Genomic DNA, 115343 nt, shown 5'->3' with positions numbered 1-115343 from the left:
ACCGACAAATGCCGCAAATGCGTCAACGACGAATAACCGGTGCCGAAATCGTCCAGGGCCACGCTGATCCCCAGTTGTTCCCGGCAGCTTTTAATAATCCGGTTCACCGCCGACAAATCATCCAGTGCGGTGCTTTCCAGAATTTCCAATTGCAGATAGCGGGCATCCAGTTCCGGATGAAGGCGCAAAGTTTCTTCTATATAAGCGCCAATGCCGGACCACAACAGATGGTAGGAGGAGATATTGACGCTGACCTCCAACAATAGCCCCCGCGCGTGCCAACCGGCCAACTGCTCGCAGGCTTGAGCGATGACCCAATTGCCGATGCGGATTTCCAGATCGGTGGAGGCAATCACCGGCAAAAATTCCAACGGCGGCACCATGCCGCGCTGCGGATGCTGCCAGCGAATCAAGGCTTCCACGCCTTTAACCTGGCCGGTTTTAATGTCGACCTTGGGCTGGTAATACATGCACAATTCGTTGTTTAAAAACGCCGCTTCGATGTCGCGCAATTGTTGGTGGCGATGCATGACTTGTTGGTCGTGGCTGGCATCGAACAACTGGCAACGGTTTTTGCCGGCCAATTTGGCCTGGTACATGGCATAGTCGGCATGCCGCAATAAGGCGTCGGCGTCGGCATCATCCAGAGGATATACGGTAAAACCGCTGCTGGCGCCGACCGAAATCGGCTGATCGTCGATGACATACGGCTGGGCAATCGCCCGGTGAATGCGCATGATGGTTTGTTCGCATTGTTCAATCGAGTCTATATCGCCCAGCAATAGCGCGAACTCGTCGCCGCCGTGCCGGGATACGCTGTCTTCCTCGCGAATCGCGTTTTTGATTCGTTCGGCCACTTCAACCAACACCCGGTCGCCGACGTCGTGGCCGAATTGGTCGTTGACCGGCTTGAAGCCGTCCAGGTCCAGAAAGCAAATCGCCAGCAAGGTGTTTTCCCGCTTGCTGTGGGCGATGGCCTGATTCAAGCGATCAGCGAATAAAATCCGATTCGGCAGGCGGGTGAGCGGATCGTAATGAGCAAACAATTCCAGCAGCTGTTGCTGCTGCTTGGCCTGCGTGACATCGGAAAATAGCCCGATATAGTGAGTGACCTTGCCGTCGGCATCGCACAAGGCGGAAACCGTTAGCCATTGCGCATACAACTCGCCGTTTTTTTTGCGGTTCCACAATTCGCCTTGCCAATGTTGCGCTTCACGCAAGGCTTGCCACATATCCCGGTAAAAATCCGCACCGTATTTGCCGGACTGCAAGATACTGGGGTTTCGGCCTATCACTTCGGCCCGGCTATAGCCGGTAATCTCGGAAAAAGTCGGATTCACATCGACGATGATTCCGGTGGGATCGGTAATTAAAATGCCTTCGTGCGCCTCGCTGAATACCCGCGCGGCCAGTTTCAGATGTTCTTCGGCCTGCTTGCGTTCGGTAATGTCGCGGGTCAAACCCAACAGGGCCGCGATATTACCTTCAGCATCGCGCATTGGCACCGCGTGGGTGTCTAACCAGCGCTGCCGGCCTTTCAGGCCGACGATTTCAAATTCCAGTGTGCCTGATGCGCCGGCAAACACCCGTCGAGTCAATTTTTCAAAAGCAGTCCGGTATCGGGGCAACACCAAGTCTCCCAGGCGTCCTTGTTGGGCTTGTTCCAGCGTGTCGGCCTCTATCATGTCCAGACCGGCGCGGTTCATTTGCAATAAGCTGCCGTCCCGCCCCAGCAGTTTCACGCACTCCGGTTCGGAATCGACGATCGTGCGCAGCTTTAATTCTGATTCCTTGGCGATATTGGCGGCGGTTTCCAACTCCGCAACCGCGTCGGCCAATGCCTGGGTGCGTTCTTCCACCAACGCTTGCACGGAGGCGGTTCTGCCGCTGATGATCAGCAATAAAATACTCAGCAAGCTGGTAAAACAGAGACCGCCGATCAGCGTAATCAAAGGTAGCGTTGAACCTTGTTCGTTGACAAAATCGCTATCCGGAGTGACGGTAATTTGCCAATTACGATCCACAAACGCAAAGCTACGCTGCCATTTTTTCAAGTCGTAGTTTAACGACACCTGCTTGTGTACCGGTTTTACATACAAAGCAGTTTCTCCGGCGGGCGCGCTGAGATCATCAATGCTGATGCCCAGCATATCGGTGTTAAGCCCCCTGGTAACTATTTCCACCATTTTGGTCGGCAGAACGATTGCAGTGACATAGCCGGCAATATCCAAGGCATCGCCGTCAGCGTTACGCCGGCGAACCGGAATGGACACCAAAATGCCGGGATCCGTATCGTCACGCTGTATCAGCGTCAGTTTTTGCGAGGCGGTAGGTTTACCGCTGGCGCGGGCCAGATTTTTTGCTTGGCGGCTAAGTGGATTTGTCATGGAATCGAAGCCGAAGGCTTTTTCGTTGCCGGCCATCGGCTCCACAAACATGATTGGAAAATACTCCGGTCTGGCGCTTGCTTTCACCAGTTGACCGGTACTGTCTCGTTCGATAACCCGAAAATCAGGAAATCCTTCGGCGCGGACTGCTTGTTCGAAGGCAGGCAAATCGGCTTGGGCGATCAGAGGTAGCCATTCCAGGGCCTGAATTTCCGGATGGCGTTGCAGGATACCCTGGGAAAATACGCTGAATTCGGCTCTATTCACTTGCCCGGATGCCAAAAATACATCTCTTAGCGCCAGCGTACTGTCGATTACATCAATGGCATATTCCACCAGCAGCCGGTCTATCTCGCCGGCCCGACTATCGAAAGCTTGTTGAATGCGCGTGCGTTCCGCTTGAAAGGCTTGCAAAAATACCAGTACCAATGCCAGCAGTGTGCCCAATAAAGGCAGCGCTACACTCAAGCGCCGCGCTTGCCAAAGCGCACGGGGGCGTCCGAAATAACAAAACAATAGCGGCGTCACAATCATCACGCCCAAACTGTCGCCAACCCACCAGTTTCGCCAGGACGACCAGAGTTGCGCATGGCTCATCAAGTCCAATGAATAAAGTACGGATCCGCCGACGCTGGGCGCTATCAGACAGGCTACCGGCCCGGCCAGGACAAAAAACTTGAGGATGGCGGCAGGGCTATCCAATTTGGGCAAACCCGGCTCTACGTAGGCTTTGGATAAGGCCAGGGCCACCAGCGCTTGCAAGGCGCTGCCGCCGCCAATTGCAAAGGAAGACATCGCGGTTTGAGCGGTCAGTTGACCGGAAAACTCAATAGTCACCAGGAAATTGCTTAGCGCTGCGCCTAACCAGATTCCGGGCCAAAGCTTGCGGCCGCCGATAAACAGCGCGGCCAGGGCGATCCCGGCCGGCGGCCATAGCGGACTGGCATAGCCGGGCGGAATGATCATTTTGACGCCCAGCCAGCCGCCGACAAACATCAACAAACTCAGTATGCCGATATGTACCAGCCGTATTAAAGGCCCAATAGGCGCGGTATTTCGGCGGTCTGGCTTTTGCGACGATACATCGGCTGAGTTGAACAACTTGGAAATTTGCATGGCCTGATTGAGAACTTTTTAGGCCGCCGGATGCGCGCGGGTGCCGTTCAATGCGTCCAAAGGCGCTTGCTGGGTCGTGCAGGGTATCAAGGTCAGACGCAGTTTATTGGCCAGCTTTTGCAGATACTCCTGCCGATCCTGAAAACGTTGCCGATAGGCTTGTAGACGCTGTTTGTCACCGCTATCGATCAGCACTTCGCGCCAGCCGTCGGTAAAGCGGTAGCGGCCTTGGGTCGGCAAACTGCTCTCCAGCGGATCGGCGATATGCACCAACACCACTTCGCAATGCCGGGCCAAATTGGCCAGATGGTTTTCGGCCGCACTATTCATCCCGCGAAAATCGCTGAGGATATAAACCCGACTGCCGGGTCGGGCATGATGCAGCAATCTGGCTAAAGGTTGCGCCAGATTGACCACGGCTGCGCCGTTATAGTCCGGGTTGACCAGAGCATTCAAAAATCTTAACAGCGCCGGTTTGCCGGTTTGCGGTTTCAATTCCTGGCAACCGTCATCGCTGAAAATCTGCCCGCCTATGCGGTCGCCTTGCTTCAGCGCCGCCCAAGCCAGCAAACCGGCCAAGCGGGCTGCCTGCACGGACTTGAACACGCCGCGCGTGGCAAATGCCATGGTTGCCCGGTAATCCACCGCGATGAACATTGGGCGTTCGCGTTCTTCCTTGAAAATTTTGCTGTGTGGCTTATCGGTGCGGGCTGTCACGCGCCAGTCGATACGCCGCACATCATCGCCCGGTTGATAGAGCCGCGTTTCGTCGAAAGCCATGCCGCGCCCCTTCAGATGCGACAGATAATTACCGCTTTGCGCCGCGCGGATATTGGCGTGTCCTAGGCTGAGCATGCCGGCCGGTTTGGCCAGATCCACCAAGGCTTTGAGAGTGACCGTAACCCGGGGGTTGTCGGTCGCTGGCGATTTAGTCATTTAGGGGACGGCAATTCTGGCTATCAGTTCTTTGATCACGTAATCGCTGCTAATGCCTTCCGCTTCCGCTTCGTAAGACAGAATCAGACGGTGGCGCAACACATCGTAAGCCATATCCTGAATATCGCCCGGATCGACAAAATCGCGCTGTTGCAACCAGGCCTTGGCGCGCGCGCAGCGGTCCAGGGCAATGCTGGCGCGCGGGCTGGCGCCGTATTGAATCCAGCCGGCCAAATCCTGACCATAAACCCCGGGATTACGGGTCGCCAGCACGATTTGCAGTAGATACTGTTCCAAACTGTCGGCCAGATATAACTCCAGCACTTCGCCGCGCGCCGCGAATAAAGCTTGCTGGCTGACTTTTGGTTGTGCGCCGCCCTGGTTTTGCAAGGCGCCCTTGGCTTCGGCGCGAGCCAGATGCAAGATGGCTTGCTCGTGCTCGGCGTTGGGATAATCGATTTTGACATGTAGTAGAAACCGGTCGAGTTGCGCTTCCGGCAAGGGGTAGGTGCCTTCCTGCTCGATCGGGTTTTGCGTGGCCATGACCATGAACAAGGGCGGCAGCGGATAAGTGGCCTTGCCGACTGTAATCTGCCGTTCCGCCATCGCTTCCAGCAAGGCGGCCTGCACCTTGGCCGGCGCACGGTTGATCTCATCAGCCAGAATCAGATTATGAAATAGCGGGCCTTTCTGAAATTCGAAACTGCCTTGCTGCGGCCGGTATATTTCGGTGCCGGTCAAATCGGCCGGCAACAGGTCAGGGGTAAACTGCACCCGATGAAAATCGGCTTCTATCCCTTGGCTAAGGACATTGATCGCGCGGGTTTTCGCCAAACCCGGCGCACCTTCCACCAACAAATGACCATCGGCCAGCAGGGCGATCAACATCCTCTCAACCAGCACTTCCTGGCCGATGATCTGAGTATTGATGTGGGTTTTGAGATTTTGTAAGGCGGTTTGGCTGGGGCTAAGACTTGTCGCAGTCATGTGTATGAAAAATCCTTATGTTTAACAAAAATGTGACCAAGTTGAGTCCTGAAAGTTGCGGGGCGCTTAATTTTTGCGCTGCAAATCTTTCCACTCGCGATGCGCAACCATGATATCGACCACTTTTTGCGGATCGTCGGTGACGGTGATCAGCGCCAAATCTTCCTCGGAAATGGTGCCGTACTCCATCATCTTGGCTTTCATCCAGTCCATCAGTCCGCTCCAGAAATCGGTGCCGAACAATACCAACGGAATCGGATAGATCTTGTGGGTTTGCATCAAGGTCAAGGCCTCAAAGAACTCGTCCAGCGTGCCGAAACCGCCCGGCATACAGACGTAACCAATCGAATATCGCACGAACATCACTTTACGCACGAAAAAATAGCGAAAATTCAGCGAAATATTTTGGTACGGGTTGGGCGTTTGCTCCATCGGTAATTCGATGTTCAAGCCGATGGACGGTTGATCGTGCAGGATGGCGCCTTTGTTGGCGGCCTCCATCACGCCAGGTCCACCGCCGCTGATGACTGCAAAACCCTCTTTGCTCAGCATTTCCGCTAGTTCCACGGTTTTTTGATAATAAAAATGCTCGGGCGGTAACCGGGCGGAACCGAAGATCGAAATCGCGTCGCACAAACCGGATAGCTCGTCGAAGCCTTCGGTAAATTCGCTAATGATGCGAAAAATGCGCCAGGATTGATCGCCTTTCAGGTCGTCGATGATGCTGGACGACATCGAGCCGTCGGCGCGGCGGTTTTTGATACAACTCATGATTTATTCCTTAACGAGTACGCGGTGCTTCGTACATTGAGATGAAAGGGCGAATCCGAACCGGCTCACGATTAATCCGCCAAACGATAAGTAAGATTACCGGCGAGCAAGGTATGAGTCACGCGCCCGCTCAAGGTCTGTTGCCAATACGGCGTATTGCAACCGGCGCTAAGCCAGTTGTCGCGGTTAACCTGCCAGCTGGCTTGCGGATCGAAAATACACACATCGGCCGCAGAACCCGGCGTTAATACGCCGCTAGCAAGACCCAAAATTTGTGCCGGCTTGCAGGTCAGGTTGGCGATGGCTTGCGACAAACCGATGCGATGTTGCTGGGTTAACGCCAGCGTCAACGGCAACAGGGTTTCAAGCGCGGCAACGCCCGCTTCGGTTTCCGGAAATGCGCCTAGTTTGGCATCCAGATCGTGCGGTTGGTGATCGGAGCAAATCGCATCGATAGTGCCGTTGACCAGCCCTTCGCGTAAATATTGACGGTCAATGGCACTGCGTAGCGGCGGCAGCACGTGATAATTGCTGTCGAACGGAGTAATGTGGTCTTCGGTTAAATGCAACTGATGAATCGCCACGTCGGCCGTCACATTCAGGCCGTATTTCTTGGCCTGCTGCAATTTAATCACCGATTGTTTGCAGCTGATTTGACTAATATGTACTCGGCAACCGGTCAACTCCGCCAGCTCCAGACATTGCGCCAAGGCAATGGATTCGGCGGCTTCCGGGATGCCTGGCAAACCGTAACGACTGGCCACCGCGCCTTCGTGGGCACAGCCCTTGCCGGATAAGGCGGGTTCATTAGCGCGATACATCAACAACAAGTCGTGAGTGGCGGCATATTCCATTGCCCGCCGCAATATCAACAGATTGCCGAGCGGTTCGCTGGCATTGCTGACGGCGATACAGCCGGCCTGCTTCAACGCGAACATCGCGCTCAGTTCACTGCCGGCAAGGCGCTGTGTCAATGCGCCTATGCTGTGGATTTGCGGGTAGTCGGCTTTTTCGGCCTTGTCCTTGATAAACTCGACTACCGCCGGACTATCGATGCAAGGCTTGGTATCGGGCGGCAGGCATAGCGAGGTAACGCCGGCGCTCAGAGCCGCACGGGTTTCGCTGAGGATACTGCCTTTTTGGGTATGACCGGGTTCGCGCAAGCGCACGCTCAGGTCGACGAAGCCGGGGCAAACGATCTGACCGCTGGCGTCGATTATTTGCTCGGGCGTGAAATCGGCGGCTTGCTCCAATACCGAGATGATCTTGCCGTCGGCGATGCAGACCGAGCCGATGGCGTCGATGTTATTGGCCGGATCGACGACATGGCCGTTTTTAATCAGTATTTTACTCATGCCACACCTCCGTGTGCGTCACCCTTACGGGCCGCCGTTGGCGGTGCAAAATTACTATCCTGTAATTTTGTCATGCCGCACCTCCCTGACTGTGCATCGCCATCGACATGATCGCCATACGGACTGCCACGCCATTACTGACTTGCTGCAAGATTACTGATTGCGGGCCGTCGGCGACGCTGGAGGCAATTTCCACGCCCCGGTTGATGGGGCCGGGATGCATGACAATGGCATCGGCTTTGGCGCGTTTAAGCTTGGCTTCTGTCAAACCAAAGCAGCGGAAGAACTCACTTTCGCTGGGCAAAAACGCCGAATTCATTCGCTCTTTTTGCAAACGTAGCATGATGACCACATCCACATCATCCAACCCTTCGTCCATGTCGTGCATGGGTATCACGCCCATGCTTTTGACTTGCGCCGGTAGCAAAGTCTTTGGGGCGATCACTCGGACTTCGGCAACACCCAAGGTGTTTAAAGCCAGAATCTGCGACCGCGCCACCCGCGAATGCAGGATGTCGCCGACGATAGCGACTTTCAGGCCTTCGAATTGCTTTTTATGCTGACGGATCGTGAACATGTCCAACATGGCTTGGGTCGGGTGGGCATGTTGGCCGTCGCCGGCGTTAATCACGCTGATATGCGGCGCGGTGTGTTGGGCGATGAAATGCGCGGCGCCACTGAGGGCATGGCGGACCACAAACATATCCACATGCATCGCTTCCAGGTTATGAATGGTATCCAGCAAGCTTTCGCCCTTGGAGGTCGCGGACGTGGCGATATTCATGCTCAGTACGTCCGCCGACAGCCGGGTGGCGGCTAGTTCGAAGGTGGTACGGGTGCGGGTGCTGTTCTCAAAAAACAGGTTGACGATGGTCTTGCCACGCAGCAAGGGCACTTTTTTGACCTGATGTTCGGACATGCCGGCAAACGATTCGGCGGTATCCAGAATCTCGGTCAACAGCTGCTTATCCAGGCCTTCGATCGTCAGAAAATGCTTGAGCTTACCCTGTTCGGTAAGCTGAATATGTCGGGTCATGCCGCCACCACTTGCGGGGATTGAATCTCGATACCCAATGGATCGGGGCCGGTGAGTTTGATGCGTTGGTTGCCGGCCAGATCGATACGGATGCCATGACAATCCGGTTGCAGCGGAATCTGCCGGCCGTTGCGTTCGATCAATACCGCCAGTACCACTTGGTTAGGACGGCCGTAATCGAAAATCTCGTTCAGCGCGGCGCGGATGGTGCGGCCGGTGTAAAACACATCGTCGATCAAGATGATGTCGCGGCCTTCCAAGTGCGGTGGCAGTTGGCTGGTCTTGACCTTGGGATGCATGCCGATTTGTGAAAAATCGTCGCGATAAAAGGTGATGTCCAGCATGCCCAAGGGTTCGCCCATGCCCAAGCGCTGATGCATATGGCGTGCGATCCAGGCCCCACCGCTGTGTATACCGATCAGCAACGGATTATGCAGATTGCGCTCGCTAATTTGCCGACGAATCGCGGCTTCCAGAGTGTCGAGCAGGATATCGATGTTGAGAGTGGCGATTGGCATGGCAGTTACAGGGGGATCTTGTTATTGTTATAGAAATTGGAAAAAAGCCAAAAGCGACAGGATAAAGGGCTGCTTGGCCGTAGAACCGTTTTCGTCTTTTACTTATCAAACCAGCTTTGCAGAATTATCTGAGCGGCCAGTTGATCTTGCACGGACCACAGTTTAGCAGCGCTAACCTTTAGGTCGTCGAACAGCATTTGTTTGGCTGCGAACGTGGTTAGCGTTTCATCGATTTGATGCACCGGCAGATTGTAACGACCATTCAGCTGGCGGCAGAACTTTTGCATGCGCGGAGTAATAATATTATCCGAGCCGTCTTGTTGCCGGGAAATGCCGACCACCAGGCCTATGGGCCGCCATTCGGCGATCAACAGACCGATTTTATGCCAGTCCGGAACCTGATTAAGCGACTGGATGGTTTGCAGCGGACTGGCAATGCCGGTATCGGCATGCCCCACTGCGATCCCAATTTTTTTGTTGCCGAAATCAAACCCTAAATACGCGTCACTGCTGAATTTTGCCGCCAGCGGATCGACCTTAACCATGACCTGCCGGCGTGGTCAGACGATTAATATCGATACCCAACTGTCCCGCCGCCGCATTCCAGCGCTGGCTGATCGGCGTTTCGTAGAGTATCTCTTCACCGCACGGCGTGTTCAGCCAGGCGTTTTCGACCATTTCTTTCTCTAGTTGCCCGCTACCCCAGCCGGCGTAACCTAACGCGATCAAATAATGGTTGGGACCTTTGCCTTCGGCGATAGCCTCCAGAATGTCGCGGGAACTGGTGAGGGTGATATTCTCGGCCGTGCTGATGCTGGAATCCCAGCGCTGTTCGCAGGCATCGTGAATCACAAAGCCGCGTTCCTGCTGTACCGGGCCGCCGGCGAACACCGGGGTTTCCAACACATTTTCCAGCTCGGTTTTAATCCCCATTTGCTCGAAAATATCGCGTAACTTCATGCCGGTCGGTCGGTTGATGACGATGCCGAGCGCACCTTCTTCGTTGTGCTGGCACAGGTATGTCACCGTGTGAAAAAAATGCGGATCGGCCAAGCCGGGCATCGCAATCAAAAACTGGTTATTTAAATAAGTAACGTCTGTCATTGGAGTGCTGTATGGGCTAGCGGGCAGTCATGCCGGTTTCGTCTGAGAATTTCCAGACCCTGGTAATCACCAAAACGTTCACTTCTCTCAACAAATCATCGGGTAAAGCGGCAAACGGGGCACTCATCTTCACAATCCGTTTCGCGGCGTCATCCAGCGCGGAATTGCCGGACGATCTGACGACGCGCATGCTGTAAATACTGCCGTCGGCATTGATCCCCACATCCATGGTCAAGGATTGCGAAACGCCTTTTTTGCGCGCGGCCTCAGGATAATTCAGATTGCCGGTGCGCTCAACCTTGTCCTCCCAATCCTTGACATATTGCGCCGCTAGATACTTATGCGTGCTAATCGAGTTGACGAATTTAATCTTAGTATCTTGCGCGCTTTGCTGGGTATTTCTGATGCGCTCGCCGAGTTGAGCGATTTGTTGCTGAAGCGCTTCAGGCGATAATTTGGGGGCGGATTCCTGAACTTCAACAGCTTCCGGTAATTCTACCGGTTGCTCGGGTTCCGTCACCACCTTAACCGGGGCTTTTGCTTGAGTAAGCAATTTTTCGGCGACCGGCTTGACTTGTGGAACCGCCGGATGCGGCAAGACTTTCTTGGCCGGTGGGCTGATCGTTTGTTCCTGCGTGGCTATTTTTTGCTGCGGCGGCTCCGGTTTATGCGCTTCCTCGCCGGCACCTATTTGATGTTCGGCTGCCAGATGTTTCGCATCCTTGGGCGCCTTCTTCACTGGCGCATGAGCCACTGTGATTTCAATCGACCGGTTGACCTTGGGCGGTTGTGGCGCGGTGAAATTAACCCCCAACAATACGACCACATGCAGCACCGCCGCCACAAACAAAGCCGTCAGTAGCGAATCGCCTTGCGAGAGCGGCGTGGGAGTCAATTCCGGCGCGTGCATATCAGGCCTGGCATTGGGCGGCGATGTGATCCATTAGTTGCGCGCTAATATTGATACCGAACTGTTTATCCAGCTCCTGTACGCAGGTCGGGCTGGTGACATTCACTTCAGTCAGATAGTCGCCGATGACATCCAAGCCGACAAATATCAGGCCTTTTTCGCGCAAGGTCGGTCCCACTTGTTCGGCAATCCAGCGATCACGATCACTCAAAGGCCGGCCTTCGCCGCGGCCGCCGGCGGCCAAATTGCCACGGCTTTCGCCGCTGGCCGGAATCCGTGCCAGACAATACGGCACCGGTTCGCCATTGACCACCAGGATCCGCTTGTCGCCATCTTTTACAGCGGGTAAATATTTTTGCGCCATGATGTAACTGTTGCCGTGCTGGGTCATGGTTTCCAGAATCACGCTGAGATTGGGGTCGTGTTCTTTGACGTAAAAGATCGAAGCGCCACCCATGCCGTCCAAGGGTTTCAGGATGATTTCCTGGTGCTCTTTTAAGAAGTCGCGGATTTTTTGCGGGTCTCGGGCTACCAAGGTGTCGGTGCAGCATTGCGGAAACCAGGCGGTGAACATTTTTTCGTTGGCGTCGCGCAGCGATTGCGGTTTGTTGACGACATAAACGCCTTGCCGCTCGGCCTGTTCCAGCATATACGTGGCGTAAATATATTCCTGGTTGAAGGGCGGATCCTTACGCATGATAATCGCGTCCAATTCGGACAAGGCGATTTGCTTTTCGCCGAGAAACCGATGCCACTGTTTTTCGTCGCGCTCGACTTCCAGTTCGCGGGAACGGGCATAAGCGTCGCCGTTGCGCATATATAGGTCGGACAGTTCCATGTAATGCAGTTCCCATCCGCGCGCCTGGGCTTCCAGCAGCATCGCGAAACTGGTGTCCTTTTTAATATTGATTTGGCCGATGGGGTCCATGACCACGCCGAGTTTAATAGTCATTAAAGTCCTGTAAATTCCGAAGCAAGGGGAAATAAAACCGATTTTATCAAATTTATTTTGCAGGCTGTTGTTTACCAACAAAAGTTTTTTTGTTATAAAGCGCGGCTATTTTGAATTAAAAGCTCGCATTGAGGTAGTCATGTCCAGAGTATGCCAAGTAACAGGTAAACGCCCAGTAACAGGGCACAACGTTTCACACGCGATGAACAGAACCAAAAGACGTTTTACGCCTAATCTGCACCACCACAGATTCTGGGTTGAAAGCGAAAACCGTTGGGTTCGTTTGAGAGTATCTTCCAAAGGTATGCGTATCATCGACAAAAACGGCATCGATGCTGTTCTGGCCGATATGCGTAAACGCGGCGAACAATTTTAAGGAGACTGAACATGCGTGACAAAATCAAATTGGTATCTAGCGAAGGCACCGGCCATTTCTACACCACCACCAAAAACAAAAAAACCATGCCTGAAAAAATGGAGATCAAAAAATTTGATCCCGTCGTTCGTAAGCATGTGATGTACAAAGAAGCCAAAATCAAATAAACATCGCTTTATTGATCCGCTTTTAGGCGTTGGCGGGCTAGCAAGGTTTTGTCCGACTAGCCACCGCCACCAGCTTTCTTGATTGCGTCAAGCTCGGCTTTTAACGATTCCGTAAACTTGGCAAGCGCCAAATATTTCATCTCCAAAGCCTTTTTCTCAGCTTCCAAAATATTGTATTTGGTTTTCAGCTGCTGCAGAAAGCGCCGTAAACGCTCCATATCGTCTTGTATTGAGGATTGCTCGGTGAACGAGTGACTCGACCCGCTGTCCCCGCCCACCCCTCTAAAATTACTGGTCTCTATACCGTCATCGATCGGAAACGACGACGGCGCTTTCAGCTCATCCGGGTTAATGCTGTCGATACCGCCGCTTAAAATCAGCGCATTGAATTTATGCCGCATCAGGATGAAAGCTGCTGTTTCGCTGATTTTGCCGTTCTGACAAACCACTACGATCGGATGCTGCCGATTCAAGGTTTTTAGCTGCATGCGCAAGGAAAAAAACGGCAGATTGATACTGAACGGCAGATGCTTGGGCTTATATTCGTCGGGCTCGCGCACATCGACCAGATCGGCGCCCTTGGCCACTAAATCCTGGGCATCTTTATAGCTGATATATTTAAGCGTTGGTTGCTTGATCAAGGTCAGAAACTGTTCCTTACCCAAGCGTAGCAAGGAAACATCGGTCAAGGCACTGACTGAAACATTGCGGGGTTCACCTGAAATCAGCGCATCCTCGCCAAAGGTATCCTGGTCGCTGAGTTGCGCCAGCTTGATCTCCTTAGCGTTGGGTGCCGGCTTCCTGCTCACCGAGCATTGCCCTCTTTTGATAATGTAGTAAAAATCGCCCGGCTCACCTTGATTGACAATTACAGTGCCGGCAACAACCCGAACTTCCTGCATGCCCATCAAAATTTTTTGCAAATTAGCCGGAGGCAACGCCCGAAATACCGGCGACTTCAACAAGGTCGTCATCCAGTCGTCATTGTCCTCCACCTCTTCAACTACCATAAAACTCTCTGTTTCTTCATACGGGACATCTTGAACCGATTTCATCATATCAGCATTCAATCGCAAAAAACGAATTCGGGTACTTGCAACCGCATGCACTTTTCTAGGGATTTGATGCGCCAGCGCGAAGCGCGCCGAAGGACTATCCGACTTGATCGTTTCGATCTTTAACAGATCGGTCTGCAAGGTCACGCTACCGTCGATCAAGTAAACCAGATCGTTACGTTCATCCCCGCATTTGAACAAAAATTGACCTTCTTCCGCATCCTCTATCTTGATTTGTGCGCACAGCGCCTCAAATTTAGTGAAGGGCAAGGTGGATAGCGGAATTAATTGCCGAATAACACGGCCTTCAGCGGAATGGATGTCGACAGCCACGTACTCGTCGCGAATAAAAAGTGAAGGGAAACCAACAAGAAAACTTAATCTATGATAGTCGATTATTAAGTAAACTCTCAGTGAAACATTTTGCCACCCAGCATGTCCATGCTGGCAACTTAACTGCCTGGAATGCAAAAACCATGACGAACATGAACAAACTATTCCTGATTATCTTGTTTGGCCTGAGCAGCTGGCGAGCCGGCGCAGAATTACCCGGTCAAGTCGACGGCGCACCATTACCCTCCCTGGCACCGATGCTGGAGCAAAGCATGCCCGCCGTCGTTAACATTTCCACCTCGACCAATGTGCGGGTACAGGAAAATCCATTGATGATCGATCCGGCGCTTCGGCGTTTTTTCAATATCCCCAAAAACCAGCGGCAACAGCAAAAAAACAGCCTGGGTTCCGGCGTGATTATCGATAAGGATCAAGGTTATGTGTTGACCAATAATCATGTGATCGACAAAGCGGACAAAATCACCGTCACGCTCAGCGACGGCCGGCAGCTGAACGCCAAGCTGCTGGGCACCGATCCGGAAGCCGACGTCGCGGTGATCCAAATCCCCGCCGACAACCTGAGCGCCCTGAAAATCGCCGACTCCAGCCAGCTTAAAGTCGGCGACTTCGTGGTCGCCATCGGTAACCCGTTCGGCCTCGGCCAAACCGTCACCTCCGGTATCGTCAGCGCCCTGGGTCGTTCCGGTCTGGGGATTGAAGGCTACGAAGACTTCATCCAAACCGACGCCTCGATCAACCCCGGCAACTCCGGCGGTGCCTTGGTGAATTTACGCGGCGAATTTGTCGGCATGAACACGGCAATCCTCGCGCCCACCGGCGGCAACGTCGGCATCGGTTTCGCGATTCCCTCGAATATGGCGACTCGGCTGATGGAGTCGCTGGTTCAGCACGGCGAAGTGCGCCGCGGTTTGTTGGGTGTGACCACGCAAGATTTAACGCCGGAACTGGTAAAAGCCTTTGCTCTGAAAAGCCAACACGGCGCGGTGGTTAGTCGGGTCGAGGCGGGATCGCCCGCCGAAAAGGCTGGTCTGGAGCCGGGCGATATTATCCTGGCAATCAACGGTCAGGATGTGAAAGGTGGTAGCGCCCAAATTCGAAATGCGGTGGGATTGCTGCAAATCGGCGACACCGCCAACCTGGAGATCATGCGCGGCGAAGAACGCAAGTCGCTGCAAGCCACCATCGGCAAGCCGAAACGGCCGGAGCTGGACGGCAATAAACTGCATCCGACCTTAAGCGGCGCTGTGCTCGGCGTCACCCCCAAGGATCAGGTGGAAGGCGTAATGATCGAAAAAGTCGAACAGAACTCCAAAGCCTGGAAAACCGGTTTGCGGCCCGGCGACATCATCGTCACCGCCAACCGTTACCGGGTCAGAAATCTGGATGAAATCAAGCAGGTGGTCAATCCCAATGCGCCATTGCTGGTCAATCTGCAACGCGGTGGCGAGGGGTTTTTCGTAGTGCTGCAATAGGTTCAATTCAACATCGTCTTCAGCGCGGCAAGACTAGCCTTGCCGCGCTGCTTAATCTCTTCTGGCGGCAACTGCTTTTTGTTGGCCCATTCCAGATCCTCTTCCGGCAGTTCGTTTAAAAACCGGCTGGGTTCGCACTCGGTCAGGTCGCCGAAGCGCTTGCGGTGCGTACAATAACTAAAGGTTAAAGTCTGTTGGGCGCGAGTGATGCCCACATAGGCCAAGCGCCGCTCTTCTTCGATATTCTCGGTTTCGATGCTGTTCTGATGCGGCAGCAGGTTTTCTTCCATGCCAATCAAAAACACATGCGGAAACTCCAAGCCCTTGGCCGCATGCAAAGTCATCAAACTGACCTGATCGCCGGCTTCGTCTTCCTGATTGCGATCCAAAATATCCAACAGCATCACCTTGGCAATCACATCCGCCAGCGACTGCTGAGCGCCCTGGTCTTTAGTGGCGAGACGTTGCAGCCATTCGATCAACTCGTAAACATTTTTCAGTTTGCGTTCCGCCGATGCCGGGGTTTTGCTGTTTTCTTGCAACCAGGCCGAGTAGTTGATCTCGTCGATCATCTTGTTGATCACTACAAAGGTATCCTCGCGCTCAACCTTAATCGCCGTCTCTTTCAACCAATCGCAAAACTTGCTCAAACGTTGTACCGATTTTTCGGGCAGTCGCTGTTGTAGGCCCAACTCGTTGCAGGCCGCAAACAAACTGATATGCCGCTCGTTGGCGTAGGCGCCGAGCTTTTCCAGCGTGGTCGGCCCAATCTCCCGACGCGGGGTGTTGATCACCCGCAAAAATGCCGCATCATCATCGCGGTTGACCAGCAGACGCAGATAAGCCAATACGTCCTTGATTTCCGCATAGGAAAAAAACGAGGCGCTGCCGCTGATGAAATAGGGCACATTGTTCTCGCGCAATTCCTTCTCGAACAAACGCGACTGGTGATTGCCGCGATACAGAATCGCGTAATCGCCATAGCTGCCGCCGGTCTTGAAGCGATGATGGACAATTTCGGCAGTAACTTGCTTAGCCTCGGCCACGTCGTTCTTGTGACTAAGCACTCGCAACGGGTCGCCATAACCCAGTTCGCTCCATAATTTTTTCTCGAATGCATGCGGATTGTTGGCGATCAATTGGTTGGCCACCTTCAAAATCCGTCCGGCGGAACGGTAGTTTTGTTCCAGCTTGATGACCTGCAAGCGGCTGTAATCTTTTTGCAGTTGTCCAAGGTTCTCCGGTTGCGCGCCGCGCCAGGCGTAGATCGATTGGTCATCGTCGCCGACTACCGTAAAGCGGCCGAGATTACCAGCCAATAGCTTGACCAGTTGATACTGAGTGATATTGGTGTCCTGGTATTCGTCCACCAGTAAATAGCGAATTTTGTTTTGCCACTTCTCCAGCACATCCGGATGTTGTTGGAACAGCAGCACCGGCAACAAAATCAGATCGTCGAAATCGGTGGCGTTATAAGCCTTTAAACTACGGGTGAAAGCTTCATAAAGTAACGCAGCCGGTAGACTGTTGGCATCGGCTTGGCTCAACGCTTGTATAGGCGTCACAAAAGCGTTTTTCCACTGGCCGATTTGCCAGTTGTACTGCTCGACGTTATCAATATCGCAACCGCCGACACCGTGACTGATTAGATTACGCAGCAAAGTCAACCGGTCCTGCTCATCGAACAAGGTAATGGCCGCCTTATAACCCAGAGCTTTGTGCTCGGCGCGCAAAATATCCAAACCCAGGGAATGAAAAGTCGAGACTCTCAGCCCACGCCCCTGCTTGTCATCCAACAAACGGCCAACCCGGCTCTTCATTTCCCGCGCCGCTTTATTGGTAAAGGTCACCGCCGCAATATGCCGCGCGGCAGTGCCTTGCTGCACCAGATACGCAATCTTCTCGGTAATCACCCGCGTCTTGCCGCTACCGGCACCGGCCAGCACCAGTAGCGGTCTATCGATAATTTTAACGGCGGCGAGTTGTTGGGGGTTGAGTTTGGGGGACACGACAACAGCTAAGTGAATAACGAGAAGGTTATTATCTCAGGCTAATGACGATAATGTTGATTCTCTGATTTCGTGGGCTATGCCCAAGCACTGGATTACCAAACTGGAACTTGGGAGACAGTAGAAATGCGTCAAAAACTGCTCAATTTCTCTAGCACCCAGGTCGCGCGGATGTTGCTTGCCAAAATACAAAATAAATCGTTTAATCCAGTCCGTGTAAGCCATGTTCGGTGCGTATACTGTAGTGCTTCAAACGAATTTTGGCACGCGCTTGGTCTAATTCGAGGAACGTGCCCCTTACCTTTACGCTAGGCAAACAAGGAGAACCAATGTCTTTCTTTGCAATTTTGCGATCCAATTACCCATCCGATGACGCCTGTAATGCTCGGAATGACAAGGGTGAGCTTCTATTCAAGAAATCAGGTTGAGTCAGGCGATGAAGAAGTCTGGCATAAGCCTGACTAGCTTTCCAGCTACACGAAAATGCTGGGTTCATAAAGGTGACGACCACATTCTTGCTGCGAAAGAACTTGCGGACTGGCTGGACCGAGGAACAGTAAACCAAGTAAAGAAGTCACAAGATGTTACGGGCGAAAGTTGGCGGAGTAAGGTTCTGGATAAAAAAGGCATAATATGTTTTGAAGACTACTACGCAGCGAGCGGCGGTTCCGGGGGCGATCATATTGACTTATGGGATTGAGTTGCATTGACTGGTTTGGGTTCATGGCTAAGGACACGATTCAGCATTGTTGTCCCCGGCTTTTGGTCTGACTTCCGCAAATCGAAGCGGATAAGGTTTTTTGAGGTGAAGTAGTGAGAAAAGTAACTTTTTTCACTCTTGGTGCCATTCTCGGCGTGGCATTCTGCTTTTTGCTTTTGTATGTAACAGGTTCAGTGCTTGAGCATTTCCATATTCGCTTATATGAATCAGAGCTGGATCAGCAGAGGAACTTTAATTTATTCCTCTTGGCAAGTTCAGCATTTGCAATAGTTAGTGGATATTTTTTTGCAAAAAGGTTTTCCTAACCCAACGCTCCGCTGACTCCGCTAACTCTCCGCCGCTGAGCTTTGCGTTAGACGCTCGGAACCCACATTTTTGACTACCGTCGCAGAACACTACAAAAATCATCTTGCTCCAGTCTACCTATGGATGGCTGGCGGTTTCGATGCCGCCATTTCTCGCGGCGAGAGCGAGGTCAACGCCGTTTGCCCGAATCCGTCGAACGGATTTACTGCTATTGATCTAGGAGCGGGCTTCGGTATGCACTCCATTCCGTTGGCTCGTTGCGGCTATTCGGTGGTCGCTATCGACAGCTCCCCAAAGCTTCTTGAAGTACTACAAGACCACATCGAGTCGCTGCCCATTCAAACGGTGGAGGACGATTTGCTGGCCTTTCAAAAGTACTTGAACGCGAAGGCACACCTCATCCTGTGCATGGGCGACACGTTGACTCATCTGTCAGATGCGCAGTCCGTCGAGCAATTGTTTTCTCTTGTCGCAGAGTCGTTACACCCAGACGGCATGTTCATTACCACCTTTCGAGACTACACCTCAGCCCTAGTTGGGGATGGACGCTTTATCCCCGTAAAAAGTGACAATGATCGCATCCTGACTTGCTTTCTTGAGTACTCTCCCGACTACGTTACCGTTCACGATGTGCTTCACGAGCGGAGTGGTTCTATCTGGCAACTAAGCGTCAGCTCCTATCGAAAACTCAGGCTCTCGCCGGAGTGGGTATCCTCGAAACTTCAAGCCAAAGGGTTTACGGTTCGCATCGAGCCTGGGCTTGCAGGTATGGTTCGTGTTGTCGCCAAGCGTCTAAAACTGCGCTCAACCGGACCTGCGCGAAAAGCCGCGCAGTCCGGTTAGCTCCACGTTAGGTCTTATCAGGACTAGACATAGGAGATTAGTCATGAACCCCAAAAACATTATTGCAATAGCTACCATTCTTTTTTTCTCGGCAACGATGAAAATAGAAGCAGCGACGATTACGCCAACTGATATGGCGGGACTACGAAGCTTTGACGGTGGTGCGAACGTTTTACTTCTGGGTTTTGACGCTGTAAAACTTGGTACAGAAGATCGTACGTTAGTTCATTTTGATATTAGTGGATTAACTGGAATATTACCGAGTTCGTCACTCAGTATCCCTATAGAAAGTCTCGATCCAGAACCAGGTATATTTAAGATATATTCCTTTGCTGGCGATGGGGTCGTAAGTACTGACGAATGGAATATGGGGACACTTTTTCACGTCTTTACTGATGTTTATGGAGGATTTCTATCCATTGACACCTCAATACTTTTGCAAACAGCTGTGGACAACGGAGAGTCTTACTTGAGCTTTAGTTTTCGTGGCGGAAATTCTGTTCGTTACTGGTTATCGGATATTGTAGGATTGCCTGAGCCTTCAATAACTATAGTTCCGCTTCCTGGCGCATTTTGGTTATTTTATACATGCCTAGGCCTAGTCTATGGCTTTCAAAGGAAAACATCATGATGCAGAAAAAACACCCAACGTGGCGCTCAACCGGAGCGCGGTTATATGCGGTTTTGTTTTTCAGTTTTCCGTGCCGCGCCTGGTTACCTCTAAGTTGGGCGTCATGGATTTCGCTTTCTTGCAGCGTTTTCGCTTCTTAATCTTCGGGTTTGCCATCGTATGCTTTGTCATGCTGGCAGGAGCCGTTTATCAATTCCAAAGGACTACAGCAGACCTGACCGCATTCCCACCTCCCGGACGCATGATTTCAGTAAACGGCGTAAACCTTCACCTATTCTGCATGGGCTCCGGTTTTCCAACGCTGATTCTCGAAGCGGGTCTTGGCGAAAACTCTTTGAGTTGGCATCCAGTTCAATCCAAGCTTGCTCAGAGCATGCGAGTTTGTTCCTATGACCGTCCAGGGCTTGGCTGGAGCGATCTAATAAATGCTCCTATCCATGTCGAAGATGTCGCCAAGAATCTACATACGCTGCTGAAGAATGCGGGTATTTCTCCGCCTTATGTATTAGTCGGACATTCCCGAGGAGGCATATATGTCCGTGCCTTCTATCGTCAGTTTCCGGCGGAGACGCGGGGTATCGTCCTTGTCGATTCGACTCATGAGCAAAGCCCTATGCATCAGTATCCGTATGCCGTATGGGACTATTGGAAACAAGCTATGCAGATTGCAATTGCCGAGCCGTTGTCGCGAGTCGGCCTAGTAAGGCTGATAGGGCTTGCTGACGCCGACCGCATACCTTCCCCGCTACCGGCGGAAGTGCTGGTGGCGAAAACGGCTGTACAAAACCGCAGTGATACCGCACGTGCGGTTGTCAATGAAATTGCCGTCATGCGCCTAGGGCTAAGTCCAACCACACCTCCTCCAACCGATTTGGGAAATCTGCCCTTATTGGTACTGACTGCCGGAAACTTGGTAGACCAGAGCTTGGTCGAGCGCGAAGCAGAGAAATCGGGTAAAAATATCGAAACTGAAAAAGCGCTCGCCAGAATTCAACAGACTGAGCAGGACGACCTAGCCCGCTTGTCCAGCAATTCACGGCATATCATTATCAAACATAGCGGACACTTCATCATGCAAGATCGGGCAGAGGAGTTTGTCAGTGCCGTGAGCGAATTTGTAAAACCCATTGCTGTGAAATTGGAAGGTGAACGCCCAACCATTTACTCTACCGGACTGCGCAATAAAGGCGCGCTGTCCGATCAATTCAAACGTTAAACTGTTGCAGAAAGGGGCTTGCTGAATGACTTTATTCCGTGGTGGCTGTCTATGCGGTGCCGTGCGTTATGAAACAACCTCTGATCCTTTGAACCAGAGGGTATGCCACTGTAGGGCTTGTCAAAAAGTTATCGGCGCTGCTTTCAATGCTCGCGTACTCATGCGCATCGAACATGTTGCGCTCTCTGGCCCAATCAGCACCTTTCACTCTTCAGAAACTCTTGAGCGCGGTTTTTGTTCGTATTGCGGTTCAAGCGTTTTCTCGCGGCGTGTTTCTGCTGGAGTCATCGGCTTAACAGCCGGTAGCCTCGACGAGCCGTCACTGTTCAAACCTGACATGCACTTTTGGGTAGCTTCAAAGCAACCGTGGCTAAAAATCACAGATAACCTGCCTCAATATCCAGAAGGCCCGCCATCTTTAGGTTATAAGCCATGAGTAGTTACGGTAGTTGGCCTAACATTGCATTCGAGGCGACCTGCGCAAAAATCCGCGCAGGCACCAAAACTTCACATTATGCGCACTCAAGGAGGTGCTTATGGATGAAATGAAATTCTGGACGATCATCGACTCGGCGCACGAGCAATCTAACGGCGATATGGACGAGAAGTGCGAGTTGATTCGCACAGCGCTCTCCAATCTACCCAAAGATGATGCGAGAGCGTTTTCGGCTCATTTCCGTGCAATGATGGATCGTGCCTATTCCTGGCCATTATGGGGCGCGGCATATGTGATTAACGGTGGTTGCGGCGACGACACCTTTTCTGATTTTCGAGCTTCGCTTATTTCTCGCGGTCGCACTGCGTTTGCGCGTGCACTCGCCGATCCGGATTCATTGGCAACAGAAGACTTTGACGAAGATGCATGGTTCTACGAGGGATATCAGTATGCCGTAACAGATGGTGTCAAGGCCGCCGTGGGTTCAGCCATCAGTCGGGAAAGTCCCCATCCCGATGAGCCATCTGGTCAAGCATGGGATGAAGACAAAGTCTATGAGCTCTATCCGCAGCTCGCCGAAAAGTTCGCATAACATGGCATTTAACCGGCGTGGTCGGTTACCTCTACGTTGGACCTCTTTAACCTACAGGAACTGATCTATGGGCGCGAAAACTTGGATGCTCGTACTGGCAAACTCCAACGCACGTGAGGCACTCGCTGCCAAGCCTACTTTGGACCGGGAGGCAACCCAGAAACTTGCCAGTACTCTATTCCCCGGCGAAAAACTGGAACAAATCGGCGATGGTAATCTGTCCTATACCTGTCCGCCGGATGATGAGGTGCATATAGGCTGCTTTCCGGGGGTATCGGTCGTCGCGGCCAAAGAGTTTGGTATCGACTACCCATCGAAGTTACCTCAGCGGTTCATCGATGCAGGTGAGAACGGAATAGCCACGCTTCACGCTATGCACAGCGTCGTTGATTGGTTTGCGTATGCGACATGGGCAAATGGAAAGCTAGTGCGCTCCCTGAGCCTCTCTCCGGACAGCGGTATCATGGAGGACATCGGGCCGCGCCTGCCGTTTGAAGAACCGTTCTGGTCAGGGAATCATCCAGCTGTTGATGACGACGAAGCGGCTGCTTATCCACTCCCGTTTCACCCCCTGGATCTTGGGGAGGCAACTTTGAAGGATCAGTTCGGCTATCAGCTTGAGGGTTATATCGATGCCTCGCTGCTTGAACCTGAGTCAGTTCCGCTAGTTCGCTATAAACGTTACCGCTCGCCGTGGTGGAAGTTTTGGTGAAAAGCCCAACCCATTATTTCGCCGGACTTGCGCAAAAAGCCGCGCAGTCCTGTGAATTCAAACGTTGGATATAACTAAACACAACGACGTATTTTTGAAGAAACTAGGAAGCTATTTTATGAATTCGAACCAAAATGCTGTGATGTCTTCTTTAACCTCACATAATCCGTTTACTGGCCGTATCGGCGAAGAGTACGATTTTCTAGGGATGATGTGTCCTAATGTGGTGGTTCTGACGCAGAAGCTCGGCTCCACTATCGGCGCATGGCGTCCTGGCAATACGTTACAGGGACTTGAGATCGGCTGCGGCACGGGCCTGAGCACTCTGTCGTTACTGTCTCAGTGTGGCGACCTACATCTTCGCGCTTTCGATGCGTCATCAGCAATGCTTAAGCAGGCGCGCGCCAATCTGGCGGAGTATGTCGACGCTGGTCGTGTCGAATTCATTGAGAGCGATGCGTTAGCGTTTTTGCAGCAGCAAGCGGACGCAAGTGTCGATGTTGTTGCATCAAATTATGCCATTCACAATTTCCAGAATGACTATCGGGACCAAGTATTTGCCGAAATCTGGCGCGTACTTAAACCGGGCGGAATCTTCGCAAACGGCGACCGCTTTGCTATCGATGATCCTGCTCAGCATCTGGCTTCGACGCAAGCTGACATTCGTCACTGGTTCAAGACTTTTGGAGAGCTGAAGCGATACGATCTCCTGGAAGACTGGGTCGTGCATTTGCTCAGCGACGAGTCGCCAGACCACATCATGTATGCTGCGACCACGCTATCCACATTGCGATCTCTCGGTTTCACCGATGTGCACTCACTCTATCGAGAAGGCGTCGACATGCTCATAACGGCGACAAAGCCCGCGTAGGAGGGTCGCGCACGCGAAATCAATCATTCCAAACCGGGTATGTCGCGGATATCAGGCGGTAAATCCATAATAACCCGCCGTAATCGCGATTAAATACTGAGCCTGGCGAAGACGTCGCCAAGCTCAGTGTTAACGGAATATCAATAATAAGTAGGTCAGGATTAGTGGCTACTTATCGGCACGTTGACAAAATAATATCGCGTCTCGCCAATCCAAACCTTTTCCTGTGGCATTTTGAAAGCAATCTACTGTGTTTTTGGCGTTATTGGTGCCGGCACAGAGGTTGATTATGTTTTGCCAATCCCAAGTTATCCCTTTACCCCAGTTCACCCGGCCGTCGAGCACACTTAGAAAGCAAGCGCCCGGCTCGGCTGGCTTGGTCGTTCCCGCACATAGTTGCTTGACGTTTTTTGGCTCCCAATTCATATTTTTATCGTCATTCCAAGGGATTTTGCCTTGCACCGAGTTAAAGCATTCCGATTCGTGATCGGATGCTTGAACGGTCAATGGATTAAAAAACAAAGCAATTGCGCCAATGGCAATCGAGATGCGGATAAAACGGTAAATAGTATTTGATATTTTCATGAGTAATTCCCTGCATTTTTTAATATTGATGTTAAATATAATTTATTAGCTAAAAACTATATTTTTGGCTCGCTAATAAAATACTCGATAGCTAGAGTATTTTGTTACCAGCTTACGCAGACTCACTATTCCATGAAAAATATGTTTGTCGAATATTTACAAATTCACCTTCAGCTTATTAAAAAATTTAATAAAAATAATAAGCAAAATAATACCCAAGCCAATTAAATACTCGATTAATAATAACCAGGGCTTACAAACCGTTTTGCGTCAGTGCATTGGCCTGCCAATACCGGGATAAATCATTGTTTGAAAACCTGCCGATGGAAAACTCTTCAATATCAATGGCATTTGAAATCACACTGCCTTCAGTAATTAAGTCAGCAATTATCTCTCCGAAAATTGGCGCATATTTCAATGCCTGACCGGCGCCCAAACAGTGGTACAAATTAGTAAACTCGGTGTCCGGACCCAGGATAAATTTCAAATCGGGCGTAATATCGAAAAACGAATGATAGCCGCCGGCATAAACCGGTTTTCCGATTTTCGGGAAACGATTAATTACCTTGCCTAGATAATTATCCAGCTGTTGCTGGGTAACATTGAAACTCAGCGCGTCGTAAATGACGTTGGCGCCCTCCGGATTCATCGCGGTTCGGCTAAATGAGCGGGCAATATCCTTGGCGTTACGGCTGCGAGGTTGATGCATATGTAAAATGCTGCCGCGCCAGCGCCGAAAATAGGCTTGATTCACGTAATCGGCAATGATGGGCATGCCCTCGGGAATGTCATGGACGCTTACTAGAAAGTTGGCTGCATACACGGGTTCCAATGCCACCGGGATGTTCAAGCCGATACCGGCAAATAAATCCGCGCTCCACGCACCGGCGGCATTGATCACATGTTCGGCAAAAATTTTGCCCTGACTGGTATGCAGGGCAGTGATACCTTGCCCTGCATGTTCAAAATCGATCACATCGCAATGCTCCAGCACGTCGACGCGAGTCTTTTTGGCCGCTGTTTGCATGGCGTTCAAGATCTGCGGAGAATCCAGCTGCAATACGTCCGGTTCGTAGTAGTAAATTTCGTCCGGCACGGTTTTTAGGGCTTGGCGGCTCAGTTCCAACACGTCGCGATGAGAAACCATCGCAAAGTCTATGCCTTCCTGTTGCAGCATGTGCTCCAGCGCAGTCCAACTTTCAGCGCGGCTGTCGGCCGCATTTTCCGCAATCCAGATAGCGCCCGATTGCTCGTAGGGGATGTTGACACCCCAGAGGGGTTTGAGATTTTTCCAATATTGGGTTGCCATTTTGGCCATCCTGGCCGCCATCGGCGAGGCGTTGGCGGACCGGACGATGGCGCTATGCCGGGAGCTAAGTCCGGCACCCAGGACTTTTTTTTCGATAATCGCGACTTTACCGCTTTTGTTGCCCAGCCCGCGCTGCACCGAAAAAGCGCATGCCGCGCCGAGACAGCCTCCGCCAATCACCACGGTATGATAGTGCCTATTCATCAAATCTCCGTGCAGCCTGGCGCTGCAAATCAGTTTTCCAGCAGCTATCAAGTCTTGATAGCCGAGATTCCCCCATCGACATGCATAATTTGCCCGGTAATCCAGGCGGCATTCTCTGACAATAGAAAAAAGGCCATCTGGGCAATATCGCCAGCTTCGCCCAAGCGCTTAAGCGGATGCCGCGCGGCAGCAGCCTGTTTTTTGCTATCTTCGCGCAGCAAACTTTCCGCCAACGGTGTGTCGGTCAATGACGGCGCGATCGCGTTTACCCGGATTTTCGGCGCCCATTCCGCAGCCAAGGCGCGGGTCAGGCCTTCTATCGCTCCCTTGGAAGCAGAAACCGTGGCATGGTAAGGAAAACCGGTTTGCACTGCCACGGTGCTGAACAGCACGACCGAAGCCCCATCTGCCGCTTGCAGATTACGTTGGTAGTGCTGCAAACAGCGCACAGCGCCGATTAAGTTCAATTCCAAATCCGCGCTGAACTCCTCGGGCTTGATCCTGGCGAACGGCTTTAAGTTGATACTGCCGGGGCAATAGACCAAACCATGCAAGGGTTCATCGATGACGGGCAATGAATCGCTTAACACGTCACAACTAAAATGTCTGAATACGTTTGCCACCACAGCAGAGCGGCTCAAGGAATACACCTGACATTGTGGCTGAGCTAAACCGGCCAGCGCGCCGCCAATTCCGCTACTGGCTCCTACAATCAAAACATTACGCATGTTGTGCCTCTGTCAGCCCGTGAATCCAAACAAAATCGGTATTTTGCGGTGGGGGTGCTAATGATTTCTTCTTGTATGCGCCGTAACAGACTGAGTTTTGCACCACTAGCCCCCCGTGTCCTCAAGGCTACCTTGCGGATGCGGTTAGTCAATGCGCTGCGCACTGCTAAGCTGGGCGGGATAAACTATTGTTTTTAGTTACGAGATTTGCGAATGAATCTAAGCCGTTTGGGTATTAGCTGCGGCATCGCGGCTCCGGTAATCTGGCTGTCGCTGATTGGCCTGGCTGGCACCATGCGCCCGGAGTTCAGCCACAGCTACCAGTACATCAGCGAGTTGGGCGAACGCGGCAGTGTTACGGAAATTCCGATGCGTTACATTGGCTTCGGATTCGCCGGTTTTTTGTATGTGTGTTTTGCCGTTGCCCTCCCTGCAACTCTGCGCAAAGGTTGGCGTGCGGCGCTACTTGCCACGCTAATTGGTATAGACGGAATAGGACGTATTGGGGCCGGGGTATTTGCCTGCGACCCAGGCTGTGATGGCTTGTCCACCAGTCAAGAATTACATCGACTGTTTGCCATGACCGGGTTTTCCGCGGCTATTCTGGCCGCACTGGTTTGCGGCATGCTGTTCCGGCGCCATGCTTGGCTGAGCATTCTTAGTGTTTACTCGATAGGCAGCGGTCTTTTGGCGGCAACTTTGCTGCTGCTGATGACTTGGGAAGCCAATCCCATCCAAACTCTCGGCCTGTTCGAACACTTGGCAACCGGCTTGCTCTCCATCTGGACGCTGGTGTTTGCCGTGTGTTTATTCCGCTCATCTGCTTTGTCGGATGAATAGCGCCGCAACTCCAAACGGCAATTGGTAAGGCTTAGCCGATTATTTGCGACAAACAACATCGGGGCGATTGATAGGCTAGGAACGCTTGCGCCAGACGATAATACCGGTGGCCAGCGAGATTTCCCTTAGAAAACACAGCAAACCACCAATTAACGCCAACATCGCCGCGATAAACAATAAGGAAACCGCATCGGACAAATCGATGGCAAACTCCACGCCTACGAACATAGCGACGATGGACATACAAACCAGTAAGGCGCAAGTGGTACACAAGGTAATGGACCAATGAGTCCAATGCGCTCGCCGCGCAAGCGTCCGCATCTCGACATGGTGCGCGGCTTCGACGCCTTTTAGCTCGCCTAGTAAGCGAAACCGGTCCACAGTTCGGCCCAGGCGGCTGGTCAGCACCCCCAGAATGCCGGCCACACCCGTCAACAGAAACACTGGAGCGACGGCCTGTTGAATCACATGAGCAACGGTTGGTATGTTGGCTATGACATCCATAATGATGATCCGCAAAGTTAAGAATTTAAAAAATACCCTATCCTCTAGGACGTGCAAAACGGCAAATTTGTCGATTATCGAATAATTTAAACAGGCGTGTTGCATTTAAACGATGTCCGGTTACAGTGTCCGATCCGATAAATTCGACCGCCAATCTCACGGAGTACCGCGTGTTTACCGTCAAATCATGCAAATTTGCCCTGAAAGGGCTTATCCTCAGCCAGCTGCTTTTCACGCCGACCCTGGCCGCTCCCGTCTCGCCTATGTACCGGCCTTCCTCGGCGCTGACCGGTCATGATCTGGCGGTCATCGTCAACGACGCCGACCCGTTAAGTGTGGAAATTGCCGCTTATTACCAAAAACAGCGGCAAATTCCAGCCGAGCAGGTGATACATGTGCGGTTTGCGCCGAAACAGGCGGTGTTGTCCAAACAACAATTCGAACAGGTTAAGCAGGAAGTCGATCAAAAAACACCGGCGCATGTTCAGGCCTTTGCCTTGACCTGGCTACAACCGTTTCGCGTCGATTGCATGTCTATCACCACGGCCTTCGCGGCCGGTTTTAGCGAATCATTTTGCGCGAAAGGCTGCGTTCAAACCCATAGCAGCCCTTATTTCACCTCCGAAACCGATAAACCGTTTAAAACGCACGGCTGGCGGCCCACCATGGCCGTGGCGGGTAAAACCTTCGCGGAGGCGAAAAAACTGATCGATACCGGTGTTGCCTCGGATTATTCGCATCCGCAAGGCTCGGCATATCTGTTAAAAACCTCGGACCAGGCGCGTAGCTCCAGAGCGGTAATGTTTCCGAAAGTGGCCGAATCGTTAAGCAGTTTCTGGCCGGTGAATTATCTGGAGCAAGACTACATTGAAGGCCGCCAGGACGTGATGTTTTATTTCACCGGTCTGACCAAAGTGCCGCATCTGGCGGATAACCGCTACTTACCTGGCGCTGTTGCCGACCATCTCACCTCCGCGGGCGGCGTGATGTCGGGCAGCGACCAGATGAATATTACCGAATGGCTGAGCGCCGGTGCTACTGCCAGCTATGGCGCGGTCGTGGAACCCTGTAATTTCCCGGCCAAATTCCCCAATCCCGGCGTATTGATGTATTTTTACCTGCGCGGCAGCAGTGTGATCGAAGCCTACTGGAAAAGCGTCGCCCAACCCGGCCAGGGTATTTTCGTCGGCGAACCGCTAGCGAAACCGTTTGCCTATCAAGCACACCAAACGCCGGCGAACTAATCGCGCGCGACATCCGCTTCATCATCGGCGACGACAAGCCGATTGCGGCCGGCTTCCTTGGCGACATAAAGTGCCTGGTCGGCACGGTTTAACAGATCGAGCCGAATGCCGCCATGGGTCGGATAAATCGCCACACCTATCGATACGGTGACTTGCGGCAACTGATGATTACCGAACTTTAGCGATAAGCTTTCGATGGCCGAACGCAATGCTTCGAGGCGATGCAAAATTTTATCCGGCTGGATTTCGGTGGTAACCACCACGAATTCTTCACCGCCAAAACGGCACACCATGTCGCTGCCTTCCCGAAAGCCGTTCATCAATTGCGCGGTTTTCTTCAATACTTCATCGCCGGCATCGTGGCCGTAGTTATCGTTGAAGGTTTTAAAATGATCGATGTCGATCATCGCCACGGCCAGCATTTTGCCGCTGCGGCTCATCCGCAACAGTTCTCTATCCAGCACTTCTTCCAGAAAGCGCCGATTGAACAGACCTGTGAGCGGATCGCGGATCGATAATTCGTGCAATTCCTCGCGCAGGGTCAAATTGGCCAAAGCCAGCCGGGCGCTATCGGCTGTGGCTTCGGCTATCGACAGCTCGCGTTGAATATCTTCCGGGGTTTCGCTGGCAAAACGAGATTCGATGTAAATCAAGCCCAAGGCCCGCGAATGGGCCAATAGCGGAATGCAGAGATAAGGATAGCTCCTTTGCTTTACATGACCGCAGACCGGGTTGATGCTTTGGCCGACCCGCGCCATGTGAATACAACCACGCCGCATGCCCCAACATTCATCCGGGGTAAACACCGTTTCCAGCTCGCTTTCGCTGCTGCCCCAGGCATCGACGAGCACCAGCGAGTTACCGGCGGCATCCAGCATATAAAGACCGCCAACGGAACCGGCAAACAAGCGCACCAAGGCAGCTTTAATGATCGGATAGGCCTCGTCCATTTTTTGGCAGCTCTGCAACAAATCGGTCATTTCGCGGATCAATTGCATATGCAAAATCGCGGATTCCAATTCGGTTTGGGCTTTTTTTAACGCGGTAACGTCCCTGGCTGCGGCAAAAATCCCGGCGACATCACCGTTCTCATCCCGATAAACCGAGGCGTTGTACATCACTTCGGTGATCTGGCCGGAGGTATGGCAGATAGCCAGCGGGTAATCGGTGACTTTGCCTTGCGAAAACGCCAAGCGATAACCGTCGCGGGCTTTTTGCGGATCGGTAAAGTAGTTGGAAAAATCGCTGCCGATTAATTGTTGGCGCGGCACGCCAGTGACTTTTTCGGTAGCGCTGTTCACGTCCATGATCTTGCCGTCGGCGTTGATAGTCACCAGCGGATCGAGACTGGCCTCGATCAGACTACGCGCGTAGGAGGTTTTCACGCTCTTCATTGGCGCTACTTAATTACGGCGAAAATTCGGAAGTGGACGACAACACCTATCTAAACGCCTCGCCCCATTGCCCTAGATAAAATCGCTGCTCCAGAGCCGCGCGGCTGCGTTCCGCCTGCTCGCCGGCTTGAAAGTCTTCGGCTAAGGATCTCGTCTCCCCTTGATAGCCCAACGCCAACATCGCCATCGGCGTACAGTCGTCCGGTAAATTCAGCACTTGCCGCGCTTTATCGGCATCGAAACCGCCCATTTGATGGGTAATCAAGCCTAATGCATTGGCTTGCAGGCACAAACTCAAGGAGGCAGCGCCGGTATCGTAAGCGGCAAAGCGGTTGGCTTTGCCGTTGTGATTGAAATTCTGCATCGCCACCGTCAAGATCAACACTGGGGCGTTTTTGGCCCACAGCTGATTTTTTTCGACAATCACCGATAAGGCATTTTGCCAGGCGACGAGATTGCTGGATTTGTCGCAAACCACAAAGCGCCAGGGTTGGTCGTTAAAACAGGACGGCGCCCAACGTGCGGCCTCCAAAACGGCGGTCAAATCCTGGTGGCTTACCGCTTTATCCGGATCGAAAGCCCGCGGGCTCCAGCGGCTGGCGATCAAGTCGTGAATGTCTACCTGAGTAGTGGCGCGTTTATGTTGCATGGCTGAGTCCCTCGTGTGTGCTTAAGTAATTTTTAGCGCGTGCCGAAGCGGCCTACAAGCAACCGTGTGCCACGCATAAACCCGCCGGTAAATTTCGTAAATCAGCAAACCGGATACGGCAACGGATGGTAACTCGCCAACGCCGCTCCGTCCATTTTTAGCACGGTTCGCCGCCAAGCGCCGAGTAGGCTTTATGCCGCTTGGCACTTGGTGCTAAAATCGCGCGTTTACTATCATCCTTAGAATCATTCGGCTAATCGGCGCAACCGTTATTTTCAGCGGCCTAAGTCCGCAACCCAGCCGCTGGAATGCAACGCAGACAACATCATGACCATGGATTACAAACAAACCCTCAACCTCCCCAAGACCGAGTTTGCGATGAAAGCCAATCTGGCGCAACGCGAACCGGAGATGCTGAAAAAATGGAACGAAAACCAGCTGTATCAAAAAATTCGCGAGGTTTGCGCCGGCCGGCCTAAATTTATTCTGCACGACGGCCCTCCTTACGCCAACGGCGCGATTCATATCGGCCACGCGGTTAACAAGGTCTTGAAGGACATCATCGTCAAATCCAAAACCCTCAGCGGTTTCGATGCGCCTTATGTGCCAGGCTGGGATTGCCACGGTTTGCCCATCGAGCTGATGGTGGAAAAAACCGTCGGCAAAGCCGGCGTCAAGGTATCGCCCGCCGAGTTTCGTAAGGAATGCCGCGCTTACGCCAAAAAACAGGTCAATATCCAGAAAGAAGAATTCATCCGCTTGGGCGTATTGGGCGATTGGGACAATCCGTACTTGACCATGGATTTTGCCTTTGAAGCCGACATCGTCCGCGCGCTGGGCAAAATCGCCGCCAAAGGCCATCTGAGCAAAGGCGCCAAACCGGTACATTGGTGTACCGATTGCGGCTCGGCGCTCGCCGAGGCGGAAGTGGAATACGAAGACAAACATTCGCCGGCTATCGATGTGCGCTTCTCGGTGGTGGATGAACATGCATTCATGGAAAAGTGCCACCACGCCGGCGACCGCGAAGGCAAAGGCCCGCTGTCGGTGGTGATCTGGACCACCACGCCCTGGACGCTGCCAGCCAACCAAGCCGTTGCTTTGAATCCGGATTTGGAATATGCCGTGGTGCAATGCGAGATCGACGGCCAAACCGAGCGCTTAGTCATCGCCGAAGCCTTGCTCAAAGATGCTGTACTCCGTTACGGCATCGGCGAACATCACATCGTCGGTTACTGCAAAGGCGCGGCCCTGGAAAACCAATTGCTGCAACATCCTTTTTACGACCGGCAAGTACCTATCATCCTTGGCGACCACGTCACCACCGATGCGGGTACCGGTGCGGTGCATACCGCCCCCGGTCACGGCCAGGAAGACTATGTGGTTGGTATGAAATACGGTCTGCCGGTGGACAATCCGGTCGGCAGCAACGGCGTATTTTTACCCAGCACCGAACTGTTCGCCGGTCTGCATGTGTTCACCGCCAACGAAAAAGTGCTGGAAGTCTTGCGCGAGCGCGGCAAATTGCTGCACCACCACGCCTTGCTGCACAGCTATCCGCATTGCTGGCGCCACAAAACCCCGATCATTTTCCGCGCCACCCCGCAATGGTTTATTTCCATGGAGAAAAACGGCCTGCGCGACACGGCTTTGAACGAAGTCAAACGCGTAGACTGGATCCCCGATTGGGGCCAAGCCCGTATCGAAGCGATGCTGAATAACCGTCCTGACTGGTGTATCTCCCGCCAACGCACCTGGGGCGTACCAATCGCCTTTTTCGTGCATAAAGAAACGGGCGAACTGCACCCGCGTACCGGCGAGTTGATCGAGCAGGTCGCCAAACGTATCGAACAACAGGGCATAGACGCCTGGTTTGAACTGGATCCAGCGGAACTGATCGGCGCCGATGCCGAGCATTACCAAAAAATGACCGACACCCTGGATGTCTGGTTTGATTCCGGCGTGACTCACGCGGCGGTTTTAGAGCGCCGAGAGCAACTGCGCTTCCCGGCTGACTTGTATCTGGAAGGCTCGGATCAACATCGCGGCTGGTTCCAGTCATCTTTACTGGCATCGGTAGCGATGAACGATGTCGCGCCGTATAAACAAGTATTGACCCACGGCTTTACCGTCGATGCCGAGGGCAAGAAAATGTCCAAATCCAAAGGCAACGTGGTGCTGCCGCAAACGGTGATGAAATCGCTGGGCGCGGACGTGTTGCGTTTATGGGTGGCCGGTACCGATTATCGCGGCGAAATGTCGGTGTCCGAGGAAATCTTGAAACGCACCTCCGACGGCTACCGGCGCTTGCGCAATACCGCCCGCTTCCTGCTCTCCAATCTGGACGGCTTCGAACCGGCCCAACATCTGGTTGCCAAGGACGATTTGCTGGCACTGGACCGCTGGGCGGTCGATAAAGCCTGGCAATTGCAGGAAGAGATCAAATCCGCTTACACGGCTTATCAGTTCCAAAGCATTTACCAAAAAGTACTGACCTTCTGTAGTATCGACTTGGGCGGCTTTTACCTGGACATCATAAAGGACCGCCAATACACCGCCAAGGAAGATTGTCTGGCTCGGCGTTCCGCGCAAACCGCGATGTACCATGTCATCGAAGCGCTAACCCGCTGGCTGGCCCCCATCACCAGCTACACCGCCGACGAATTATGGCAATTCATTCCCGGTCAACGTGGTGAGTCGGTGTTTCTGGAAACCTGGTACGAGGGCTTGTTCCCGCTGGACGCCAACGCCACGATTAGTCGCGACACCTGGGACAAAGTGATGGCGGTACGCACCGTGGTTTCCAAGGAACTGGAGCAACTGCGCGGCAAAGGCGCCATCGGCGCTTCTTTAAATGCGGAAGTGGAATTGTATTGTGACGAGGCTTATGGCGCGGAGCTGAACAAACTGGCCAGCGAGCTGCATTTTGTGTTCATCACATCCAATGCCGGCGTCGCCGACATGCAATTCTGCCCGGACGACGCGGTAGCAACCGAATTGGAAGGTGTGAAACTGAAAGTGACGGTATCCGAGCATCCAAAATGCGTGCGCTGCTGGCACCAACGCTATGACATCGGCGAAAACCCTGAGCATCCGGAATTGTGCGGCCGCTGCGTGGAAAACGTCGCCGGCCCTGGCGAGACCCGTCGTTATGCTTAAGTGGCTGTGGATTTCCGCCGTGACGCTGGTGCTGGATCAGGCCAGCAAACTGGCGATTGACGGCTCGATGCAGCTCTTTGAGTCGATCCCCTTGATCCCGTATTTCAACCTGACCTACGTGCATAACACCGGTGCGGCGTTCAGCTTTCTGGCTCAAGCCGGCGGCTGGCAGCGCTGGCTGTTTGCCGGCTTGGCGGTGGTGATGAGCAGCATCATCGCCGTCTGGCTTTATCGTTTAAAAAAACACGAGACTCTGATGGCCGTTGCTTTATCTTTGGTATTGGGCGGCGCCATCGGCAATCTGATCGACCGGGTAGCTTACGGCTATGTGATCGATTTTCTGGATGTTTATTACCAGGATTGGCACTGGCCGGCGTTCAATATTGCTGATTCGGCGATTTGTATTGGGGTGGGGTTGATGTTGTTGGAGAGTTTTGGGGTTGGGCGGAAAGTTGTGGATGTTTTGGAGTAGTCTGTAGCTTTTTCTGCTGAAGCGGGTTACCCCCTTCTCCCTCTAGGGAGAAGGTCGGGATGAGGGGGCAAATTTGGTGTCGCTATCGCGACGGCTGATTTTAATGTCGGTTCGCGGACCGACAACCGCGATACTTTCTTTTGCGTCGCCAAAAGAAAGTATCCAAAGAAAAGGCGACCCGGATGCCGCTTATTCCCTGCGCTCCTCGCTTTTGCCGAGGGTCGGCAGAAGGGGCTTCCCAGCCCCTCCGCCGACGTGCGGCATCCCTGCCGCCCCCCTTCGGGCATTTCTCGCCAAAAGCTCCGGTGCTCGGCGCGGCATACGGGAGCACACCCGTCCCGAGCGATGTAAGGCTGATTAGCAATAGAGTAATGCGCCGAATAATCTAAGGCCAACATACGGCGCAATACGGCTACGCCTATGACGCCCTAACAATTGCGCCTTACGGCCTTATTATCCTAGCGTTCTACGCCGATACCTCGCGCTTCGCCAATAGCCGACAAGCCGCAGCCTTTGCCGGACTCGATCCTAGGCAATACGAATCGGGCAGTAGCATCAAGGGCAAACCCAGACTCTCCAAAATAGGCCACTCGTTCTTGCGAAAAGCCATGTATATGCCTGCCATGGTGACACTTTATAAAACGGCCTGGGGAAAACAATTCAGAAACCGATTATCCAGCGCCGGTAAACCCAATAAGCTAATCATTGGTGCCATGATGCGTAAATTGATTCATGTTGCTTTCGGCGTCTTAAAATCCGCCAAACCCTTCGATTCGGCTATTCATTTGGCTTGACTTGGATAACAGTATCTACGGAACTTCTTGATGAAACATCGTTTTTGTAATTGGAACAAATCTGAATATCAAAAACCCGTTTGAAGTTAAACTGTACCTTAAACGGACAGGAATTAAATGTTATTCAATTTGGCAACATATTCAGAAACTTATACTTTCCTTTTAGGCTTTCATCTGGATCCGGCATGACGCGTTCACTCAGTAAGTTACTAGAGAGTCTTGATTGTCGCATTGACACTGAAACTCTGGGACAATTTAGAGATCATCTCGAGACATCCCTAAGAAATCGAGAAAAATCTTTGGAACATGAGTACTCTTCACTTACGGAAGAGCAATTTGAAGACCCTAGCCTGATAGATAGTTATAGGGCTCATCTTGAAGATCAAGCCTACTTTGCTGGTGAGGTAAGAAAGTTGAGTCACGAACTGTGTATAGTTGCGCTATACAGACAAATTGAACTTCATTCAAAACGGGTTGCGAAACGAAACTTTCCTTGCCTGGATAATCGACAATTGTTCAACATAGCCAGTTTGAAAAGGGCTCTTCCATTCGATCTAGAAACATTGCCACAGTTCGCGGCATTTGATGAACTTCGTTTACTGAATAACGCAATCAAGCATACAGGGCGTGTTTCTGATGAATTGGCAAAAAGCTTCCCGAATTGGAAGCTAGGCGAAGAACTCAAATATCTCGATACACGTTACGAGCACCTCGAACCCTTGGTGAAGGAATATGTAAAGGCATTTGTATCCGCCGCTTATGCAAATTCAGAGAAATTTAAGTTCTAGGAGTCTGTCGGACTTAAATTTTAGTGATTTTATCGTCGCCATCCTTAGCCAAAGCGGCTTTCAGTGTGACCGTCGAGTCGGTTTGCCATGCGTTCGACGGAGTTTGGAATGCGCATTCGGCCACAGCCAATCGGGCATTGTATTCTCAGGCGGCGTCCAGCATTAGCAGGCCATTACCAGGGTATGCATCCGCTTCAGGTTAAACGCCATCGCGACCAGTTTCCATTCGCCCGCCACCGCCTCTAACCCACGTAGTGAGAACTGGCGAAATCCCATGATCTACTTGATGATCCCGAATACGGGTTCCACCGTGCATTTGCGTTTGGCATAGCGGGCCTTGCCTTCGCGGGTTTTCAGGTACCAGGCCATTTTGACGACCGGGTCGTCGCTGTCTGGTTCCGCGGCATCCGGGACCAAGCGTTCCGCCAGCGGTGCATGGTGGCTGTCCCGGCCCATCGCGATTAAGGGGGCGATGTGCTGTTCGCCGCAGGCTCGAACGTTGGCGGCGCTGAAGTAGCCAGTGTCGGCCAGCAGGGCGTTGGCTTGCCCCAAGGTCTCGGGTAACTTCTCGAGTTCAGGGCCGTAGGGCAATGGGAGGAGTCCATCCCATTGCCCTACGAGCTAGCCCCCTTTTGCACTAACTTAAAGACTTTCCGTCTCTTAGTCGGTTCGTTTATGGTTGCGTTAATCTGTTAGCGGTGATGCTACGCCCTTTCGTTAACAGCGCTGCTTCAACTTGACGTGGACTGCTACCCGAACACACTCTGATACCGCCTTCTGGGCTAAAGCAAGGGTGCGCACCAGCCGGCACATCCCCGATAATGACGGGTGCGAATTGTTGCACTTGTCCCTCAATGGTTGTCGAAACTCCATAAAGTATCGGTGAAACGACAGGTAATAGAACTGCCGCTAAATCAAAGCTATCGGCATCAATGTTTTCGATAGAAAGTTTTGTAGCGGGAGCTCCATTGGCATCTTCCGTCGGCGACAACACCAGGTCAAAATGAACGGTACTATCAACATCACCCAAGATACTGGCATCATGAACGATAATTGGAACACTCATCGCAAGCTTGCTTTCGCTCACAAAACGAGACGTCGTCGTACTGCCATTTCTTAATTCACCTTTGCCGTGGAGACTATGGCCAAACGTTGCTTCAATTCTGGAACGCAGCCAATCGCCATCAATACCAAAGAAAAAAGGCAGGTCCAGATCATTCCATGAGCTAGAAGAACGGATTTCGCTCCTAAAAGCAGTCAGTTGATTATTGCTATTAAGCCATTGGCATGGTGCTTGACTGGTGCCAAAGTTCTTTTGGAATGCCGATTGCCCATCGATTAACAGTTCAAATTCGGCGATACAAACACTATCGTTGCCCGGTTTTCGGAGTGAAATTAGAGTGATATCCGATGCCTGGGAAATGTTGTTCAGCATCAAATCATAGGTTTTATTCGTGCCTCGCTCCAGGTCGTCATCGGTGGAGTCCAGCCAAGTATGATTGCCGCGCGGATACCAATTCGTTACGGTTGTCACCAATCCAGTCGGGGTCTGCAAAAGCACCTCGACACCGTTATCGGTTCCGGCATTTTTGACATCCGGAACGCGAATGCGCAGCTGTAGCCGGTGCACGACTAACTCATCTCTACCATCGCGGGTAATGTAGCAACGCTGGGGTGACGTTAAGCTCGTCCCCGAACCAGTCGCATCCGAAACAATAATGGCATAGCAATTTTCTGCGTTTGCAGATGCATTTTCATCAAGGAATGAAGCATATTTATTGTCAGGAAGTGCCGCAAAGGTTTGGATCGTTTGCCAAGCAGAGCCATTAATGCTTCTTATCACTTGCGTTTGTGGCGCTTGCTGGTTAAACCAACGTAAGCCGACGGTAGTTGGGCTGGGAGAACCGAGTGTGAAATCCTGGACTGGATACACGCCAGGATCAATTGTCGGCCCAACCGATATAAATTGACCCGTAGCGGCTGAATTGAGAACTGTCGTTTTCTGGAGAGCAGTTGCATTGTTAAATGCAATCAAACCAACAATTAAAACCATCACTTTCGAATTGAAAGCGCCCGAATTGAAGAAACTTTTTGAGATGGTAGCCATGGATCACTCCTAATTTTGGTTGGTGTGGTCCAGATTAAAACCAAAAGCTAACCTTGGACTATCAATTAGGTAACACAAAACGTGTGATTAAATCACTTTCACTAGAAGACTGACTATCGCAGAAAAACCGCTCAATCCATTTTGGTCTTACCCTGATTGAAGCACGGTCCGATTAGCGCAGCGTAATCGAACGCATGTTGAATTAAATCTTTAGGAGTATGCGCTGCCGCTAATAAGGCAGGCAAACAATGATTGTAAGCTCCCTTCATTCTTCCGAATACGCTTTGCTATTCGGAGCTACCCCAAGATGGCTACAATTTTTGTAAGCTCAAACCCTGCAAATCGCGCACGGGTTTTCTCCCGCTTGCCGCGCCGAGCACAGGAGCTTTTGAACGGACAAATCGGCAGGATAGCCCATTTGCATGCATCGCACCCGAAGGGCGAGGCACAGGGATGTGCCGAGTGAGCTAAGCGGCATCCGGGGGGCCTTTTCTTTGGATACTTTCTTTTGGCCACGCACAAATTCGCCTGGAGCGAATTTGAACAGCCGGTAGGCTGGCCCGGAGGGCGAAAACCATGGACGGTTTTCGTAGCGAAAGTATCTCGGCTGTCGGGCCGACAAATCGGCAGGATAGCCGATTTGCATGCGGATCACCCGCAGGGCGAAACGCATGGATGTGTTTCGTGAAACCGACATTAAAACAAGCCATCGCGCTAGCGACACCTATAACACCAATCGCATTGGCATCATCCCCGAAATCTCAAATCCCGCCCGCGGAACCGTCGCGCAGAAAAATTATCCTTGTCAGTTGACCACCCCATCAGCTGGCAATCTTGAGCTTGGGCAAATTGGGAACGCAAACCCTGCCGCGCCAAGGTCAAAAATCCCAGGTCAAACAAACCGCTAACCATTCTGTCCACTCGCACAATTCCGCGAATTTGAATGACGGTAGCTATTTTGCGCTACAGATTGCGAAAGTTCCGGGCAATTTGTTTCCATAAAAGAAACAAATCATGCATTAAACGCCTGATTGTAAATATTTTCCGCAGGTATATAGTGAAGTCGTACTTACAAAGCGACTAAACCTAGTCAAGGTGGACCCCATGAATATTTCAAAAAACATTTATAGAGACGTGATGATTGGCTTGTTTTTTGTCACCGGCGTGCTCAGCTTCGTCTCCGGCCAATTTATCCTATCCACACTTTTATTTGGTTCCGCATCGTTGGCCAGTAACTTGAATCAAGCAACACCTGCGCATATTTAAGAGTGTCGTCTGACCTCTAGCGGCAAACTTGTGGTCGCAAACTCAAAGGCCTGCGTTGCTAATCAAGCCGGAACCTTATTGGAATTTTTATAACCAAAGCCAAATTAGCGACAAATTAAAACCCTTACAGTCATTCACTGCCAAGCATAAAGCCATAGGAGAAATACCATGAATTTACGTTACGCAAATATGAAAAGTGCGCTTGAATTTTTATATGCCCCTCCCGTCACCCTGGCGATTATCGAATCATGGAACGATGATGAGTTTGATAACGTATTGGACTGGATTGAACAAATGACTCGTCGCAATTGGCATCGCATACTTCAGCGACCAGAAGTGTTCGTGCAACAAAGGCCGGATGTTTTGAACGTATTGGATGTTGAAATGTAATGGATAAATTCAAATACGGCGTTTTCCCGGGAGTTGCTATTTATTAACCCGGCCCTTAAATACCGTTCGCCTTGAGTCTATCGACGGTCACACCAGCCCGAACGGAAAGCCAGTGATAAATTGGGTCGGGTTAATAACCAAAGATTTTTTCGAGCGTCTCCGCAGGAAAAATCGGCAAAACGACGCGACCGCCTATACCTGTGATACCTCGTTCTGCTCCAACAAGGGCTTGAACTTAGATTCTCCTATGACTTGGCGCTGCGGCTATCGGGGACTAAAAGTCTTCATCAATTTACTGAATGGTCCGTGATGAATTGATGTCATTTAACAGGGGTTTAACGATCCAGTATGGTGTTGCCTAACCCAACAACATACTGGAGATGACAATGAACCGTGGGATCCTATTTTGCACCGCCATGGTGTTTACGGCCTTTGAGGCTTTGGCGGACGGCAATTCTAATTTTGAGGTATTCGCCAACCTCGATACCGGCCCGGGCAATGTCACGGCGACAGCCAGCGGCCGGATCATCATGAGCCAACATCAGTTTTATCAACCGCAATACACGGTGGTGGAATACAAGGATCAAGCCTTGCTACCTTTTCCGAATAAGGAAATGTCCGCGGCCGATTCGACTGCGCCGATCAAGCTCGACTCGGTATTAGGTATCCGCTCCGACAGTAACGGTATCGTCTGGATGCTGGACAACGGCATGCGTAGTGGCGTGACGCCCAAACTGGTCGGCTGGAATACCAAAACCAACAAGCTCCAGCGCTTGATTTACCTGCCTGCCCCAATTGCGCCCAAAGATGCGTTCGTCAACGACTTTGCGTTGGACACCCAGCACAATCATGCCTTTATCAGCGATCCGGCAGGAGGCGCCAATGCTGCCTTGATTGTGGTCAATTTGTCCACCGGCGCGGCGCGGCGGGCGTTGGAAGGACATCACAGTGTGGTGCCGGAAAACGTCGATTTGGTCATCGACAATGTGCCGATTCAGGTGAAAACCCCGTCGGGCGAGTTGGTGAAACCGCATATTGGCGTGAATCCCATTACCGAGGATTTAACCAACGAATGGGTCTATTTCGGGCCGATGCACGGCCTCAGCCTTTACCGGATCAAAGCCGCCGACTTGGTCAACGAGTCCTTAACGCCCCAAGAACTTGCGCAGCATGTTGAACGCTATAGCGACAAACCGATCTCGGACGGCATTAGCATTGATGAAAATAACAATATCTATCTGGGTGACTTAGCCAATAACGCCATTGGCGTGATAGCGCCCAACCGTAGTTACCGGCAATTGGCGCAATGTCCAAGATTGTCTTGGGTCGATTCCTTTAGTTTTGGCGCACATGGGCAACTCTATGCCGTTGTAAATCGCTTGCATCGTTCGGCCACGCTGAACGGCGGCGATGATCAATCCAAACCGCCGTACTACTTATTGAAGGTCAAGTCCTTAGCCGCAGGCTTGCCAGGACGTTAAAGACTGATTTGGGATACGCTTATTTTCCGGCCTATGGCGTTGACTTGCTCACGCAACCAGCCATGGGCCGGGTCTTTTTCCCATAACGGATGCCAAATCATCGCCAAATCGTAGTCCGGCAAACTCACCGGCACTGGCAATACTTGCAGTGGCACCAGTTTCTGAAAGGCGATGGCCAAACGATAGGGTAAGGACAGAATCATATTGGACTGGGCCACGATCAAGGGTGCCGACAAAAAATGCGGCACGATGAAATTAATGCGCCGCTCCAAGCCCAACTCGGTCAATTTTTCATCTATCACGCCCAATTTATCGCCGGTTCTGGAAATCAGCATGTGCGTCGCCGCCAAATACGCCTCCAGCGACGGCGCCGCTTTTATGCTCGGGTGATCCTGCCTCACCACGCAAGCCATGCGATCCATGAATAAATGTTCGCAGTGCAAATGCGCGGGCGGATTAAGTACCGAGGCAAAGCCCAACACCACATCCAGACTGCCATTTTCCAACTGCGCCAACGGGAAAGCAGATTCCGTCCGTTTGACATGAATATCCACGCCCGGCGCCGACTCTTCGATCAATTGCGACAGCTCCGGCAAGATTAAAAACTCCATGTAATCGGTCGCGGCGATGGTGAAACGGCGCTGACTGGATGCTGGATCGAAGGCCTGGGGTGCCTCCAGCAAGCGTTCCATCTCCTGTAAAAGACTGCGTACCGGCTCCACTAATGACAGCGCCAATGCAGTGGGTTGCATGCCGGCGGGCGATTTGATCAGTACCGGGTCGTTCAGTTGTTGGCGTAAACGATGCAAGGTATGACTCATCGCCGACTGCGTCACGAACATACATTCCGCCGCGCGGGTGACATTGCGCTCCCGCATCAATATGTCGAAGGCCAGTAACAGGTTTAAGTCGAAGGTACGTAGATTGGCCATGTGGATATTCCCCCCAAAGAAACTGGCTGCATACTAAACAAAATCGCTGCTGGCCGGTATGAACAGTCTTGATGGTAGCGGATGAAATTTCACCATTTCACAGTTCAACCCATTCCCCCTAACTTATATCGCGAGCGTGTCGATCAGCCAACACAGATTTACTCCCCCAAGGGTAGCTTTCGGTTGGCGACACGCCCAGTTTCGATGGCTATCGCCGTCATTCACTATAAAACGTTACGGGGGAAGCACACATGTCCGCACAAATTCCAATTTCCACGTTCAAACCCTACCGCGGTGAGAAAGCCCGGTTGGCAAGAGCCTATGACTATTTGATACTGGTCCTGGCTTTATTTCTGTTCATCGGCTCATTTCATCTACATTTTGCCCTGACCGTCGGCGATTGGGATTTCTGGGTCGATTGGAAAGATCGGCAATGGTGGCCGCTGGTCACGCCGCTAATCGGCATTACCTTTCCAGCCGCCGTTCAGGCGGTGTTATGGGATAAGTTCCGTTTACCGTTGGGCGCCACTCTGTGCGTCGCGGCCTTATTGATCGGTACCTGGGTAACCCGGGTATTCGCTTACCACTACTGGAACTATTTCCCCATCAACATGGTGTTGCCGGCGACAATGATTCCGGGCGCTTTGGTATTGGACACCTTGTTGATGCTCACCAATAGTCTAACCATCACCTCTATTTTTGGCGGCGGCGCGTTTGCCTTGTTGTTTTACCCCACCAACTGGCCGATTTTCGGCATGTTCCACCAAGCGGTCGATTACCGCAACAGCCAGCTGACGGTGGCCGATGTGTTCGGTTTTCAATACATCCGCACCGGTATGCCGGAATACCTGCGCATCATCGAACGCGGCACCTTGCGCACCTATGGCCAGTACGCCACGCCATTGTCGGCATTTTGTTCAGCGTTGTTGTGCTCGTTGATGTATCCGCTGTGGTGGAAAATCGGCAAATTGTTCGCTGATACCCGTTATCTGAAAAGCATTTAAGGAGCACAGTCATGAAATCATTTTTTAAACCTTGGCTGTTGGCAGTGCTTTGCATCAACGTATTGTCGATATTTGCAGTACCCACCGCGCAGGCCCATGGCGAAAAAGCCCTGGAGCCGTTCATTAGGATGCGCACCATCCAGTGGTACGACGTGCAATGGTCCACGCAAAAATTCAACGTCAACGATGAAGTGAGTGTCAGCGGCAAGTTTCATGTCGCCGAAGACTGGCCGATCAGTGTGCCGAAACCGGAAGCCAGCTTCTTGAATATCTCCACCCCAGGACCGGTGCTGATCCGTACCGAGCGTTACCTGAACGGTAAACCCTGGACCAACTCGGTGGCCCTGGAGCCGGGTGGTGACTATGAGTTCAAAGTGGTCTTGAAAGGCCGTTTGCCGGGGCGTTATCACATTCACCCGTTTTTTAATTTAAAAGACGCGGGTCAGGTGATGGGACCTGGGGTGTGGCTGGACATTGGCGGCGATCCCGCCGACTTTAGCAATACGATTCAAACCATCAACGGTGAAATGATCGACATGGAAAGCTTCGGCTTTGCCAACGGCGTGTTCTGGCATCTGTTCTGGGGCGCGTTGGCGGCTGCATGGTTGCTGTGGTGGGTGCGTCGGCCCTTGTTCATCAGCCGCTACCGCATGCTGGATGCCGGTTTGGAACAGGAGTTGATCACCGATCAGGATAAAACCATCGCCAAGGCGGTGTTAGTCGGCGTGCCGGTATTGGTATTGGCGCTGAATGCCGTCACCGCCAACCAGTATCCGGACGCCATCCCATTGCAAGCGGGCTTGGATCGAATTTTGCCTCTGCCGGCTCAAGTGAATGCCGGCATGGTCAATGTCGACACGCTAAAAGCGGAATACAACGTGGCTCAACGCGCGATGCTGTTGCAGTTTAGTATCGACAATCGCAGCCAAGGAGCGGTCAGGATCGGCCAATTTTCCAGTTCCAACGTGCATTTCATGAACGCTGATTTAGCGAGCGTCAACAGCAAACCCGGCAAGGATGACGTCAGTAATAACGGTCTGAGCCTGAGTGACAATACACCTATCGCCCCCGGCGAACAACGCACCGTCACCGTAGAAGTGCGCGATGCGGCCTGGGAGTCGGAAAAGCTGGATGGGCTGATCAAAGATGCGGACAGCCGGCTGGGTGGCCTGCTGTTTCTTTACGACGACGTGATGGGAAAACGCTATATCTCCAGCATTTCCGCCGCCGTCATTCCCAAATTCAATTAATTCAGGAGCACACATCATGGCTACCACGACAGAACACGTGCGCTTAAGCAGCGAAAACCCCAAATCATTGCCTTGGTATTTGCTTGACTTACCCAAATATTTAAAGGGATTTGGCTTTTTAACCGTTATGTACATCAGTTTACGCCTGTATCAGGGTGCTTTTGCCATAGCACACGGTTTGGATTCCTCGGAACCGGCGTTCGAACAATACTGGATGCGGCTGTTTTATATCGAACTGGTGGTGATCGCTGCCGTCGCCAGCGGCTTTTGGGGTTACTTATGGACCACGCGCGACCGCAACCTGGATCAACTGGCACCCAAGGAAGAGATTCGCCGCTATTTCACGTTGACGATGTGGATCAGCATTTACACCTTTGCCGTGTATTGGGCGGGCAGCTATTTTGCCGAGCAGGACAACTCCTGGCATCAGGTGGCGATCCGCGACACGCCGTTTACGGCTAACCATATCATCGAGTTTTACTTTAATTTCCCGTTGTACGTGATCCTGGGCGGTTGTGCCTGGCTGTACGCCAGAACCCGCTTGCCCTTGTACGCCAAAGGCATTTCCTTGCCATTGACCTTGGCGGTGTTCGGGCCGTTCATGATTTTGGTCAGCGTCGGTTTCAACGAGTGGGGACATACCTTCTGGTTTAGAGAAGAATTCTTCGCGGCGCCGATTCATTGGGGCTTTGTGATCGGGGTGTGGTTTGCCTTGGGCGTCGGCGGCATCTTGCTGCAAGGCGTGACTCGTTTGATCGAGTTACTCGATCGGATTCCAGACGCCGAATAACACTATTTTTCTCTACATCTACACGACCATGTTTCAGCCAAAGTCCGATGTAATCATGCCCAGGAGTCTTACCGATTCAGTTCACTATGCTTGGGTAGTACTTGCAGTCACTTTTCTGTGCTTGTTTATGGCATCAGCACTGCGCTCCGTTCCAGGGATCATCATGCTGTCCCTGGAGCAGGAGTTTGCCTGGAACAGAGAAACCATTAGCGGCGCCATTTCGCTCAACCTGCTGTTGTTCGGCCTTGCAGGGCCTTTTTTAGGCCGATTGATGGATGTCTACGGCGCTAAACGCATCAGCGTTATTACGTTGATTTTGTCGGTGGCAGGCGCCGGTGGCAGCGTTTTCATGCAGGAATCCTGGCAACTGTATTTGTTTTGGGGATTGCTGATTGGTGCGGGTTCGGGCGGCACTTCAATGATTATGGGATCGGCGTTGATCAATCGCTGGTTCCATAAACACCGCGGGCTCGCATTAGGCATATTGGGCGCGGCCTTCTCCTCCGGCCAGTTAGTATTTACGCCGGTGCTAATGCAGATCAATGTTCATGATGGCTGGCGCGCGGCGACGCTGTTTATCGCCGTGGCGTTAGGTTTGGTGGCTTTACCGTTGGTGCTGAAATTTTTAAGAGACGATCCCGAATCAAAAGGCCTGTCGGCCTATGGCTACCATGGCGTTCACGGAACAGTGCTTAAGCCTGATCAAAATCCCATGCGCTCGGCCATGCGCAGTCCGCAATTCTGGTTGTTGGCCTTGAGTTTTGGTATTTGCGGCTTAACCACCTCCGGGCTTTTTCAGACGCATTTGATTCCCCACGGCATCGAACATGGCTTTACCGACATGACCATGGCCATGTCCTTAGGCGTCATGGGCGCGGCCGATGTGTTCGGCACCATTTTATCCGGCTGGTTATGCGACCGGTACGGCAAGCGTTGGCCGCTGGCGTTTTATTACGTCGTCAGAGGCGCAACGCTGATATTGCTGCCCAGCATAGACACTACCGGACAATTAATGCTGTTCTCGATTATCTACGGCATGAATTGGTTGTCCACGATTCCGGCAACCTCGGCATTGACCGCGGATTTATTCGGGAAACAAAACGTCGGCGTGGTATTCGGCTGGATCTGCTTTGCTCATCAAATCGGGGCGGCCATAGCCGCCTACAGTGCCGGGTACGTCCATAGTCTGATGGGTGATTACCACCTGGCTTTTGTGGCGTCAGGTTTGTTTGCGTTTGTCGCAACCGGCATCGTTCTTTTTATAAAAGAACCCTATCCTGCTGTTTTTTTAGGGGCGCAATGAAAGCGCTATTTTTAAACAAAGAAATGGATTTATTCAAAATCCGCTGTCGGAAATTGCATATATTTCTGCCACCGGCTGCAATGGCTGACCGTCAGCAAGCACGTCGGGTAGATGCGGCCAGCGCTTCGAGCTGGGCGAAATTGCAATGACTTGCTAAACAATCGGCCAGACGCTCGATACCGGCTTCGCGCACGGCGTCGAAATCCAGGGCTTGCGCATGCCGATAGCCTGCCCAATTCAACAGCGCATCGCAGGCGGCGGGCAAATCGAATAAACCGTGCAGATAACTGCCCGCCACCTGTCCGTCTGCCGAAACGGCGCCATCGTCGCCTTCCGTCAGCGAAAATAAGGGTTGTGCCAGCGCAGGACCACTACTGACACCCAGATGGATCTCGTAGCCAGCCACCTGCGTAGCTTGCCCATAGAATGCGCCCGCAGTTTGCCGCAAGCATTTTTCCGGTTGTAAAACCGTCTGCATATCCAACAAACCCAGACCAACGGAGCTACCGGCCGGACCTTCCAGCCCCAGTGGGTCGTCTATGAGTTTGCCCAGCATCTGAAAGCCGCCGCAAATCCCCAGCAGTTTACCGCCGTAACGCAGATGGCGACTAATAAACGTGTCCCAGCCTTGTTCTCTAAGACGCGCTAAATCGCTGCGTACCGACTTGCTGCCGGGCAGCACGATCAAGTCGGCGCCGGTTACTTGATCTGGGTTTTTCGCAAAGCTGACCTGAATGCCTGGGTGCAGTTGCAGTGGATCGAAATCGGTATGATTGCTGAAGCTGGGCAGATGCGGCACGACGACATGAAAAGCGCCGGTTTGGCTTTGTTGGGCATGCCGAGTGGATAAAGCATCTTCGGCTTCCAGATAAAGATCGTGCAAATAAGGCAGCACGGCCAACACCGGCTTGCCGGTTCGCTTTTCCAGCCAGTCCAAGCCGGGTTTTAATAGCGCGATGTCGCCCCGGAAACGGTTGATGACAAAACCGATCACACGCTGTTGCTCGCTGGCCGAGAGCAATTCCAGCGTGCCGACCAAGTGCGCAAACACGCCGCCGCGATCAATGTCGGCGATCAGAATCACCGGACAATCCACCGCTTCGGCAAAGCCCATATTGGCAATATCGCCGGCGCGTAAATTGATCTCCGCAGGGCTGCCGGCGCCCTCGACGATCAGCATCTGATACTGAGCGCTCAAGCGCTGCCACGATTCCAGAACCGCTTGTTTGGCGACTTTTTTATAATCGTGATACTGGCTGGCCGATTGGTTTTGCAGGACTTTGCCGTGAATGATCACTTGCGCGGTGGTATCGGTATTGGGCTTGAGCAGTACCGGATTCATATCGCTATGCGGCGGCAAACCGCAGGCCGCGGCTTGGGCGGCTTGGGCGCGGCCGATTTCGCCGCCGTCGACGGTTACCGCACTATTCAGTGCCATGTTTTGCGGTTTGAATGGTGCTACGGCGATACCTTGAAGCCGGTAATAACGGCAAAGTGCAGTCACCAAGGTACTTTTGCCGGCATCTGAGGTAGTGCCTTGCACCATCAACGCTGGAAACGGCGGTTTAGGATGCATCAGGCCAACCGTTTTCATAGACAAATGCCGACAAGGGTTGCGGCGTTGCCCAGTTTTCCAGTTCCAACATTGGCTTGGGGTAAAACTCGGCGACATGGCCCAGGCAAAGCACCGCAATCGGCCGGCTGCCGGCCGGCATTTTCAATAGTTGCGCCAATGCGTCCGGATCGAACAGCGATACCCAGCCCAACCCCAGGCCTTCCGCGCGGGCCGCCAGCCACAGGTTTTGAATCGCGCAGGCTGCTGAGGCCAAGTCCATCTCCGGCAATGTCCGGCGACCGAAAATATGTTGTTCGCGCCGATCCGGCAAAGCCACGATCAGCAATTCGCCGCAATCGAGTATGCCCTCCACTTTAAGCTTCATGAATTCATCGTGGCGTTCGGCCAGCGCTTCGGCGGTGAGCCGGCGCTCCTGTTCGACCAGCGCGTGAATATCAATACGCAAACGGCGATCAGTGACGCGGATAAAACGCCACGGCTGCATCAAGCCGACGCTGCCGGCTTGATGCGCGGCCTGCAAGAGGCGGGACAAGATTTCGGCATCGACTGAATCGGCAAGAAAGTGTCGCATGTCGCGGCGTTCGGCGATGGCGCGATAGACGCCGGCAAGTTGTTGGTCGGGAAAACGGTGCGCGGCTGAGGAGTCGTTCGGATTCAATTTAGACTCAGGATTTGCATTCGACAGCGGGGATTGCTGTGTCATTGCAGCGTGGCAGTAATGAGAACGGCGGCTTCCGTTAATTCAACCGCCGCGCCGTAAACGTCGCCGGTTACGCCGCCCAAACGCGACAAGGCAGATTGCCGTAGCCAAAATACTATGCCGCCGGCAAACAGCACAGCCGGAAAACCTAAGAAGACCAGTGCGATCAATACACTTGACACCAACACCCACTTGGCCTGCGACCTTGGCAGTTGTTGCAATAGTGCTTCGGCTAGACCTTGCGGGCGAACGTAGTCGGTTGTCAACATCAAGCCTAGAATTGCGGCGCGCCCTAAAACGGGGGCCAGCAGCAAGGGGGCGAATCGAGTTTGCTCGAACATGGCAGTCAGTGCGGCAAACTTCAGGATTAAAACTAAGACCAGCAGACTAACCGCAATCGGCCCGGAAGCCGGGTCTTTCATGATTTGCAGGCTGCGCTGTTTATCGCCGTGGCCGCCGACCCAGGCATCGGCGCAATCAGCCAAACCGTCCAGATGCAAACCGCCGGTCAGTAATACCCAAGCAGACAACGTCAAAGCCGCCAGCAGCATGGACGTACTGCCGGCAAGCAGGATCGCCGGCAGGCTTAGCAGCATACCTAGCAATAAGCCTACCGCCGGATAGTATAAAACCGAACGTCCCAATACTGGGGCGCCAGCCTCGTAGCGAACACTAACGGGTATGCGGGTCAGAAATTGTATGGCAACTAAAAAGGGCTCCACGACTATTTCAGGTGGCGTCCTTTGGCATCTTTATAGATATGGCCAGTGGCAATCAACACGCCTTCTATGAAGCCCCACATGACGCCGAAGCCGCCGGTAATTAGCGTGACTACGGCTTGAGTGAAGCCGAGGAAATAAAAGCCCAAATAAATGCGATGTAGGCCGATCGCACCGAAGGCGATACCCAGCAATGCTGCGACCAGCTTGCTTTTGACCGGTTTGGCTTCCATCAGATAAGCGCCGACCAGGCTGACATCGGTGACTTTATCTTCTTCGTGATCGAAATCCACATCGTCGCCAACTTTGGGCGGCGCTTCCGAGGTCCATTGATCCAGGTGAAATTCGTAGAATTGACCTTCGTGTTTGATTACGCCGGTCTGGCATCTTTCATCGTAACTTTCTATGTGTCCTAGCATGTTGTTTACCAAATCAGTTGTATGTTTTTATTATTATGTGCAGCTGCCATCGGAGACAGCTGCCGGTCGCAAAGCAAGCTCGACGTCAGCCCAGCTTATTTTTCGCGGCCAATGATACGGGAAAGCTAAACACCTCGCTATTGCATCCGAAACGGATTGCCGATGGATAGCCTATTTAAGCGGTAGATACTTTGGCCTGACTGAATGTGGCCATTTCATTGTGTAAATGACAGGCCATTTTCAGCAACGGTACCGCCAATACCGCACCGCTACCTTCGCCCAGGCGCATCTCCAGATTCAACAATGGCCGGGCATTTAACGCTTGCAGGACTCGAGCATGGCCTTTTTCCGCGGAACAATGGCCGTAAAAAAACCAGTCCACGCAGCCGGGATTAATATCCCTCGCCAGCAAAGCCGCGACACTGCTGATAAAGCCGTCAATCAACACCGGCAAACCCTGTTGGGCAGCGCTGATATAGGCAGCGGTTAATGCGGCGATTTCGAAGCCGCCAACGGTTTTTAAAATATCCAAAGGCGAGTGCAAAACGGCGTGGTGGCGCTGCAACGCTGAGTCAATGACGCCGGCTTTGTGATCGATTTGTCCGGCATTCAAGCCGGTGCCGGCACCGGTAATGTCGGCGGCCGGTATCCGTAAACTGGCGGCCGCCAGCGCACTGGCGCTGGTGGTATTGGCGATGCCCATTTCGCCGCCGATAAACAAATCGGCCCCGTTCGCTACAGCCCGTTCGAGGGCAGCCTGACCTGCGGCCAAGGCGATAGCTAACTGCTCGTCACTCATCGCTGCCGTCCTCTTGAAATTGGCAGTGCCTGTGCCGGCTCGATGGCTGATGACATCGGCTAAAGCCACTGGCTGAATCAGCCCGACATCGACAACTTCGAAATACGCATCGACATGGCGGGCCAGCACATTTACCGCCGCACCACCGGCTGCGAAGTTTTTTACCATTTCCATCGTCACCACTTGCGGAAAGGCTGAGACGCCTTCCTCGGCAATGCCATGATCGGCGGCAAATACGCTGACATGGATTTTTTCCAGCTTAGGCCTTTCGCTGTGCTGAATCGCCGCCAGCCTGACCGCACAATCCTCAAGCAAGCCCAAGGAGCCGGGCGGCTTGGTTAATTGCGCCTGTCTGTCCAAAGCTTGTTGGTAATAGTGTGCATCGGGCGCGGTAATCGGCGCGGATAAACTGTTCATAAGGGAATTAGACGTTTTTGAGGATTTGCGGCAAACCGGCGGTCACCAGCACCACCTTGTCGCTAAATTGCGCGAGTCTTTGATGTAAAAAGCCGGCTTCATCGACGAATCGGCGGGTCATCGCGTCGGCGGCTACAACGCCCAGGCCCACTTCGTTGCTGACCAAGATCACACGTTGCCGACCGGCAGCCAACGCCGCGCATAATGCATCGGCTTGTTGCTGATAGCGCTGTTCTTGCAGATTACCTTGCTTGTCGAATAACACATTGCACAACCAAAGCGTCAGGCAATCGACCAGCAAGCAATGCTGTTTGCCGGCGTATTCGCTAATCACATCCGCCAATGCGATAGGCTCTTCAACGGTTAGCCAATGCTTTGGACGGCGCTGTTGATGATGCTGGATGCGGCTGAGCATCTCATCATCTCCGGCTTCGGCGGTGGCAATGTACACCACCGGCATACCGGAGGCCAAAGCTTGTTGCTCGGCATAGCGGCTTTTACCGGAACGGGCACCGCCTAAAACCAGCTCAATCATCCGCTAATCGCACCGCCAGTACGTCGCATTTAGCATGATGCAGCACGCCGTTGGCAGTCGAGCCGAGTAACAGTGCAAAACCATGACGGCCGTGCGAACCCACGACGATCAAATCGGCCTGAATCTCTTCGGCTACCCGGACGATTTCCAGTTTGGGGCTACCCATTTCCAGATACTGGCGTTCGGCGGGAACCTGTAATTTCTCGCCCAGCTCGCGCAGGCGTTTCTTGGTGGCCTCCATCAATTCCTGGGTCAAATCCACATCGAATGGAATGATGGGGCCGTAAGCGGGATCGGTAATCGGCAAATTATCGACCACATGTACCAAGCTCAGCTGGGCAGCGTTTTGCGCGGCGATTTGCCTGGCTTTTTCGGCCACTTGACCGCCATGTTCAAAAAAATCGGCAGCCAATAAAATATGTTTATAAATCGTCATACATCCTCCTAATCGCTAGCGGCAATCTCGGTAAACAACAAGGTCATCACTTGTGTGGAAATGAGTATATATAAAAAAGCCAGCGCCAAGCCGAACAATAACGGTCTATCCAGGGCATGCCGGAAAATATTGCCATTGACCAACCAATGCCAGCCCATCAGCACGATCATCGCAATGTATGCCACCTGGCTGATCTGGGTATTCAGGCTGGCGACCGCCGGAATGGCGCACAAACTAATCACCACATCAGAGCCCAATAATGCCGTCAGGGTTTGCGGAAAACGGGCGGTTTTCCCGGAAAAATACAGAAGCGGATAGCAGAATCCGACCATTAATACGGTCTCCGCGCTGATTTGCAGCAAAGCATGCTCCCAATCGCTGTCCAACAACAAAATCAGTAGATTAACCAGCAAATAGGGTATGAACATCAGCCGCACTAGCCAAGGCGACGCCGGCACATCCTGCGGCCCTTTGCGCATAATGCAAATCTCAAAAAACAACACCATCAGTTGGTACATGATCACTCCGCTTGTTGTAGGTTTTCCTCCGCTGCCAGCCAATCCATTTCTGCCTGTTCCAGCGCGCTATCGATTTGGCCTTTCCGACTCAGTAACTGCTTTAATTGTTCCTTGTATTCCTCGGCATAAATGGCCGGATCGGCCAATTGTTCTTCAAGGTCGCGCTGTTGCTGATGAAACTTTTCCACCGCCGCTTCGGCTTTTTTCACCGCGTCCAACAACGGTTTTAAGCGCTGCCGGCGTTCCGCATCGAGTTTGCGCTGATCCTTGCGGGACACGCCGCCGCTATTGTCGTTCGCGACCGGTTCGTCGCCCGCTTTTTTCTGCTCGGCAAGCCATTGCTTGTAATCGTCCAAATCACCGTCGAATGGTTGCATCTTGCCGCCGGCTACCAACAACAGTTGGTCGGTCACCGAGCGCAGTAAATGCCTGTCATGCGACACCACGACCAGAGCACCTTGATATTCCTGCAAGGCCACACTCAGAGCGTGGCGCATTTCCAAATCCAAATGGTTGGTCGGCTCGTCCAACAGCAACAAATTGGGATTTTGATAAACCAACATGGCCAGTACCAGACGGGCTTTTTCGCCTCCGGAAAACGGTTCGACCGGATCGTTGACCTTGTCGCCGCGAAAATCAAAGCCGCCCAGAAAATTGCGCAAATCTTTCTCGGTAGCTTGCTTATCCAGCTTTTGCAGATGCCAAAGCGGGCTTTCTTCCAGGTTCAACAGTTCCAGTTGATGCTGAGCGAAATAACCGATATGCAAATCCTGAGCGGTTTGTAGCTTACCAGTCAATGCCGGCATTTGCCCGGAAAGTACTTTGATCAAGCTGGACTTGCCGGCGCCATTGGGTCCGAGCAGACCGATACGGTCGCCCGGCGCAATCGACAGGCTGGCGTTTTTAATCACTACTTTATCGCCATAGCCGATGTCGGCTTCTTCGATTTTTAGCAGCGGATTGGGCATTTTTTTCGGCGGCGGAAAGCTGAAACCGAACGGCGAATCGACATGGGCCTGAGCGATCAGCTCCATCCGCTCCAAGGCTTTGATACGGCTTTGCGCCTGTCTGGCTTTGGTGGCTTGCGCCTTGAAACGATCAACAAAGCTTTGGATATGGGCAATTTCGCGCTGCTGTTTTTCGTAAGCGGTCTGTTGTTGGGCCAATTTTTCGGCGCGCATGCGTTCGAAGGCGGAATAATTGCCCGTGTATATTTCGGCTCGGTTCTGCTCGATGTGGACGATATGGTCGGTGATGGTGTCCAGAAAATCGCGGTCATGGGAAATCAATAACAAGGTGCCAGGATATTTGCTGAGCCAATCCTGCAAATAAATCACCGCATCCAAGTCCAGGTGGTTGGTAGGTTCGTCGAGCAGTAACACATCGGAGCGGCACATCAAGGCTTGCGCCAGATTCAAACGCATGCGCCAACCGCCGGAAAAAGAGCTGACCGCCCGGCTTTCTTGCTCGGTGCTGAAACCCAGACCATTTAGTAACCGAGAAGCCCTGGCCTGGGCCGTGTAACCGCCGACATGATCCAAGGCCGCATGTAGCTCGGCCAATTTGATGCCGTCATGCGCTTGCTCGGCCGTATGCAACTTTGCCTGCAACGCACGCAACTCTCTGTCGCCGTCCAGTACATAGTCGATGGCTGAACATTCCAAGGCCGGGGTTTCCTGGGCAACATGAGCGATTTCCAGATTCGGCGGCATGGAAAAGTCGCCTTCGTCGGCATGTAATTCACCGCGCAGTAATGCAAAAAGGCTGGATTTGCCGGCGCCATTGGCCCCGGTCAGACCGATTTTTTGGCCTTTATGTATCGTGAAAGAGGCCTCGCTAAACAGCAAACGGTTGCCGCGACGGATGGCGATGTTTTTGAAATTGAGCATGATGGTAAAAAGTTGGCTGGGTGCGACGCCGCACAATAGGGGAATTTTAGCGCGGGAGGGGCTTGCGCGTCTTTTGCAGTTTACGTGGCTACGCAGAGCGGCGATTTGAAGGCTTGTTGTTGAACCAGACAACAGAATCTTTTGGGAGAGGAGGGATAAGCAGCCAGGGAATGCAAGCAGCCGTGGAAATGTTTGTAAGGCTATCCCGATTCGAATCAATTATCGTCAACCGGGACAACTCCGAAATAAGCCGGGGACAGCCAAGAATCAGCCGCCCCCGAACATTAATTTACCAGGACAAACTACGTGAAATGGCACCACTGCCATCGTACAAGTAGCCATTCTTGACGACCTTGGTGACGGTAAACGCGCAGGTACCCTTGCTGTTGCTGGGCAGCAGGGCACTGCTCAGACTGGTCGAGCCGTTCGTACCGCTAATGGAATAGCTAGCTCCGGTCACATTGGTTTTTGTCGTACCCGAGGTGACAGAACCGCTCCAAGTGCCATAGATGCCGGCACCGATAACTGATGCTGTTCCGGATTTAACGGCAATGTTGGCGACGCATTGCGATTTACCACCACTTAACAATTTTCGAGTCATCACGGTACTGGCAACTTTCATATTCATTGCTACGACACTTTGTGCCGCCTGAATACTTTGCGAAGTACTGGTTTTCAAACCGCTGCTATCCGTAACGGTCAGTGTTGCGGTATAGGCACCAGGGGTGTTGTAGATGTGACTGACCGATGCGCCGCTAGTTGCCGCGGAACCGTCGCCGAAATTCCATGCGTATGACGAGATCGAGCCGTTTCTAGCACTGGAGCCGGAACCATTCAGCGTCACATTGAGTGGTGCGTCGCCGACAGTTGGCAGAGCCGTGATGACTGCTGCGGGTGGCACCGCAGCCAAAATGGGGTAATTGCCGGTAATTTGATATTGACCGAGGCTGCCGTAGTCAGAGTAGCCAGTAGTTAAGTCGCCTTTACCGACCCCTTCGATTTTCAGGAAATATTTTCCGGCGTTGAGCGAAACGCTTAAGGATGCCGCCAAGCTGTCCACCGGATTGGCTTGGGCCACGGTATTGCCTTGCGCGTCAATTAACTTTAATAACACATCCAAATTGGGCGCTATTGCATCGGGCGTGACATTGAACTGCGCGCTTCCCCCGCCGGTTGAAAACACGAAAATATCGGCGTCCGTCGTGCGTTCGATGATGCCATTTTGCAAAACAGTGCCGGCGTCGCCTGCCAATGGTGCCGCACTGGCTGTTGTATCGGGGAAGTCATCGGGTCGTACTGGAGCACCCGCAGCATTTATCACCGCGAGATCATCTTGTAGATTGTTAGCGCCCGGATACTCGCCTTTACTCCATTGTGCGACAGGTTTGTAATAACCCACCCCCATGACTGGCGCCCAGCCGGTTGCACCGCTACCGTGGCCGGCATAATAGCCGGTGGAGGCATTGCCATCATGATTGAGGTTCAAGTTATGCCCGACTTCGTGCGATACGGCTTCGGCAACGTATTTGGGATAACCGTTGCCCAGTTTGTCGAAGAATACCCAGGCGGGCCTATAGCGCTCCGGATAGGCGGCTGAATAATATGAAAACACATTAACGTAAGCCACACCGCCGCAAGTTTGGTTGCAAAGTTGCGGCATGGAACGGGTAACGACTACTCGAGTGCCGTACTGCACATCGCTGGTGCTGGTGCGTCTCAGGGCATCCAAAACGGGTTCCTGCGTGGTAACGTCAACATCGAACGGCGCGTAGTCTTCCGCTACGCGCTGCCAGATCTCGCGAATGTTATTTAATTCCGCGCTGCTGAATGCGCCTGGGTTGCTGTCGATATCGTAGGCTTGGGCATTAAGAGCAGTCGTACTCCACGCCGTATTCGTTGCTACATGGCCGTTGAAATCCAAATAGATAACGCGATTCGAACCTGGCTTGCTGTGCAGGGCGAACGGGTCGGCCGTTGCCGCGCTTGCCACGCTGCTACCCGTGCTGGTTACCGTGGCGGTTTCTTGTTCGCCTTGCCCCTGAGTAACATTGGTATGTTCGTCGATATAGAGCAGGCGGCCGCTTTCATCGATCCAGGCCGACGCATCGGTGCGCAATATATCTTCCAGGCGCTCGCTGGACATGTCGTAGGCTTTAGCAACATCCCCCAGCTTATCGCCCAATGCGTCGATAGCTGCCTGGCCGTTCTTTTTCTCGGTTAGCGTAATTTGCGGAAATGCCATTTCAGTTTCCGCCTCGGCCAAGTCGGTAATTTTGGCTGACGAACTTTGCGCTTTTGCCCTAACCACGTCGAATGGGTTTTCCATGCCCGACCCATTTAAACCGGAGACGAATGCTTGAACTCGGCCATCGGCAAGCAGGGTCAGCCCGTAGTTATAACCGATCAAAGCGCCTTCGGCTTCTTGTTGCGAAGAAAAGTACAAAGGCTCTGCAGATATGCCGGCGGCTGAGGCGGGTAATTCGGTACTCAAATCATTTTCGATTGTTGCTTTCTGTTCAATCGGTGGTGTGGCGCAACCCACTAAAGTAGTGATGACAGCGGATGCGATGAATGTCTGTTTGTTCATGGTGGACTCCCGTGCATGAAAAGATCACTGTACCCATTCTCAAAATTGGCAGGCACAGGCTAGTAATACTGACGACAAAGTAAAGAACAACGTGCCCAAAAATTCTGAGATAAAAGTGGCTATTTTAAAAAAGAACGGAAAAACTGAGCGGCGCCGACCTTTCCCCAAGGTAATTTATAACAATACCCAATCGCCGCTCCCCAGAAAGCGCGAGCCCTTTGCAATCACATTACTAGATCCGCGCATACACAACGATGACAATTTTTTCAGACCTCCCCAAAGCTATGATGGTAGTAGTTGAAAAGCCCCGACGCTGCCACCGTACCTTCAGCATAGCACCGGCGTGATTGGATTTCCTTACAACGCGAATCAGCCGCTATTAACCCGTCCCTAAATTTATCACTGCTATTCCGTTCGGGCTGAGCTCGTCGGAGCCCAGGCGGGTGCGCACATCGACAGGCTCAATACCCTCAAGGGCATAAAGGCGAACGGCATTTAAGGGCCGGGTTAATAATTCAGGCAGCGGTGGCAACATCGGTACCTGCGAAAATCCCACCTCCACCAAGGCATCAAGCCAAACTTACAGCTTTGGTTTTCACATCGATGCTGCTTGTCGCCTGGCCCCCAAAATCGCATAACAGACCGGCGTCAAAATCAAGCTGGCGGCCATGCCGATCAGCAGGCCGGCCGACAGCGACAGGGTCATCGGGATCAGGAATTGCGCTTGCGGGCTGGTCTCTATCAGGGTCGGCAGGAAGCCGGCGAAGTTGGTTAAAAAGGCTAATAGAATCGGGCGGAAGCGCGCGACACAGGCGGTGCCGATCAGGTTTTCCACCGGCGTATCCTCGTCACCGTGTTGGCGGATGTAGTCCAGCAGTACCAAGCTATCGTTCACCACCACACCGCTGGCCGCGATCATGCCCACTAGCGATTCCATAGATAAGGGCAAGCCCGCCGCCCAATGCGCCAGCACCGCGCCGCTCCAGGCCACCGGCGCCGCCAGCAAAAAGATCAGCGGTTTGCTGTAGGACTTAAACGGCACCGCGATCAACGCATAAATCACCAACAGCGCGATCAGCGTGTTCTTACCAAACGCCGCCAGCATCGCTTCCTGTTCCTGGCGCTGTTGGCCGATTTGCACATTCAAGCCGGGAAACGCCTGCTCCAGACGCGGCAAGGCGCCGCTTTCCAGCGCGGCGTAAATACCGTTGACATCGGCCTTGGTCGGATCGACGCGGGCTTGTACCTTCAACACGCGATGCCGGTCTTCGCGGTTCAACCGGGAATAGCCTTGCACCAATTTGATCTCGGCCAGATCGTTTAGCGGCACGCTGCTGCCGTTCGGCAGGCGTACCGGTTGCGCCTTCAGTGTATCCAGCGATTGCCGTTGTTCCAACGGATAGCGCACCATCACTTTTACTTCGCGGCGGCCGCGCAGGAAGCGGTGCACTTCCTCGCCGTAATAACCCTGGCGGACTTGCTCGGCCAGTTGTTCCAGGCGCAAGCCCAGGCGTTCGGCTTCCGGCTTCAGCGCCAGCCGCACTTCCGGTTTGCCCGGTTCGGACGAGTCGATCACATCGTAAACGCCGGGAAAGGCTTCCAGTATCTTTTTAAGTTGCTCGGCGGCGGGTTGCAGCAGGCTTGGGTCGCCGGCGCCTAGATTCAACTCGATGTCGTAAGGTACGTCGCCTTCCTTATAAATAAAATCGACCTTGCCGCGACCGATGTCGCCGATCCGTTGCCGCCAGTCGCGGATGAACTGCTCCACTTTCAAGCGCTTGCGGCCTTCCGCCGAGAACTCCAGCCAGATGCCGGCGCCATGGTCCCAGATCGCGGTTTCCACGCCGACGATGACGCTATCGTCGTTGGCATGGGCGGCGGCAACGCTATCGGCGGCGGGCTGACCGGATTGCGCGATGCCGTCCAGCTCGTCGCGCAAGGCAAACAAAGCTTTTTCCACCTGGTTCGCCAATGCCTGCGTCTCGCTGTACGGCGCACTCTGTGGAAGCTTCATCGATACCCAAAAGCTGTCCTTGGTGACATCGGGATTTATCGATTGCCGCACGCGATCACTGAGCACCAACGCCGCACAGATAGCCAGCAGCGCGATGAAGATCGCGACGGTCAAATAACGCCAGGCCAGCGCGGTTTCCAGCAAAGGCTTATAAACGCGCACGACGAAACGATCCAAGCCCCGATTCATGCGCTCGCGCAAGCGTTGTAAGCGACTTGGGTTTGCTTTTGAGTCGGTGTCGCCGACCAGATGCGACGGCAGAATCAGCAAGGCTTCGACCAGCGAGAATACCAGGGTCAGAATCATCACCAGACAAATCGGCCGCATCATCTGTCCGGCCCAGCCGGGCAAAAACAGACCGGGCAAAAACGCCACCAGCACGATCAACACCGACAGACTGACCGGCAGTGCCACTTCCCGCACGCCGCTAATCGTGGCCTGTAATGGCGACTCCTTGCCTTCAATCTGCCTGCTATGCACGCTTTCGCCGATGATGATGGCATCGTCCACCAAAATCCCCATTGCCAACAGAAAGCCGAACAAGGACAGCATGTTCAGGGAAATATCCAGGGCCGGCATCAGCCAGAACGCACCCAGCACCGAGGTAAAAATGCCGACGCCGGCCCACAACGCCACTCGTAACCGTAAGAACAAGGTCAGCACCAGACAGACCAGCACGAAACCGCTCAAGCCGTCTTCCAGTAAGGTGCCGATGCGCTCGTCGTAAGCTTGCGAATCGTCCCACCAGGTAATCAGGCGCAGGCCTTCCGGCAATTGCGCGCGCATCTCTTCGACATATGCCTTCACCCGCCGCGCCACCGCGACGCTGTCTTGCTCGGTGTGAATCTCCCAGCCCTGCGCGGTCTGGCCGTTGTGATGCCAGGTCCACAATCGTTCTTCCAGACCATCTTTAATGGTGGCGATTTGATCCAAGCGCACTCGGTTGCCGTCCGGCAAGGTCTTGACGATTAAGGCGCCGACTGCGTCGGCATCGCGGGCCCGGCCGCTGACGCGCAGCAATAGCTCGCCGTCCGGATTTTTGATCAGGCCGCCCGGCAGATCGACCGAGGCCCTGCGCACCGCTTGAGCCACTTCGTCCAACGTCAGTTGGTATTTGCGCAATTGTTGCGGCAACACTTCGATGTCGATTTCATAGGCCAGCTCGCCGTAATTGCGGGCCTTACTGACGCCGGGTATCGCCGCCAATTGTTCTTGAATCCGGTCGCCGTAGCGCTGCAAGGTGGCGGCATCGGTGGCGCCGTGTAAAGCCAGCCAGATCACGCCGTCGTCGTCCTCGCGGTCGGCCGGCAACACCTGGATTTTTTCCAATTGTTTCGGCAGGCGCGGAATGGCTTGCACCCGGCTTTGCAGCGTTGCCATCATCTGGTTGTGGTCGTGGTCCGGCAGCACCTCCACATCGATCTCGCAGCTACCGCCTCTGATTTCGCCGTGCAGATGTTTGACGCCAGGCACATCGTGGATGGCTTCCTCGATGGGTACGCACACCGATTCCTCGACTTCCGCCGGTCCGGCGCCCGGAAAAACCGCTTCGATCTGAATTTTATGCGGGCTGAAACGCGGAAATACTTCCTTATCGACGCCGAGGATGCCCAGTACACCGCCGGTCAGGATCAGCAGCATCAACAGATTGGCCGCGACCGGGTTGCTGGCAAACCAGGCCAATAGGCCTAAACGCTGGTTGGCTGACGTCATGGGGCGGCTTCAGGCTGTGCTTCGACTGCGTTGACTTTCATTCCCGCCACCGGCACCGGCATTTCCGACACCACCACCCGGTCGCCGGGATTTAAACCGGCCTTGACGACGACGCGCTCGGCTTCGTGGCGCAGCACTTGTAGTTGGCGAATTTCCAGACGTTGCTCGGCGTCGACCAGCTTGGCTTGTTGCAAACCGTTCAATGCGGTGCGCGGCAGCGCAAACAGACCGTCGCGGAGCACCCCTTCGATCTCGGCTTGCACGAACAAACCGCTCAGCAAGGGCGGGCTATCCGAGGTTTCCCGGAACGGCTCGGCGACTTGCGCAACCAGATAGAGCTGACCGCTGTTGTCGTCCAGCGCCGCTTCGCTGCGGACGATGCGGCCTTGCCAGCTATGCGGCTTGCCGGCCAGTTCCGCGCGCAAAGTCACCGCCGGCCAGTGGCCGATCTTGCCATGTTGCCCCAAGGGCAGTTCCAAAAAGGCCAGTTGCTCGGTGCTGATGGGCAGACGTATTTCGGCGACATCGCTGGCGTAAATTCGCGCCACGGCCGCGCCGGACTGAATATATTGCCCCAAACCTGCCTGTTTGCTGAGCACCCGGCCGGCAAACGGCGCCCGCAATTCGCAGCGGCTGCGATTGAGTTTGGCCTTGGCCAGATCGGCTTCGGCGGCCTTGAGCTTGGCTTGCGCTTCCGCTAATTGCGGCTTCCGCAGCGCCAACGCAGTAGGCTCGCCTTCGCCCAACGCTTGCCATTCGCTACGCGCTTGCTCGACTTGGGCCTGTTCGTTGATCAAGACTCGCTGGGCCTCGGCCAGCTGGGCTTCGGCGGCAACGATGGCATAATCGTAATCGCGCGGGTCTATAGTCAGCAGCAATTCGTTGGCGGCGAAGAAACCGCCGGCGACAATGGCCGGATGGACTTGCACCAGCTTGCCGCCCACTTCGGTCACCAAATCGATAGTCTCGCGCGGCGCCACCACGCCTTGCGACATCACGTTCAGCCGCAGGCTTTGCGGTTCGGCGCGAACGACGTTGACCTTGGGAATAGTCGGTTCGGCGCTCTGCTGAACGGTTTGCGGCTTGGCGGCGATAATCGCCCAGGCCGCGCCGGCCGCCGCGAGCAAGACCAGGATCGGTAACAGAATTTTTAAATTGAGTACTTGCGGATTCAAACGCCACCGCCTAATGCCAAATAGAGATTGATACGATTGTTCAATAGTTGCCGTTGCACGGCCAAATGCGCGCTTTGGGCATTGAGGGTGCTGCGGTAGCTGTCGAGCAAGGTGAGGATTTCGATCAATCCCTGCCGGTAGGAATATACCGCCAGCTTACGGCTGGCTTCGGTTTGCTCGACGGCTTCGCGTAAGGCCTGTTCCTGGGTGCGCAGCCAGGCTTCGGCGGCCAGTGCTTGCTCCACCTCGCGAAAGGCGTTCAAGGCCACGCTTTGGTATTGGTTGAACGCTTCCCGGACTTTGGCTTCGTTGAAGCGAATCTCGCCTTGCAGCCGGCCGCCGGTAAACAGCGGCTGCGCCAGGCCGGCGGCCAAATTCCAGGCCGCCGCGCGCGGGTCGATGATCTCGGTCAAGGCCGCGCTGCTGGCGCCGCCGGCACCGGTCAGCGTCACGCGCGGCAGCAAGGCTTTTTCGGCGCTTTCCAATCGGGAATCAGCGGCCCGCAAGCGTTTGAACGCGGCGATGACGTCCGGGCGGCGTTCCAACAGCTCGGCCGGCAAACCGGCGCTCAAGGTTTCCGGCGGCTGCGGTAATCGAAATGTAGCGTCGAATTCCTGCCTAACTGGATCATTCCCCGGATACCGGCCCAGTAAGGTTTGCAGGCGCTTGCCCAACAATTGCACATCATTACGGGCTTGCGCCAGCTGCGCTTCGGCATTCGCCAGATCGGTCAGCACCAAGCGCAAATCCAGGCCGCGGGTCAACCCCCTGTTGAAACGGCCGCGCACCAGATCGACAATGGTGCCGCGGTCTTTGACCGACTGTGCCGCCACCGTCGCTTGCAATTGGGCTTCACTGAATTCGAAATAGGCTTGGGCAATCCGTGCCGCCAGCGATAATTGCACGGCGCGATAATCGTCGCCAGTCGCCTCGGCTTCGGTTTCAGCCGCTTGTTGTCCCGCCCTGATCCGGCCCCAGACATCCAGCTCCCAACTCAGGTTGAACAGCGCCGTAAACGCGCCGGATTCGCTGCTTTCGCCGCCCATATTGGTCTTTGCGCGCTGATACCCGGGTGTTAACGACAGTTGCGGCCAGCGGCCGGAACCGGCGATAACGGCTTGCTCGCGGGCCGCGTCGACGCGGGCAGCGGCACTTTTTAAGTCGAAGTTATCTCTCAGGCCTTGCTGTACCAAGATCGTTAAATGCTGATCGTTAAACTCTGTCAACCAGTCCGTTGCGGCTGCTTCGGCAAAATGGCCGTTGCTGCTCCAGTGTGGCGGTGCCTGAAAAGCCAAAGCATGTGGGTCCCGAGACGCAGGCGATTCGCAGCCTACGGCCCATAGCGCCGATAGGGCTGAAACAATCCATAACATCGGGCGGCGGGGTTTGGCGGGCATTAGTTCGGGATGTGCGGGAATGGCTAAATAAATCTGATGAATAGGGGCAGCTATTGAGTAAGACGTTCAAGGCCATTAAATCCCCACCGCAACCGAAAAATAATAGAGGCAATACGCCGCGCGGCAATCGACGGGTAAGCCGCTTAAGCTCGACCAAAGAAGTCGGTCATGTCCGCCGGGATTTGTTTTTACTGCGTTACAATCCATACTTTGCGCATGGCGCTCGTTTCCAGTCAATTCTTTAACTACCCAGCCACACGATGAATATTTCGTTTGAAATCGTCCCTCGCAGCCTAGAGGCTTTCGACCAGCAATACGGCTTTGTGCAAACTCTGGACAAAGGTATCAACATCATCAATGTTCCTGATATCCAGCGCTTCGATACCCGCAGCTGGGAACTGGCAACCCGCGTTGATCGAAGCAAATACCGCTTTATTCCGCATTTTCGCGCGATTGATTTTAAAATCGAAAGCGGCGAACTCTACCGCATCATCGAAGAGTATGCGCTCGACAGCGTCTTGTTGGTAACCGGCGATCCGCCGGAAGGCCTGAAACGGTCGTTTTACAATACCGATGTGGTCGATTTGATTCGGGCCGTGCGTCAGCGTTTCCCAAGCTTGCATATTTATGCCGGCTTCGACCCGCACCGTAGCGGCGTCCAGGATGAATGCGATTACATTCAGCGCAAGGTCGATGCCGGAGCCGGCGGGTTTTTCTCCCAGCCGTTCTATGACAGTCGCATGATCGACATCTACGCTGAGCATATGCAACACCTGGAAACCTACATTGGCATCAGCCCTATCACCAGCAAGGCCTCGATGAATTATTGGGAAGTCAAAAATAAAGTGAAGTTTCCGAAGAGTTTCCAGCCGGATTACGACTGGAACGTCCAATTTGCCAACAGCGTAATCGCCTCGGCGGCGGAGAATGGCCTGAATGTCTATTTCATGCCGATTCGGATTGATTTGGCGCGGTATTTTGGTGAGATTAAATTGGGCGGGTAATCTCAAGCCGGGTACAGATTTGCTTGAATATCAGGAAGAATCCGTCATCCCCGCGCAGGCGGGGATCCAGGCTATTGATTTTTCCTGGGCTCCCGCCTTCGCGGGAACGCCGGGATAGACGCTCTGCGTAATGCCTTGCCAATGCCCTAAAAAAACAACTCGCGCATTTTTTGTCCCGGCGACTCGGCGCGCATAAACGCTTCGCCGACCAGGAAGGTGTAGATGCCATTGTCCTGCATCAATTTCACATCCGCCGGGGTGTGAATGCCGCTTTCGGTGACGATCAACTTGTCCGCCGGAATGGTGTTTTTCAAATCCAGCGTGGTTTGCAGCGACACGTCGAAGGTACGCAGATTGCGGTTGTTGATGCCGATCATATTGGTGTTTAGCCGCAATGCCCGCTCCAGTTCTTCCGCGTCATGCACTTCGGTCAATACGTCCATGCCCAAGCCGGTGGCGGTGTCAGCCAATTCTTTCAACATCGCGTCGTCCAATGCGGCGACGATCAGCAGAATGCAATCGGCACCGAGTGCACGTGATTCGTGGATTTGGTACGGATCGATCATGAAGTCCTTGCGAATCGCCGGCAGCGGGCAATTTTGCCGCACCATTTGCAGATTGGCTTCCGAGCCCTGGAAAAACTCCTTGTCGGTCAGCACCGACAAGCATGTCGCGCCGCTAAACGCATAATCGACGGCAATTTCCACCGGCTTGAAATTCTCGCGAATGACGCCCTGGCTGGGCGAGGCTTTCTTGATTTCGGCGATAATCGCCGGCTTTTTCTGATCGGCCTTGCTGCGCAACGCCGAATAAAAGCCGCGGGGGCCTTGCACGGTGCCGGCTAGTTCTTCCAGTAGCGACAGCGGCGTGTTGCTTTTGCGGCGGGCTACTTCTTCGGCTTTTTTGGTTAGGATGGTTTTTAGAATATCTGGTGTATCGGTCATGGTTCTTGTTTAGTTTGTGTCGCTAACGCGACGGTTATTTTAAAGTCGGGTCTCGGCCCGACAGCCGAGGTACTTTCTTTTGCTTGGCCAAAAGAAAGTACCCAAAGAAAAAGCCACCCCGATGCCGCTTTGATCCTGCGCGCCGAAGGGTTTGAACGGGGTTTTCGGAAGGGCTATCCCTAGCCCTCCGAAAACGAGCGGCATCCCTGCCGCTCCCCTGCGGGCTAGTCCGCTCAAACCCTCCGGTGCTCGGCGCGGCATAGGGGGAGAAAACCGTCCCGGAATTCTAAGTTGGAAAAACTGGGCCGGTAGGACCGAGTATTTAATCTTAATCGGGCGCAGACTGGTTTTGAATCCGCCATATTTATGCATTTATTAAAGAAACTCTTTAACTTGTTGTATTTACTTGAGCAGCCAATAGTAGGCTTTTGGTTCTGATTTCAAAGTCTTCAGAAAAGTCAGCTGCTTTCAGCTTTTTAACTAGTTTTCTGACTTGTTCGCATTCGGTGTAATTAAAATTTGATCGTAACCATAAAAAACAAATTATGAGCCAAGATGAGTATTTGCATATGTCACTTAAGTCACCGTGATTAATTTTAACTCCATCGCCTTTATGAACAATTTTAGATCGAAGATCATAAAGTACATTAATGCGCTTTGATAAGCAACGAATATTAGGCCTGTCACTAAACTCGTGTCCGCAATACCATATTAAAATAGATACGCCGTCAATAAGATTTTTTGTTATTCCCTGTTGAGAATGAAAACCTGTTGTCAGCAAGCTTTCAATTGAAATCCAATACTTGACGAACGCCGAATCTGTTTTAAAATCGTTTTGAGCTTCTCCGATCCAATAAATAGCAGCTTTAACTGCCTTTTCATAGTTATTATAAGGATAAAAAATAAACCCACTCAACTCATTTAAATAACCATTTTTCTTTAAATCGGAGAGGTTTTTGCTATAAATGTCAAAAGGAAGTAATGGGGCCGCCCCCCGATGATTAGGTAAGGAAATACTGTTAGACTCAACATAAAAAAAATCCGAATTTTTTTTAGGCCATTCGTTTTCTATAGAAATCTTAACCAAACCTTCTTGCACACGATCATGGTGGAACACACAAAATATGAATCTAAAATAAGAAACTACCGCATTCGCCTTCTCTCTGGCGACTAGTTCAGATAGATAGCGACAACCAAAAACACTTACCACTAAAACAGTTTTTCCAACAAATATTTTATTTAAAGTTGAATGCAAATGTTCTGTCCATTGATGATTATCACTCTTGTTGTCATCAAAAAATCGGTCAGCTAATATTTTATCAAATAAAACTATCGATACATCGCCGAATGCCTCTTGCGATATATCTTTTAACATCAACCCTTCTACAGGAAAGTAAAAGCTATAATTATGTAGTTTTGAGTTAATTTTCTCAATCCATGAAGAAATAAAAAAATCAAAATCAGATTTATTTCTCGTAAAAAAATGTTCATCAACTGAGTCCGCAAACGCTGAAAAAACAGTATCTAAACTAGCAACCCCACTAATATCTTCCCAAGCCATAAACTCTTTACAAAAATCTAAAAATAAATCGCATGTCTCGCGAGAATAAGCCAGCCTTGATTTATGGAGGTTATTTGGGTAATTTTCAATATCATCCAAACAGGCGGGTATAATAAAATTTTTCTTATTGAGAACAGAAGAAAAGGAACACTGTAGTTTTTTACGCAATTTCCTAGGTATATTTTGAAAGATAATTTCCATTGAATATATTTGCTGTTAGCTCGTAGGCTGGGTTGAGCGAAGCAAAACCCAACTTAAGTTTATATATTGCTGGGTTTCATTTTCATTCAACCCGGCCTACGAAAACCTCAAAATATTAGATGCTCTCGAATTTTGCGGTGGGGTTTTCATCCCCTATGCCGCGCCGAGCACCGGAGGGTTTGGACGGATTAGCCCGCAGGGGAGCGGCAGGGATGCCGCTCGTTTTCGGAGGGCTAGGGACAGCCCTTCCGAAAACCCCGTTCAAACCCTTCGGCGCGCAGGATCAAAGCGGCATCGGGGTGGCTTTTTCTTTGGATACTTTCTTTTGGCCAAACAAAAGAAAGTATCTCGGCTGTCGGGCCGAGACCCGACTTTAAAATAACCGTCGCGTTAGCGACACAACCCCCAAGAATATCCTGGGCTACTGATCTATCTCACTTCGTTCGAAGAAACCTTCTCAAGCCTCTCAGCAAGCCAGACTTTGATGATGGATTGTCTGGTCACCCCAAGCTTTCCAGCTTCCCGGTCAAGCGATTCAATCATCCAAGTCGGAAAATTGATATTGACTCGTTTCTGCTCTTGCAATACCCGTTTCGCGTTAGACAAATCCAGTGATGCGGTAATATCAACATCGTCATCAAACTGCTGTTCAAAGTCTTTAGCTATCATACTGTGTATCTACCTCAATGCCGGAGCTAAGAGTAGTTCACCAACGCCTCAAACTTCCCCAACGCACTCCCATCCGCCAACACCTGATGCGCCCGGCGAATACCGCCATCCAGCGAATCGGCCAAGTCGGCGGCATAAATCGCCGCGCCGGCGTTCAAGGCAACGATGTCGCGGGCCGGGCCGGCTTGGTTGTTCAATACCGTACGGATGATAGCCAGGCTATCCGCGGCGCATGTAATCGACAGGGTTTCCAGGCTGGCGCGCGGCAAGCCGAATTGTTCCGGGGTGACCGTGTAGCTATGCACGATGCCGTCGATCAACTCGGCAACATCGGTCGGGGCGGCGATGCTGATTTCATCCAGGCCATCGCGCGCGTGCACTACCAAAACATGTTTGCTGCCCAGTTTTTTTAAGACTTCCGCGACCGGCACCAGCCATTGTTTATCGAACACGCCGATCAATTGATGCGGCGCATTGGCCGGGTTGGAGAGTGGGCCGATCAGATTGAACAGGGTGCGTACGCCCATCTCCTTGCGCGGACCAACGGTGTGGCGCACTGCGCTGTGATGCTTGGCGGCAAATAAAAAGCCGACGCCGATCTCGTCCACGCATTGTGCCACCTGTTCGGCGGGCATATCCAGATTGATACCCGCGGCTTCCAATACATCGGCGCTGCCGCAACTGCTGGATACCGAGCGATTGCCGTGTTTGGCCACTTTACCGCCCGCCGCCGCGACCACGAAAGCGGCGGTGGTGGAAATATTAAAGGTATTCGCGCCGTCGCCGCCGGTGCCGCAGGTGTCTATCACATGTTCACCATGCACCGGTACTGGCCGGACCAGTTCGCGTAACACGCTGACCGCCGCGGCAATTTCCTCGATGGTTTCGCCCTTGCAGCGCAAGGCGATCAAAAAGCCGGCGATTTGCGCATCGGTCAGCTCCCCTTGCATCATGGTACGCATCACCGCGCGCATTTCCTCGGTGCTGAGGTCTTGTTTATCCAGAAGTTTTTGCAGCGTGCTTTGGATTTGCATGGAGTGGGTAGCCGGTGTATTCGTCGAGGCTGGGATGATAACAAACGCCGGCAATTATAGAAAACCTGGAAGACGCTAAATCCCGTGACCGCTTCGGCCGACACGGTCTCGCGAACATTGCATTTGACGGGTAAGTATCTCATGCCAAAAAAGTAGACGGCAGGACTGAAATCCGGTGTCCGGGCATCGCTATTGCTAGGTAAAAAAGGCCGTTTTAATCCAAGGTGGTTTTTAAATTTCACGTTTTTTTGACTTTGCGCATTGATTATTCCTTATTGTCTCCATGGTAATTGACGGTGGCTAATTTAGCTGTTAAATGACGTTTAAGACTAGCTTTTCAAGTAAGCGGCTTGATGCCGATAGCTAGTCTTATCGCGCATGACAATGGTCTTTGGCCGTTTGGTGATGCGCTAAAAACCTGTTCCCGTTAATCAATGGAGAAACGACCATGAAACACCTTTTCAAGCCGATTCGGCGACCTTGCATTAAGACTTACCTGTTTAGTTTGCTGGTGCTACCTCTTTGCGCTGTGCAATCCGCTGAGGCGGCCACGATTTCCGCGAGCGCGGTCATCGACTGGAGTACCTTTAAAATTACAGCCATCGATATCGGGAATGGCCTGCCGACCTTGACCTGGAGTAACCAGAACGACAACAGCCAAGTCAATTATGGTTACTACTATGCCAATGACAGTGCGGCAAATTGGAGCTCCGGGACTACCGCCACTGAAACGGTATCCACATCTAGCTATAGCAAGTCTGCTTCCAGCTCCACATCGATTAGCGAGATAAAATCCAATGCCTTTATAGACGGCGTCTTTCCGTATCAAGGCTTATCGGCTAGTAGCAATAGTCAACGATCCGGCAGTTTTACCGTGCAAGGCAGCGGGCTTTTACTTTTTGAGGCGAATTACAGTTTGACGGAAGACGTGGGTACGTCGAGTAATTCATGGGCAAACTCCGACATTAGCTTCAACTTGAGTTATTACAATGACGGGCATTCCGGGTCAGTTAACCATAATATCAACCGTTATATTTCAAACGGCTCCGCGCCCGTTGCGGAAACCGATGTCCTGTCTGTCGCTTTGGTCTTTAAAGACGGCTGGAGCGGAAACTTTTCCGCGAATACCAGTGTATCTGTTTCCGGATACGACTACGGCAGCGGAGGCGGCGGAAGCGTACCTTTACCAGGCGCTTTCTGGCTATTCGGCAGCGCATTGGCCACAGCGGCCTCACTGCGGTCGGCTAGGACTATCCGCATGATGAAATCATTCGCAAAAGTCGCGGGCTAAACAAGATGGTTGGGGGGTAGCTTCCGTCTACCCCTTTTCTTTCGAATTGCTCTGGCCCAATGATCATTTCGGCGAGCATTTTGCCTTACCGTCGTTTCACATTCCTAATTGCCGGTCGGCATTCTTGATCCGGCTATTTTGGAGGCGTTTATTTTTCAAAAACCGAACGATTCAAGCGGTCGGACTCGGTCAACAGCCACCGCGAAAACTCCTGCATCTCATTGTTGCTGCAGCCAAGCTAAGGCCCCTAAACCAACCGCGCGACCGGTGGCCAAGCAGGCGGTTAGCAGATAACCACCCGTCGGCGCTTCCCAATCCAGCATCTCGCCCGCGACAAATACACCGGGGAAATTTCGCAGCATTAAATGTTGATCCAGCTCCGCAAAGCTGACACCGCCGGCACTGCTGATCGCTTCTGCAATAGGCCGGGTAGCCGTTAGCGTGATGGGCAGTGCTTTCAAGATTTTGGCAAGTCTGGTCGGATCGTCCATTTCGGCGGCAGACAAGGCTTCGCGCAGCAAAGCAGCTTTGGCGCCGCTAATACCCAAACGTTTGCGTAGATGATTGCCCAAGCTGTCCTTGCCGCGCGGCTTGCCCAGACGATCTATGATGTTTGCCAAACTTCGATCCGGCAGTAAATCCAACTGTATCAACGCCGAACCGCTGGCGGCTATTTCCTCGCGCAACGGTGCGGACAGGGCATAGATCAAGCCGCCTTCCAAGCCGTACTCGGCTATTGTCAGTTCGCCTTGCTGGTTGAATGTCTCGCCGTTCTGATTTGTGAATAAGATGCTAACCGGCTTGAGCGGTTGGCCGGCAAAACGCTCGCGAAAATAGTCGCTCCAAGCCGTTTCGAAACCGCAGTTGGCTGGCTTTAGCGGTTCAACGGCGATGCTGCGCTGGGTTAGCAAGGATTGCCAGGCCCCCGTCGAACCCAGTTGCGGCCAACTGCCGCCGCCCAAAGCCAAAATCACCGCATCGGCCTGGGCAATTCGCTCGCCGTCCGGCGTATCGAATCGTAGGTCATTTTCCACCCAACCTAGCCAACGATGGCGCATGCGAAACTGTACGCTGTTGGAACGTAGGCGGTGCAGCCAAGCTCGCAACAACGGCGCGGCTTTCATATCGGTCGGAAACACCCGGCCCGATGTGCCGACAAAGGTTTCGATATCCAAGCCTTGCACCCAGACTCGCAACGCATCCGGTGCAAAATCGTTCAATATCGGCTCAAGCTCCGCGCACCGTGCCCCGTAGCGGGATAAAAACTGCGCGAAAGGCTCGGAGTGCGTGATATTCATCCCGCCCTTGCCAGCCATCAAAAACTTACGCCCGGCCGAGGGCATAGCATCGTAAACGGTAACGCTCAAGCCGGCCTGGCTCAATACTTCGGCGGCCATTAGTCCGGCTGGACCGGCACCGACGATGGCGACAGAATGTTTTGAATGGGTCACAGACCTATCAAGTGAGAATGGATATTGAGGCAGCTATTTAGCCAAAGCTACCGGATAGTTCGGATGCTGCGGATTGACTATCAGTACTTGCTGACGGGGGTCGACGATTAAATCCATTGCTTCCATGGGAATAACACCTAGCAAAGGCTCGTTGCCCAATACCACAGCCTCGGTTACATAGGTTCGATTGGCAAACGCGATTTCGATGGGGGCTATTTTGGGTACTTTGCGCTGATGACCATCGGCCAGGGTCACTACCTGTTGGCTGACTTCAGTAATATCGAAACCCAGCTGTAAGGCGATTTCTTCAGTTACGCACATAAAGGTTGCGCCGGTATCGACCAACGCATTGATCTCAACTTGTTTGCGGTTGAAGAGGTTGGTTAATCTTAACGAGGCGTAAGTCAGGCCCATGATGTTTCTCCTACTAAAACCGATAGGTTTGAGGTTAGTTCGGGGTTAATAGATGCTTGATGAACTTGATGCGCAACTCTAGCTAGTTAGAGTTGTCCTCAATGTAATACGAATTGGGCATACTTTTGAAACTCAAGTCAATAGAGCCAACTTCGTAAAGAAAACAATTTATTAAATTGGCTAAATCCAAATCAAAAAGAACGATATTAAAACCTGCAGCGAACGAGCTTTTATAGACAATACCGTCATAGCCATTCGACTTGAATAGTTCTGCAAGGATTTGCGTTGGAATATAGTCGAGTGCCTGATCGTTTGAATTAACCGGTTTAGAAAACGCATTGTTGATATCTTTCCAAACTGACAATTCTTTATCCAATATAGGCCGAATATTAGTTCCGGAATATGGATCTTTAGACGTTTCATGTTGAATAGAGCAGTCAACCAATCGTAAGGTTTTTGTTGTTTTAAATTGACCGACAGAAATTATTGCTCCCAACCATGGCCTTACTTCCGACATGGCGGTTTTCTCATCAGAGGCTAAATACAGATAAGGTATGCCTCTCGGATTTGCTCGCCCTTCTGAAGCTTTGGAGGGGATGGGCTTCATCCGTCCTTGAGGATATGGGTATGGTAGTTCGTCTATTTTTTCTTCTCTGTCGTCTTTTATAGCTTGCAAATCATGTTCTAACTGCGCGCGCCATAAGCAAGAACCGGCTTCGATTGTGTCAGCCTCCCTTTCTATGACTGTATCCAAAACTGCTTTAAAAAAATCTTCAACTTCTTTGCTATGGATATAGCGGTTTCCATGCTTTGTTGCCTGGCAAAATTTCCAATAGCTATCACGTGACTTAAAGTTCATCGCACCAAAAAATTCCGCAACATATCGTGCCCATGCTCGGTCAGAATCGACTCGGGGTGGAATTGCACACCTTCTATATCCAGGGTTTTATGCCTTACACCCATGATTTCGTCGATGTTACCGGCCTCGTCCTGGGTCCAGGCTGTTATTTCCAGGCAATCCGGCAAGCTGGTTTGTTCGATGACCAGCGAATGATAGCGGGTCGCGGTGAACGGGTTGCCCAGGCCTTTAAACACGCCGGCATCCTTGTGATAAACCGGTGAAGTCTTGCCGTGCATGATTTGCTTGGCGTGGATGATATTCCCGCCAAAGGCGTAGCCTATACTTTGATGCCCTAAACAGACGCCCAGAATCGGATATTTGCCGGCGTAGCGGTGGATGGTGTCCACGGAAATACCAGCTTCTTTGGGTGTGCAGGGGCCGGGGGAAATCACGAGTTTGTCGGGACGCAGCCCTTCGATGTCCTCCACCGTCACTTCGTCGTTACGCACCACCACCACCTCGGCGCCAAGTTCGCCGAAATATTGCACCAGGTTGTAGGTGAACGAATCGTAATTGTCAACCATCACCAATCTGACGCCGCTCATGCTTTGCCTCCGAGGCCGGCTTCGGCCATGCTGACGGCGCGGAACACCGCGCGGCCTTTGTTCATTGTTTCATCCCATTCGTTGCGCGGCACGGAATCGTAAACGATGCCGGCGCCGGCTTGAATGTGTAAGGTTTGATCTTTAATCACCGCCGTGCGGATGGCGATGGCGGTATCCAGATTGCCGGACCAGGAAATGTAGCCGACCGCGCCGGAATAAATACCGCGCTTGACAGGTTCCAGTTCGTCGATGATTTCCATTGCGCGAATTTTCGGTGCGCCGCTGACGGTGCCGGCCGGGAAGGTGGCAGCCAGTACGTCGAAGGCGTTTTTGCCTTCCTGCAATTCGCCGGTGACGTTGGAAACGATGTGCATCACATGCGAATAACGTTCGACAATCATTTTATCGGTCAGTTTGACGCTGCCGATTTGCGCGACCCGGCCGGTGTCGTTGCGGCCCAGGTCGATCAGCATCAAGTGCTCGGCAATCTCTTTTGGATCGGCCAGCAGTTCTTTTTCCAGCTCCAAATCTTGTTCGTTTGTCGCACCGCGCGGTCTTGTACCGGCGATGGGTCTGACGGTGATTTCGTTGTCTTCCAGGCGCACCAGAATTTCCGGCGAGGAACCGACGATATGAAAATCGGCCAGATTCAAATAAAACATATACGGCGACGGATTCAGGCAGCGTAAAGCCCGATACAAATCCAGCGGCGAGGCGCTGAACGGAATCGACATGCGCTGCGACAACACCACCTGCATGCAATCGCCGTCGGTGATGTATTGCTTGGCTTTTAGCACCGCGTCTTCGTAGCCTTGCTGGGTAAAGCCGGATACAAAATCGTGTTCGTGCACGTGTTTGACGGCGGGATGCGCTTGCGGATTGGCTTGCAGTTCGCGCAGTTTCACCACCAGTTCGTCGAGTCTGGCTTTGGCGTTTTCGTAGGCATTGGCTTGCGCCGGATCGGCATGGGTCAGCAACAGCATTTTGCCGGACAGGTTGTCGAATATCAGCAAGTCTTGCGACACCATCAATAGAATATCCGGCGCGCCGATAGGGTCGGGTTTGCCGCTGGGTTGCAGACGCGGTTCGATGTAGCCTATGGTTTCGTAACCGAAATAACCGACCAGGCCGCCGTTGAAACGCGGTAAACCGGGCACGTCCGGCACGTTGTAGTTCTGCCGAAATTCTTCTATCCATTCCAGCGGTTGGGCGTGCTCAAACGTTTGAGTGTCCAGGCCGTCTTTTTCGACCGTGATGCTATGGCCGCTGATTTTGATGCGGGTTTTGCAAGGCAAGCCGATGATCGAATACCGTCCCCACTGTTCTCCGCCATGTACGGATTCGAACAAATAGGAATAAGCGCCGTCGGCCAGCTTTAAATAAGCGCTGAGCGGCGTATCCAGATCGGCCAGCACTTCGCGGCAGATCGGAATGCGGTTGTAGCCTTGTTGGGCGTATGCGGTAAATTCGGCGGGTGTCATTATTATTCTCTTGAAGCAACCGGTTGTGCGACTCGCGATTGTAACGCACAACGCGCCCAGCAGCGACCCGCGCGGCTGAAAACTATGCTTGCCGAATCGGCGCGAGGCCTAGCCGGCCTTGGAATGCTCTCGCCAATCGATTTTATCCAGACCGAAGCGCTCGATTTTCCGGTACAGCGTGGTACGAGTGATGCCCAGGTTTTTCGCCGCCAAGGAAATATTGCCCGCACATTCCCGCAGGCTGGCTTTGATGCCGTGCAATTCCCAGTCTTCCAGGGTCATGGTGCGGCCCGGAGCAGCCGATATTGGGTAAGTTAGCGTGTTGTCCGACGCTTTATTGTCGATCCCCGGCAGCACCTTACCGAGTTCCTCGACAAAATCCAGCGGCAAATCCTGGCGGGTAATCAGCGTGTCGCCGGCGGTGTATAGCGTCGCTCTGATGACGTTGATCAATTGCCTGATATTGCCAGGCCACGGGTGTTGCTCGATCAAGGCAATGACGCTGGGGCAAATACTAATCGCCTGCGGGTTAGGCAGATTCGCCAGTTCGCGCTGCAAGATGTGATGAATGATGCCCAGCTTGTCGTCGCGCTCGCGCAAGGGCGGCAGATGAATTTGCGCGCCGTTCAACCGGTAATACAAATCGCGGCGGAAGCGTCCGGCTTCGACGGCTTCCAGCAAGGGTACGTTGGTAGCCGCGACGATTTGCACATCCACCTTGATCGGTTTGCTGCCGCCGACTGGCGTAAATTCCGAGGTTTCCAGCACTCGCAGCAAAGTCGATTGCAAATCCAGACTCATATCGCCGATTTCGTCCAGAAACAGAATACCTTTGTCGGCTAACAGAAATTTCCCCGGTTTGCCGGCACTCCGAGCGCCGGTGAAACTGCCGGCTTCGTAACCGAACAGTTCGCTTTCGATCAAGTCATGCGGAATCGACGCGCAGTTGATCGCGATCAAAGGCTGATTTTTTCTCGGTCCGGCGTGTTTTAACAGATTGACGAAATGATCCTTGCCCACACCCGATTCGCCGGTAATCAATATGGGGATTTTGTGCTGCTGTAGCTTCTGAGCTTTGTCGACCAAGGCCGTTAATTGTTCGGACATCGCTGCTTCGTGCTGGCTGGGCGGCTTTTTAGCCAGCTTGAACGGAATTTTTTCCAAAACTCGGGCCTGTGCCACCGGGTTTTGCGTTAAAGGCAGATTGGTATTCAGCAGTACGCAGAGCAGATGTAGGAACGCGAACAAGGAGTTCATGCTTTCCTGTCTATCGCTGATCAAGCCGATCACGGCCTGTATGTTGTCGTTCTGGTCCAACAAGGGATAACCGACCGTGGTGAATGGGTGTAGCAGGCTTAAAAAATGTTCCATGCCCTGAAACGCAATCGGTTTTTTTAGCTGGGCGGCGGTGCCGATGCCGTTGTTGCCCAAGACTGTTTCGCTCCAGCGGCTGTGTTTTTCATACAAACTCCGCATAAAGGGACTGGCAAACGGATTTTCGCCTAACACTTGTAGCAAGTGCCCATTGGCGTCCGTAAGCACCAATATCACTCCGGCTTCCTTTAAAAATACGTCGAATTGGTGCCCCAAGCGGCTGAGCATATCCGAAATGCGTTGCGCCTGATTGCAGAAGGTGGGAAGCGGGTCGGTGGCGGTGTTTAGATGATCCCAACGCACATAATTGCCTAACGGCAATTGATAGTCTTCCAGACAGCGGCGCCAGGATTCCGAAACCTCCGGGCGTACCCAGTCCGTATGATCGGGCACGCAACGGCTTTGCGCCATCCAGCGCCAGGCCTGTATCGGTCGGTCAACTTCAAACGCTAGTGAGGTTTTGAACGCGCAGGCTTCTTTGATGATTTTAACGTTGTGGGGCAAGTGCAAGGCAATATCCATTTTTCCTCTTGTATTTTGGTGCGCCAAATTAGTATCGGCACAAAACAAAAATATAAAAAACAGAGGTTTAGCTGCTTTTTACGGCGATGTTGTCCAAAATAACAAAATCAAAAAAAGAGGCAATGCGACATAACGTCACATTGCCTTACTCCATTGCAGAATAATGGATAGCTCTAACTTTCGGATAGAGGAGGTTGAGGTAGGAATAACAATTACATACGGGGATCTTCGCGAGTAGCCGCAGCCCATTCCGGCGAATAGCCGGCCATGATGGACAGGTCCGGCACGTTCATGATTACCGCCTCGCTGCTGATCAAGGTAGCCACCACGCTCACTGCATTTCGTAAGGCCATGCGTACCACTTTCACGGGATCGATAATCCCAATCTCCAGAAAATGTCCGTAGTTCAAAAGCTGCATATCCACGGCAAATGCCGGGTCAGTCTGACTGGCTAAGCGCGTCAGGATGTCTTCACTATTAAGGCAACAATTGCTCAACAATTGGCGCAGGGGCGCGCCAAGCGCCTGCTTGACGATGGCGATGCCTTGCTGCTGCTCGGCGTTTTCGGCAATCACTTCATCCAACACCGCCATGCAACGCCACAAGCCCACACCGCCGCCGGGCAAAACCCCTTCTTGCAGCGCTGCCTTGGCGGACAAATAAGCATTTTCGATCCGCACTAGACGCTCTTTGATCTCCACGTCGGTGATGCCGCCGACACTGAAGGTGCCGGTCTTGGCCGATAACACCGAGATGCGCTCTTCCAACTCTTCGGCTTCATGTAAATTGCCGGTGGCTGAGCCTTCGCCGGGTTTGCGGGCACGAACCAGCGCCAACTCGCGCCGTAACGCCGTTATTCGCGCATCTACCGCCTCGCGCGAACCCACGGCGCCGACTATAGTCGTGCTGCCTTCCACTATCACCGCGCGTTGCGCCTGACCCAGTTGCGCAAGCGTGACATCCTCCAGGCGATTGGCATGCGCCTCCAGAATAGCCGTGCCGCCCGTCAACAAGGCCAAATCGCTCAGGCGATTGATACGCTTGTCGCCAAAGCCAGGCGGCTTGACCGCCACCACTTTGAAGATGCCGCGCACATGATTCAGCAATAAGCCGGTTAAAGCCTTTTCAGCCAGGGCCTCGGCGATCACCAATAATGGCCGGCCTGCCGCGGCAACTTCCTCCAAAATAGGCACCAGATCCATAAAGTCGCTGATTTCCCGGTCATACAACAGGATGTAGGGCCGCTCCAAAACCGCTTCGGCGCGGGTTTTATCGGTGATGAAATAGGGCGATAAAAACCCCTGCTCGTAATGGATACCTTCCACAATCTCCAGCTGATCTTCCCGGCCATTGCCGAGTTGAAAGGTCAAGGTGCCCGCTTCGCCGAGCTCGGCCAAGGCCTGTTTCAACAACTTGCCGACACCAGCCTCACCTTTGCTCGCGACCAAAGCAATCTTTTCGACCCAGTCATCCGCGCTGTCAGTGACAGCGGTTTTTTGCAAATGCTGCTCCACCAAGATCAGGGCCAACTCCATGCCCTTTTGCAATTGCATCGGATGAAAGCCGGCCGCGACGCTTTTCAGCGCTTCCACCGCCAGGCTTTGCGCCAGGACAATAGCCGTGGTAGTGCCGTCGCCTACTTCGCGAGACACCGCGCCGGCGACATCCCGCAACATGCGCGCGCCCAAATCGGCAATCCGATCTTCCATGACGATGGCATTGGCAACCGTGACGCCATCTCGGGTAAAGATGGGCATGATGCCGTCGGTCCGGTGTTGAATCATCACTGCAGGGCCGGCGCTACCCAGCGTAACGCTAGCTGCTCGCGCCACCGCATTGATACCTTGCAGCAAACGCTGCCGAGCTTCCGGGTTGTAAATAACGTGTTTACTCATTTTTTGGCTGTCTCAATCGGTTATAGATGTGAATTTAATTTCATCAAGGTTTGCCCGACCTGGGCACGGGTTTGAACGGCACGTTTCGAATTTACCCAAGTGCGGATAAGAATTTTGTCCCAGTAGTCCAAGCTGCGTTTAAAGTCCGCTTCTTCTTCAGCAGTAAATTCCTGATTCCAGAATTCCTTTAATTCCTGAACCCTGGCATGTCCTAACTTTTCCAGAATTTCCTGTTCTTCTCTCACCAGTTTTCTGATCGTCTCATCCAGTTGAATAGCCATGCCTGACAGAAACTCTACATCATCGGCCTTCATAATTAGCCTCAGCATCGTTGCGCTTTTTTCGGCACGGAAAAAAGCGGTTTTAAATTGGCAAATAGGCGTGTAATGCTTCGATAAGACCGCACGGCAGCCTATTTACCGGTGGCATTATGGCGACCCGCTGGGCAGGAATTTTTCAAGGTAGATACGTTCCTTGGGGATACCCATTTCGGCGCACACCGCAAAGGTGGCGTCGACCATGCCCGGCGGCCCGCATAGGTATAAATCAGGCTTGGCACCGGTATCACTTAGATCACGGCGCAGGATGTCCACCACGCTGCCTTTTTCACAATGCCAGTCGTCCGAACATTTCCAGACACAGTTTCTCAGTTCCAGCGTCGGCATTTGCGCCGCCAACTGATTCAACTCATCCAAATGGAAAATTTCGGCTTCGGTATTAACGCCAAAATAGATGACGCACTTTTGCGGCTCTTCCCATTCTTGCATCCTGCGTACCATCGACAATATCGGTGCCAGTCCGGTACCGCCGGCTACAAAATAGCGCGGGGTAAAGCCGTTTTCTTTCAAACCGAAAATACCCGAGGGGCCTTTGACATTTAATCTCTGACCCAGCTTGGCGTCGTTTTTTAAGTACTCTGAAAATTTGCCGCCATCCACGATGCGAATCAAAAATTCCAGATCGCCGGTTTTATTGGCGGTGTTGGCGGGGGAATAGGAACGAGTGACGGTCGTGTCGGGAATTTCCAGATCAAAGAACTGCCCGGAATCGAATTTAATGGTTTTATCGTCGCCGGTGCGGCGCAGCAGAAGCTTCATCACGTTGATGGAGATTTGCGACAACTCAACCACTTCAGCTACAAACGTCAAGCCTTCCGGAGAGAATGAAATTCTGTCATAGGTATAAGGCACTTCAACTTCTAAATCGCTTGAGGGGTAGCAGCGGCATAACAATACTTCGCCGGCCTCTTCCTCTTCATACGGCAAGGCCTGCGAACTGCATTTACCCAAGACATAATCGCCTTCCGCGCAAAATCCTTTGCAGGTCGCGCAACCGCCCTCGCGGCACGACGACATCAGGTAAATATCCTGCCGTACCGCCGCAGTGATGACATCCTCGTCTTCGTAACATTCGAAGCTTACGGATTCTCCGTCTTGAGTAATGATTTTAATTTGATGGGCGCTCATGTCATTCTCCAAGGCATTGGCTTTTGGCCGACACGCTGAAAAACGCCAATACGTGGTCAACCGCGCGTCTCGATGCGTCCAGGGTTAGCGAACACCCTTCCTGCACCAGTTTTTGGTCGCGATAGATGGTCCAACGCCACATAAACTCTAGATCTTCGCAGAATGCAGCGTAGGGCTCGATGTCGTATAGCTTGGTGAGATTGTCGGCTTCACTCGGAAAAGCGGGCGTAACCGCCGACTTAAAATTTGAGAAAAAATCCATGATACTGATTCTATGAAATGGTTCGTTGAGATCGAAGCGCACACAAACGCAGCCTTGCTCACTGCTACGTAAGCTAGCAGTAGGTTTTGTCCGCTATCGGTTTATTGGCTGTAAAGGATTCGCCGCGCGTACAAGCGTGGCGATCCTGCCGGGCGCTTACTGTAAGGTAACCACTTTCACGCCTCGTTTCTTACGCAATTCCTCTAACGGCAAGGCGTAGTAGTCGGTGTTGCGCAGTTCCATCAACTTCGTACCCAGTTGCCTATCAGTGTCTAAAAACACATTGACCGGCATCACAGGCGGCTTGCAGGCCAGTCTGAAGTTGATATGAATGCGCTCCGCTTCGTACATGTCCTCACAGGCGTCCATTTTGCCGATCACTTCGTTGGCGACTTGCTGGGCATTCGCGCCGCAGGTGCAGTTGTTGAGCAGTTGAGTGTCATTGAATTCCTTGTGCTTCAATAGCGCCAGCTTCTCTTCAATTTTCAGCTCGATCCACAGCCCATCCAATTCCAACGACCAGTCGGTTTTGAACGGACTCATATGCTTGGCACGGAAGTCGGTAATGAAAGCGTGCGCTTTTGCCAGGGTATCCAATGTGGCGATCTTTGCCATCCAGGCGTTACGGGTCGGATTGTCATGAATATTTGCCATGGTTATCTCCTATGCCGCTGCCAAGTCTTTCAGTTTAACGTCAAGACCCATCAATTCGGAGGTGATGGTAAAGGTTTCGCCCAGCGTGTAGGCGCGGCCGATAGTGGAGGAAACATCCACCAACAGGTCGTAAACGCTGTAATGTTTGCCGAGCAACTCTGAGACTTCGATGCAGTCGATCTCGATTTTACCGGTCGCTTTCAGCCACCAAAAACCGGCGCGATCTTCTACTACCAGTGTCGGGTTGTCCGCCTTGTGCGAACCTTGCAGAATTTCTTCCACCACGGTGTTGAGTTCATCGGATTTCTTCAAGACCAGCACCACTTCGTGGCTTTCATGCACGACCTGATTATCTTCGGCAAAGTACTCGTCGGCAAAGGCTTTGCCGGTTTTTTGCATAATGCCTGCGTTGTAAGCATTTGAACTTTTAGACATGAGTTTTCCTTATTTAAGTCCGCTTAATACGGTTTTGACGAGGGCGGCGGTATCCACTTTGTAGTTGATCGGATCGGCGAAATCGCGTTTCCAATCGGCAAATACCCTAACCAGCGCCGCTTCAATGGCAGCTTTGTCGCTGACACCTTTGATTTCTGGAATGGTGGCGTAAATAGCCATGAAATCTTTCAGTGCGTTGACGGTTCTGGGTAGCCACTTATTGGCCCAAGCCCGCATCAAACGGTTGTTGTAATCGCCGAATTCCACATCGGCCCCCAGACAGGTATGGAACATGTCGGTGGTAATGCCTTTGGTTTGCGAGAAATACAACTGCATTTGATTGATAAAGAACGGGGTCAAATTGTCGCCGTAATAAGACGACAAACGCATAAAGAACTCTCTGCGTACAAATTGACCGAAGATCGGATCGCAAATCATATGACCCGAGAACAAGATTTCATTCCAGTCATAAGTCGCTTGCCAAATATCCTGGACCAGTTCCCTCGCGCCTTTGAAAATCGCCCCTTTAGTCCATTCCTGTTTGGGTATATCAGTAGACTCAGGGAAGCCCGGCACCAATTTAGACAAAAAGGTTCTTTCCGCCTGAATCATTTGCGCGTTGTCGACCTTGTCCAAGCCAATCATGGCGCTACTCATCCGTAAGGTGTCACCCAGGCAATCGCGCACCACGGAGGAATGCGAATTGAACAAGCCATACTCGTAAAAACCGAATGCGCCCAGATAGTCGCCCAATACTTCGTCGCGCCAGACCGGATCGATCGAACGCACATGGCCGTCGGCGGAATAGGCTTTCAGGAAGCGGTCGGTATAACGCCACTCTTCGGCTTTATCCTTGACATACAGCGCATGCCAACGGAAGGCTGGGTCGCGGTGCGCCAGCCAATCCGAGCTGCGCATTTCGGTGGATTCGTTACTCCAGGATGGACGGCCGCCATGGAATTTTTGGGTCCAGTCACCCCAATCCAAGCCGCCGGGAATCCAGTCCGGGGTCGGCTGGCTATAGCAACACAACACTTCGTATTCATTGATCCGCTTACCGCGCGGCTTCATGAAATAATTCATTTTCCGTTGTGTTTCCAACGGTTTATCCGGCACGGCGGCCATGATTACTGCGGCAATTTCCGGGTCGGTCAGGCCACGTCTGCCGCCATTCACTTCTATAGTCATAAGCAAAGTTCCTTAAAGAGTTGAAACGATTACAGGGCTTTCAATGGATCGGAAAACACGCAGTTAATCCGTTTGATGTCGTCCAGTGTCCACAGCTTGCCGTCTTTATTGGTGTGTGGCTGGCTGATCAGGGTTTTGCCGTCGCTGCGCACGCCAAAGCCTTCGGCAATCACATCCGACAATTCACGACCTTCGTATTGTTCGAAGATGTTTTGGCACTCATAACGCTCGGGCTCCGACAGCCACATTCTTTCGCCCCATTGGTCGCTGAAGGAATGTTTTTTGCCGTTGTATTCCAGAACCCGCAAAGTGCTTTCGCCTTTGCAATAACTTGGGCAGAACGGAACTTGCGAGACCCGGTCGATATAGATCGGATGGTTGTTTTCGATGAACCATTGAATGGGCAGGAAGCCACTGCTTGGATCTTCGCAACCGCGCGCGCGCCATTCGTCGTAGACTTTGCCGTACATGTCGTACCATCCCGGGTAGTTGGCTTCGTACCACTCAGCCTCTTCCTGGGTTGGCAGGCTCAAACGGAAGAAACCGGTGGGCCACAAGGCATAGGCAATCAGGAACAAGTCGTGGTGCGCCCAGTAAGCGTCTTTTTTGGCGTCGCGCAAACTGCGTGGCGATTCGACGCCGTATTTGCCTAGGCGGCCGATCCAGATGCCGCCCCAATCTTCATACACCCAACGGTTCCAGGTTTTCACCCAAGGCTCGACTTTGAAATGGCTGCCGTACTCGAACATCATGCCCAACACTGGTGTGAAGTATTTTTGTTGGGTCCAGAAGGCGTTGTTCAAATCGGTATTCAGGTATTTCGAAGCCGCTTCGTCGTTGGCGATGGATACCACGGTTTGATAACCGTTGGCCATGTGCCGCAGTTCGTCGGTTTCGATGGACAAGAATACAGTCGGAGTCATCTCGTCGCCGTTGGCGGACGCCCATTCGGTCACGGCCACGATCAACGGATTGGTAAAGCAGGCTTCACCGACCAATTGCAGGTTGATGGAGCATTCCACCGCATCGCCGGAAATGAAGCCGTCGGAGAACACCCGTTTCATGCCTTTCCACAGCGGGCCAATGGCGCGCGTGCGACGGGCATCGTTATGGCCGGCGGCGTCTTGGCCTTGTTTGGCAAAGTAATAGTTGATGTAGGCACATTGGTTAGTGTGACGAATCTCGTCCAGCACTTGGCCCAAGTAACCGTTTTTTTGCTCGGGCGCGGTCGCGGAATCCCACAACATGCCGGTCGCGGCAATCGCGTTGTATTCGCCCACTTCCAGGAAGTTGGAGATGACCTTCATCGATTCATTCCATTTCGGATGCACGCGATTGGCGGCATCCACCCGTGTCAACACGTCTTGCAAACTGCCGAATTGACGTTCGTCCTTGACCGATTCCATGCGCGCATATTCTTTAGCGATCAGCTTGAATTGCTCCTTGGTATCGTTGGCCATTTTGTATTTGGTCGAATATTTGGTTCGATTTTTATCAAAATCCCAAGTAAAGCTCTGCATCCATCTGTGAACCTCCTGTGCGCCCACGCTGACAGGCGCCGGATTGGCGGCCAACGCGTCGGTAGCGGCTTTTGTAGCGGTACTTATAGCCATATTGAATCCTCGTTGTGGTGTTATAAGAATGGCGAGGCTGTCGTCATTCAGCTAAGCGGTGACTTTCCGTTGCCTTAAAGCGCTGATTGGCCTGGACTGACGCCAGCCTCGGAGGTCAAAGAGCAACACGTGTGCCAGTATTTAGAATTTTGATTTAGTCTTTACTAACAATGTCTTAGAGAAAGGTATCCGTGGCTTTGAGGCAGCGCTTTTTAAGAATGAACGTCCAATAACTGGACACTGCTTAGAAATAAGACGTCTAGTTCGGCGGTTTTGCCGGTCGATACCGGCACTGCGATACAATGCGGATTTTGGTTGGATGAAGAGTTGATTCGGTATGAAACTACTGAGCTATAAATACGTTGGTCAGGTACAAGTTGGCGCGCTGGTTGCCGAGCAAATCGTGCCCGCTGGTGCGGATTTGCCCAACAATATGCTCGATTTTCTGGCGGCCGGAGAGCCGGCAAAACAAGCGCTGCAAAAGCTGATCGATGCCGGCGGCAAGCGCATACCCTTGAGCGCTGTGCAACTGCTGGCGCCGATTCCGCGTCCCGGCAAGTTGCTGGGCGTGGGTTTGAATTACGCCGATCACATCGGTGAAACGGGTTTGGAAAAGCCGGAATATCCGACTTTTTTCACCAAGCAAAGTACTTGTGTCATCGCCAACGGGGATGCGATACATGTGCCGCCCGTATCCGATAAAGTGGATTACGAAGGCGAATTGGCTTTTGTGATTGGGAAGCGCTGCAAACACGTACCGGTAGAGCAGGCACATGAAGTGATAGCCGGCTACACCATTTGCAACGATGTGACGGTGCGCGACTGGCAGCAGCGCACGCCGACCTGGACGCTGGGCAAGTCTTTTGATACCCATGGTCCGCTGGGGCCTTGGCTGGTCACCGCCGACGAAATCGCCGATCCGCACAATCTGAGCTTAAAGACCTGGGTGGACGACGAGTTGCGGCAAAACGGCAATACCAGCGAGATGATTTTCAACTGTTACGAGTTAATTGCGTATCTGACGCAAGTGATGACGCTGGAACCGGGCGATGTGATCAGCACCGGTACACCGGCCGGTGTGGGGGTAAAAATGAAGCCGCGCGGTTATCTGAAACCGGGGCAGACGGTTAGGATTGAAATTGAAGGTATTGGCTCATTGAGCAATCCGGTGCTTGCCGAGCCTGAACATTTTCTGGTCGGCGCCTCAGGTTAAGCATCGATTAAGTCTGACTCGGATATGCTAAGCCCAACTTTAGATTAGAGGGCCAACCAGCCAAGAGGCAGTCATGAAAACCATACAAGTCGCCATTCTCACCATCGCCGCATTAACCCTCTCGGGTTGCGCGACCGGCTATTATCAGCGTGGCTATGTGGGTTACGGTGGCGGCTATTCATCGCCCAGCTATTCGCAAAATTATGGTCGCGGCTATGCCAGCCCGAGCACCAGCATCACGTATGGCCGTTACTATGTGCAGCCCAGTTATCGCTCGGAGCATCATCACGACGATCACCATGACTGGCATCAACCTGCGCCGCATTTCGATCATCGTGTTGGCGGTTGGCAAGGACGAGACTTTGGGCGTCGGGACTTTGGTCGTGAACGGCATGCCGAACAAATGCCACATCACGAACAATCTATGCAGGATCGGCAAGCACGTGGTTTCGGTCGTAGGGATGACGGCGACCGTCAACCACGCGGTGGTTGGGGCGGCCGTTTTGGCAGACGCGGCGACTAACCGCGCCGAGGAGGCCAGTAAATTTCTACAATTCGATGCGTATTCCCAGCTCAATTACACGCTCAACCGGGATTTTGAAATATTCGATCGCGCTGGTGGAGTTATGCGTCAAAAAGCTGAACAAGGAGCGGCGCCATTTTGGCATCGGGCTTTTCCGACGGAATGAAAGCCGCTCGCTACCGATAAAAAACGATACGGTTTTTTGATCGATATCCAAGCCTTCATGGCGGCAAAGTTGCAGGGCGCGGCGCACATCCTGCTCCTCCTGAAAGCCGAAATACAATTTCACCCGGTAAAAGCCGCCGCTATCGCCGAACATGCGGATTTTCACCCTATGCGCTTCATCCACATAAGGTTCTTCGCGAGTCACGATGGTCAATACGATGAGTTTTTCATGCATCACATGGTTGTGCTCCAGGTTATGCAGCAAAACCTGCGGCACGCCATGGACGCTGCGGGCCATATAGATTGCGGTGCCGGGTACGGTAACCAGGGGCCGGTCTTTCAAGCGTTCGTCTAACTCCTCGAACAATACCCGTTTTTCGTCCAGGTATCTGGCTAACAATTCCTTGCCTTTGATCCAGGTGGTCATAATCAAGAAAAACACCGTACCTACCACCAGCGGCAACCAGCCGCCGTGCGGAATTTTCAGGCTGTTGGAAGACAGGAACAGCAGATCGATAATCAAAAATATCGACAGAAAAGTAATGCTGGTGGGCTTGTTCCATTGCCACAGCGCCTGGATCACGATAAACGCCAGGATGGTATCGACAATCATCGTGCCCGTTACTGCAATGCCGTAAGCCGACGCCAAAGCGGACGAAGATCTGAAGCTCAAAACTAACACAAACACCGAGACCATCAGCAACCAATTGACGGCAGGCAAATAGACTTGGCCCATTTCGTCGCCGGACGTATGGCGGACATTCATTCTTGGGCAGTAACCAAGCTGGATAGCTTGTCGAGTTACCGAAAAAGCCCCGGAAATCACGGCTTGCGAGGCAATTACCGTGGCCAAGGTCGAGAGAATAAGCATCGGATATAGCGCCCAATTTGGCGCCATCAAGTAAAACGGGTTTTCGATGGCGTGCGGGTTGCCGATCAGCAATGCGCCTTGACCGAAGTAATTCAGCAGCAAGGCCGGAAATACGAAACCAAACCAAGCCCGCCGGATGGGTTTCAAGCCGAAATGGCCCATATCTGCATACAGCGCCTCTGCGCCGGTTATCGCCAGTACCACCGCTCCCATGATCAAAAAACCCTTCCAGCCCAGTTCGAACAACAAACTGACCGCATAATAGGGATTGACGGCCATCAACACATCGGGATGTTGGACGATATTCACGGCGCCCAGAATGCCGAGCGTGGCAAACCAGAAACACATGATGGGCGCGAACATTCTGCCGACCTTACCCGTGCCTTTGGTCTGGATAAAGAACAGCACGCTGAGCACAACGATGGTAATCGGCAAAACGTAGTGTTCCAGGCGCGGCGCCACGATTTGCAAGCCTTCCACGGCGCTGAGTACCGAAATAGCCGGGGTAATCATGCTGTCGCCGTAAAACAGCGAAGCACCAAGCAGGCCGATGGTGACGATAAATGCCTTACGTTTTGGATTGTCCTTGGAACCGTGCAGCGCCAAGGCCATCAAGGCCATGATGCCGCCTTCACCCTTGTTGTCGGCGCGCATGATAAAAATCGCGTATTTGGTGGTGACCACCAAGGTGATGGCCCAAAAGATCAAGGACAACACCCCGAGCACATGGGTGGCGTCGGTCGGCAAGCCACCGTGAAAAACTTCTTTTACCGCATACAATGGGCTGGTGCCGATGTCCCCAAACACCACGCCTATCGCACTTAAAGCCAGTGTGTTGACTTGTCCCTGGGTATGATCGGATTGTTTTGCGGACATATGGAATGAATCGGAGATACAAGACGGGAACGGAAATTATGCCACAGATTGTAATTTAGCCCGAAATCGTCGTTAGCCGGTGGGGATTTTAGCGGCTGAAACGTCTTAGTAGGGAATGGTTAGATAGCATCATCTCCTGTAAGGATGGCTGTCGCGCTAGGACGTATTAATTTACAATGCCCGGCTAAATTCGAATCGCGCTTAATTTTGTATTCAACAGTTTATATGTATTTATTTAAAAACCACGAGGATGCTTTGCAAAATAAAGAGTTAGCGTCATTCGGCGGTTATCTGCCGGCAGTGGCAAGCGGTTCCGGCTCATTTTGGCGGACACTATTCGGAGAAGAGCGGCCCGCCAGCATGCTGAGGCTGTTAACGCTATTAGTAGCGTTGCTGCATATTTGGGGTTTGCAGCAATTATTGAAACCCGAGGAAAAAGTCACGCCGGCGCAACCTTTGATGATGGAGGTATCGATGATTGCGATGTCCGCACCCAAGCCCGCCGCCGCGCCGCCGCCTCCGGCACCGCCGCCGCCCAAAAAAGAGCCACCGCCGAAAAAGCCGCAGCCAAAGCCGGTTCCCAAAAAAGCGCCGCCCATCGTGCAGAAGGCTCCGGAATATGCGCCCGTGGAGCCAGTTTCCGAGCCGCCGCCGACACCGGTAAGCAATACAGCGAGTAGTGCGCCGGTAACGACTACGACGACCAGCACGACCGCGACCAACGCCGAGCAGTTTACCGAAGCTAATTTTCGAGCTAACTACGCCCACAACCCCAAACCTGAATATCCGATGATTGCGAAAAGCCGCGGATGGCAGGGCAAGGTAATGTTACGGGTGCAAGTTTCGGCGGAAGGTTTAAGCGATTCGGTGGCGGTTGAGCACAGTAGCGGCCACGAGATGCTTGACGAATCGGCGGTGGAAGCCGTGAAAAAATGGAAATTCATTCCGGCCAAACGCGGCGAAACGCCGGTGGCCAGTTCGGTGATTGTGCCAATAATTTTTACTTTGCGTGAATAAAAATCGGAGAGATTAATGCCCTACCATATAGCCCCGGAAGCGGTTATCGACGCTACCCTTTACACATTGCTGGTGTTTTCGTTGATAACGTGGACGTTGATTTTTTTCAAAATATGGCAGTTTGCCAAGAATAATTATTACAACAAACGATACGACAGCGCTTTTTGGGACACTACCGATTTAAATGCCGCCGAGCAACTGCCCGCCGAAACCGCGCGCGGCCCGAAAGCTCGCGTCGCAGCCTGCGGCTTTGCCTGGTTGGCGGAAATGACGCATCCGGAAACCTGCACCAGCCTGAAATTTCGGGGCTCGCCACAAGATTTGCTGGAACAAACCTTACGTAAACAGACGCAGGACGAGCAGCGCCGGATGGAAAGCGGCTTGACCATGCTGGCCAGCATCGGTAGCACCGCACCATTCGTCGGCCTGTTCGGTACGGTACTGGGCATCATGCATGCCATGCACGACATCAGTGCCAGTGGTTCGGCCAGTTTGGACGTAGTGGCCGGGCCTATCGGCGATGCATTAATTGCCACTGCTATCGGTATCGCCGTAGCCGTGCCGGCAGTGTTGGCCTATAATTTCTTCCAGCGTCGCGCCAAGCACCATCGGGCTTCGCTGGAAAATTTCGTCGAGGGTTTTCTCCACATCGCCTTCGGCGACTCAAACATCAATACCAGTAAAAGCAAGGATTAATTACATGGGATTTAAAACAAACTCAGACGACGACGGGCCGGTTAGCGAGATTAATGTTACGCCGCTGGTAGATGTGATGTTGGTGTTGGTGATTATCTTGTTGGTCACCGCACCGTTGTTGACCCAATCGGTCAACGTGGCTTTGCCGAAAACGGCCTCCACGACGCCGGATTTGGAGAAGCAGCCTATGCAATTGGGTATCGACGCGCAAGGCACCGTGACCCTGAATAAAAACGCCGTGGCCGATTTAGCGGCGTTGGATACCACGCTAAGAAACGAATTGGCCGGCAACCCCGAGCTAATCATTCATATTTATGCCGATCAAGGCGTGAATTACGGCAAAGTGGCGGAAGTGATGGCTACCGTGCAGCATGCCGGCATTTCCAAACTGGCATTTGTGACCCTGGAAAAATAGACAATATCGGCTGGGTTTTGCTTACCCAAGCCCCGCTCTACTCTCGAACGCCTCAACTATTCTGTTTACTAAATCCGGGTCGCCGATTACCCGGATTTATTTTTTCCGACATTCTTTTCGATATACTCGATCATCAAGCCGGCAATATCCTTGTCGCTGGTCTTTTCTATGCCTTCCAAACCAGGTGAGGAATTGACTTCCATCACCAGCGGTCCGCGTTTGGAACGCAGCAAATCCACACCGCAGACATTGAGACCCATGATTTTCGCGGCGCGTACTGCTGCCGAGCGTTCTTGCGGGGTCAGTCTGACCAGCGTGGCCGTGCCGCCACGATGCAGATTGGAACGAAACTCGCCTTCGCGGCCTTGGCGTTTCATCGCCGCCACCACCTTGTCGCCGATCACGAAGCAGCGGATATCGCTACCGGCAGCCTCTTGAATGAACTCCTGTACCATGATGTTGGCATTAAGGCCCATGAACGCCTGAATCACGCTATGCGCGGCGTTATGGGTTTCAGCGAGTACGACGCCTATGCCTTGCGAGCCTTCCACCAATTTGATCACCAGCGGTGCGCCGCCGACTTCGGCGATTAAATCTTCGATATTGTCCGGATTGTGGGCAAACGCGGTAATCGGCAGGTCGATGCCCTTGCGGGCCAGCAACTGGCTGGACGCCAGCTTGTCGCGGGAGCAGCTGATCGATGCGGAAGTGTTGAGGACAAAAGTATTCATCACCTCGAATTGTCGCAACACCGCAGTGCCGTAAAAAGTGATCGACGCGCCGATACGGGGAATGACCGCATCGTATCCCACCAGATTTTCGCCCATGTAATGAATGGATGGCTTCATCGAGGTGATGTTCATGTAACAATGCGTCGGGTCCAATACCCTGGCCTCATGGCCCCGAGCGGCGGCGGCTTCCAGCAGCCGGACGCTGGAATACAGCGTCGCGTCGCGCGACAGGATTGCTATTTTCATAGACAAATAGTGCCGGGTTTACAGATGAATGCCGTCAAAATCGCTGACTTGAACATGTGCGGCGCCGGAATCTGGCGCCTGCTCGCGCACCAACCAACAGGTCGCGAAGCCGGCCTGACGGGCAGCGTCCAATTCTTCTTTTATATCCGACAAAAACAGGATTTGTTCGGCCGGTAAGCCAAGCTCGGCGGCAATCCGCTCATAGGAAACGGCCTCCTTCTTACCGCCAATGTGCGTATCGAAGTAACCGGAAAATATTGGGGTAAGGTCGCCGAAGTCGCTGTGCCCGAAAAGCAGCTTTTGTGCCTGAACCGAGCCTGAGGAATAGACATACAGCTTGTAGCCTAATCCAAACCACTTTCTTAGGTTGCGAACAGCGTCTTCGTAGACATGGCCGGTGAAATCGCCATTGCGGTAGCCTTCCAGCCAGATCAAGCCCTGCAAGGATTTTAACGGCGTAATTTTTTGATCGGTATCAATCCAGTGAATAAATTGCGCAACCAGCGCTTCCTCGTCCAGTTCGCCGCCGGCAATTTCCTTGGCCTGGGTCAATAATGGCTTTATCTCGGCTTGCGCTTGATGGCTTTTAATAAAATCCGGCAAGTGGGCGCGGGCATACGGAAACAACACATCCTTCACAAACGACAGCGATGACGTTGTGCCTTCAATATCGGTGACGATAGCTTTGATCATAGCGTTGTTAGGTATTCATCCAAGGTCGGAAAACTTTCCGCAATCGGGTTGCCGGTAAACTCGGCCACCCAGCCGTCTTCGGTAGTGAATAGGCGTATGCATTTAAACGCCGGGTTTTCGCCCATATCGAACCAATGCGTGGTGTTGGCCGGCACGCTAATCAGATCGCCTTGCTCGCACAGTACCGCATAAACCTGGTCGCCGACATGCAGATAAAACAGCCCTTTGCCTTCCACGAAGAAGCGGACTTCGAAATCGCTGTGCGTGTGCTCGGCTAAAAACTTCTGCCGTAACGCATCTTTATTCGGGTGGTCGGCGTTCAGGCTGATCACGTCCACCGACTGAAAACCGTATGCTTGCTTGAGTTTGTCTATCGAACTTGCATAAGCCTTTAATACTGCCTCGGCATCGTCCGCCGCCGAAAACTCGCAATCGGCCTGCCAGCGTTCGAACTGTACGCCAATCCCTTGCAACTGCTCGGCGATGTCGGCAAAGTCCCGGAAAGTATTGCCTTGTTGCGGTTGATTGGCAGGGTAGAGGGTTAATGCGCTCATAATCGTGTTACTCCATGTAGGCGAATTTCAACATCAAATAAAAATTCCAGTGCTTCCAGGTGGCGCAAGGCGTCGTCGACCGATGCGCCCCAGGTGTAAAAACCGTGGCCGGCGATAATATAGCCGTAAACCGCGTGGTCGTGACGGTCCAGATAATTTTCCACTTTGTCGGCTAATCTGGGAATATCCTGATCGTTACCGAAAATGGGTATGGAAATCCGAGTTTCATGGGTGTTGATACCGGTGAACGCTTTGAGCAGTTCGTAATCCTTCAGCACGATCTCATGCTTGAACAAGCGTGCTGTCAACGTGGCGTTGATCGAATGCGGGTGCAAAACCGCCTGAACATCCGGAAAACGTTGGTACAGCGAAGTATGCAATAGCGTTTCCGCCGACGGTTTTTTACCGTCCAGGGAATTGCCTTTGCTGTCGATCAACATGATGTCATCGGCTTGCAAGCGGCCTTTATGCCGGCCGGACACAGTGATGGCAATATTGCCGTCGCTGAGTTTGGCGGAGAAATTACCGCTGGTAGCGGGCACCCAGCCCTTGCCGTCGATGAAGCGGCCGGCGGCAATCAACTGATCTGCCTTGCGGAAAAATTCGTCGGATTTTGCTGTCATGGAGTATTTTGCGGATTGCAAAAGAAAAAGAAGAGAAAGAGTTGGCCTGTAAGCCGGGTTCTGTCTTGAACAGCCATTCATCTAGGCGTCAGATCACTCTGACGCTCAAGCAATCTACCCAGGAGCAGCGCGGGCCACGCCAATGCTCCTCTATTTGATCTTGCTCCGGGTGGGGTTTACCCTGCCACACCTGTTACCAGTTGCGCGGTGCGCTCTTACCGCACCATTTCACCCTTACCGAGTTCCGAAGAACCAGGCGGTATAATTTCTGCGGCACTTTCCGTAGGCTCACGCCTCCCAGGCATTACCTGGCACCCTGCCCTATGGAGCCCGGACTTTCCTCCCTTTTATTTGCATAAAACGGCGACTGTTCGGCCAACTCTGATGAGGATTATACAGGCAATGCCGGGAAATAGGGGCATTTGCGCACCATGTTTATCGGGGGTGGAAGGACATCGAATGATTAAGGTTCGATAAATGTCAGGCGTGTGCGCCGGAGAGTGACGAAAGGCCCTTCCTGACCCTCAGGCAGCGTGCCGCACCCATGCGGCCCACCAGCGGGGCCGATCCCGCCGAAAGCTCACGTAGGCCGGTACACGGAATAACCTCGTGTCACAAGAAAACTCTCGCATTGTTGTTAATGCTGAATCCCTAACAAGGCTGTGAACACTGGGTTGGCGCCGTCATTCCGGCATGGATTGTTGGAATCCAGACTCCAGGGAAATAAATATGATGTTAGCCATATAGGCCGGAATAAACGCAGGCGTTTACAGCGTAATTATTCTGTTCGGTATGCCGCTGAAAGCTCGGCAATCCACTTTAGTAGCGTGTGAATCTTGCGCACGGTTACGCTTCGCTAATCGCTCCTTGTAGCATGCGACTGCACCAGCAGCGCCATTTGACGTTGTGCATCCGAGTCTTCTGAGCGCAAGCCCTCGATAACCGATTGCCGATTCTGCTGTGTCTGGTTCTGACTGACCTTCCATTTGCCCTGCCAGCGTTTAATCTCAAGGCTGATGCCGACAATGTTGCCCAGCAGCTTTTTGGTAAATTCGGCAGGGGCATCCGTGACTCGCCAAGGATGCCCCTGCGCGGCTTCGTTTTTATCGGTTAGCTCGGTGATGATGCGGAGCACTTGCGCTGGGTCGTGGATGGCGTTGAGCGTACAGTGAGCATGGACAACCGCGTAGTTCCAGGTAGGTACCACCTTGCCCGCTTCGCTTTTGCTGGCGTACCAGTTGGGCGAAATGTACGTCGAGGGCCCTTGAAACACAAGCAACAGCTCTTGCTCAGGTGCAACTTGCCAAAGTGGATTGTTTTTGGCGACATGCCCCATAAGCTTGCCAAGGCCGCTAGGCGTGGCTTCATACAACAGTGGGATATGGTCGGCAGTCAGGCCATCATCACCCTGATAAATCACCGTTGCCAAGGGAAACTGCTCGATAAGGCCGACCAGTTCGGCAGGCTTTTCTTCTTGAAAGTGAGTAGGGCAGTACATGTTGTTTGAAGGTAGTCTATCGATAATAAATAAGTTTTAACCCGACCCTTAAATACCATTCGCCCTGAGTTTATCGAAGGGCGCACCAGCCTGGGCGTCAACGAGCTCAGCCCGAACGGAATACCAGTGATAAATAGGTCGGGTTAATAAGCCTGTCACCCGAAGTATCTGCGATCTCCATCCACAGCGGTGGGCACACTAGTGCTCACGCGAATGTGATTCCAAAATGGCGGGCAACGTTTTTTGCCCACCAATAATTAAGAGTGGGCGCAAATCCGCGTGGGCACAAAATTCGTGCCCACCCTACGAAACTCCGGCAATCCATGCCGGAATGACGGCATCAACCCCGCACCCGCAGCCTTGTCAGGTATACAGAATTAAAAATAATGCGAAGAATTTGCTTGTGGGACGGGGTTTCTCCCGTATGCCGCGCCGAGTACCGGAGCTTTCGGCGGGATCAGCCCGCAGGGGCGACGCATGGATGCGGCGCGTTGACGAAGGGGCAGGAAGCCCCTATCGTCAACCCCCGGCGAAGGCGAGGAACGCAGGGAACAAGCGGCATCCGGGCCGCCTTTTCTTTGGATACTTTCTTTTGGCGGAGCAAAAGAAAGTAGCACGGTTGTCGGTCCGAGAACCGACATTAAATTTAGCCGTCGCGCCAGCGACACAATATTTCGTAATACTTCAAATCCAGGTGAGCACAAAAATCGTGCTCTCCCTACCGCGTTTTTGGTGGTATCACTTTCGGCATAGGCGGAGTCTCCTTCGGCTCGGGAAGTTTTTTATCCTGTGCCATTCCATGATTGGTGCCTGCATTTTGTTGCTGCGTATTTTCTCTGGAACTGTTATTCACCGCTTTCTCCTCCAGTTATGTGGATGCTCAAATAAGCTTTTGCATCTGTTTCAGCTTTTCGCATCAATTTATCAATGCGAGGAACTGAATTGTTAGGGAAGTGCTTTTGTGCAGCACTTGATGTTTTAATTAGCATGTCGGCGTACAGCTTCCTCATCTCCTTTTCGGTTAGCTCCCCGATTGATATTTCTAGCCACTTAATTTCCATGTGGATAGCCAACTCTTCAAGCTCTCTTGATAGTGCTGACAGAGCCTTCATCCGTTCTCTATACGGCAAAAATTGGCGAACAGCATTGATTACCTGAGACGCAGCAATAAGCAGGGCCCAGATGAATTGAGCTTCTTTCCATACCGCCCAACCAGCAATACTGCCACTCGACACTATGGCTAAAAACATTTTCATATATCGATCCAATCTTTCATCATGAGCAAGTAACAGCTCAAGATAAATAGAATGATATTTTGTTCTGTACCATTGCTTCCAAAGATGTTCTTGAATCATAGTCAATTAACTAATCAAAATAATTTATTCACAAACCTCCACCTCAAACACCGTCCCCTTCACCGCCACGACTTTCACCTTAGCCCCCATCGGACTATCCTCCCCATGCACCTTCCAAACCGTATCATCGGCTTTAATCTTGCCCTGACCATTCTCAATCGGTGCGATCAGAAAGAAGGTGCGCCCGATGTACTGTGCCCCACGCTGATTCAGCAAAGGATGATCAGTAACGGTCACTGCACGATTCCGGGCGTATTTGCGCCAAGCCAGCACCGACAACACCGCCAGCAAGGAAAACAACAGCAATTGCACGTTGAACGGAGTGGCTGGCACTAACAGCACCACCGCGCCGACGATAAACGCCGACACCGCCAGCCACAGGAAAAAGAAGCCGGTGACGACAATTTCCAAGGCTAGAAAGCCCACCGCCAGCACCCACCAGTACCAAAACACGATGTCCTGTTCCCACATAATCAGGCCTTTTTATTTAATGCTTCTTTAGCCAGTTCGCCGATGCCACCCAGCGCACCGATGACGCTGGAGGCTTCGAGCGGCATGAAGATCAGTTTGCTATTGTTGGCCGAGGCGACTTCTTTCAAGGATTCGATGTATTTCTGCGCGACGAAGTAGTTGATGGCCTGCACATCGCCCTTGGAAATCGCTTCGGACACCATCATCGTGGCGCGAGCTTCCGCTTCGGCCAAACGTTCGCGGGCCTCGGCGTCGCGGAACGCGGCTTCTTTCCGACCTTCGGCATCCAGAATCGCGCCTTGTTTCAAACCTTCGGCTTTGAGAATTTCCGCTTGCCGCAAGCCTTCCGCTTCCAGAATTTGCGCGCGTTTTTCCCGTTCGGCTTTCATTTGTCTGGCCATGGAGTCGACCAAGTCTTTCGGCGGGGCAATGTCTTTGATTTCGATACGCGTCACTTTAAGCCCCCACGGTGAGGTGGCTTCATCGACTACCGTCAACAGGCGGGCGTTGATTTCGTCGCGCCGCGATAGCAGTTCGTCCAGGTCCATGGAGCCCATTACGGTACGGATATTGGTCATGACCAGATTGATGATGGCCATGTCCAGATAAGTAATCTCATATGCGGCCTTGGCGGCATCCATGATCTGGTAAAACACCACGCCATCGACCCGCACCATCGCGTTATCCTTGGTGATCACTTCCTGCGACGGCACGTCCAACACCTGCTCCATCATGTTAAGCTTGCGACCGATGCGATCGATGATCGGCATGATGATATTCAAGCCGGGTGTCAAAGTCGCGGTATATTTACCGAAGCGTTCGACGGTGTACTCCATGCCTTGCGGGACGGATTTAACGCTCATGAACACCATCAAAACCGCAAATACCAACAACATTATTGCGAATAAACCAAAGCCGCCCATAGCGCCTCCTAAATTATGAAAATGAATTGTGTATTGCCAACGGTCACGCGGCTAATAATAATGTATGTCTCTTTAACTTGCTGGAAACAGGGTTCCGATTCATGAATACTTTGATCTACTACAGTTTTAACGTAATGATTTTGGCGGTGATTATATTGATCGTCGGTATGATCAAGCCCAAGTGGATACTGCTGTGGATGGATAAACCGGGCCGCCTACCTATCATGGCCATTGCCGGAGCGATATTTATGGCCGGTGCGGTGATGTTCGGCGAAGGCAATAAACAAAAGCAACAGGAACAAGCCGCTGCAGCAGCCAAGCAACCTGCGCAAAAAGCGGGTGAAGAGGTGCCGGATTTGCATTAATCCGGTAGGGACGAATTTATCCGACCTCTGTTTAGTGCGAATGAAGTCCCACCTAATCAATTTATAGTCATCGCACTGCAAATTTCGCTTTTTTGATTCCCTCACCCCAGCCCTCTCCCAAAGGGAGAGGGAGCAGATGTGCCGAAACTTGAAGTGGGAAAGGTATAATTAAACCCTAAAGCTAGTGACCAGCATTTTTAAAACCCGCAAATCCTCGATTTTGCTGTCGTTTTGGTAGCGTAAGCGAATATAAGTCGCGGCAATCCGCTCAATTGCTTCGGCCAAATCCGGGCGCAGTTCTTTGGCGCGCTCGGCGACGGTTTGCGGGCCGTCGCCAATTTCAACTCTTAAGCCGGCTTTACCCAACTTGGCGCAAAACTGCCGGTACAACACTAGGGCAGGGTCTTGGCGGCGCAGGTTGGGCCGCAGCAAGCGCCAAGCCAATACCCCGCCGATACCGGCGACGCTAATCAACAGCCAGTAGCCAAGCTTGACGAAATTATCGACGCCTAAGCTCTGTAAAAACGCTTTCTGATTGACCGTGTCGTAATTGATGATCCAGCGTTGCCAGTTGTAATCGACGCTTTGCCACAGTTGCCGGCCGCGTTGCAGCCAGGACAAGGTCTTGGCGTCGAGTTGCAGCGGACTGAAATTCACTGCGCCGCTGGCAATTTGTAAGTCCACATTCACCCCGCGCTCGATGCGTTCCGGGGCGACAGCGGCAGTCGGATCGAATCTGACCCAGCCACGTCCGTCCAACCACGCTTCCGCCCAGGCATGTGCATCGGCTTGCCTGATCTCCAGAAAGCCGCCGACCTCGTTGATTTGTCCGCCTTGATAACCACCCACCACCCGGGCCGGAATCTCCGCCACCCGCAGCAAATACACGAAGGCCGTAGCGTAATGACTGCAAAATCCGGCGCGGCGCTCGAACAAAAAGGTCTCGATAGGCTGGTCCGGCATCGCCTCCGGACTAAGGGTGTAATGAAAGTTTTCCTGGCGAAAATGTTGTAATAGATTGGCGATAAATAACTCGGGCCGGTCTGGCTGTCCTTGTAACTGCTTAACCAACGTAACGATTTTTTCCGACGGTTTGCCGGGTAGTTGCAGATTTTCCCGGCGCTCGGTTTTACTGATGCCGCCGGTGTTATAAGTAGGTGATGAGCTAAGTCGATACTCGGCGCGGTCGCCGGGGTTTTTGTTAGTGATTAATTGGTATAAACCGTTTCGGCGTAATCCGCCGCCAAACTCGGTGGGCATCTCCAGCGCAAAAACCCAATTCTGTTTTTGCGGTTCCATCATTAAGGTGTAATCGTAAGTCGCGCCAGTAAAAACAGGTTGATCCGGATTATTCTCCCGGCCTAACACCGGCGGTGCTCGCCAACTTGTGCCATCGGTATTAGCATACACCGGTCCGCGCCAATAGCGCTGGGATGGCGGCGGCAGAGCCCCGTCGAATTTGACCCTAAACACCAGTTCCGGCGACAGACTTAATTCGGCAATCGACCCGGGTTCCAAGGTATTGCTCAGACCACTCTTTGCGCGGGTATCGTCGTCCAGCCAACTCCAATGCGGCGCTTCCAGTCGCGGAAACAACACAAACAACACCAAGGCCAGCGGCAGGCTTTGCAGAATAATCGTCGCCGACGTTTTTAAGGCCGCCATAGTTTGCGGCGTCTGACTGTTTTGCGTAATCAGAGTAGCCAGCAACACCCCGCACACCAGCAGGATATACACCGCCATCAAGATACTTTCTTCGTACAAAAACTGCGTGACGGCCACGATGAAAGCCAGATACACGATCACATAGATGTCGCGCCTGCCGTGAATTTCCAACATCTTTAAACCCAGTGCCACCACGAACAAACTGGTGCCCGCGTCGCGGCCGAATATCGAGTGCTGCTGACTGTAAAGCAAGCCAATACCTGTCAACATCAACAAAAAGACGACAACCCGGTTCGGTAAATAATGAGGTCGCCAGATGCAGAGCAGGCGCCATAGCAGCAGTAGCGTAAAAAAACCGAACAATAGCGGCGGGATATGCCAGGCATGCGGCAACGTGATTAGCCCTATCGACCCCAGCATAAACAACATCAATCGCATGGACGGCAGAAAAGGCATGTTCAGAACAGCGCCAAGGCTTGCAGACAGTTACGGTAATGTGTCGCACCGTTGTCTGGCGGCAGACGCAAGCCAGGCAGCAGCAAGCCGTAGCGTAACCCGGTCTGTTCGGCGTCCACCACCCACCGGCACAACTGGCTGAGGCGTTCTTCGGTGTGATGGCCCGGTACCTGCTGATAATCCAGCCACAACTCGCTGGAACTGGCACCACTGTATTGCTTGCTGTGTACACCCAGTCCCTTGGCGAAGGTTTTCCAATGGATTTGCCGAATCGCATCGCCTTGCTGATACGCCCTTAAACCGTAAAACTCATCGCCGCTGCGGCGGTTTTGGCCGGGCTTATCCTGACCGCCGTCGCTATCCGGAAACGGCAGTTGCTGGCTGGCCGGCTTGGGATACACCAGCAAAGGACTATCGAAACGCAAGGGCGCCCAAGCCCGAAACAAGCCCAGAGGGTAGGTGCTGGAAAGGGTTAGGGTGCCAGGCAGCTGCCAACCGCGCTGCCGGGTGGGTTGATACAGTGTGACGGTTTGGCTTTGCTCGGCGGCTAAGCTGATAGACAACTCGGATTGCAAAGTCAGATCGACAGCAAAACGCGGCTGGGAACCCGGATTGCTGATCTGAAAACGAAACGGCCCGGCTTGGCCGGCAAACACTGCCTGCTGGCGGGCGGGTTGAATTGTTAATCCCGCCAAGGCTTTAAAGCTGTGCAGGATGGTCACGAAAAAAATGCTGGCCAGCAAAAACCCCAGTAAATAAGCCAGATTATTGTTGTAGACAAAGCCGATCAGTACCAGCAACAAAATCAACAATACAAAAGCCAAGCCGCGTTGCGTCGGCAAAATAAACACCCGCCGCTGCGTCAACACAATCGGCCCGGCGGTTGGAGCCTCGCCGCTAAAAAAGCGCGACAGGTTAAGGCGCTGTTTTAAAGATAAGGCCGCTTCGGTCAAAGTACCGGCACATGCTTGAGAATAGGGGCGACGATGGCCGCCGAGTCGTTGGCGCCCACGTTCAAACGATGCCCGGCCACCGCCGGCAATACCGCTTGCAAGTCTTCCGGCAGCACGGCCTTGCGCTTATCGATCAGCGACCACGCCTTGGCGGCGGCCAGCAAACCCAGGCCCGCGCGCGGTGAGAGACCGGCGGCAAAGTCCGTGGATTGGCGGCTGAAGGCCAGAATGGCTTGCAGATAATCCAGCAAGGCCGGCGACACATGCACCTGATCCGCCTCCTGTTGCAAGTCCGTTAATTGCGCGGGCAGTAACGCGACTGGCAATTCGTCGATCAATACATGCCGGGGCTGGCCACTCAGCAACTCGCGTTCGGCCTGCCGGCTGGGATAACCCAGTTCAATGCGCATCAAAAACCGGTCTACTTGCGATTCCGGCAATGGGAAAGTGCCGATTTGATGGGCCGGATTTTGGGTGGCTATGACGAAAAACGGTTGCGGTAAGGGATAGGTACGGCCTTCGACCGTCACCTGCCGTTCTTCCATCGCTTCCAACAAGGCACTTTGCGCCTTGGGTGTGGCCCGGTTGATTTCGTCGGCCAGGATCATTTGTTTGAAAATCGGCCCCGGATGAAAACTGAATAGCTGCTGATGGGCATCGAATACCGAGGACCCGACGATGTCGGCCGGCAAAATATCGCTGGTGAATTGAATCCGCTGATATTCCAGACCAAACAAGCGCGCCAACGTGTGAGACAGCGTAGTTTTGCCGACACCGGGAATATCCTCGATCAGCAAATGTCCCCTGGCTAACAGACAACAAACCGCCAGGCGAATTTGTTGATGTTTACCGAGAATGACTTGATTGGCAGCGGCGAGTAAGCGATCGAGAGCAAGGTCCATTGTGCAAAAGGCAAGAAAGGTCAATGACTCGAGTATAGATCAGCTTGGTTGCACCTGCTATCGGCTTCATTGTATAAACCAGGGATTGACTATCCGGCCGGCAGAAGCCGGTTATTAAACCATGCAGCCTTGCTGCGGAGAGTGCCATGAAAGACTATGCAGATGTACGCGACCAATTATTGAATATGCTGGAAGACCTGGACGACAGACTGGGAAAAATCACCGAAGACGTCAGACACACCGACAAACCGCTGGCCCAGGACTTTTCCGAACAGGCTGTCGAAACCGAAAACGACGAAGTCTTGGACGCACTGGGCAACGCCACGCGCGACGAAGTCGAAAAAATCAAACAAGCCATTTCCCGTATCGATGCCGGCACCTACGGCATTTGCCTGAGCTGCGGCGAACCCATTAAAAAGGAACGCTTGGCTGCGGTGCCCTACGCCAATCAATGCATTCGCTGCGCCGAAAAAAGCCAGCACCGCTAAGCCGATAGACCCCTCGCCAGCATAAGGGTTGACGCCATGGACGAATAAGCCGGCCGGTTTTGAATTGTGTACTATCCTTGCCGACGATCATTCCTTTTATTGCCGGGACATAAATCATGGATATCGCCGAACTATTGACCTTTTCCGTCAAAAACAAAGCCTCCGACTTGCATCTTTCCGCCGGTCTGCCGCCGATGATTCGGGTGGACGGCGACATCCGCCGCATCAATATCCCATCCTTAAATCACAAGGAAGTTCACGCGCTGATTTACGACATCATGAACGACAAACAGCGCCGCGATTACGAAGAGTTTCTGGAAACCGATTTTTCTTTCGCGCTGCCCGGCGTGGCCCGCTTCCGGGTCAACGCCTTCAACCAGGATAGAGGCGCCGGCGCAGTATTCCGGACCATTCCCTCCAAGGTGTTAACCCTGGAAGACCTGGATGCACCGAAGTTTTTTGCGGAATTGTGTACCAAACCGCGCGGCTTGATTCTGGTCACCGGCCCGACCGGTTCCGGTAAATCCACCACGCTGGCGGCGATGGTGAATCATATAAACTCCAACGATTATGCACACATCCTGACGGTCGAAGACCCTATCGAGTTTGTCCACGAGAGCCAAAAGTGCTTGATCAACCAACGCGAGGTACATCGCGATACCTTGGGTTTTAACGAAGCCTTGCGCTCGGCCTTGCGGGAAGACCCGGACATTATTCTGGTGGGTGAGATGCGGGACTTGGAAACCATTCGTCTGGCCTTGACCGCTGCGGAAACCGGTCACTTGGTCTTCGGGACCTTGCATACTACCTCCGCAGCAAAAACCATAGACCGGATTATCGACGTATTCCCGGCAGCGGAAAAAGACATGATCCGAGCCATGCTGTCCGAATCCTTGCAGGCGGTTATTTCGCAAACCTTGCTGAAAAAAGTCGGCGGCGGCCGGATTGCCGCGCACGAAATCATGGTCGGCACCCCGGCCATCCGCAACCTGATCCGCGAAGCCAAGGTGGCGCAAATGTATTCCGCGATCCAAACCGGCCGCAAAGACGGCATGCAGACCCTGGATCAAAACCTGAAGGAATTGGTCGATAAAGGCCTGATCACCGCAAAAGGCGCAATGGTCAAGGCCGTCAACAAAGACATGTTCCGTTAATTTTTAGGAGGCGTCATGGACTTTAAAGCGCTATTGGCCCTGATGGTTGAAAAGAAAGCGTCCGACCTGTTTATCACCGCGGGCCGGCCGCCGTCGATGAAAGTCAACGGCAAAGTCATCGAAGTGTCCAAAACCATTTTGAACAGCGAACAGACCATGATGCTGGTGCTCAGCATCATGTCGCAACGCCAACGCGACGAGTTTGAAAACACCCGCGAATGCCAGTTTGCTTTGAGCGTCCACGAACTGGGCCGGTTCCGGGTCAGCGCGTTTACCCAACGCGACTCGGCCGGCATGGTGTTGCGCCGCATCGAAACCACCATCCCCAGCGCCGAGGACTTGCATCTGCCGCCGGTGTTGAAAGAATTGATCATGTACAAGCGCGGTCTGGTGATGTTCGTCGGTGCCACCGGTACTGGTAAATCCACCTCGCTGGCGGCCCTGATTCGGCACCGCAACGAGAACAGCAGCGGCCATATCATTTCCATCGAAGACCCTATCGAGTTTATTCATCCGCACAAGGGCTGCATCATTACCCAGCGCGAGGTGGGGCTGGATACCGAGTCTTTCGAGGTGGCTTTGAAAAACACGTTGCGCCAAGCCCCGGACGTGATTCTGATCGGCGAGGTCAGAAGCCGGGACACGATGCAACACGCCATCACCTTCGCCGAAACCGGCCATTTGTGTGTCTGTACCCTGCACGCGAACAACGCCAACCAAGCCATAGACCGCATTCTGCATTTTTTCCCGGAAGAAATGCACGGCCAGTTGTTCATGGATTTGTCGCTGAATCTGCGCGGCATTGTCGCTCAGCAATTGATTCAACGCGCCGACGGCAAGGGCCGCTATCCGGCCATCGAGATTCTGCTAAATACGCCCTTGGTGTCGGACATGGTCCGCAAGGGCGAAGTGCACAAACTAAAAGAGCTGATGAAAAGCTCGCGCGAGCACGGCATGCAGACTTTCGATCAAGCGCTTTACGATCTGTATACAGCAGGTAAAATTGGGTACGATGACGCCTTGCACGCTGCCGACTCCCGTAATGAGGTGCGCCTGATGATCAAGTTGGGCGCCGAGAACGTCAATTTCGAAACCGCCGGCATGACGCTGGCCGAAAACGACGACGAGGGAGGCAGTCTTTTTAAATAGCCCTGGATATAGCTCGCTTGTTTACTTTTAACACCCGTAAAGTTTCGCTACAAAACGCCGGTTCGGCACTCTTAATTGCACTGCTGGCGGGCTGCGCCTCACAGCCGCCGGCCGGCGATAAAGCAAATAATCGCGTCCGCACGCCCACCCAACAAACCGTGCCCAACCAGTCGCGCCACGCCACGCCGGACTTGCGGCCGTTCGCCAGCGTCGGCGGTTACCATGCCATGGCAGTCAGTGGCGATTACGCCGGTTACCCCGCGTTAAACCAATTCATCGAACAGATGGTGCAGAAACACGGTTTTAATCGCGAATATCTGCAAGGCCTGTTTTCTCAAGCCAAACGCAAGCAATGGACGCTGGATTACCTAGCCAAATCGGACCAGGGCATGAAAGGCAAACCCAGCAAAGGCGGCTGGACCCGTTATCGCGCGCAATTTCTGGACGACCGGCATATCAACGCAGGCATCAGCTTCTGGCAACAGCATCATGCCACCCTGCAACGCGCCAGCCAGCAATACGGCGTACCGGCCGAATACATCCTGGGTATCATGGCGGTGGAAACCACCTTCGGCAGTTTCGTCGGTAACCACAGAATCATCGATGCCTTGACCACCTTGGGTTTTGATTATCAGCGACGCGGCGAGTATTTCCGCAGCGAACTGGAAAACTTTCTGGTAATGAGCCGCACAGAAGGCCTGGACCCCGGCAAACCGGTCGGCTCGTTCGCCGGCGCGATGGGCCTGGGCCAATTCATGCCTAGTAGCTTTCTGCAGTGGGCGGTGGACTTTAACGGCGACGGCCGCCGCGACCTGTGGAACCCGGAGGACGTCATCGGCAGCGTAGCCAACTACTTTGCCCAGCACGGCTGGCAAGCCGGCAAACCCATTGTCTCGGCGACACGCGGCAGCTTTAGCGGCATCGACAGTTTGGAGCCGGGCGCGGACCACGCTTATCCTTTGGATACATTGGTTAAAGCGGGTGTAGAACCGGCTGACACTTGTGCTTGCGATTATCCGTTGCGGCTGTTATTGCTCAGGCATCAAAGCAAAGACGAGTACTTGCTGGGACATCCTAACTTTTACGCGATTACGCGGTACAACCAGAGCACGCATTATGCGATGGCGGTGCATGAGTTGGCGTTGGCGATTAAGAGGGGGTATCAGAGGGTGGCGGGTGGTCTTGATATTTCTGGGTAGGTTTGGGGTTTGTGTCGCTGGCGCGACGGGTTGTTTGTAAGTCGGGTCTCGGCCCGACCGCCGAGATACTTTCTTTTGCTCCGCCAAAAGAAAGTATCCAAAGAAAAGGCGGCCCGGATGCCGCTTGTTCCCTACGCTCCTCGCTTTTGAACGGGGTTGCCGAAAGGGGCTTCCTGCCCCTTCGGCAACGTGCGGCATCCCTGCCGCACCCCTTCGGGCAATTCCGTTCAAAAGCTCCGGTGCTCGGCGCGGCATACGGGAGAAACTCTCCCCACCATCGAAAATCAACCCACCGTAAGGTAATTTTTAACCCTAAGGATTTAGGATTAGCACCGTTAGCTCCGGCTATAAAATCTGACGTTAATAAATGCTTTCCCCGCTAGATGATCACTTAAAATTGCTGGAAATAAATAACATCCATAGAAGGAAGGCATACCGGAACCATCTAAAACTTGTGAGTACAGCGAAGAGGATCGTCAGTTGATAGATTTCGAGCAAGGTGTTTCAACACCTGAAAATTGGTTCAGACAGGCTTGGGAAATGTTTGAATCGTCAAAAGCTTTGTATTCAGTGCTCTCTGCTAGAGAACCAGTCCGATCTGAAAGAGAAAATTACCGAAAGGTTGGAGCCATGAAGGGGGCGATGTTGCTGCTTGGCCTTGCTGCCGAGAATGCTCTAAAAGGAGCACTCGTTCATAAATCGAAGCCTGACCTCTCACGTGATCGACTCGATCCAAGACACTTTCACGAGAAAGCGCATGATCTGAATGCGATTGCAAAAAAGCTTAACTTGAGACTAACCGATAAACAAATTGAATTGCTTAACCAAAAATGAGAAATCCCCCGGCTCTGCCGGGGAGACAGCTGAAGTTTGACATTTAGAGGAGTCCATCAGGACACTCGGACGCGTGAGCCGCCAAGCAAACGCGAAGAGGAGAGCCTGATGGACGAGAACGAGAGCTTAAGTCACTCGAAATGGGAGTGCAAATATCATGTGGTGTTTATTCCGAAATGCCGTCGCCGAACGCTGTACAAGGAGTTGCGTAAACATTTGGGTGAGGTGTTTCGAAGGCTAGCGAGCCAAAAAGAGAGTCGAATATTGGAAGGTCACTTGATGCCGGATCATGTGCATATGCTGATTTCGATTCCGCCGAAATATGCGGTTTCACAGGTAATAGGTTACATCAAAGGGAAGAGCGCGATTCATTTGGCACGGGTTTATGGTGAAAAGAAGCGAAATTTTGTAGGCCAGCATTTTTGGGCAAGAGGTTACTTTGTATCGACCGTGGGTCGGGATGAGACGATGATTCGGGAATATATCCGGCATCAAGAACAGGAAGACCAGCGAATTGAACAACTGAACCTTTGGCAATGAGTCGCCGCTTATTGGCGGCTATTATGAAAGGGCCGCGTTAGCGACCCTATTTACCGCTTTGAGCGGTTCACAACATAAAGCCCCCGGCTTTGCCGGGGGATACTTTACTCGCTTAACAATGTTTGTGCAATGGGCTTCAAAGTACCAAGTGCCCCTAACGAAGTCAGAGCATGAACTAGCTGATCAAAGGTTAAAACTGAACTACCCTTCAGATTATCATTCCGTAGAAGCTTTAATTTCTGATCTCCAAAGTAATTGTGGCTTTGACCAGATCACCGGTTGGCCGCTTAGCAGCTAACAATACCCTGTCGGCGGACAAACTATCTCGTTAATCTCGTTCCCACGCGCTGCGTGGGAATGCAAACCAGCCGCGCTGCGGTCAGCTAAAACCAATCCCGATAAACCGGCAACAATCCATCCTGCCCCGCATAATTCCGGGCACTCGAATAACGCCAATGCTCCGGTAAATCGACATAACCGCGTTTAACCGGATTCAGGTGGATATAATCCAGTTTCTGCCGCAAAACGTCGGGGTTATCGATCAACTGCGGATGACTACCTTCTTCCCACAACTGGTAATCCCGATCAGTTTTATGCGCCTTGCGGAACCAGTTCAATTGCTTTAACAAGCGTTCGGCGTTAATGGCTTGCAGATAGTCGATTAATTGGCGCGCTGTGTAAGATTTAAAGTGAGCTATTTGATTGGTTAAATCGTCAGCTTGTACCAGCAAGTGCAAGTGGTTTTCCAGAATGACGTAGCCGTAAATTCGCCAATTGTGCTGTTGTTGGCGGTAAAACAGGGCGTCCAGCACGATTTGTACAGTAGCCGGTCGGGTGAACAATGGTATCCAGTTCAGGACGGTGCAGGTTATGAAATGCGGCTGTTGGGATTGGAGAATGCGGTAACGGCTGCGGCCCATGGGTTTGACCTCTTTTGTTAGCTGGGGCTTATGTTACCGCTGGCGCGGAAAGTCTGCATTCCCACGCGGCACGTGGGAACGAGGAAACTTCACCCCCTTCGGTTTCGGCGGCGTACTAACCGGCGCAGGGGTGATTTTCTTTGCCTATATCGGCTTCGATGCGGTATCCACCGCCGCCCAGGAAGCCATCAACCCGCAACGCGACGTACCCATCGGCATCATTGCCTCGCTGGCCGTCTGTACTCTGCTTTACATTCTGGTGGCCGGAGTGTTGACCGGCATCATTCCTTACACCGAGCTGAACGTCCCCGCGCCGATTGCGTTGGCAGTCGATCACGTCGGCATGAGTTGGCTGTCGCCGATTATTAAAATCGCCGCCATTGCCGGCTTGACCTCGGTAATGCTGGTATTGCTGATGGGCCAAAGCCGCATATTCTTCTCGATGGCCAAAGACCAACTGCTGCCGCCTCTATTCGCGAAAGTGCATCCCAAATTTCAAACTCCGCATTTATCGAGCATCCTGGTCGGTGTAGCCGTGTCTTTGCTGGCCGGATTCATGCCTATCGAAAAACTCGGCGAACTAGTCAGTATCGGTACTTTGTTTGCATTTGTGCTGGTGTGCGGCGGTGTTTGGATCCTGCGGAACAGCCACCCGGAAATGGAACGCCATTTCAAATGTCCTGCGGTGCCTTATGTGCCGATTGGTGGGATTTTAGTCTGTTTGAGTTTGATGGCTGGATTGCCGATTGATACTTGGATTCGGTTGTTCGTATGGCTGTTGATTGGGTTTTTGATTTATTTTGGGTATGGGGTGAAGCATAGTCAGCTTCGGTCTTCTTAGTTTTGTGTCGCTGACGCGACGGCTGGTTTATAAGTCGGGTCTCGGCCCGACAGCCGAGATACTTTCTTTTGCATGGCCAAAAGAAAGTACCCAAAGAAAAGGCCACCCGAATGCCGCTCATTCCCTGCGCTCCTCGCTTTTGAACGGGGTCGCCGAAAGGGGCTTCCTGCCCCTTCGGCAACGCGATGCATCCCTGCATCGCCCCTAACGGGCTAATCCGTTCAAAAGCTCCGGTGCTCGGCGCGGCATACGGGGGAAAACCTCCCCAGAATTAAAGCTAAAACCGATATAAAGTCGATCTTTAACATTATTCGTGTCGCAAGGCTATTTTTGCTCCCAAACAAAGCCCAACTATCGGAAACACGTTTTCAGTTTGACTATCCCTCAAATTTACAAAAATTGAATATCATCCAATTCAGGAAGATATACAGAAACCATCTAATTACTTGTTAGGCTATCAGGTGCCATGAATCAATATTCAAAATACACGAAGCTGAAATTCACCATCGAAAGGATTCTTGGCGCAGAAGCGTGGTACGCATTGAAGGAGTCCAATTATCTTCCCACATGGAAAACTCAGATATCCAAGGTGATTAAAGCGTTGGTCATCTCAATCCAACAATCGGGGAGTCGCTATTTTTGCCGAAAGATTTTTTCGAGCTTCCCAGCAGGAAAAAATCGGCAAAAACTACGCGACCGCTTATGCCTGCGGCGCCCCGATTCGTCCGCGTCACCTCGTTCCGACCCAACAAGGGGTCGAAACTTAGGCTCTCGCATGACTTAACGCCGTGTCGCGATGCCTTGCAGGTTTTCTCCGCTTCGCTGCGAAAACCCGCCCGGCGCTACGGCTATCGGGGACTAAAAATCTTCACTTCGCTAACGCTCCGTTTCCAAGATTTTCAGCGTCTGTTGAGATTTATGATAGAGAGTGGATTGAGGAAATCATCAAAGCCGGAAATGATGGCATTAATTCAGTTAAAAGAGCCGGCAGTATTGATGAGATCATCTCGGTACTTGCAGCCACGTTAATTGAGATTTCGTTTATTCAAGTAGGCTTCATGCCAAATCGGCGTGGAGAAAGAGAGAAGGTTACTCTTAAGAAAGAAAACTGGAAATTGAATATATACAGATCTGCAATCTACATACAGACAGATGAACAAAAAGACCGTCTATTTATTAGCAAGCAAGGGCGGAAAATCGGGTTTGATGAGCAATTTGAGTTGCTCCGTAAGTACAAGAGAAGCAAATCAAAATTAACGTACATCGAGTGGTGTAGCGAGAATGCGCAAGCCTAAACAGGCGTTGCAGGTCCGTAAGGCCGTAAGGCGCAATTCTTAGGGCGTCAATAGGCGCAGCCGTATTGCGCCGTATGTTGGCCTTAAAGCATTCGGCGCATTACGCTATCGCTAATGCGCCCTACAAAACTTCGTAAACAATAAGCTGCGGATTTGGGGCGGGGGTTCTCCCGTATGCCGCGCCGAGCACCGGAGCTTTCGGCGGGATCAGCCCGAAGGGGTGCGGCAGGGATGCCGCACGTTGACGAAGGGGCAGGAAGCCCCTTTCGTCAACCCCCGGCGAAAGCTTCGGAGCGCAGGGAACAAGCGGCATCCTGGCCGCCTTTTCTTTGGGTACTTTCTTTTGGCGGAGCAAAAGAAAGTATCGCGGTTGTCGGTCCGCGAACCGACATTAAATCAAGCCGTCGCGCCAGCGACACCAAAATCTCCTCACCCCAACCCTCTCCAGCAAGAGTGGGAGAGTATTACCTTCCAATCGCGTAATACTGCAACCCAAACTGCCTAACCAACCTCGGCTCATACATATTCCGCCCATCGAATATCACCTTATCTTTCAACAAACGGCCCAGGTCATCAAAATCCGGGCTGCGGAACTGTTTCCATTCGGTGACGATGATCAACGCGTCCACATCGTTTAAGGTGTCCGCCTGTTTCGCGCAATACACCAATCCGGTTTTGTCGCCATAGATGCGCTGCGCTTCTTCCATCGCTTCCGGGTCGTAAGCGCGTACTGTCGCGCCGGCATCGATCAGGGCTTCCAGCAATACCCGGCTAGGGGCTTCGCGCATGTCGTCGGTGTTGGGTTTAAACGCCAGGCCCCACAAGGCAAAGGTTTTGCCTTTCACGCCGTTTGGGTAATGCGTGGAGATTTTCTCGAATAAGCGGTGCTTTTGCCGGTCGTTGACGTTTTCCACCGCGCTGAGTAATTCGGCTTGATAGCCGTAATCGCGAGCGGTGCGTTCCAGAGCTTTCACGTCTTTAGGAAAGCAAGAACCGCCATAGCCGCAGCCCGGATAGATAAAGCTGTAACCGATGCGGCTGTCGGAGCCGATGCCGTGGCGAACGTTTTCGATGTCGGCGCCCAATCTTTCCGCCAAGTTGGCCAGCTCGTTCATAAAGCTGATTTTGGTGGCCAGCATGGCGTTGGCGGCGTATTTGGTCAGCTCGGCGGAACGAATGTCCATCGTAATGACCCGCTCCCGACTGCGGTTGAATGGCGAGTAGAGCGCTTTCAATAATTCGGCGGTTCTAGGGTTATCGGTGCCGATGATGATGCGGTCTGGCTTCATGAAGTCGTCCAGCGCCGAGCCTTCTTTCAAAAACTCGGGGTTGGAGACGACGTCGAATTCCAACTCCTGATTGCGCTCGGCCAATACATCCTTGATGGCCTGTTTGACCTTGTCGGCGGTTCCGACCGGCACGGTGGATTTATCGACGACGATTTTGTAATCGCTCATGTGTTCGGCGATGCTTTTCGCCACGGCCAGCACGTATTTCAAATCAGCCGAGCCATCTTCGTCCGGCGGCGTGCCGACGGCGATGAATTGAAACAAACCAAAATCCACGGCTTCTTTGACGTCGGTGGTAAAGCTCAAGCGACCGGCTGCAACGTTGTCCTTGACCATTTCGTCCAAACCCGGTTCGTAAATCGGAATGACACCTTGTTTGAGTTGGTCGATTTTGCGTTGGTCGACGTCCATGCACAGCACTTGATTGCCCACTTCGGCCAGACAGGCGCCCGTTACCAAACCTACATATCCACTGCCAAACACCGTAATTTTCATCGTTACACCTTGTAAACTAATTGGAAGTTCGTTTCTGTTTTAATCGATACAACGCGGAAATATCCTCGTCGCCATAACCTTTGGCCATCAGTTTGGCATAGTCCGCGAGTGTAGTAATGGTCAAAGGACAACCGACACCGGCATGCTGAGCCATATGCTGGGCTATTTTTAAGTCTTTATGATGAAGCGCTAGTTTAAAACCCGGCGGGAATTGGTTTTGCGTCATGGTCTTGCCGCGATGCTGCAAGAACCAGTTACCGGCCGCGCCACCGCTAACAACATCGATGACTTTTTCCATCGGTAACCCCTGAGCCTCGGCAAAGGCCAAGGCTTCGGTCACTGCCTGGTTAATCCCGGCACACATGATTTGGTTCACTGCCTTGCAGGCTTGCCCAGCGCCAACGCCACCCATGTGCTCGATACGTACGGTCATTGCCGCCAACACCGGGCGAACCCGTTCCAAAGTTTTCGGGTCGCCACCGACCATCATGGCCAACGTGCCTTTGTTGGCGCCTTCCACGCCGCCGGACACCGGCGCATCGAGAAAAGCGACATTCTTCTCCGCAAGTTTTTGCGCCGCGACAGCCGCCGTCTCGCTGCTGACCGTGGACAAATCCACCACCACGCTGCCTAGCCGGATGGTTTTAGCGATAGCATCGACCACCATCAACACGTCTTTATCCGCCGACACACAGACCAACACGATATCGACTTGACCTGCCAGTTGTTCGATAGTCTCGCAAGCCTGGATTTGCAATTCCGCCGCTAAGGTTTCGGCTTTACTAGAGGTCCGATTGTAAACCGCAGTCAAGCATCCGGCCTTGGCAAGGTTGCGCGCCATGCCCTGGCCCATTGCCCCCAATCCGATCAAGCCTACCCGCATGTCATAACCCCTTTAATGTTTTGGGAGCCATTATAGCGCCTTGGTCTGGCCCTGACAGACCGCACTGCGATTTACAAAGCGCCACGCTGTTGCAGTACCGAAACTGCAATCGCCGCGTTTATTTTTCCAAGTAGGTATAAGCGTTCAATCCGGCCAGCAACTCTTGCTCGAAAGCCTGCTTTTGCCCGGCCGACAATCCGCTGCCGTCTAGCTTTTGCCGATAGGCGGTTTTCAAAGCTTCGGTATTAATATGCACATAATCCAGCAACTCGCTGACATCCTCGCCTTCCATGAAGTCGCCGAAGCGATAGCCCTGTTCGTCCAATTCGATATTAATCGAATGCGTATCGCCGAACAAATTATGCATATCCCCCAAAATTTCCTGATACGCGCCGACCATGAAAAAGCCGATCAGATAATCCTGATCTTCGGCGATGGTATGCAACGGCATGGTGTTGGCGATGTTCTGATGATCGACGTATTGATCGATACGGCCGTCGGAATCGCAGGTCAAATCCTGCAACACCGCGCGCCGGGTGGGTTGCTGGTGCAACTGGTGAATGGGCATGATCGGGAAAATCTGGTCTATACCCCAAATGTCCGGCATCGATTGAAACAAGGAAAAATTGCAGAACACTTTATCCGCCAGCTTCTCGTCCAGTTCCTGCAAAATCTCCCGGTGATGATGGTTATCCAGGTTCAACTCGCGCTGAATTTGCTGACATAAGCTCACATAGTATTTCTCGGCTTCAGCCAGTTCGGTCAGCGACAAATCGCCCTGCACGAACTGGGCGCGAGCCTCAGCCATGTTGAATTGGGCGTTGTGATAAGCCTCGGCGATATTTTGCCCGGATATTTCCACCGGCGCAGCGGCGCCTTGTAGGCTTTCCACTTCAGTGACATTGGTAATCAACACCGCGTGGTGAGCAGTGATGGCTCGGCCTGATTCTGTGATGATATTGGGCTGCGGCAAACCCTGTTGCTCAGCCACTTCGGCAAAAGCGCGGACGATGTTTTCCGCATATTCATTGACGCTGTAATTGATCGAACATTCGCGCCGCGAACCGCTGCCGTCGTAATCCACGCCCAAACCGCCGCCGGCATCGACGGTGGTAATGTTGGCGCCGAGTTTATGCAATTGCAGATAAAACTGGCCGGCCTCTTTCAAGGCCAGCTTGATGTCGTGGATATTGGCAATCTGCGAGCCCATATGAAAGTGCATCAGCTGCAAGCAGTTCAGCATCTCCAATTGCTGCAAGCGGGCGATGAGTTGCAATACTTCGCTGGCATGCAAGCCAAACTTGGATTTTTCGCCGCCGCTGTTTTGCCATTTGCCGGCGCTGATAGTCGATAGCCGCACGCGCAAACCGATCATTGGTGTTACTTGCAGTTTAGCGGCCTCTTCGATAATCATCTCCAGCTCGGAAGGCTTTTCAATGACAATGAACACCGACAAACCCATCAACTGTCCCATCAAGGCCATGCGGATGTAAGCCCGGTCTTTATAACCGTTGCAGACAATAGTGCCGCTGGGTTTGGCCAGCCCTAAAATCGCCAATAATTCTGGTTTGCTGCCGGCTTCCAGACCGATATGCTCGGCGGCAACGATGCTTTCCACCACATTGCCTTGCTGATTAACCTTGATCGGATACACCGGTGTGTAATGCCCTTTGTAACGATGCGCGGCTCTCGCTTGATCGAATCCCTGCTGTAGCTGGCGGATGCGATCACGCAAAATATCGGTAAATCGCACCAGGACCGGAAAGTTCAAACCCTTGTCCCGCAAGGCCTGGGCAATCTCGAACAGATCGATTTCCGTGGCGCAATCGGCTTGCGGCTTCACGCAGACATGGCCTTGGTCGTTAATCGAAAAATAACCGTTACCCCATTGCTGAATGGCGTAAAGCTGCTTGGATTGTTCAATCGACCAGGGTTGTGTTGGCACGCGTTCTACTCGGACTGTCATAAAGAGGTAGAAATTCTAAAGTATAATGATGAACGTTATATGACTTTTTACAGGACTTCATCATGCTCGACGACCAATGGTTCAGCGAAGCGCAAACCGCCACCGGTACTGCGTTTTCATTAAAAATCACCCGTAAACTCCACGAGGAGCAATCCGAATTTCAGTTTCTGGAAATCTACGAAACCGAACAGTTCGGCAATCTGATGGTGATTGACGGCTGCACCATGGTCTCCACCCGCGATAATTTCTTTTAT

At 52.7% G+C, this 115343-nt stretch carries 111 protein-coding genes, 1 other RNA gene and 2 pseudogenes (2 of these 114 cut by a window edge); 43 read left to right on the top strand and 71 right to left on the bottom strand.

Going from position 1 to position 115343, the window contains the following annotated elements; genetic code table 11:
- The 11 genes from G006_RS0114785 to gshB form a co-directional block, all read right to left on the bottom strand.
- A protein-coding gene (locus tag G006_RS0114785; protein ID WP_020483983.1) for an EAL domain-containing protein crosses the window boundary here: on the bottom strand, positions 1–3503 show its 5' portion. 655 nt of this gene lie to the left of the window's left edge; only the first 3503 of its 4158 coding nucleotides appear in the window; its start codon is at positions 3501–3503; its stop codon lies beyond the left edge, outside the window.
- Between the two features lie 18 nt (positions 3504–3521).
- Entirely contained in the window at positions 3522–4439 is a 918-nt protein-coding gene (locus G006_RS0114780) for a DUF58 domain-containing protein (RefSeq protein WP_020483982.1), read from the bottom strand.
- Positions 4440–5426 carry an AAA family ATPase gene (locus G006_RS0114775; protein WP_020483981.1) on the bottom strand — a complete coding sequence of 329 codons (987 nt, stop codon included), beginning with the start codon at positions 5424–5426 and terminating at the stop codon, positions 4440–4442. It abuts the gene before it with no gap.
- Positions 5427–5492: 66 nt separating this feature from the next.
- Positions 5493–6197: a TIGR00730 family Rossman fold protein gene (locus G006_RS0114770; RefSeq protein ID WP_020483980.1), complete on the bottom strand. Its 705-nt coding sequence runs from the start codon at positions 6195–6197 to the stop codon at positions 5493–5495.
- A gap of 71 nt (positions 6198–6268) precedes the next feature.
- Positions 6269–7552, bottom strand: coding sequence for a dihydroorotase (locus G006_RS0114765; RefSeq protein WP_020483979.1), 1284 nt, complete (start codon positions 7550–7552; stop codon positions 6269–6271).
- 70 nt (positions 7553–7622) lie between these two features.
- The gene (locus G006_RS0114760) at positions 7623–8588 is read right to left on the bottom strand and encodes an aspartate carbamoyltransferase catalytic subunit (RefSeq protein ID WP_020483978.1); all 966 of its coding nucleotides are present in this window, start codon (positions 8586–8588) and stop codon (positions 7623–7625) included.
- Complete coding sequence (pyrR, locus tag G006_RS0114755) at positions 8585–9106, bottom strand: bifunctional pyr operon transcriptional regulator/uracil phosphoribosyltransferase PyrR (RefSeq protein ID WP_020483977.1); 522 nt, start codon at positions 9104–9106, stop codon at positions 8585–8587. Before pyrR ends, G006_RS0114760 begins: the two co-directional genes overlap by 4 nt.
- Before the next feature lie 98 nt (positions 9107–9204).
- Positions 9205–9651 carry a Holliday junction resolvase RuvX gene (ruvX, locus tag G006_RS0114750; RefSeq protein WP_020483976.1) on the bottom strand — a complete coding sequence of 149 codons (447 nt, stop codon included), beginning with the start codon at positions 9649–9651 and terminating at the stop codon, positions 9205–9207.
- Positions 9644–10210 (bottom strand): YqgE/AlgH family protein, encoded by a 567-nt coding sequence (locus G006_RS0114745; protein ID WP_020483975.1) that lies wholly within the window; start codon positions 10208–10210, stop codon positions 9644–9646. Before G006_RS0114745 ends, ruvX begins: the two co-directional genes overlap by 8 nt.
- A gap of 16 nt (positions 10211–10226) precedes the next feature.
- Positions 10227–11120: an energy transducer TonB gene (locus G006_RS0114740; RefSeq protein WP_020483974.1), complete on the bottom strand. Its 894-nt coding sequence runs from the start codon at positions 11118–11120 to the stop codon at positions 10227–10229.
- A gap of 1 nt (position 11121) precedes the next feature.
- On the bottom strand, positions 11122–12072 hold the full coding sequence (gshB, locus tag G006_RS0114735) for a glutathione synthase (protein WP_026147068.1): 951 nt from the start codon (positions 12070–12072) through the stop codon (positions 11122–11124).
- A 139-nt stretch (positions 12073–12211) separates the two neighbouring features.
- Here gshB and rpmB point away from each other — a divergent pair, with 139 nt between their 5' ends.
- Both rpmB and rpmG read left to right on the top strand, forming a co-directional pair.
- A complete protein-coding gene (gene rpmB, locus G006_RS0114730) occupies positions 12212–12448 on the top strand; it encodes a 50S ribosomal protein L28 (RefSeq protein ID WP_026147067.1) in 237 nt (78 codons plus the stop codon).
- 11 nt (positions 12449–12459) lie between these two features.
- Positions 12460–12615, top strand: coding sequence for a 50S ribosomal protein L33 (rpmG, locus tag G006_RS0114725; RefSeq protein ID WP_013816853.1), 156 nt, complete (start codon positions 12460–12462; stop codon positions 12613–12615).
- 56 nt (positions 12616–12671) lie between these two features.
- Here rpmG and G006_RS0114720 read toward each other — a convergent pair whose 3' ends face one another.
- Complete coding sequence (locus G006_RS0114720) at positions 12672–14003, bottom strand: cyclic nucleotide-binding domain-containing protein (protein ID WP_020483971.1); 1332 nt, start codon at positions 14001–14003, stop codon at positions 12672–12674.
- Between the two features lie 152 nt (positions 14004–14155).
- On the opposite strand from G006_RS0114720, the gene G006_RS0114715 reads away from it, so the two are divergent.
- On the top strand, positions 14156–15496 hold the full coding sequence (locus tag G006_RS0114715; RefSeq protein WP_020483970.1) for a DegQ family serine endoprotease: 1341 nt from the start codon (positions 14156–14158) through the stop codon (positions 15494–15496).
- Positions 15497–15498: 2 nt separating this feature from the next.
- Here the strand turns inward: G006_RS0114715 and rep are convergent, their stop codons facing one another.
- A complete protein-coding gene (gene rep / locus G006_RS0114710; protein WP_020483969.1) occupies positions 15499–17505 on the bottom strand; it encodes a DNA helicase Rep in 2007 nt (668 codons plus the stop codon).
- A gap of 36 nt (positions 17506–17541) precedes the next feature.
- A complete protein-coding gene (locus G006_RS27905) occupies positions 17542–17730 on the bottom strand; it encodes a phage integrase N-terminal SAM-like domain-containing protein (protein ID WP_235048861.1) in 189 nt (62 codons plus the stop codon).
- Positions 17731–17929: 199 nt separating this feature from the next.
- Between G006_RS27905 and G006_RS26660 the strand changes: the two genes are divergently transcribed.
- The 9 genes from G006_RS26660 (at position 17930) to G006_RS0114675 (ending at position 23833) form a co-directional block, all read left to right on the top strand.
- Positions 17930–18205 carry a T6SS effector amidase Tae4 family protein gene (locus G006_RS26660; protein ID WP_268743569.1) on the top strand — a complete coding sequence of 92 codons (276 nt, stop codon included), beginning with the start codon at positions 17930–17932 and terminating at the stop codon, positions 18203–18205.
- A gap of 113 nt (positions 18206–18318) precedes the next feature.
- Entirely contained in the window at positions 18319–18531 is a 213-nt protein-coding gene (locus G006_RS28385) for a hypothetical protein (protein WP_152428872.1), read from the top strand.
- Between the two features lie 70 nt (positions 18532–18601).
- A complete protein-coding gene (locus tag G006_RS0114700) occupies positions 18602–19375 on the top strand; it encodes a class I SAM-dependent methyltransferase (protein WP_020483967.1) in 774 nt (257 codons plus the stop codon).
- A gap of 43 nt (positions 19376–19418) precedes the next feature.
- Entirely contained in the window at positions 19419–20006 is a 588-nt protein-coding gene (locus G006_RS0114695) for a hypothetical protein (RefSeq protein ID WP_020483966.1), read from the top strand.
- Positions 19981–21222, top strand: a complete 1242-nt coding sequence (locus tag G006_RS0114690; protein ID WP_020483965.1) for an alpha/beta fold hydrolase — start codon at positions 19981–19983, stop codon at positions 21220–21222. The genes G006_RS0114695 and G006_RS0114690 overlap by 26 nt, the downstream gene beginning before the upstream one ends.
- Positions 21223–21247: 25 nt before the next feature.
- Positions 21248–21658, top strand: coding sequence for a GFA family protein (locus G006_RS27900; protein ID WP_081607940.1), 411 nt, complete (start codon positions 21248–21250; stop codon positions 21656–21658).
- Positions 21659–21758: 100 nt separating this feature from the next.
- A complete protein-coding gene (locus G006_RS0114685) occupies positions 21759–22250 on the top strand; it encodes a DUF4240 domain-containing protein (protein WP_020483964.1) in 492 nt (163 codons plus the stop codon).
- Between the two features lie 67 nt (positions 22251–22317).
- Positions 22318–22962, top strand: a complete 645-nt coding sequence (locus tag G006_RS0114680) for a DUF6928 family protein (RefSeq protein WP_020483963.1) — start codon at positions 22318–22320, stop codon at positions 22960–22962.
- Between the two features lie 118 nt (positions 22963–23080).
- Entirely contained in the window at positions 23081–23833 is a 753-nt protein-coding gene (locus G006_RS0114675; RefSeq protein WP_020483962.1) for a class I SAM-dependent methyltransferase, read from the top strand.
- A 168-nt stretch (positions 23834–24001) separates the two neighbouring features.
- Here the strand turns inward: G006_RS0114675 and G006_RS0114670 are convergent, their stop codons facing one another.
- The 3 genes from G006_RS0114670 to G006_RS0114655 form a co-directional block, all read right to left on the bottom strand.
- Complete coding sequence (locus G006_RS0114670) at positions 24002–24418, bottom strand: hypothetical protein (protein WP_020483961.1); 417 nt, start codon at positions 24416–24418, stop codon at positions 24002–24004.
- A 253-nt stretch (positions 24419–24671) separates the two neighbouring features.
- Positions 24672–25931, bottom strand: a complete 1260-nt coding sequence (locus tag G006_RS0114660; protein WP_020483959.1) for an NAD(P)/FAD-dependent oxidoreductase — start codon at positions 25929–25931, stop codon at positions 24672–24674.
- 47 nt (positions 25932–25978) lie between these two features.
- Positions 25979–26659 (bottom strand): SDR family NAD(P)-dependent oxidoreductase, encoded by a 681-nt coding sequence (locus tag G006_RS0114655; RefSeq protein ID WP_020483958.1) that lies wholly within the window; start codon positions 26657–26659, stop codon positions 25979–25981.
- 213 nt (positions 26660–26872) lie between these two features.
- Between G006_RS0114655 and G006_RS0114650 the strand changes: the two genes are divergently transcribed.
- Positions 26873–27499, top strand: coding sequence for a DUF998 domain-containing protein (locus tag G006_RS0114650; protein WP_020483957.1), 627 nt, complete (start codon positions 26873–26875; stop codon positions 27497–27499).
- Between the two features lie 75 nt (positions 27500–27574).
- Here the strand turns inward: G006_RS0114650 and G006_RS0114645 are convergent, their stop codons facing one another.
- The gene (locus tag G006_RS0114645; RefSeq protein WP_026147065.1) at positions 27575–28003 is read right to left on the bottom strand and encodes a DUF2721 domain-containing protein; all 429 of its coding nucleotides are present in this window, start codon (positions 28001–28003) and stop codon (positions 27575–27577) included.
- 170 nt (positions 28004–28173) lie between these two features.
- Between G006_RS0114645 and G006_RS0114640 the strand changes: the two genes are divergently transcribed.
- Entirely contained in the window at positions 28174–29247 is a 1074-nt protein-coding gene (locus tag G006_RS0114640) for a TIGR03790 family protein (protein ID WP_020483955.1), read from the top strand.
- Here G006_RS0114640 and G006_RS25615 read toward each other — a convergent pair.
- Positions 29244–30641 carry a sensor domain-containing diguanylate cyclase gene (locus tag G006_RS25615; RefSeq protein ID WP_020483954.1) on the bottom strand — a complete coding sequence of 466 codons (1398 nt, stop codon included), beginning with the start codon at positions 30639–30641 and terminating at the stop codon, positions 29244–29246. The genes G006_RS0114640 and G006_RS25615 overlap by 4 nt on opposite strands.
- A gap of 46 nt (positions 30642–30687) precedes the next feature.
- Positions 30688–31290 (bottom strand): nitroreductase family protein, encoded by a 603-nt coding sequence (locus G006_RS0114630; protein ID WP_020483953.1) that lies wholly within the window; start codon positions 31288–31290, stop codon positions 30688–30690.
- Between the two features lie 327 nt (positions 31291–31617).
- Between G006_RS0114630 and ileS the strand changes: the two genes are divergently transcribed.
- From ileS to G006_RS0114610, 4 genes and pseudogenes are all read left to right on the top strand, one after another.
- A complete protein-coding gene (gene ileS, locus G006_RS0114625) occupies positions 31618–34449 on the top strand; it encodes an isoleucine--tRNA ligase (RefSeq protein WP_020483952.1) in 2832 nt (943 codons plus the stop codon).
- Positions 34442–34921: a signal peptidase II gene (gene lspA, locus G006_RS0114620; protein WP_020483951.1), complete on the top strand. Its 480-nt coding sequence runs from the start codon at positions 34442–34444 to the stop codon at positions 34919–34921. Before ileS ends, lspA begins: the two co-directional genes overlap by 8 nt.
- A 482-nt stretch (positions 34922–35403) precedes the next feature.
- A pseudogene (locus G006_RS27890) lies at positions 35404–35715 on the top strand (transposase); the annotation flags it as partial.
- A gap of 185 nt (positions 35716–35900) precedes the next feature.
- Positions 35901–36503 (top strand): hypothetical protein, encoded by a 603-nt coding sequence (locus tag G006_RS0114610; protein ID WP_020483949.1) that lies wholly within the window; start codon positions 35901–35903, stop codon positions 36501–36503.
- Positions 36504–36665: 162 nt separating this feature from the next.
- On the opposite strand, the pseudogene G006_RS29180 reads toward G006_RS0114610, so the two are convergent.
- Together G006_RS29180 and G006_RS0114600 are read right to left on the bottom strand one after the other, a co-directional pair.
- Positions 36666–36866: pseudogene (locus G006_RS29180) on the bottom strand (transposase); the annotation flags it as partial.
- A gap of 310 nt (positions 36867–37176) precedes the next feature.
- Complete coding sequence (locus G006_RS0114600; protein ID WP_020483947.1) at positions 37177–38610, bottom strand: hypothetical protein; 1434 nt, start codon at positions 38608–38610, stop codon at positions 37177–37179.
- A gap of 671 nt (positions 38611–39281) precedes the next feature.
- Between G006_RS0114600 and G006_RS28375 the strand changes: the two genes are divergently transcribed.
- The 4 genes from G006_RS28375 (at position 39282) to G006_RS0114575 (ending at position 41747) form a co-directional block, all read left to right on the top strand.
- Positions 39282–39518 (top strand): hypothetical protein, encoded by a 237-nt coding sequence (locus tag G006_RS28375; RefSeq protein ID WP_152428870.1) that lies wholly within the window; start codon positions 39282–39284, stop codon positions 39516–39518.
- A gap of 196 nt (positions 39519–39714) precedes the next feature.
- On the top strand, positions 39715–39876 hold the full coding sequence (locus G006_RS28890; protein ID WP_020483944.1) for a hypothetical protein: 162 nt from the start codon (positions 39715–39717) through the stop codon (positions 39874–39876).
- A 168-nt stretch (positions 39877–40044) separates the two neighbouring features.
- Positions 40045–40266, top strand: a complete 222-nt coding sequence (locus tag G006_RS0114580; protein ID WP_020483943.1) for a hypothetical protein — start codon at positions 40045–40047, stop codon at positions 40264–40266.
- A 386-nt stretch (positions 40267–40652) separates the two neighbouring features.
- Entirely contained in the window at positions 40653–41747 is a 1095-nt protein-coding gene (locus G006_RS0114575; RefSeq protein ID WP_020483942.1) for an L-dopachrome tautomerase-related protein, read from the top strand.
- Here the strand turns inward: G006_RS0114575 and G006_RS0114570 are convergent.
- Positions 41744–42679 carry a LysR family transcriptional regulator gene (locus G006_RS0114570; protein ID WP_020483941.1) on the bottom strand — a complete coding sequence of 312 codons (936 nt, stop codon included), beginning with the start codon at positions 42677–42679 and terminating at the stop codon, positions 41744–41746. The genes G006_RS0114575 and G006_RS0114570 overlap by 4 nt on opposite strands.
- Positions 42680–42930: 251 nt before the next feature.
- Between G006_RS0114570 and amoA the strand changes: the two genes are divergently transcribed.
- From amoA to G006_RS0114550, 4 genes are read left to right on the top strand one after another with little or no spacing between them, the layout of a single operon-like run.
- Positions 42931–43683 carry a bacterial ammonia monooxygenase, subunit AmoA gene (gene amoA / locus G006_RS0114565; RefSeq protein WP_020483940.1) on the top strand — a complete coding sequence of 251 codons (753 nt, stop codon included), beginning with the start codon at positions 42931–42933 and terminating at the stop codon, positions 43681–43683.
- Between the two features lie 11 nt (positions 43684–43694).
- Positions 43695–44933, top strand: a complete 1239-nt coding sequence (gene amoB / locus G006_RS0114560) for a bacterial ammonia monooxygenase, subunit AmoB (RefSeq protein WP_020483939.1) — start codon at positions 43695–43697, stop codon at positions 44931–44933.
- A gap of 16 nt (positions 44934–44949) precedes the next feature.
- Positions 44950–45723: a bacterial ammonia monooxygenase, subunit AmoC gene (gene amoC, locus G006_RS0114555; RefSeq protein ID WP_020483938.1), complete on the top strand. Its 774-nt coding sequence runs from the start codon at positions 44950–44952 to the stop codon at positions 45721–45723.
- 28 nt (positions 45724–45751) lie between these two features.
- On the top strand, positions 45752–47026 hold the full coding sequence (locus G006_RS0114550; protein ID WP_051067690.1) for an MFS transporter: 1275 nt from the start codon (positions 45752–45754) through the stop codon (positions 47024–47026).
- A 91-nt stretch (positions 47027–47117) separates the two neighbouring features.
- Here the strand turns inward: G006_RS0114550 and G006_RS0114545 are convergent, their stop codons facing one another.
- The 13 genes from G006_RS0114545 to G006_RS0114485 all read right to left on the bottom strand — a co-directional run bounded on the left by G006_RS0114545 (position 47118) and on the right by G006_RS0114485 (position 63920).
- Positions 47118–48620 (bottom strand): cobyric acid synthase, encoded by a 1503-nt coding sequence (locus G006_RS0114545; protein WP_020483936.1) that lies wholly within the window; start codon positions 48618–48620, stop codon positions 47118–47120.
- A complete protein-coding gene (gene bluB / locus G006_RS0114540; protein ID WP_020483935.1) occupies positions 48592–49305 on the bottom strand; it encodes a 5,6-dimethylbenzimidazole synthase in 714 nt (237 codons plus the stop codon). Before bluB ends, G006_RS0114545 begins: the two co-directional genes overlap by 29 nt.
- Complete coding sequence (locus G006_RS0114535; RefSeq protein ID WP_026147063.1) at positions 49302–50024, bottom strand: adenosylcobinamide-GDP ribazoletransferase; 723 nt, start codon at positions 50022–50024, stop codon at positions 49302–49304. The genes bluB and G006_RS0114535 overlap by 4 nt, the downstream gene beginning before the upstream one ends.
- Before the next feature lie 2 nt (positions 50025–50026).
- Complete coding sequence (locus tag G006_RS0114530) at positions 50027–50440, bottom strand: TM2 domain-containing protein (protein ID WP_020483933.1); 414 nt, start codon at positions 50438–50440, stop codon at positions 50027–50029.
- Positions 50441–50615: 175 nt separating this feature from the next.
- Positions 50616–51656 carry a nicotinate-nucleotide--dimethylbenzimidazole phosphoribosyltransferase gene (gene cobT / locus G006_RS0114525; protein ID WP_020483931.1) on the bottom strand — a complete coding sequence of 347 codons (1041 nt, stop codon included), beginning with the start codon at positions 51654–51656 and terminating at the stop codon, positions 50616–50618.
- 7 nt (positions 51657–51663) lie between these two features.
- Positions 51664–52191: a bifunctional adenosylcobinamide kinase/adenosylcobinamide-phosphate guanylyltransferase gene (gene cobU / locus G006_RS0114520; RefSeq protein ID WP_020483930.1), complete on the bottom strand. Its 528-nt coding sequence runs from the start codon at positions 52189–52191 to the stop codon at positions 51664–51666.
- The gene (locus G006_RS0114515; RefSeq protein ID WP_020483929.1) at positions 52184–52627 is read right to left on the bottom strand and encodes a universal stress protein; all 444 of its coding nucleotides are present in this window, start codon (positions 52625–52627) and stop codon (positions 52184–52186) included. Before G006_RS0114515 ends, cobU begins: the two co-directional genes overlap by 8 nt.
- Positions 52628–52635: 8 nt before the next feature.
- The gene (locus tag G006_RS0114510) at positions 52636–53145 is read right to left on the bottom strand and encodes a hypothetical protein (RefSeq protein ID WP_020483928.1); all 510 of its coding nucleotides are present in this window, start codon (positions 53143–53145) and stop codon (positions 52636–52638) included.
- A gap of 2 nt (positions 53146–53147) precedes the next feature.
- Positions 53148–55034 carry an ATP-binding cassette domain-containing protein gene (locus G006_RS0114505; RefSeq protein ID WP_020483927.1) on the bottom strand — a complete coding sequence of 629 codons (1887 nt, stop codon included), beginning with the start codon at positions 55032–55034 and terminating at the stop codon, positions 53148–53150.
- A 289-nt stretch (positions 55035–55323) separates the two neighbouring features.
- On the bottom strand, positions 55324–57621 hold the full coding sequence (locus tag G006_RS0114500; protein WP_020483926.1) for a PKD domain-containing protein: 2298 nt from the start codon (positions 57619–57621) through the stop codon (positions 55324–55326).
- 595 nt (positions 57622–58216) lie between these two features.
- A complete protein-coding gene (locus G006_RS0114495) occupies positions 58217–61348 on the bottom strand; it encodes an efflux RND transporter permease subunit (protein WP_020483925.1) in 3132 nt (1043 codons plus the stop codon).
- Positions 61345–62523, bottom strand: coding sequence for an efflux RND transporter periplasmic adaptor subunit (locus tag G006_RS25610; RefSeq protein WP_020483924.1), 1179 nt, complete (start codon positions 62521–62523; stop codon positions 61345–61347). The genes G006_RS0114495 and G006_RS25610 overlap by 4 nt, the downstream gene beginning before the upstream one ends.
- A complete protein-coding gene (locus G006_RS0114485) occupies positions 62520–63920 on the bottom strand; it encodes an efflux transporter outer membrane subunit (protein WP_020483923.1) in 1401 nt (466 codons plus the stop codon). The genes G006_RS25610 and G006_RS0114485 overlap by 4 nt, the downstream gene beginning before the upstream one ends.
- Before the next feature lie 260 nt (positions 63921–64180).
- Here G006_RS0114485 and G006_RS0114480 point away from each other — a divergent pair, with 260 nt between their 5' ends.
- Entirely contained in the window at positions 64181–64924 is a 744-nt protein-coding gene (locus G006_RS0114480; protein ID WP_020483922.1) for a methylenetetrahydrofolate reductase, read from the top strand.
- Between the two features lie 146 nt (positions 64925–65070).
- Here the strand turns inward: G006_RS0114480 and trpC are convergent, their stop codons facing one another.
- The 4 genes from trpC to trpD all read right to left on the bottom strand — a co-directional run bounded on the left by trpC (position 65071) and on the right by trpD (position 69333).
- The gene (trpC, locus tag G006_RS0114475) at positions 65071–65868 is read right to left on the bottom strand and encodes an indole-3-glycerol phosphate synthase TrpC (protein WP_020483921.1); all 798 of its coding nucleotides are present in this window, start codon (positions 65866–65868) and stop codon (positions 65071–65073) included.
- Between the two features lie 388 nt (positions 65869–66256).
- The gene (locus G006_RS0114465; protein WP_020483919.1) at positions 66257–67630 is read right to left on the bottom strand and encodes a HEPN domain-containing protein; all 1374 of its coding nucleotides are present in this window, start codon (positions 67628–67630) and stop codon (positions 66257–66259) included.
- Positions 67631–68059: 429 nt separating this feature from the next.
- Positions 68060–68299, bottom strand: coding sequence for a type II toxin-antitoxin system BrnA family antitoxin (gene brnA / locus G006_RS0114455; RefSeq protein WP_020483917.1), 240 nt, complete (start codon positions 68297–68299; stop codon positions 68060–68062).
- A gap of 26 nt (positions 68300–68325) precedes the next feature.
- Positions 68326–69333, bottom strand: a complete 1008-nt coding sequence (trpD, locus tag G006_RS0114450; RefSeq protein WP_020483916.1) for an anthranilate phosphoribosyltransferase — start codon at positions 69331–69333, stop codon at positions 68326–68328.
- A 448-nt stretch (positions 69334–69781) separates the two neighbouring features.
- Here trpD and G006_RS0114445 point away from each other — a divergent pair, with 448 nt between their 5' ends.
- The gene (locus G006_RS0114445) at positions 69782–70624 is read left to right on the top strand and encodes a hypothetical protein (protein ID WP_020483915.1); all 843 of its coding nucleotides are present in this window, start codon (positions 69782–69784) and stop codon (positions 70622–70624) included.
- A gap of 218 nt (positions 70625–70842) precedes the next feature.
- Here the strand turns inward: G006_RS0114445 and G006_RS0114440 are convergent, their stop codons facing one another.
- From G006_RS0114440 to mmoX, 14 genes are all read right to left on the bottom strand, one after another.
- Positions 70843–72075, bottom strand: a complete 1233-nt coding sequence (locus G006_RS0114440; protein ID WP_268743568.1) for a TIGR03862 family flavoprotein — start codon at positions 72073–72075, stop codon at positions 70843–70845.
- 33 nt (positions 72076–72108) lie between these two features.
- Positions 72109–72489 (bottom strand): clan AA aspartic protease, encoded by a 381-nt coding sequence (locus G006_RS0114435; RefSeq protein WP_020483913.1) that lies wholly within the window; start codon positions 72487–72489, stop codon positions 72109–72111.
- Between the two features lie 82 nt (positions 72490–72571).
- The gene (locus tag G006_RS25605) at positions 72572–73348 is read right to left on the bottom strand and encodes an RES family NAD+ phosphorylase (RefSeq protein ID WP_020483912.1); all 777 of its coding nucleotides are present in this window, start codon (positions 73346–73348) and stop codon (positions 72572–72574) included.
- Positions 73345–73935, bottom strand: coding sequence for an anthranilate synthase component II (locus G006_RS0114425; protein WP_020483911.1), 591 nt, complete (start codon positions 73933–73935; stop codon positions 73345–73347). Before G006_RS0114425 ends, G006_RS25605 begins: the two co-directional genes overlap by 4 nt.
- A complete protein-coding gene (trpE, locus tag G006_RS0114420; protein WP_020483910.1) occupies positions 73932–75416 on the bottom strand; it encodes an anthranilate synthase component I in 1485 nt (494 codons plus the stop codon). The genes G006_RS0114425 and trpE overlap by 4 nt, the downstream gene beginning before the upstream one ends.
- 108 nt (positions 75417–75524) lie before the next feature.
- Entirely contained in the window at positions 75525–77312 is a 1788-nt protein-coding gene (locus tag G006_RS0114415; protein ID WP_020483909.1) for a sigma-54-dependent Fis family transcriptional regulator, read from the bottom strand.
- A gap of 212 nt (positions 77313–77524) precedes the next feature.
- Positions 77525–79207 carry a chaperonin GroEL gene (gene groEL, locus G006_RS0114410; protein ID WP_020483908.1) on the bottom strand — a complete coding sequence of 561 codons (1683 nt, stop codon included), beginning with the start codon at positions 79205–79207 and terminating at the stop codon, positions 77525–77527.
- A gap of 20 nt (positions 79208–79227) precedes the next feature.
- Complete coding sequence (locus G006_RS0114405) at positions 79228–79521, bottom strand: hypothetical protein (protein ID WP_152428869.1); 294 nt, start codon at positions 79519–79521, stop codon at positions 79228–79230.
- Positions 79522–79635: 114 nt separating this feature from the next.
- Positions 79636–80673, bottom strand: coding sequence for an aromatic/alkene monooxygenase hydroxylase FAD-binding subunit MmoC (mmoC, locus tag G006_RS0114400; RefSeq protein ID WP_020483906.1), 1038 nt, complete (start codon positions 80671–80673; stop codon positions 79636–79638).
- Between the two features lies 1 nt (position 80674).
- A complete protein-coding gene (gene mmoD / locus G006_RS0114395; RefSeq protein WP_051067718.1) occupies positions 80675–80935 on the bottom strand; it encodes a soluble methane monooxygenase-binding protein MmoD in 261 nt (86 codons plus the stop codon).
- 156 nt (positions 80936–81091) lie between these two features.
- A complete protein-coding gene (gene mmoZ / locus G006_RS0114390; RefSeq protein ID WP_020483904.1) occupies positions 81092–81589 on the bottom strand; it encodes an aromatic/alkene monooxygenase hydroxylase subunit gamma in 498 nt (165 codons plus the stop codon).
- 9 nt (positions 81590–81598) lie between these two features.
- Positions 81599–82024, bottom strand: a complete 426-nt coding sequence (gene mmoB, locus G006_RS0114385) for a methane monooxygenase regulator MmoB (RefSeq protein WP_020483903.1) — start codon at positions 82022–82024, stop codon at positions 81599–81601.
- A gap of 9 nt (positions 82025–82033) precedes the next feature.
- On the bottom strand, positions 82034–83212 hold the full coding sequence (mmoY, locus tag G006_RS0114380) for an aromatic/alkene monooxygenase hydroxylase subunit beta (protein ID WP_020483902.1): 1179 nt from the start codon (positions 83210–83212) through the stop codon (positions 82034–82036).
- A 29-nt stretch (positions 83213–83241) separates the two neighbouring features.
- The gene (mmoX, locus tag G006_RS0114375) at positions 83242–84825 is read right to left on the bottom strand and encodes an aromatic/alkene monooxygenase hydroxylase subunit alpha (protein ID WP_020483901.1); all 1584 of its coding nucleotides are present in this window, start codon (positions 84823–84825) and stop codon (positions 83242–83244) included.
- Positions 84826–85162: 337 nt separating this feature from the next.
- On the opposite strand from mmoX, the gene G006_RS0114370 reads away from it, so the two are divergent.
- The gene (locus tag G006_RS0114370) at positions 85163–86038 is read left to right on the top strand and encodes a fumarylacetoacetate hydrolase family protein (protein WP_020483900.1); all 876 of its coding nucleotides are present in this window, start codon (positions 85163–85165) and stop codon (positions 86036–86038) included.
- A 73-nt stretch (positions 86039–86111) separates the two neighbouring features.
- Positions 86112–86561, top strand: a complete 450-nt coding sequence (locus G006_RS0114365; RefSeq protein WP_020483899.1) for a hypothetical protein — start codon at positions 86112–86114, stop codon at positions 86559–86561.
- Between the two features lie 25 nt (positions 86562–86586).
- On the opposite strand, the gene G006_RS0114360 is transcribed toward G006_RS0114365, so the two are convergent.
- Entirely contained in the window at positions 86587–88473 is a 1887-nt protein-coding gene (locus G006_RS0114360) for a potassium transporter Kup (protein ID WP_020483898.1), read from the bottom strand.
- 225 nt (positions 88474–88698) lie between these two features.
- Between G006_RS0114360 and G006_RS0114355 the strand changes: the two genes are divergently transcribed.
- From G006_RS0114355 to G006_RS0114345, 3 genes are read left to right on the top strand one after another with little or no spacing between them, the layout of a single operon-like run.
- Positions 88699–89490 (top strand): energy transducer TonB, encoded by a 792-nt coding sequence (locus G006_RS0114355; protein ID WP_152428868.1) that lies wholly within the window; start codon positions 88699–88701, stop codon positions 89488–89490.
- Between the two features lie 15 nt (positions 89491–89505).
- Positions 89506–90186: a MotA/TolQ/ExbB proton channel family protein gene (locus G006_RS0114350; RefSeq protein WP_020483896.1), complete on the top strand. Its 681-nt coding sequence runs from the start codon at positions 89506–89508 to the stop codon at positions 90184–90186.
- Positions 90187–90190: 4 nt separating this feature from the next.
- Entirely contained in the window at positions 90191–90601 is a 411-nt protein-coding gene (locus G006_RS0114345; protein WP_020483895.1) for an ExbD/TolR family protein, read from the top strand.
- Positions 90602–90687: 86 nt separating this feature from the next.
- Here G006_RS0114345 and rimK read toward each other — a convergent pair whose 3' ends face one another.
- The 9 genes from rimK to G006_RS0114305 all read right to left on the bottom strand — a co-directional run bounded on the left by rimK (position 90688) and on the right by G006_RS0114305 (position 97695).
- Positions 90688–91578, bottom strand: a complete 891-nt coding sequence (gene rimK, locus G006_RS0114340) for a 30S ribosomal protein S6--L-glutamate ligase (protein ID WP_020483894.1) — start codon at positions 91576–91578, stop codon at positions 90688–90690.
- Positions 91579–91596: 18 nt separating this feature from the next.
- A complete protein-coding gene (gene mtnC / locus G006_RS0114335; protein ID WP_020483893.1) occupies positions 91597–92271 on the bottom strand; it encodes an acireductone synthase in 675 nt (224 codons plus the stop codon).
- Complete coding sequence (locus G006_RS0114330; protein ID WP_020483892.1) at positions 92268–92825, bottom strand: 1,2-dihydroxy-3-keto-5-methylthiopentene dioxygenase; 558 nt, start codon at positions 92823–92825, stop codon at positions 92268–92270. Before G006_RS0114330 ends, mtnC begins: the two co-directional genes overlap by 4 nt.
- Positions 92822–93448 (bottom strand): methylthioribulose 1-phosphate dehydratase, encoded by a 627-nt coding sequence (locus tag G006_RS0114325; RefSeq protein WP_020483891.1) that lies wholly within the window; start codon positions 93446–93448, stop codon positions 92822–92824. Before G006_RS0114325 ends, G006_RS0114330 begins: the two co-directional genes overlap by 4 nt.
- A gap of 33 nt (positions 93449–93481) precedes the next feature.
- An RNA gene (gene rnpB / locus G006_RS27185) (RNase P RNA component class A) lies at positions 93482–93831 on the bottom strand.
- 473 nt (positions 93832–94304) lie between these two features.
- The gene (locus tag G006_RS0114320) at positions 94305–94946 is read right to left on the bottom strand and encodes an FMN-binding negative transcriptional regulator (RefSeq protein ID WP_020483890.1); all 642 of its coding nucleotides are present in this window, start codon (positions 94944–94946) and stop codon (positions 94305–94307) included.
- Positions 94947–95791: 845 nt separating this feature from the next.
- Positions 95792–96301, bottom strand: coding sequence for a hypothetical protein (locus G006_RS25600; protein ID WP_020483889.1), 510 nt, complete (start codon positions 96299–96301; stop codon positions 95792–95794).
- A 24-nt stretch (positions 96302–96325) separates the two neighbouring features.
- Positions 96326–96772, bottom strand: a complete 447-nt coding sequence (locus G006_RS0114310) for an NfeD family protein (protein ID WP_020483888.1) — start codon at positions 96770–96772, stop codon at positions 96326–96328.
- Positions 96773–96774: 2 nt separating this feature from the next.
- Positions 96775–97695 carry an SPFH domain-containing protein gene (locus G006_RS0114305; RefSeq protein ID WP_020483887.1) on the bottom strand — a complete coding sequence of 307 codons (921 nt, stop codon included), beginning with the start codon at positions 97693–97695 and terminating at the stop codon, positions 96775–96777.
- Positions 97696–97796: 101 nt separating this feature from the next.
- On the opposite strand from G006_RS0114305, the gene G006_RS0114300 reads away from it, so the two are divergent.
- On the top strand, positions 97797–98060 hold the full coding sequence (locus tag G006_RS0114300) for a hypothetical protein (protein WP_020483886.1): 264 nt from the start codon (positions 97797–97799) through the stop codon (positions 98058–98060).
- Positions 98061–98228: 168 nt separating this feature from the next.
- On the opposite strand, the gene G006_RS0114295 is transcribed toward G006_RS0114300, so the two are convergent.
- The 3 genes from G006_RS0114295 to G006_RS0114285 are packed head-to-tail and all read right to left on the bottom strand — an operon-like array spanning position 98229 to position 102036.
- Positions 98229–100181 carry a transglutaminase TgpA family protein gene (locus G006_RS0114295; RefSeq protein ID WP_020483885.1) on the bottom strand — a complete coding sequence of 651 codons (1953 nt, stop codon included), beginning with the start codon at positions 100179–100181 and terminating at the stop codon, positions 98229–98231.
- 2 nt (positions 100182–100183) lie between these two features.
- Complete coding sequence (locus tag G006_RS0114290; RefSeq protein WP_020483884.1) at positions 100184–101134, bottom strand: DUF58 domain-containing protein; 951 nt, start codon at positions 101132–101134, stop codon at positions 100184–100186.
- Positions 101131–102036 carry an AAA family ATPase gene (locus tag G006_RS0114285; RefSeq protein ID WP_020483883.1) on the bottom strand — a complete coding sequence of 302 codons (906 nt, stop codon included), beginning with the start codon at positions 102034–102036 and terminating at the stop codon, positions 101131–101133. Before G006_RS0114285 ends, G006_RS0114290 begins: the two co-directional genes overlap by 4 nt.
- A gap of 146 nt (positions 102037–102182) precedes the next feature.
- Between G006_RS0114285 and G006_RS0114280 the strand changes: the two genes are divergently transcribed.
- The 6 genes from G006_RS0114280 to tnpA all read left to right on the top strand — a co-directional run bounded on the left by G006_RS0114280 (position 102183) and on the right by tnpA (position 107400).
- On the top strand, positions 102183–102524 hold the full coding sequence (locus G006_RS0114280) for a TraR/DksA family transcriptional regulator (RefSeq protein WP_020483882.1): 342 nt from the start codon (positions 102183–102185) through the stop codon (positions 102522–102524).
- Positions 102525–102640: 116 nt separating this feature from the next.
- Positions 102641–103678 carry a type IV pilus twitching motility protein PilT gene (locus tag G006_RS0114275; protein WP_020483881.1) on the top strand — a complete coding sequence of 346 codons (1038 nt, stop codon included), beginning with the start codon at positions 102641–102643 and terminating at the stop codon, positions 103676–103678.
- A gap of 15 nt (positions 103679–103693) precedes the next feature.
- Positions 103694–104827, top strand: a complete 1134-nt coding sequence (locus G006_RS0114270) for a PilT/PilU family type 4a pilus ATPase (RefSeq protein ID WP_020483880.1) — start codon at positions 103694–103696, stop codon at positions 104825–104827.
- Between the two features lie 17 nt (positions 104828–104844).
- Entirely contained in the window at positions 104845–106026 is a 1182-nt protein-coding gene (mltB, locus tag G006_RS0114265; RefSeq protein WP_020483879.1) for a lytic murein transglycosylase B, read from the top strand.
- A 480-nt stretch (positions 106027–106506) separates the two neighbouring features.
- On the top strand, positions 106507–106860 hold the full coding sequence (locus tag G006_RS25595) for a hypothetical protein (RefSeq protein ID WP_152428867.1): 354 nt from the start codon (positions 106507–106509) through the stop codon (positions 106858–106860).
- Between the two features lie 108 nt (positions 106861–106968).
- Positions 106969–107400: an IS200/IS605 family transposase gene (gene tnpA / locus G006_RS0114255; protein ID WP_020481152.1), complete on the top strand. Its 432-nt coding sequence runs from the start codon at positions 106969–106971 to the stop codon at positions 107398–107400.
- Positions 107401–107783: 383 nt separating this feature from the next.
- Here the strand turns inward: tnpA and G006_RS0114250 are convergent, their stop codons facing one another.
- A complete protein-coding gene (locus G006_RS0114250) occupies positions 107784–108320 on the bottom strand; it encodes an REP-associated tyrosine transposase (RefSeq protein ID WP_020483877.1) in 537 nt (178 codons plus the stop codon).
- On the opposite strand from G006_RS0114250, the gene G006_RS25590 reads away from it, so the two are divergent.
- A complete protein-coding gene (locus G006_RS25590; protein ID WP_020483876.1) occupies positions 108319–109161 on the top strand; it encodes an amino acid permease in 843 nt (280 codons plus the stop codon). The two genes, G006_RS0114250 and G006_RS25590, sit on opposite strands and share 2 nt — an antisense overlap.
- Before the next feature lie 788 nt (positions 109162–109949).
- Entirely contained in the window at positions 109950–110456 is a 507-nt protein-coding gene (locus G006_RS0114240) for a hypothetical protein (protein ID WP_020483875.1), read from the top strand.
- Between the two features lie 464 nt (positions 110457–110920).
- Here G006_RS0114240 and G006_RS0114235 read toward each other — a convergent pair whose 3' ends face one another.
- From G006_RS0114235 to speA, 3 genes are all read right to left on the bottom strand, one after another.
- Complete coding sequence (locus G006_RS0114235; RefSeq protein WP_020483874.1) at positions 110921–112240, bottom strand: UDP-glucose dehydrogenase family protein; 1320 nt, start codon at positions 112238–112240, stop codon at positions 110921–110923.
- A 16-nt stretch (positions 112241–112256) separates the two neighbouring features.
- A complete protein-coding gene (locus tag G006_RS0114230; protein WP_020483873.1) occupies positions 112257–113123 on the bottom strand; it encodes an NAD(P)-dependent oxidoreductase in 867 nt (288 codons plus the stop codon).
- Positions 113124–113241: 118 nt separating this feature from the next.
- Positions 113242–115068 (bottom strand): biosynthetic arginine decarboxylase, encoded by a 1827-nt coding sequence (speA, locus tag G006_RS0114225; protein WP_020483872.1) that lies wholly within the window; start codon positions 115066–115068, stop codon positions 113242–113244.
- A gap of 83 nt (positions 115069–115151) precedes the next feature.
- Here speA and speE point away from each other — a divergent pair, with 83 nt between their 5' ends.
- Positions 115152–115343, top strand: partial view of a polyamine aminopropyltransferase gene (gene speE / locus G006_RS0114220; RefSeq protein WP_020483871.1) — the 5' portion only. 654 nt of this gene lie beyond the right edge of the window; the window shows 192 of its 846 coding nt (coding positions 1–192); its start codon is at positions 115152–115154; its stop codon lies beyond the right edge, outside the window.

This window comes from Methylomonas sp. MK1 (assembly GCF_000365425.1).
Classification (GTDB): domain Bacteria; phylum Pseudomonadota; class Gammaproteobacteria; order Methylococcales; family Methylomonadaceae; genus Methylomonas.
This window is presented reverse-complemented; position numbering and strand designations above follow the sequence as displayed.

Excerpts from the sequence above, each read along its gene's own strand:
- G006_RS0114780 (WP_020483982.1), bottom strand. The coding sequence starts at position 4,439 with ATGACTAAATCGCCAGCGACCGACAACCCCCGGGTTACGGTCACTCTC.
- G006_RS0114775 (WP_020483981.1), bottom strand. The coding sequence starts at position 5,426 with ATGACTGCGACAAGTCTTAGCCCCAGCCAAACCGCCTTACAAAATCTC.
- G006_RS0114770 (WP_020483980.1), bottom strand. The coding sequence starts at position 6,197 with ATGAGTTGTATCAAAAACCGCCGCGCCGACGGCTCGATGTCGTCCAGC.
- G006_RS0114765 (WP_020483979.1), bottom strand. The coding sequence starts at position 7,552 with ATGAGTAAAATACTGATTAAAAACGGCCATGTCGTCGATCCGGCCAAT.
- G006_RS0114760 (WP_020483978.1), bottom strand. The coding sequence starts at position 8,588 with ATGACCCGACATATTCAGCTTACCGAACAGGGTAAGCTCAAGCATTTT.
- pyrR (WP_020483977.1), bottom strand. The coding sequence starts at position 9,106 with ATGCCAATCGCCACTCTCAACATCGATATCCTGCTCGACACTCTGGAA.
- ruvX (WP_020483976.1), bottom strand. The coding sequence starts at position 9,651 with ATGGTTAAGGTCGATCCGCTGGCGGCAAAATTCAGCAGTGACGCGTAT.
- G006_RS0114745 (WP_020483975.1), bottom strand. The coding sequence starts at position 10,210 with ATGACAGACGTTACTTATTTAAATAACCAGTTTTTGATTGCGATGCCC.
- G006_RS0114740 (WP_020483974.1), bottom strand. The coding sequence starts at position 11,120 with ATGCACGCGCCGGAATTGACTCCCACGCCGCTCTCGCAAGGCGATTCG.
- gshB (WP_026147068.1), bottom strand. The coding sequence starts at position 12,072 with ATGACTATTAAACTCGGCGTGGTCATGGACCCCATCGGCCAAATCAAT.
- rpmB (WP_026147067.1), top strand. The coding sequence starts at position 12,212 with ATGTCCAGAGTATGCCAAGTAACAGGTAAACGCCCAGTAACAGGGCAC.
- rpmG (WP_013816853.1), top strand. The coding sequence starts at position 12,460 with ATGCGTGACAAAATCAAATTGGTATCTAGCGAAGGCACCGGCCATTTC.
- G006_RS0114715 (WP_020483970.1), top strand. The coding sequence starts at position 14,156 with ATGAACAAACTATTCCTGATTATCTTGTTTGGCCTGAGCAGCTGGCGA.
- G006_RS27905 (WP_235048861.1), bottom strand. The coding sequence starts at position 17,730 with ATGGCTTACACGGACTGGATTAAACGATTTATTTTGTATTTTGGCAAG.
- G006_RS0114695 (WP_020483966.1), top strand. The coding sequence starts at position 19,419 with ATGAACCCCAAAAACATTATTGCAATAGCTACCATTCTTTTTTTCTCG.
- G006_RS0114690 (WP_020483965.1), top strand. The coding sequence starts at position 19,981 with ATGGCTTTCAAAGGAAAACATCATGATGCAGAAAAAACACCCAACGTG.
- G006_RS27900 (WP_081607940.1), top strand. The coding sequence starts at position 21,248 with ATGACTTTATTCCGTGGTGGCTGTCTATGCGGTGCCGTGCGTTATGAA.
- G006_RS0114685 (WP_020483964.1), top strand. The coding sequence starts at position 21,759 with ATGGATGAAATGAAATTCTGGACGATCATCGACTCGGCGCACGAGCAA.
- G006_RS0114680 (WP_020483963.1), top strand. The coding sequence starts at position 22,318 with ATGGGCGCGAAAACTTGGATGCTCGTACTGGCAAACTCCAACGCACGT.
- G006_RS0114675 (WP_020483962.1), top strand. The coding sequence starts at position 23,081 with ATGAATTCGAACCAAAATGCTGTGATGTCTTCTTTAACCTCACATAAT.
- G006_RS0114670 (WP_020483961.1), bottom strand. The coding sequence starts at position 24,418 with ATGAAAATATCAAATACTATTTACCGTTTTATCCGCATCTCGATTGCC.
- G006_RS0114660 (WP_020483959.1), bottom strand. The coding sequence starts at position 25,931 with ATGAATAGGCACTATCATACCGTGGTGATTGGCGGAGGCTGTCTCGGC.
- G006_RS0114655 (WP_020483958.1), bottom strand. The coding sequence starts at position 26,659 with ATGCGTAATGTTTTGATTGTAGGAGCCAGTAGCGGAATTGGCGGCGCG.
- G006_RS0114650 (WP_020483957.1), top strand. The coding sequence starts at position 26,873 with ATGAATCTAAGCCGTTTGGGTATTAGCTGCGGCATCGCGGCTCCGGTA.
- G006_RS0114645 (WP_026147065.1), bottom strand. The coding sequence starts at position 28,003 with ATGGATGTCATAGCCAACATACCAACCGTTGCTCATGTGATTCAACAG.
- G006_RS25615 (WP_020483954.1), bottom strand. The coding sequence starts at position 30,641 with ATGAAGAGCGTGAAAACCTCCTACGCGCGTAGTCTGATCGAGGCCAGT.
- G006_RS0114630 (WP_020483953.1), bottom strand. The coding sequence starts at position 31,290 with ATGCAACATAAACGCGCCACTACTCAGGTAGACATTCACGACTTGATC.
- ileS (WP_020483952.1), top strand. The coding sequence starts at position 31,618 with ATGACCATGGATTACAAACAAACCCTCAACCTCCCCAAGACCGAGTTT.
- lspA (WP_020483951.1), top strand. The coding sequence starts at position 34,442 with ATGCTTAAGTGGCTGTGGATTTCCGCCGTGACGCTGGTGCTGGATCAG.
- G006_RS0114610 (WP_020483949.1), top strand. The coding sequence starts at position 35,901 with ATGACGCGTTCACTCAGTAAGTTACTAGAGAGTCTTGATTGTCGCATT.
- G006_RS0114600 (WP_020483947.1), bottom strand. The coding sequence starts at position 38,610 with ATGGCTACCATCTCAAAAAGTTTCTTCAATTCGGGCGCTTTCAATTCG.
- G006_RS28375 (WP_152428870.1), top strand. The coding sequence starts at position 39,282 with ATGGATGTGTTTCGTGAAACCGACATTAAAACAAGCCATCGCGCTAGC.
- G006_RS28890 (WP_020483944.1), top strand. The coding sequence starts at position 39,715 with ATGAATATTTCAAAAAACATTTATAGAGACGTGATGATTGGCTTGTTT.
- G006_RS0114580 (WP_020483943.1), top strand. The coding sequence starts at position 40,045 with ATGAATTTACGTTACGCAAATATGAAAAGTGCGCTTGAATTTTTATAT.
- G006_RS0114575 (WP_020483942.1), top strand. The coding sequence starts at position 40,653 with ATGAACCGTGGGATCCTATTTTGCACCGCCATGGTGTTTACGGCCTTT.
- G006_RS0114570 (WP_020483941.1), bottom strand. The coding sequence starts at position 42,679 with ATGGCCAATCTACGTACCTTCGACTTAAACCTGTTACTGGCCTTCGAC.
- amoA (WP_020483940.1), top strand. The coding sequence starts at position 42,931 with ATGTCCGCACAAATTCCAATTTCCACGTTCAAACCCTACCGCGGTGAG.
- amoB (WP_020483939.1), top strand. The coding sequence starts at position 43,695 with ATGAAATCATTTTTTAAACCTTGGCTGTTGGCAGTGCTTTGCATCAAC.
- amoC (WP_020483938.1), top strand. The coding sequence starts at position 44,950 with ATGGCTACCACGACAGAACACGTGCGCTTAAGCAGCGAAAACCCCAAA.
- G006_RS0114550 (WP_051067690.1), top strand. The coding sequence starts at position 45,752 with ATGTTTCAGCCAAAGTCCGATGTAATCATGCCCAGGAGTCTTACCGAT.
- G006_RS0114545 (WP_020483936.1), bottom strand. The coding sequence starts at position 48,620 with ATGAAAACGGTTGGCCTGATGCATCCTAAACCGCCGTTTCCAGCGTTG.
- bluB (WP_020483935.1), bottom strand. The coding sequence starts at position 49,305 with ATGACACAGCAATCCCCGCTGTCGAATGCAAATCCTGAGTCTAAATTG.
- G006_RS0114530 (WP_020483933.1), bottom strand. The coding sequence starts at position 50,440 with ATGCTAGGACACATAGAAAGTTACGATGAAAGATGCCAGACCGGCGTA.
- cobT (WP_020483931.1), bottom strand. The coding sequence starts at position 51,656 with ATGAACAGTTTATCCGCGCCGATTACCGCGCCCGATGCACACTATTAC.
- cobU (WP_020483930.1), bottom strand. The coding sequence starts at position 52,191 with ATGATTGAGCTGGTTTTAGGCGGTGCCCGTTCCGGTAAAAGCCGCTAT.
- G006_RS0114515 (WP_020483929.1), bottom strand. The coding sequence starts at position 52,627 with ATGACGATTTATAAACATATTTTATTGGCTGCCGATTTTTTTGAACAT.
- G006_RS0114510 (WP_020483928.1), bottom strand. The coding sequence starts at position 53,145 with ATGTACCAACTGATGGTGTTGTTTTTTGAGATTTGCATTATGCGCAAA.
- G006_RS0114505 (WP_020483927.1), bottom strand. The coding sequence starts at position 55,034 with ATGCTCAATTTCAAAAACATCGCCATCCGTCGCGGCAACCGTTTGCTG.
- G006_RS0114500 (WP_020483926.1), bottom strand. The coding sequence starts at position 57,621 with ATGAACAAACAGACATTCATCGCATCCGCTGTCATCACTACTTTAGTG.
- G006_RS0114495 (WP_020483925.1), bottom strand. The coding sequence starts at position 61,348 with ATGACGTCAGCCAACCAGCGTTTAGGCCTATTGGCCTGGTTTGCCAGC.
- G006_RS0114485 (WP_020483923.1), bottom strand. The coding sequence starts at position 63,920 with ATGCCCGCCAAACCCCGCCGCCCGATGTTATGGATTGTTTCAGCCCTA.
- G006_RS0114480 (WP_020483922.1), top strand. The coding sequence starts at position 64,181 with ATGAATATTTCGTTTGAAATCGTCCCTCGCAGCCTAGAGGCTTTCGAC.
- trpC (WP_020483921.1), bottom strand. The coding sequence starts at position 65,868 with ATGACCGATACACCAGATATTCTAAAAACCATCCTAACCAAAAAAGCC.
- G006_RS0114465 (WP_020483919.1), bottom strand. The coding sequence starts at position 67,630 with ATGGAAATTATCTTTCAAAATATACCTAGGAAATTGCGTAAAAAACTA.
- brnA (WP_020483917.1), bottom strand. The coding sequence starts at position 68,299 with ATGATAGCTAAAGACTTTGAACAGCAGTTTGATGACGATGTTGATATT.
- trpD (WP_020483916.1), bottom strand. The coding sequence starts at position 69,333 with ATGCAAATCCAAAGCACGCTGCAAAAACTTCTGGATAAACAAGACCTC.
- G006_RS0114445 (WP_020483915.1), top strand. The coding sequence starts at position 69,782 with ATGAAACACCTTTTCAAGCCGATTCGGCGACCTTGCATTAAGACTTAC.
- G006_RS0114435 (WP_020483913.1), bottom strand. The coding sequence starts at position 72,489 with ATGGGCCTGACTTACGCCTCGTTAAGATTAACCAACCTCTTCAACCGC.
- G006_RS25605 (WP_020483912.1), bottom strand. The coding sequence starts at position 73,348 with ATGAACTTTAAGTCACGTGATAGCTATTGGAAATTTTGCCAGGCAACA.
- G006_RS0114425 (WP_020483911.1), bottom strand. The coding sequence starts at position 73,935 with ATGAGCGGCGTCAGATTGGTGATGGTTGACAATTACGATTCGTTCACC.
- trpE (WP_020483910.1), bottom strand. The coding sequence starts at position 75,416 with ATGACACCCGCCGAATTTACCGCATACGCCCAACAAGGCTACAACCGC.
- G006_RS0114415 (WP_020483909.1), bottom strand. The coding sequence starts at position 77,312 with ATGGATATTGCCTTGCACTTGCCCCACAACGTTAAAATCATCAAAGAA.
- groEL (WP_020483908.1), bottom strand. The coding sequence starts at position 79,207 with ATGAGTAAACACGTTATTTACAACCCGGAAGCTCGGCAGCGTTTGCTG.
- G006_RS0114405 (WP_152428869.1), bottom strand. The coding sequence starts at position 79,521 with ATGAAGGCCGATGATGTAGAGTTTCTGTCAGGCATGGCTATTCAACTG.
- mmoC (WP_020483906.1), bottom strand. The coding sequence starts at position 80,673 with ATGAGCGCCCATCAAATTAAAATCATTACTCAAGACGGAGAATCCGTA.
- mmoD (WP_051067718.1), bottom strand. The coding sequence starts at position 80,935 with ATGGATTTTTTCTCAAATTTTAAGTCGGCGGTTACGCCCGCTTTTCCG.
- mmoZ (WP_020483904.1), bottom strand. The coding sequence starts at position 81,589 with ATGGCAAATATTCATGACAATCCGACCCGTAACGCCTGGATGGCAAAG.
- mmoB (WP_020483903.1), bottom strand. The coding sequence starts at position 82,024 with ATGTCTAAAAGTTCAAATGCTTACAACGCAGGCATTATGCAAAAAACC.
- mmoY (WP_020483902.1), bottom strand. The coding sequence starts at position 83,212 with ATGACTATAGAAGTGAATGGCGGCAGACGTGGCCTGACCGACCCGGAA.
- mmoX (WP_020483901.1), bottom strand. The coding sequence starts at position 84,825 with ATGGCTATAAGTACCGCTACAAAAGCCGCTACCGACGCGTTGGCCGCC.
- G006_RS0114370 (WP_020483900.1), top strand. The coding sequence starts at position 85,163 with ATGAAACTACTGAGCTATAAATACGTTGGTCAGGTACAAGTTGGCGCG.
- G006_RS0114365 (WP_020483899.1), top strand. The coding sequence starts at position 86,112 with ATGAAAACCATACAAGTCGCCATTCTCACCATCGCCGCATTAACCCTC.
- G006_RS0114360 (WP_020483898.1), bottom strand. The coding sequence starts at position 88,473 with ATGTCCGCAAAACAATCCGATCATACCCAGGGACAAGTCAACACACTG.
- G006_RS0114355 (WP_152428868.1), top strand. The coding sequence starts at position 88,699 with ATGTATTTATTTAAAAACCACGAGGATGCTTTGCAAAATAAAGAGTTA.
- G006_RS0114350 (WP_020483896.1), top strand. The coding sequence starts at position 89,506 with ATGCCCTACCATATAGCCCCGGAAGCGGTTATCGACGCTACCCTTTAC.
- G006_RS0114345 (WP_020483895.1), top strand. The coding sequence starts at position 90,191 with ATGGGATTTAAAACAAACTCAGACGACGACGGGCCGGTTAGCGAGATT.
- rimK (WP_020483894.1), bottom strand. The coding sequence starts at position 91,578 with ATGAAAATAGCAATCCTGTCGCGCGACGCGACGCTGTATTCCAGCGTC.
- mtnC (WP_020483893.1), bottom strand. The coding sequence starts at position 92,271 with ATGATCAAAGCTATCGTCACCGATATTGAAGGCACAACGTCATCGCTG.
- G006_RS0114330 (WP_020483892.1), bottom strand. The coding sequence starts at position 92,825 with ATGAGCGCATTAACCCTCTACCCTGCCAATCAACCGCAACAAGGCAAT.
- G006_RS0114325 (WP_020483891.1), bottom strand. The coding sequence starts at position 93,448 with ATGACAGCAAAATCCGACGAATTTTTCCGCAAGGCAGATCAGTTGATT.
- G006_RS0114320 (WP_020483890.1), bottom strand. The coding sequence starts at position 94,946 with ATGTACTGCCCTACTCACTTTCAAGAAGAAAAGCCTGCCGAACTGGTC.
- G006_RS25600 (WP_020483889.1), bottom strand. The coding sequence starts at position 96,301 with ATGATTCAAGAACATCTTTGGAAGCAATGGTACAGAACAAAATATCAT.
- G006_RS0114310 (WP_020483888.1), bottom strand. The coding sequence starts at position 96,772 with ATGTGGGAACAGGACATCGTGTTTTGGTACTGGTGGGTGCTGGCGGTG.
- G006_RS0114305 (WP_020483887.1), bottom strand. The coding sequence starts at position 97,695 with ATGGGCGGCTTTGGTTTATTCGCAATAATGTTGTTGGTATTTGCGGTT.
- G006_RS0114300 (WP_020483886.1), top strand. The coding sequence starts at position 97,797 with ATGAATACTTTGATCTACTACAGTTTTAACGTAATGATTTTGGCGGTG.
- G006_RS0114295 (WP_020483885.1), bottom strand. The coding sequence starts at position 100,181 with ATGCCTTTTCTGCCGTCCATGCGATTGATGTTGTTTATGCTGGGGTCG.
- G006_RS0114285 (WP_020483883.1), bottom strand. The coding sequence starts at position 102,036 with ATGGACCTTGCTCTCGATCGCTTACTCGCCGCTGCCAATCAAGTCATT.
- G006_RS0114280 (WP_020483882.1), top strand. The coding sequence starts at position 102,183 with ATGAAAGACTATGCAGATGTACGCGACCAATTATTGAATATGCTGGAA.
- G006_RS0114275 (WP_020483881.1), top strand. The coding sequence starts at position 102,641 with ATGGATATCGCCGAACTATTGACCTTTTCCGTCAAAAACAAAGCCTCC.
- G006_RS0114270 (WP_020483880.1), top strand. The coding sequence starts at position 103,694 with ATGGACTTTAAAGCGCTATTGGCCCTGATGGTTGAAAAGAAAGCGTCC.
- tnpA (WP_020481152.1), top strand. The coding sequence starts at position 106,969 with ATGGACGAGAACGAGAGCTTAAGTCACTCGAAATGGGAGTGCAAATAT.
- G006_RS25590 (WP_020483876.1), top strand. The coding sequence starts at position 108,319 with ATGGGTTTGACCTCTTTTGTTAGCTGGGGCTTATGTTACCGCTGGCGC.
- G006_RS0114250 (WP_020483877.1), bottom strand. The coding sequence starts at position 108,320 with ATGGGCCGCAGCCGTTACCGCATTCTCCAATCCCAACAGCCGCATTTC.
- G006_RS0114235 (WP_020483874.1), bottom strand. The coding sequence starts at position 112,240 with ATGAAAATTACGGTGTTTGGCAGTGGATATGTAGGTTTGGTAACGGGC.
- G006_RS0114230 (WP_020483873.1), bottom strand. The coding sequence starts at position 113,123 with ATGCGGGTAGGCTTGATCGGATTGGGGGCAATGGGCCAGGGCATGGCG.